98 protein-coding genes, 1 tRNA gene, 1 other RNA gene, 2 riboswitches and 1 other annotated feature (1 of these 103 cut by a window edge) are annotated in these 112,220 nt (G+C 38.1%); of the genes, 52 read left to right on the top strand and 48 right to left on the bottom strand.

The features are described from left to right. The 7 genes from RR062_04860 to RR062_04830 all read right to left on the bottom strand — a co-directional run. Positions 1 to 1,733: hypothetical protein (locus tag RR062_04860; protein ID MEG2027039.1), on the bottom strand; the 1,733-nt coding region annotated here is incomplete at its 3' end. A gap of 4 nt (positions 1,734 to 1,737) precedes the next feature. Then, on the bottom strand, positions 1,738 to 3,270 hold the full coding sequence (locus RR062_04855; protein MEG2027038.1) for a hypothetical protein: 1,533 nt from the start codon (positions 3,268 to 3,270) through the stop codon (positions 1,738 to 1,740). A gap of 53 nt (positions 3,271 to 3,323) precedes the next feature. Next, positions 3,324 to 4,076 carry a S26 family signal peptidase gene (locus RR062_04850; protein ID MEG2027037.1) on the bottom strand — a complete coding sequence of 251 codons (753 nt, stop codon included), beginning with the start codon at positions 4,074 to 4,076 and terminating at the stop codon, positions 3,324 to 3,326. Between the two features lie 185 nt (positions 4,077 to 4,261). Then, positions 4,262 to 5,272 carry a hypothetical protein gene (locus RR062_04845; protein MEG2027036.1) on the bottom strand — a complete coding sequence of 337 codons (1,011 nt, stop codon included), beginning with the start codon at positions 5,270 to 5,272 and terminating at the stop codon, positions 4,262 to 4,264. Positions 5,273 to 5,306: 34 nt separating this feature from the next. Next, complete coding sequence (locus RR062_04840) at positions 5,307 to 6,248, bottom strand: hypothetical protein (GenBank protein ID MEG2027035.1); 942 nt, start codon at positions 6,246 to 6,248, stop codon at positions 5,307 to 5,309. Positions 6,249 to 6,309: 61 nt separating this feature from the next. Further along, on the bottom strand, positions 6,310 to 7,260 hold the full coding sequence (locus tag RR062_04835) for a hypothetical protein (GenBank protein ID MEG2027034.1): 951 nt from the start codon (positions 7,258 to 7,260) through the stop codon (positions 6,310 to 6,312). Positions 7,261 to 7,360: 100 nt separating this feature from the next. Next, the gene (locus RR062_04830; protein MEG2027033.1) at positions 7,361 to 8,089 is read right to left on the bottom strand and encodes a hypothetical protein; all 729 of its coding nucleotides are present in this window, start codon (positions 8,087 to 8,089) and stop codon (positions 7,361 to 7,363) included. A gap of 176 nt (positions 8,090 to 8,265) precedes the next feature. Next, a riboswitch (cyclic di-GMP riboswitch) is annotated at positions 8,266 to 8,343 on the bottom strand. 225 nt (positions 8,344 to 8,568) lie between these two features. Between RR062_04830 and RR062_04825 the strand changes: the two genes are divergently transcribed. Continuing rightward, positions 8,569 to 11,091, top strand: a complete 2,523-nt coding sequence (locus RR062_04825; protein ID MEG2027032.1) for an O-antigen ligase family protein — start codon at positions 8,569 to 8,571, stop codon at positions 11,089 to 11,091. A gap of 146 nt (positions 11,092 to 11,237) precedes the next feature. Here RR062_04825 and RR062_04820 read toward each other — a convergent pair whose 3' ends face one another. After that, positions 11,238 to 12,128 carry an EamA family transporter gene (locus tag RR062_04820; GenBank protein ID MEG2027031.1) on the bottom strand — a complete coding sequence of 297 codons (891 nt, stop codon included), beginning with the start codon at positions 12,126 to 12,128 and terminating at the stop codon, positions 11,238 to 11,240. A 207-nt stretch (positions 12,129 to 12,335) separates the two neighbouring features. On the opposite strand from RR062_04820, the gene RR062_04815 reads away from it, so the two are divergent. The 4 genes from RR062_04815 (at position 12,336) to nagA (ending at position 16,462) form a co-directional block, all read left to right on the top strand. Continuing rightward, the gene (locus RR062_04815) at positions 12,336 to 13,202 is read left to right on the top strand and encodes a transketolase (GenBank protein ID MEG2027030.1); all 867 of its coding nucleotides are present in this window, start codon (positions 12,336 to 12,338) and stop codon (positions 13,200 to 13,202) included. 1 nt (position 13,203) lies between these two features. Then, a complete protein-coding gene (locus RR062_04810; GenBank protein ID MEG2027029.1) occupies positions 13,204 to 14,274 on the top strand; it encodes a transketolase C-terminal domain-containing protein in 1,071 nt (356 codons plus the stop codon). Between the two features lie 2 nt (positions 14,275 to 14,276). Continuing rightward, positions 14,277 to 15,098, top strand: coding sequence for a hypothetical protein (locus tag RR062_04805; protein ID MEG2027028.1), 822 nt, complete (start codon positions 14,277 to 14,279; stop codon positions 15,096 to 15,098). Between the two features lie 203 nt (positions 15,099 to 15,301). Next, positions 15,302 to 16,462, top strand: coding sequence for an N-acetylglucosamine-6-phosphate deacetylase (gene nagA, locus RR062_04800; protein MEG2027027.1), 1,161 nt, complete (start codon positions 15,302 to 15,304; stop codon positions 16,460 to 16,462). A 57-nt stretch (positions 16,463 to 16,519) separates the two neighbouring features. Here nagA and RR062_04795 read toward each other — a convergent pair whose 3' ends face one another. Beyond that, the gene (locus RR062_04795) at positions 16,520 to 17,248 is read right to left on the bottom strand and encodes a copper homeostasis protein CutC (protein ID MEG2027026.1); all 729 of its coding nucleotides are present in this window, start codon (positions 17,246 to 17,248) and stop codon (positions 16,520 to 16,522) included. Between the two features lie 142 nt (positions 17,249 to 17,390). Between RR062_04795 and RR062_04790 the strand changes: the two genes are divergently transcribed. After that, positions 17,391 to 19,856, top strand: a complete 2,466-nt coding sequence (locus RR062_04790; GenBank protein ID MEG2027025.1) for a transglutaminase-like domain-containing protein — start codon at positions 17,391 to 17,393, stop codon at positions 19,854 to 19,856. Positions 19,857 to 19,878: 22 nt separating this feature from the next. Here RR062_04790 and RR062_04785 read toward each other — a convergent pair whose 3' ends face one another. From RR062_04785 to RR062_04675, 23 genes are all read right to left on the bottom strand, one after another. After that, positions 19,879 to 20,886 carry an alpha-L-fucosidase gene (locus tag RR062_04785; protein ID MEG2027024.1) on the bottom strand — a complete coding sequence of 336 codons (1,008 nt, stop codon included), beginning with the start codon at positions 20,884 to 20,886 and terminating at the stop codon, positions 19,879 to 19,881. Between the two features lie 92 nt (positions 20,887 to 20,978). Beyond that, positions 20,979 to 21,242 carry a metal-sensing transcriptional repressor gene (locus tag RR062_04780; protein MEG2027023.1) on the bottom strand — a complete coding sequence of 88 codons (264 nt, stop codon included), beginning with the start codon at positions 21,240 to 21,242 and terminating at the stop codon, positions 20,979 to 20,981. 23 nt (positions 21,243 to 21,265) lie between these two features. Continuing rightward, a complete protein-coding gene (locus RR062_04775) occupies positions 21,266 to 23,152 on the bottom strand; it encodes an ABC transporter ATP-binding protein (protein ID MEG2027022.1) in 1,887 nt (628 codons plus the stop codon). Continuing rightward, positions 23,149 to 24,945: an ABC transporter ATP-binding protein gene (locus RR062_04770; protein ID MEG2027021.1), complete on the bottom strand. Its 1,797-nt coding sequence runs from the start codon at positions 24,943 to 24,945 to the stop codon at positions 23,149 to 23,151. Before RR062_04770 ends, RR062_04775 begins: the two co-directional genes overlap by 4 nt. Before the next feature lie 211 nt (positions 24,946 to 25,156). Further along, positions 25,157 to 25,816, bottom strand: a complete 660-nt coding sequence (locus RR062_04765; GenBank protein MEG2027020.1) for an HAD-IA family hydrolase — start codon at positions 25,814 to 25,816, stop codon at positions 25,157 to 25,159. An 84-nt stretch (positions 25,817 to 25,900) separates the two neighbouring features. Beyond that, on the bottom strand, positions 25,901 to 26,425 hold the full coding sequence (locus tag RR062_04760; protein ID MEG2027019.1) for a DNA topology modulation protein: 525 nt from the start codon (positions 26,423 to 26,425) through the stop codon (positions 25,901 to 25,903). A 57-nt stretch (positions 26,426 to 26,482) separates the two neighbouring features. Further along, positions 26,483 to 27,316: a hypothetical protein gene (locus RR062_04755; protein MEG2027018.1), complete on the bottom strand. Its 834-nt coding sequence runs from the start codon at positions 27,314 to 27,316 to the stop codon at positions 26,483 to 26,485. An 11-nt stretch (positions 27,317 to 27,327) separates the two neighbouring features. Further along, complete coding sequence (locus RR062_04750; protein ID MEG2027017.1) at positions 27,328 to 28,140, bottom strand: hypothetical protein; 813 nt, start codon at positions 28,138 to 28,140, stop codon at positions 27,328 to 27,330. Between the two features lie 84 nt (positions 28,141 to 28,224). Further along, complete coding sequence (locus tag RR062_04745; protein MEG2027016.1) at positions 28,225 to 31,554, bottom strand: hypothetical protein; 3,330 nt, start codon at positions 31,552 to 31,554, stop codon at positions 28,225 to 28,227. Then, positions 31,554 to 36,524, bottom strand: a complete 4,971-nt coding sequence (locus RR062_04740; GenBank protein ID MEG2027015.1) for a leucine-rich repeat domain-containing protein — start codon at positions 36,522 to 36,524, stop codon at positions 31,554 to 31,556. Before RR062_04740 ends, RR062_04745 begins: the two co-directional genes overlap by 1 nt. Before the next feature lie 296 nt (positions 36,525 to 36,820). Continuing rightward, positions 36,821 to 36,896, bottom strand: a riboswitch (cyclic di-GMP riboswitch). Between the two features lie 209 nt (positions 36,897 to 37,105). Further along, positions 37,106 to 38,455 carry an NADP-specific glutamate dehydrogenase gene (gene gdhA / locus RR062_04735; protein ID MEG2027014.1) on the bottom strand — a complete coding sequence of 450 codons (1,350 nt, stop codon included), beginning with the start codon at positions 38,453 to 38,455 and terminating at the stop codon, positions 37,106 to 37,108. Between the two features lie 313 nt (positions 38,456 to 38,768). After that, on the bottom strand, positions 38,769 to 41,981 hold the full coding sequence (locus RR062_04730) for a bacterial Ig-like domain-containing protein (protein MEG2027013.1): 3,213 nt from the start codon (positions 41,979 to 41,981) through the stop codon (positions 38,769 to 38,771). Between the two features lie 111 nt (positions 41,982 to 42,092). Further along, positions 42,093 to 45,773 (bottom strand): phosphoribosylformylglycinamidine synthase, encoded by a 3,681-nt coding sequence (locus RR062_04725; GenBank protein ID MEG2027012.1) that lies wholly within the window; start codon positions 45,771 to 45,773, stop codon positions 42,093 to 42,095. Between the two features lie 3 nt (positions 45,774 to 45,776). Next, entirely contained in the window at positions 45,777 to 47,045 is a 1,269-nt protein-coding gene (purD, locus tag RR062_04720) for a phosphoribosylamine--glycine ligase (GenBank protein MEG2027011.1), read from the bottom strand. Between the two features lie 8 nt (positions 47,046 to 47,053). Then, entirely contained in the window at positions 47,054 to 48,235 is a 1,182-nt protein-coding gene (locus RR062_04715) for a phosphoribosylaminoimidazolecarboxamide formyltransferase (protein ID MEG2027010.1), read from the bottom strand. Next, positions 48,232 to 48,948 carry an IMP cyclohydrolase gene (locus RR062_04710; GenBank protein MEG2027009.1) on the bottom strand — a complete coding sequence of 239 codons (717 nt, stop codon included), beginning with the start codon at positions 48,946 to 48,948 and terminating at the stop codon, positions 48,232 to 48,234. Before RR062_04710 ends, RR062_04715 begins: the two co-directional genes overlap by 4 nt. Before the next feature lies 1 nt (position 48,949). Next, the gene (gene purN / locus RR062_04705) at positions 48,950 to 49,543 is read right to left on the bottom strand and encodes a phosphoribosylglycinamide formyltransferase (protein ID MEG2027008.1); all 594 of its coding nucleotides are present in this window, start codon (positions 49,541 to 49,543) and stop codon (positions 48,950 to 48,952) included. Position 49,544: 1 nt separating this feature from the next. Next, positions 49,545 to 50,588, bottom strand: a complete 1,044-nt coding sequence (gene purM, locus RR062_04700) for a phosphoribosylformylglycinamidine cyclo-ligase (GenBank protein ID MEG2027007.1) — start codon at positions 50,586 to 50,588, stop codon at positions 49,545 to 49,547. Beyond that, positions 50,585 to 51,973: an amidophosphoribosyltransferase gene (purF, locus tag RR062_04695; protein MEG2027006.1), complete on the bottom strand. Its 1,389-nt coding sequence runs from the start codon at positions 51,971 to 51,973 to the stop codon at positions 50,585 to 50,587. The genes purM and purF overlap by 4 nt, the downstream gene beginning before the upstream one ends. Next, positions 51,973 to 52,662, bottom strand: coding sequence for a phosphoribosylaminoimidazolesuccinocarboxamide synthase (locus RR062_04690; protein ID MEG2027005.1), 690 nt, complete (start codon positions 52,660 to 52,662; stop codon positions 51,973 to 51,975). The genes purF and RR062_04690 overlap by 1 nt, the downstream gene beginning before the upstream one ends. 31 nt (positions 52,663 to 52,693) lie before the next feature. After that, on the bottom strand, positions 52,694 to 53,176 hold the full coding sequence (gene purE / locus RR062_04685) for a 5-(carboxyamino)imidazole ribonucleotide mutase (protein MEG2027004.1): 483 nt from the start codon (positions 53,174 to 53,176) through the stop codon (positions 52,694 to 52,696). Positions 53,177 to 53,522: 346 nt separating this feature from the next. Next, a complete protein-coding gene (locus RR062_04680) occupies positions 53,523 to 54,146 on the bottom strand; it encodes a DUF47 family protein (protein MEG2027003.1) in 624 nt (207 codons plus the stop codon). A gap of 12 nt (positions 54,147 to 54,158) precedes the next feature. Then, complete coding sequence (locus RR062_04675) at positions 54,159 to 55,211, bottom strand: inorganic phosphate transporter (protein MEG2027002.1); 1,053 nt, start codon at positions 55,209 to 55,211, stop codon at positions 54,159 to 54,161. Positions 55,212 to 55,498: 287 nt separating this feature from the next. Between RR062_04675 and RR062_04670 the strand changes: the two genes are divergently transcribed. Then, positions 55,499 to 56,620 (top strand): sodium ion-translocating decarboxylase subunit beta, encoded by a 1,122-nt coding sequence (locus RR062_04670; GenBank protein ID MEG2027001.1) that lies wholly within the window; start codon positions 55,499 to 55,501, stop codon positions 56,618 to 56,620. Between the two features lie 9 nt (positions 56,621 to 56,629). Further along, entirely contained in the window at positions 56,630 to 56,827 is a 198-nt protein-coding gene (locus tag RR062_04665; GenBank protein MEG2027000.1) for a hypothetical protein, read from the top strand. 171 nt (positions 56,828 to 56,998) lie between these two features. On the opposite strand, the gene RR062_04660 is transcribed toward RR062_04665, so the two are convergent. From RR062_04660 to RR062_04630, 7 genes are all read right to left on the bottom strand, one after another. Further along, complete coding sequence (locus RR062_04660; protein MEG2026999.1) at positions 56,999 to 58,393, bottom strand: MATE family efflux transporter; 1,395 nt, start codon at positions 58,391 to 58,393, stop codon at positions 56,999 to 57,001. A 506-nt stretch (positions 58,394 to 58,899) separates the two neighbouring features. Next, positions 58,900 to 59,121: a hypothetical protein gene (locus RR062_04655; protein MEG2026998.1), complete on the bottom strand. Its 222-nt coding sequence runs from the start codon at positions 59,119 to 59,121 to the stop codon at positions 58,900 to 58,902. Further along, positions 59,118 to 59,513 carry a hypothetical protein gene (locus RR062_04650; protein ID MEG2026997.1) on the bottom strand — a complete coding sequence of 132 codons (396 nt, stop codon included), beginning with the start codon at positions 59,511 to 59,513 and terminating at the stop codon, positions 59,118 to 59,120. The genes RR062_04655 and RR062_04650 overlap by 4 nt, the downstream gene beginning before the upstream one ends. Before the next feature lie 155 nt (positions 59,514 to 59,668). Further along, positions 59,669 to 59,745, bottom strand: a tRNA-Pro gene (locus RR062_04645). 230 nt (positions 59,746 to 59,975) lie between these two features. Further along, the gene (locus RR062_04640; protein MEG2026996.1) at positions 59,976 to 62,294 is read right to left on the bottom strand and encodes a glycoside hydrolase family 2 TIM barrel-domain containing protein; all 2,319 of its coding nucleotides are present in this window, start codon (positions 62,292 to 62,294) and stop codon (positions 59,976 to 59,978) included. Then, positions 62,291 to 62,965: a 5'-methylthioadenosine/S-adenosylhomocysteine nucleosidase gene (locus RR062_04635; GenBank protein MEG2026995.1), complete on the bottom strand. Its 675-nt coding sequence runs from the start codon at positions 62,963 to 62,965 to the stop codon at positions 62,291 to 62,293. The genes RR062_04640 and RR062_04635 overlap by 4 nt, the downstream gene beginning before the upstream one ends. After that, positions 62,962 to 63,777, bottom strand: coding sequence for a radical SAM protein (locus RR062_04630; protein ID MEG2026994.1), 816 nt, complete (start codon positions 63,775 to 63,777; stop codon positions 62,962 to 62,964). Before RR062_04630 ends, RR062_04635 begins: the two co-directional genes overlap by 4 nt. Before the next feature lie 196 nt (positions 63,778 to 63,973). Between RR062_04630 and ssrA the strand changes: the two genes are divergently transcribed. Then, positions 63,974 to 64,351: a transfer-messenger RNA gene (gene ssrA / locus RR062_04625) on the top strand. Between the two features lie 132 nt (positions 64,352 to 64,483). Here ssrA and RR062_04620 read toward each other — a convergent pair. The 3 genes from RR062_04620 to RR062_04610 are packed head-to-tail and all read right to left on the bottom strand — an operon-like array spanning position 64,484 to position 66,944. Next, the gene (locus tag RR062_04620) at positions 64,484 to 64,789 is read right to left on the bottom strand and encodes a P-II family nitrogen regulator (GenBank protein MEG2026993.1); all 306 of its coding nucleotides are present in this window, start codon (positions 64,787 to 64,789) and stop codon (positions 64,484 to 64,486) included. Next, complete coding sequence (locus RR062_04615) at positions 64,790 to 65,128, bottom strand: hypothetical protein (GenBank protein ID MEG2026992.1); 339 nt, start codon at positions 65,126 to 65,128, stop codon at positions 64,790 to 64,792. Then, on the bottom strand, positions 65,112 to 66,944 hold the full coding sequence (locus RR062_04610) for a DUF1538 domain-containing protein (GenBank protein MEG2026991.1): 1,833 nt from the start codon (positions 66,942 to 66,944) through the stop codon (positions 65,112 to 65,114). The genes RR062_04615 and RR062_04610 overlap by 17 nt, the downstream gene beginning before the upstream one ends. Before the next feature lie 218 nt (positions 66,945 to 67,162). Here RR062_04610 and lpdA point away from each other — a divergent pair, with 218 nt between their 5' ends. The 6 genes from lpdA to pepT all read left to right on the top strand — a co-directional run bounded on the left by lpdA (position 67,163) and on the right by pepT (position 72,785). Continuing rightward, the gene (lpdA, locus tag RR062_04605; protein MEG2026990.1) at positions 67,163 to 68,533 is read left to right on the top strand and encodes a dihydrolipoyl dehydrogenase; all 1,371 of its coding nucleotides are present in this window, start codon (positions 67,163 to 67,165) and stop codon (positions 68,531 to 68,533) included. Between the two features lie 87 nt (positions 68,534 to 68,620). Then, positions 68,621 to 69,181: a hypothetical protein gene (locus RR062_04600; protein MEG2026989.1), complete on the top strand. Its 561-nt coding sequence runs from the start codon at positions 68,621 to 68,623 to the stop codon at positions 69,179 to 69,181. A gap of 230 nt (positions 69,182 to 69,411) precedes the next feature. Continuing rightward, positions 69,412 to 70,014: a hypothetical protein gene (locus RR062_04595; GenBank protein MEG2026988.1), complete on the top strand. Its 603-nt coding sequence runs from the start codon at positions 69,412 to 69,414 to the stop codon at positions 70,012 to 70,014. 154 nt (positions 70,015 to 70,168) lie between these two features. Then, entirely contained in the window at positions 70,169 to 70,906 is a 738-nt protein-coding gene (gene nadE / locus RR062_04590; protein ID MEG2026987.1) for an NAD(+) synthase, read from the top strand. 87 nt (positions 70,907 to 70,993) lie between these two features. Next, positions 70,994 to 71,569: a hydrolase gene (locus RR062_04585; protein ID MEG2026986.1), complete on the top strand. Its 576-nt coding sequence runs from the start codon at positions 70,994 to 70,996 to the stop codon at positions 71,567 to 71,569. Between the two features lie 4 nt (positions 71,570 to 71,573). Then, positions 71,574 to 72,785, top strand: a complete 1,212-nt coding sequence (pepT, locus tag RR062_04580) for a peptidase T (protein ID MEG2026985.1) — start codon at positions 71,574 to 71,576, stop codon at positions 72,783 to 72,785. 186 nt (positions 72,786 to 72,971) lie between these two features. On the opposite strand, the gene RR062_04575 is transcribed toward pepT, so the two are convergent. Further along, on the bottom strand, positions 72,972 to 73,436 hold the full coding sequence (locus tag RR062_04575; GenBank protein MEG2026984.1) for a TM2 domain-containing protein: 465 nt from the start codon (positions 73,434 to 73,436) through the stop codon (positions 72,972 to 72,974). Positions 73,437 to 73,556: 120 nt separating this feature from the next. On the opposite strand from RR062_04575, the gene RR062_04570 reads away from it, so the two are divergent. From RR062_04570 to RR062_04535, 8 genes are all read left to right on the top strand, one after another. Further along, entirely contained in the window at positions 73,557 to 74,801 is a 1,245-nt protein-coding gene (locus RR062_04570) for a hypothetical protein (protein MEG2026983.1), read from the top strand. A 166-nt stretch (positions 74,802 to 74,967) separates the two neighbouring features. Then, positions 74,968 to 75,381: an Hsp20/alpha crystallin family protein gene (locus RR062_04565; GenBank protein ID MEG2026982.1), complete on the top strand. Its 414-nt coding sequence runs from the start codon at positions 74,968 to 74,970 to the stop codon at positions 75,379 to 75,381. A gap of 388 nt (positions 75,382 to 75,769) precedes the next feature. After that, complete coding sequence (locus tag RR062_04560) at positions 75,770 to 76,471, top strand: N-acetylmuramoyl-L-alanine amidase (protein ID MEG2026981.1); 702 nt, start codon at positions 75,770 to 75,772, stop codon at positions 76,469 to 76,471. 69 nt (positions 76,472 to 76,540) lie between these two features. Further along, positions 76,541 to 77,020: a YbaK/EbsC family protein gene (locus RR062_04555; GenBank protein MEG2026980.1), complete on the top strand. Its 480-nt coding sequence runs from the start codon at positions 76,541 to 76,543 to the stop codon at positions 77,018 to 77,020. A gap of 75 nt (positions 77,021 to 77,095) precedes the next feature. Further along, a complete protein-coding gene (locus RR062_04550; protein ID MEG2026979.1) occupies positions 77,096 to 77,317 on the top strand; it encodes a hypothetical protein in 222 nt (73 codons plus the stop codon). Positions 77,318 to 77,545: 228 nt separating this feature from the next. Further along, positions 77,546 to 78,214 (top strand): response regulator transcription factor, encoded by a 669-nt coding sequence (locus RR062_04545; GenBank protein MEG2026978.1) that lies wholly within the window; start codon positions 77,546 to 77,548, stop codon positions 78,212 to 78,214. After that, the gene (locus RR062_04540) at positions 78,198 to 79,688 is read left to right on the top strand and encodes a HAMP domain-containing sensor histidine kinase (GenBank protein ID MEG2026977.1); all 1,491 of its coding nucleotides are present in this window, start codon (positions 78,198 to 78,200) and stop codon (positions 79,686 to 79,688) included. Before RR062_04545 ends, RR062_04540 begins: the two co-directional genes overlap by 17 nt. Before the next feature lie 238 nt (positions 79,689 to 79,926). Beyond that, on the top strand, positions 79,927 to 80,205 hold the full coding sequence (locus RR062_04535; GenBank protein ID MEG2026976.1) for a TIGR03905 family TSCPD domain-containing protein: 279 nt from the start codon (positions 79,927 to 79,929) through the stop codon (positions 80,203 to 80,205). Positions 80,206 to 80,414: 209 nt separating this feature from the next. On the opposite strand, the gene RR062_04530 is transcribed toward RR062_04535, so the two are convergent. After that, complete coding sequence (locus RR062_04530; protein ID MEG2026975.1) at positions 80,415 to 81,443, bottom strand: DUF2804 domain-containing protein; 1,029 nt, start codon at positions 81,441 to 81,443, stop codon at positions 80,415 to 80,417. A 116-nt stretch (positions 81,444 to 81,559) separates the two neighbouring features. Between RR062_04530 and RR062_04525 the strand changes: the two genes are divergently transcribed. From RR062_04525 to recR, 8 genes are all read left to right on the top strand, one after another. Further along, positions 81,560 to 82,030, top strand: coding sequence for a GNAT family N-acetyltransferase (locus RR062_04525; GenBank protein MEG2026974.1), 471 nt, complete (start codon positions 81,560 to 81,562; stop codon positions 82,028 to 82,030). A gap of 41 nt (positions 82,031 to 82,071) precedes the next feature. Next, positions 82,072 to 82,617 carry a GNAT family N-acetyltransferase gene (locus RR062_04520; protein ID MEG2026973.1) on the top strand — a complete coding sequence of 182 codons (546 nt, stop codon included), beginning with the start codon at positions 82,072 to 82,074 and terminating at the stop codon, positions 82,615 to 82,617. Positions 82,618 to 82,844: 227 nt separating this feature from the next. Beyond that, positions 82,845 to 83,252 (top strand): ribonuclease III domain-containing protein, encoded by a 408-nt coding sequence (locus RR062_04515; GenBank protein ID MEG2026972.1) that lies wholly within the window; start codon positions 82,845 to 82,847, stop codon positions 83,250 to 83,252. Positions 83,253 to 83,338: 86 nt separating this feature from the next. After that, entirely contained in the window at positions 83,339 to 84,046 is a 708-nt protein-coding gene (rlmB, locus tag RR062_04510) for a 23S rRNA (guanosine(2251)-2'-O)-methyltransferase RlmB (protein MEG2026971.1), read from the top strand. A 24-nt stretch (positions 84,047 to 84,070) separates the two neighbouring features. Next, entirely contained in the window at positions 84,071 to 84,616 is a 546-nt protein-coding gene (locus RR062_04505) for a sigma-70 family RNA polymerase sigma factor (GenBank protein ID MEG2026970.1), read from the top strand. Further along, positions 84,616 to 86,202, top strand: a complete 1,587-nt coding sequence (dnaX, locus tag RR062_04500) for a DNA polymerase III subunit gamma/tau (protein ID MEG2026969.1) — start codon at positions 84,616 to 84,618, stop codon at positions 86,200 to 86,202. Before RR062_04505 ends, dnaX begins: the two co-directional genes overlap by 1 nt. Positions 86,203 to 86,248: 46 nt before the next feature. Then, a complete protein-coding gene (locus tag RR062_04495; GenBank protein MEG2026968.1) occupies positions 86,249 to 86,584 on the top strand; it encodes a YbaB/EbfC family nucleoid-associated protein in 336 nt (111 codons plus the stop codon). 5 nt (positions 86,585 to 86,589) lie between these two features. Further along, the gene (gene recR, locus RR062_04490) at positions 86,590 to 87,180 is read left to right on the top strand and encodes a recombination mediator RecR (GenBank protein ID MEG2026967.1); all 591 of its coding nucleotides are present in this window, start codon (positions 86,590 to 86,592) and stop codon (positions 87,178 to 87,180) included. A 230-nt stretch (positions 87,181 to 87,410) separates the two neighbouring features. On the opposite strand, the gene ispF is transcribed toward recR, so the two are convergent. Beyond that, positions 87,411 to 88,493 carry a 2-C-methyl-D-erythritol 2,4-cyclodiphosphate synthase gene (gene ispF, locus RR062_04485; GenBank protein MEG2026966.1) on the bottom strand — a complete coding sequence of 361 codons (1,083 nt, stop codon included), beginning with the start codon at positions 88,491 to 88,493 and terminating at the stop codon, positions 87,411 to 87,413. After that, positions 88,486 to 88,731, bottom strand: a complete 246-nt coding sequence (locus tag RR062_04480) for an RNA-binding S4 domain-containing protein (GenBank protein MEG2026965.1) — start codon at positions 88,729 to 88,731, stop codon at positions 88,486 to 88,488. Before RR062_04480 ends, ispF begins: the two co-directional genes overlap by 8 nt. Before the next feature lie 415 nt (positions 88,732 to 89,146). Between RR062_04480 and RR062_04475 the strand changes: the two genes are divergently transcribed. From RR062_04475 to rplL, 13 genes are all read left to right on the top strand, one after another. Further along, entirely contained in the window at positions 89,147 to 93,019 is a 3,873-nt protein-coding gene (locus tag RR062_04475; GenBank protein MEG2026964.1) for a DNA-directed RNA polymerase subunit beta, read from the top strand. Between the two features lie 11 nt (positions 93,020 to 93,030). After that, positions 93,031 to 96,609, top strand: a complete 3,579-nt coding sequence (gene rpoC / locus RR062_04470) for a DNA-directed RNA polymerase subunit beta' (protein MEG2026963.1) — start codon at positions 93,031 to 93,033, stop codon at positions 96,607 to 96,609. A gap of 161 nt (positions 96,610 to 96,770) precedes the next feature. After that, positions 96,771 to 97,154 carry a 30S ribosomal protein S12 gene (gene rpsL, locus RR062_04465; GenBank protein MEG2026962.1) on the top strand — a complete coding sequence of 128 codons (384 nt, stop codon included), beginning with the start codon at positions 96,771 to 96,773 and terminating at the stop codon, positions 97,152 to 97,154. Between the two features lie 188 nt (positions 97,155 to 97,342). Next, positions 97,343 to 97,813 (top strand): 30S ribosomal protein S7, encoded by a 471-nt coding sequence (gene rpsG / locus RR062_04460; protein MEG2026961.1) that lies wholly within the window; start codon positions 97,343 to 97,345, stop codon positions 97,811 to 97,813. A 12-nt stretch (positions 97,814 to 97,825) separates the two neighbouring features. Next, on the top strand, positions 97,826 to 99,904 hold the full coding sequence (gene fusA / locus RR062_04455) for an elongation factor G (GenBank protein MEG2026960.1): 2,079 nt from the start codon (positions 97,826 to 97,828) through the stop codon (positions 99,902 to 99,904). A 100-nt stretch (positions 99,905 to 100,004) separates the two neighbouring features. Then, entirely contained in the window at positions 100,005 to 101,219 is a 1,215-nt protein-coding gene (gene tuf, locus RR062_04450) for an elongation factor Tu (protein MEG2026959.1), read from the top strand. A 275-nt stretch (positions 101,220 to 101,494) separates the two neighbouring features. Then, on the top strand, positions 101,495 to 101,659 hold the full coding sequence (rpmG, locus tag RR062_04445; protein MEG2026958.1) for a 50S ribosomal protein L33: 165 nt from the start codon (positions 101,495 to 101,497) through the stop codon (positions 101,657 to 101,659). A 12-nt stretch (positions 101,660 to 101,671) separates the two neighbouring features. Further along, positions 101,672 to 101,884 carry a preprotein translocase subunit SecE gene (gene secE / locus RR062_04440; protein MEG2026957.1) on the top strand — a complete coding sequence of 71 codons (213 nt, stop codon included), beginning with the start codon at positions 101,672 to 101,674 and terminating at the stop codon, positions 101,882 to 101,884. 3 nt (positions 101,885 to 101,887) lie between these two features. Continuing rightward, positions 101,888 to 102,412 (top strand): transcription termination/antitermination protein NusG, encoded by a 525-nt coding sequence (locus tag RR062_04435; GenBank protein ID MEG2026956.1) that lies wholly within the window; start codon positions 101,888 to 101,890, stop codon positions 102,410 to 102,412. A gap of 84 nt (positions 102,413 to 102,496) precedes the next feature. Beyond that, positions 102,497 to 102,922 carry a 50S ribosomal protein L11 gene (gene rplK / locus RR062_04430; GenBank protein MEG2026955.1) on the top strand — a complete coding sequence of 142 codons (426 nt, stop codon included), beginning with the start codon at positions 102,497 to 102,499 and terminating at the stop codon, positions 102,920 to 102,922. A 14-nt stretch (positions 102,923 to 102,936) separates the two neighbouring features. Further along, positions 102,937 to 103,620 carry a 50S ribosomal protein L1 gene (rplA, locus tag RR062_04425; GenBank protein ID MEG2026954.1) on the top strand — a complete coding sequence of 228 codons (684 nt, stop codon included), beginning with the start codon at positions 102,937 to 102,939 and terminating at the stop codon, positions 103,618 to 103,620. A 24-nt stretch (positions 103,621 to 103,644) separates the two neighbouring features. Next, positions 103,645 to 103,767 (top strand) — a sequence feature (ribosomal protein L10 leader region). Between the two features lie 34 nt (positions 103,768 to 103,801). After that, a complete protein-coding gene (gene rplJ / locus RR062_04420) occupies positions 103,802 to 104,302 on the top strand; it encodes a 50S ribosomal protein L10 (GenBank protein MEG2026953.1) in 501 nt (166 codons plus the stop codon). A gap of 62 nt (positions 104,303 to 104,364) precedes the next feature. After that, a complete protein-coding gene (gene rplL, locus RR062_04415; GenBank protein ID MEG2026952.1) occupies positions 104,365 to 104,730 on the top strand; it encodes a 50S ribosomal protein L7/L12 in 366 nt (121 codons plus the stop codon). 225 nt (positions 104,731 to 104,955) lie between these two features. Here the strand turns inward: rplL and rplI are convergent, their stop codons facing one another. Then, positions 104,956 to 105,393, bottom strand: coding sequence for a 50S ribosomal protein L9 (gene rplI, locus RR062_04410; protein MEG2026951.1), 438 nt, complete (start codon positions 105,391 to 105,393; stop codon positions 104,956 to 104,958). Between the two features lie 123 nt (positions 105,394 to 105,516). Between rplI and RR062_04405 the strand changes: the two genes are divergently transcribed. The 7 genes from RR062_04405 (at position 105,517) to RR062_04375 (ending at position 111,104) form a co-directional block, all read left to right on the top strand. Beyond that, positions 105,517 to 105,666, top strand: a complete 150-nt coding sequence (locus tag RR062_04405) for a hypothetical protein (GenBank protein MEG2026950.1) — start codon at positions 105,517 to 105,519, stop codon at positions 105,664 to 105,666. Between the two features lie 214 nt (positions 105,667 to 105,880). Next, positions 105,881 to 106,837 carry a ribose-phosphate pyrophosphokinase gene (locus tag RR062_04400; protein MEG2026949.1) on the top strand — a complete coding sequence of 319 codons (957 nt, stop codon included), beginning with the start codon at positions 105,881 to 105,883 and terminating at the stop codon, positions 106,835 to 106,837. A gap of 102 nt (positions 106,838 to 106,939) precedes the next feature. Next, positions 106,940 to 107,362, top strand: a complete 423-nt coding sequence (locus RR062_04395; GenBank protein ID MEG2026948.1) for a hypothetical protein — start codon at positions 106,940 to 106,942, stop codon at positions 107,360 to 107,362. A 38-nt stretch (positions 107,363 to 107,400) separates the two neighbouring features. Then, complete coding sequence (locus RR062_04390) at positions 107,401 to 108,078, top strand: M23 family metallopeptidase (protein MEG2026947.1); 678 nt, start codon at positions 107,401 to 107,403, stop codon at positions 108,076 to 108,078. A gap of 302 nt (positions 108,079 to 108,380) precedes the next feature. Beyond that, a complete protein-coding gene (locus tag RR062_04385; protein ID MEG2026946.1) occupies positions 108,381 to 109,184 on the top strand; it encodes a sigma-E processing peptidase SpoIIGA in 804 nt (267 codons plus the stop codon). Further along, positions 109,171 to 109,869: an RNA polymerase sporulation sigma factor SigE gene (gene sigE / locus RR062_04380; GenBank protein ID MEG2026945.1), complete on the top strand. Its 699-nt coding sequence runs from the start codon at positions 109,171 to 109,173 to the stop codon at positions 109,867 to 109,869. Before RR062_04385 ends, sigE begins: the two co-directional genes overlap by 14 nt. 203 nt (positions 109,870 to 110,072) lie before the next feature. After that, positions 110,073 to 111,104, top strand: a complete 1,032-nt coding sequence (locus RR062_04375) for a UDP-N-acetylglucosamine--N-acetylmuramyl-(pentapeptide) pyrophosphoryl-undecaprenol N-acetylglucosamine transferase (protein MEG2026944.1) — start codon at positions 110,073 to 110,075, stop codon at positions 111,102 to 111,104. An 86-nt stretch (positions 111,105 to 111,190) separates the two neighbouring features. On the opposite strand, the gene RR062_04370 is transcribed toward RR062_04375, so the two are convergent. Then, positions 111,191 to 111,544 carry a hypothetical protein gene (locus tag RR062_04370; protein ID MEG2026943.1) on the bottom strand — a complete coding sequence of 118 codons (354 nt, stop codon included), beginning with the start codon at positions 111,542 to 111,544 and terminating at the stop codon, positions 111,191 to 111,193. Positions 111,545 to 111,720: 176 nt separating this feature from the next. Here RR062_04370 and RR062_04365 point away from each other — a divergent pair, with 176 nt between their 5' ends. Further along, on the top strand, positions 111,721 to 112,220 hold the 5' portion of the coding sequence (locus tag RR062_04365; GenBank protein MEG2026942.1) for a YafY family protein. The gene runs 448 nt beyond the window's last position; the window shows 500 of its 948 coding nt (coding positions 1-500); the start codon lies at positions 111,721 to 111,723; the stop codon falls past the right edge of the window.

The following is a 112,220-nucleotide window of genomic DNA, read 5'->3' as shown; positions in this document are numbered from 1 at the left end:
GCTTTTTCAAGAGCTAACTTTTCTTCACGAGCTTTTTCAAGAGCTATACGCTTTTCCTCAATTTCTTTTTTATGCTGTTGCTCTTTTTCAAGCCTTGCTTGTTCAAGTAGAGTTTGCCTTGCCTGCTTGTTTAGAGCGACTTGCTCTTTGTGAGCCAGTTCCTTTTGTTCTCTTATTTTTATCCGCTCGGCTTGCCTTGCCTGCTTTCTCAACTCCACTTCGGCTTTATGAGCGAGTTCCTTTTCAATTCTTAATTTTTCTAATTCTACTTTTTTGGCTTCCAATTCGGCTTGCTTTCTAATAGCTTCTTGCTGTTCTTTAATAAGTCTTTCGGCTTGATTTTTTGCCTCTATTTTTTCAAGTCTTGCAAGCTGTTTTTGCATTTTCTTTAAATTTTTAACCCTTGTGGCTTGTTTTTTGACTTCTAAGGTTTTATCTCTCTTGTAAGCGCCTACAATGTAAGCGTATTTCTTAATTTGTTCTTCGAGAAAGGCGATTTGCTCTTTCTTTCGGTCTAAGGGATTTGCGCTAGTGGGATTAAATTCTTTTTTAATGCCTAGGGCTTCTTCAAACATAGCGAGGTTGAGTCGCTTGGTCTTAAACGCAAGCGTGCTAAACGTCGAGGACAGCGTTTGTTGGTCGGTCTTACCTTTTTGGTTGAATTGCTCTTTGATATCGTTGATTAGTTCACGCATCTTGTCAAAGTAATATTGATTGATTAAATCAACGTTGTTTGCCGTCGTTGTTCTCGGTAGCAACGGGTCAAAATTGACAGTACGCAAAATTTTATATTTACGTGAAGTAAGTTTCTTAGCGTTTTGCCTATCTAATAAGTTGTTGTTTGAGTCGGCATTGTAAGCAAAAGTAAGCGTTGCGGCTAAAATTAAATAGGAAATATCGTCGAAATACTTACGTTTTAGCTCGATTGGCGCAGAAGAAACCGACAACTTACATTCTATTTCATTATTTGCCGACAAATAACTCCAACAATCGTAACAATTTTTGTAGTCGATATTTTTAGAAAATAAATTCGTTTTGTTGATAGGCGGAACGACTTTTTTGTAGGTCGACAACGTCTTGTAAAAAAGGGTGTGTTTGATTGACTTAATTTGCTTTAATAACTCTTTGATGTTGGCTAACAACTGTTTGTTCTTCTCGACTACAACCTTGTCGCTACTCTCTTTGTCCATCTTCATATTGATGTTGCAGTCAAATTTGCGGTCGTCTATAATATATTGCGAAGTTACGTCAAGAGAGGTTGTATCTATTGTGTTAATTCTGTCGCCTATCTCGTCGATTGCCTTCAAACAAAAACGTTCAATACGCAAAATTAAGGCGTACACAACTCTATTTTCGTATATGCCCACTTCGACTTCGGCTACGCCAGTATTTAATTGCTTTGGCTTAACCGCACCGTCGTCGTCTATATCGTTGATATCGCTTGTGTGTCTTGCTAAATAACGAATTGTTTCGCCGTCGACTTTTCTTGTGCGGTCGACAGATACAATTTGTCTTTCTTCTTTAATAAAAATTCTTGGATTGGTAACAATTCTTTGAATAGATAATAATGTTGAGTTGACTTTGTCAACCCAGTTGTCGTCAATTAATAGTGATTGAAAAATTTGCTGGCTACCTACTCTGTTATTGCCAGCTTTTATGCAGTTGTGAACGCTTTCAACCGGCGAACGCAGTTTTTTATTCTTTTGTAAAAAAGCCTCAATATAATCCTTCATTTTACTATGCCGTCTTGATTAGTTGTTTAATGTACTCGATAGATTGCGTCATAACGCCCTTGCCAAATTGTTTGTCAAGTAGGGCGATTAAGCCGTTGAGCTCTTTGGTTAAAAAAGGAATATTGAGCATAGTAAATTTGCGGAAAATTTTGCTCATAAATATAAAGTCTAAACTTTCAACTTCTGTACCGCCACAAGCGACATATACTGGCACAAAGGTCTCTATTTGCCGTTTAATACGGTTACCAAAAGAAATCTTTAATTTCTCGGTCAAATATTCGTCAATTATGTTGATATTCTCACGTGCCTGATTAGATATATGATAGTCGGTCGTAGCCTCGTAAAACATTCTTTCTAGGTAGTCGTAAGACATATTGACGCTACTTGCAAGAGGGGCGTCAAAATATTCGCCTCTTTTGTTAAGGTCAATAGCTATCGTACGGTCATAGACCTTGTCGGTTATTGTAAAGGTTGAGTCGTCTTGGTTAGCCGTGCCTACAAACCATAAGTTTTGAGGAACTTTAAGTTTACCTTCGTTAAGAAGTTCGGGGTCGTCGTAAGATTGCCTTGCTATAACTTCAATATTCCATTCGTCGACATCGGGCATTTCCATAATTGACAAAAAGTCTGCAAAGTAATATTCAATTCTTGCAAGGTTCATTTCGTCAAGAATTATAAATTGCGGGTCGTCACGATAGTCCGCCTCGTACACGCTTGCTAAAAAGTCGGTTTCGTTAAATTGTTTATTAAATTCGTTGTAGTAGCCAATAAGGTCGGCACGGTCACGCCAAGAAGGTTGAACCGATACTATGCTTGCATTACCGCCGAAAAATTTAGCCATAGCGTAAGTAAAGCTAGTTTTACCCGTGCCTGAGATACCTTCAAGTATAAGTACTTTGGTTGTAGCCATACCTGCAAAGTAACATCTAACAGCGTCAAGAGTATAATAAAGATTAAGTTGACTGCACGCAAAATTTCTAAAACGCTCGGTAATCTCTTTAAGAGTAAGCCTATCTGCGTCGCTCATTACGGTTACGTGCGGTTGATTCTCATATTGTTGGTCAAGTAAAGATAACTTGTTAAATCTAGTGGTGAGTTGGGCGCTTGCGCTTGCGTCAGCGTCTGCCTTTGAGTTGTCTGCAAAACTGCCTGCTACCTTAGTGCCTAGTTGCAACTCGTAAAGACGAACTTTCTCTTTGTTTAGCTCGGTAATTTGCATTTTTGCAACGGCTAATTCTTCAAGAAGTTTGTCTTTTTCAATATTTTTGCCTCGATATATAATATATCGTCTTATCCATTGAGCTATGCGGTAACAAAGAAAGAAGATTAGTACTGCGTTTACAAGCACGACAAATATCCAAACTAGCCAACCCCAAAAATTCCACTCGTCCATAGCCACGCCAAGACTGTTAAAATAGCTTGGAAAGTCAGTTGTAAAAATATTAGCAAAAGCCGAAAAAATAGTTAGTATAAATTTCCAGATATTGCTAAAAAATTTTAATATAAAGTCTAAATAATATTGCGCAAACTCAGTCATCTTATTGTTACCAACGCTTTTTGTTTATTTTATTTATTTGGTTTAGAAGAAGATTAATCTTGTTGCTTAGGAGTTTCAGCCTCGGTATCAACATTTTCGGGCGAACTCTTTGTGGCAAGCTGTTCTCTTATCTCGGCTTCTAATTGTTTTCTCATTTCTTCTTTATCTATTGCAGACTTTGCTTTATTCCTTTGCACAAAGGTGATTATTAGCATAGCTACAAAATAAGCTACTACGAGTAGTGACGGTAACACTATGGCTACAAAAAATCCGCTAGGAGTGCTTATCCATAGACCGAAACCACCGCCGTCTACTTTAATTTTTTCGACCTTGCCTACTACAAAGTCTATCGGCGAACGTTCAGGCTCACTATCTACCGCCGCCGCATCGCCTCTTGTCAAACAAGTAAGGATTTTTTCGCCGTCAAGACTCCTAACAATGCCGACAATTCTGTGAGTATTGAGTATCTCTACCCTGTCTTTGCCTTCGCCTACGACCATTTTAAAGGTAATGAGGTCGTCTACCTTTAAATTTTGTTTTTCTTCATCGTCTAATTCGTCAACGACAAGCATATCGCCCTTCTTGAAACTGCCTAACATAGTGTCCGTAGTAGGCTTGCGGTTTGCTTCGTCGCTTGACCACATTGAATTAGATTCTACCGGCAAGTACAACTTGCCAAAATAAGCGGTATAACCTTTTCCGCTTGACGCTATTACATTAATTGCTACAATCAGTAATAATACGCAAAGAATAACTGCAATTACGTCGATGATAATTTCAATAATTTGTTTTTTTGTCTTCTTCATTGTTGTATCCGTCCTTAAATTTGAATTAGCTCTTGATATATTCTCCTTTCTCATACCGCTTATTTACAGTATGAGAAAGAAAAATATAATTTATTTGTTGTTTGATGCTGAGTCAAATTTAATTATACCTTTGTTTTAATAAAATTGCAACAGTTAATTAAATTTTAGTTAATGTTATTTTTGTTCTACGGAATTTTAATACCCGAAATTTCAAAGTCTATCGTTAAGTCGTCGCCGATAATACCGTTAAAACAATCGCCGTCTTTGCCTTCTAGCCATACTACTACGGCTATATGTAGCTCGACTTTGTCCGTGATATTGCCTAACGTATCGCCACCTTTGCTTACTCCGTTAAGCTTAACTCCGTTTGCGCAAGTTACTTCGGTAGTATTTGTCGTGCCATAAGCATCGCCATAGGAACAGTCAAATAAGTCGGCTGCTAAGTTGTTATCCTTCCACCCTTGGTCGTAATTAGGATTGTAGATATATTTTAACGTATAGACATAAGGACTTTCACCTGTGCCTTCGCCGGTTATTATAAATATTGCTACCCTAATAGCGTTTTGAGCGTAAGCTACTATCCTGTCGCCTTGCTTAGAATTTGCGCCGGTATTGTTGCTATCATAGTAAGAAACGTCTAAGGTGTCTTGACCGCTGACAGTGTAACCCGGGTAAGTTGGCGTTGCGCCTTGCGCAAATGGATTTATATAGCTATATGTATTGGTAGTTGAGCTATTTGGCTTTACAAGTAAGCTAGTCAACTTCAATTCCATTGCGTTGTCGCTTTTAATCCAAAAGTTTTGAACAAAGAAGTCTTTGTCGGTATTAACGTCGCTAACGCTACCTTTATTTGTATATTCTCTTGTTCCGCTAGTTTGGTTGCGTGTCATCTTCTCAAATACATAGTTATCCCAAGCGTTAGAACCCACAGCTAATTTAGGTGAAACGGGCGCTAATGTCCTTACCGCATCTTTTGCGGGCATTCCCGGGCTACCTTGTGAAAGTTGAGTTCTATAAGAGCCTTCTGCGTGATTTGCTGATATTTCTAGCCCGCCATAAGAAGTAACTTGAAGATTAAGTCCTGAAACATCAACTGTATCATTCATAGAAAACCACGCATAAGTTGTAGTGCCGGACAAGGCTATGACTGCAACAAGCGCCGTAATCATAATGACTAATTTTCTAGTTTTGTTCATTATTGTTCTCCTTAATTTTTATGCCTGTGATTAATTAAACTACTTTTGTTCCCTTAAAGCTAAAACTAACTACAAGCTTGTCGCCGATAATGCCGTTAAAGCAATCGCCGTCTTTGCCTTCAATCCATACTACAACTGCAATTTCTTGCGCTACGCCTGCGGTAAGAGTACATATCACGTCAGCGTCTGGGACTGTCTTAATGCCTGTCATTTCTACGTGAGTAGTTGTTCCAAGAGCTTGGTTGCTAATAATATCGTATAGGTCTGCCGCTAAGTTAGCTGTGTTATTTGCCCAACCTAACGTTGAGTTAGGGTCATAAGCAGCTTTAAAAGCATAGGTGGTGGCGTTTACTGTAAATACTGCAAATCTTGTAGCATTTTGAGCTTCGGCTGTAATAGCTCCGCCCGTTGCAATGTCGTCGCCTGCTCCGCCATAATAACTTACGTCAAGAGTTTTGCCTGCTGTTGGAGCATAAGCGGTGCCCGCTCCGTCTGCGTCAAATTTATCTTGGAAAGGGTTTTGAACATTTTTGCCAGTTCCAGCAACTGCGCCGATTGTAAGTTTGTCTAACGTAACCGTCATAGCTAAGTCAGATTTGAGCCATAGATGTAATACATAAAATCCGCCTGTTGCGCCCGGAGTTGCTACCGTGCCGGTTTGCGTTCCTGCCTTGTCTTCAAAAGCGTAAGTTGCGTCCCACGCAGTTGTACTTAGCTTAGGGGTAACTGCGGTAAGAGAGATATCCGCCGTACCGGGCATACCTAGCGCTGTGTCGCCGGACTTTAAATTCATACGGTAACTACCGTCTAAATTATTTGCCGAAATCATAAGCCCTTCGTTGCCATCAACGTTAAAGTTGAGCCCGTTAACGCCTACTGTGTCGTTCATAGTAAACCAAGCAAACGTTGTTGTGCCTGCTAGGGCTACTGTAAGAATTAACGACATTACTAATATCAATATTCTTCCTGTCTTCATAATTTTCTCCTTAATTTTTTTAATTTTTTATAAGTGTTATTTTTTTAATTTTTATAAGTGCTTAGACAACTTTTGTGCCTTTAAAGGAAAAGTTAATTGTAAGGTTGTCGCCGATAATGCCATTAAAGCAATCGCCGTCTTTGCCTTCTAGCCATACTACAACTGCAATTTGTAGAGGTGTTCCGTCAGCTGCAACTTGACCAACTACTGAGGTGGGTATTCCGTTTACTATGCCTGTGCTTTCGGTAACGTTGGTTTTAAGACCTTTGTTCTCGATAACGTCATATAAGTCAGCGGCTAAATTATTGTCTTTCCAACCTTTATCATAGTTAGGGTTGCTAATAAAGCTTAGGGTGTAGACACCGTTAGCAATAGTAAATACTGCAAATCTTATTGCGTTTTGCGCTTGCGCCGTAACTGCTTCGCCATAAGCTAAGTCTGCGCCTGTTCCGCCATAATAACTTACGTCAAGAGTCTTACCACTGTCTGGAAGATAAGCGTTGCCACCGGTTCCATCTGCGTCAAAGCCAGCTGTAAATATATTATTAAATGTCTTTGCCGAACCGCCATCTTTTGCAATTACTTCAAGGGTTGCAAATTTGATATCCATCTTCTCGTCGCTTTTTAGCCAGAACTTCTGTACAAAGAAGTCTTTACCGGTTGCCCAAGTTTTAACGTCACCCTTATCTACGTTGGCTCTATCTAAAAAGTTAAATGTTCCGTCTGTTGTGTCCCAAGCGCCTGACGCTAGTTTGGGCGTAACGGGTTTGAGAACTATTTCGGTTGCGCCGGGCATACCAATAGCTGTGTCGCTTGACTTTAAGTTAGCACGGTAGCTACCTGTTGTTCCGTTTGCCGAAATCATAAGCCCTTCGCTACCACCTACGTTAAAGTTAATACCTGTAACGCCTACTGTGTCGTTCATGGTAAACCAAGCAAATGTTGTTGTGCCTGCTAAGGCTACTGTAAGGACTAGCGCCGTTACTAGTAAGAATAATCTTCCTGCCTTCATAATTTGTTCCTCCTAAATGTTTTAAAAGTTTTTAATTTGTTTTTATTTTAATTTGTTTTACTTGTTTATTTTTGGTTGACAGTTTATTTGATTAGGTTGTTTATTTCTTACTTGATATTTCAAAACCCATAGCAAGTCTAATCGAACCGCCCTTAATTGCGTTTGTACACTGTTCGTCTTCGCCTTCAAGCCATAAAATTACAGTATACTTGTGAGTTTCTTTAAGCCCGATAATATATTTTTGATTTACGATATGCTTGCCGTCCAAAAACATTTGAGTGCTGTAACCGTAACCTGCGTTGTTTTGCTCTAAGTATTGGTGGTCTTCGGCAGTTCCGTCGGGTCTTGCCTTTGCGTAGATTGTAGACAAACCGTCCTTAATAACCATTATCCTTACCGCAGAGCTTACGTCAAGAAATTCGCCTTCGATATCGATTGTTGCGTTATATGATACCGGCTGAGTCGACTCGTTACGCAAATAGAAGGTGTATGCAAAGTACATACCTTGATTGCCCTCGTACCTGTTGTGCGAACCGCCTAAGTGTGTCTTGTCGCTAGGGTTGATAGTACCATAAGTAATATTTGTAAGGTTCTTAACGCCCGGAGCTATTAAGTTTGCGCTAGAAGAAGTAAAATCTGGCATCTCGCTCAGCGAAAGCCCCCACAAGGTGTCCTTCTTAACGCTTACTATATAATTGCCAACCTTATCGCCGTAATAAGTTACCGCCATTATTGATATTGACAGCAAAGAAGTAACGATAATTGCAATAGTGGATATTCTTAATAGTGTTAATCTTCTTGACCACTTTGCAACTTGTCTAACTCTCATTGGCATCTCCCTTAATAATAAAAAGTCACTTGCTTGTATGTTACAATCAAATGACTATTTTGGCAATATTACTATAAAAAAACCATTATTCTAAGCTAACTTAATTGTCAGCTAAAATAATGGCTAATTACAATATGTATCCAAAAATAAAAAAGCCATTATAACATACTTGTTATAACAGCAACTGGCTATCTAAATTAATAGACCCTATAGCTTTGCGTCCTTACCTCACGATAAGTTTGCCTTTATGTTTAACCTATTGTAACACAACAAAAACCGACTGTCAACACATTTATAAAATATTTTAGTAATAATTTAAATACTAAGATACTCTTTGTTACATAATAAATTTGTCATATTACAAACACTGCTATTTTGCAAGTAGCTAAATACTATTATAGCATTATAATTACTAATAGTATATACAAAAAAATAAAATTATGATAAAATATTTTAAATACATAAGGACGAAAGTACAAATGATAACAAAAAATAGAAATAATTTTTTAGAAATGTTTAAACTTTTTCAGCGAAGCATACTTTATCCTATTTTTATAGCGGTAATTGTTTTGCTAAGTAGTCAGTTTAACCTTGAAGTGATTACGGTTTGTATACTTTGCGTATTTATTATCCTAACTTTTATAATAGGGAACGACTTAATTACCATTTCGCCTATACTGTTTATGACGGTTATGTGCGTAGGGCAAAAGGAAAGCGCAAATTGGTACAAGACGGGTATTGTACCATATATCCCCTATATTATAATTCTTTTTGCATTATTAATCGCCTCGATTATCTTTTACTTAATTAAATACAAGCCCAAAGTTAAACTTGACTTGCAGTTTTGGGGGCTTGTAGCTATCTCGGCATCGCTTACGCTTGGCGGTATATTCTATACTGATTACAATATACTTTCTATGTTAATGGGCGGAGCGTTTGCAATTTGCTTTGCGGGTCTATACGTTCTGCTTAAAGCCGGAACAAAAACTTCCTCTATGCAGTATATTGCAAGGACGGTAATTGTAGCCTCGGTACTTATGCTTTGTCAAATTGCCCTACTTTATATAAGGAGCGAACCGCTTCGCCAAACATTTAATAAAGGGTATGTATATATGGGCTGGGGCGTGTCTAATAACTTTGCTAATATTTTGCTTGTTGGGCTAGCTTTTACCCTCTACTATGCAAGCGTCAGCAAAAGAGGATACATCTTTACTATTCTTTCGGCTTTAATGATTGTCGGCATCTACTTTACATTTTGTAGAGGTTGCCTATTACTTTCGCTACCCCTATTTGCCTTAGGTATGGTATTTGCATTGATTAAAAATCAAAGGGGTAGGCTAGGCAATATTATTTGTCTTGTGACTATGGCGGTATTTGTTATATTGATTGCGATTATCAAGTGGGATACCGTTTACGCAAGTTTACAACACTATATACATTCGGGTTTGAATGATTCGGGTAGATTTAAAATTTATATGGAGGGAATAACTAAAATATTTGTAAAAGAACCATTTTTAGGCGTTGGCTTTATGGACAGATATTTAGAACAACCGCCAAGCATAACCTACTTCTACCACAATACATTTATACAATTTCTAGTCAACTGCGGAATAGTAGGTCTATTAAGTTACATCTTCCACCGCATAACTACAATAATCGTAATAGTTAAAAAAATTACCGTCGATAGATTTTTCTTAGGGCTAGGGCTGTGCGCCATTATAGGCTATTCGTTTATTGACTGTTCTTTCTTTTTCTTCTACTTTATATTTTATTATGTAGTATTTATGGTGGCGATACAAAAAGACTATGACGCAACTATAAATAAACAAAAGACGGTCTTTGCCCCTTTAAACCGTCGGGCAAAAGTTCTTTTTCCCTTTGTAGAAGCAGGACTAGGTCATATTATGCCTATGAAAGCCGTCGCCGATGCGTTTGAAGCAAAATACGGACAGCTTTGCGATGTTACACGAACTTCATTTTATAAAGATAGCAACAAGGCTAGTCTTGTTGCCTTTGAGCAACGTATGGTAGAAGAAGTTAAACGCTACAACACTTTGCGTGGATATGGCAAACTATGTTTTTTTGGTATGCACTTATTTGGAAAAGATGTCTTTATGGAATTTATTATGGAACGTCTTGTAAAAAACGCTTATGCCGATAGTTACGATTTAATGCGTCAGTTCGACGCCGATATTGTGTTTAGCACGCACTGGGCTACTAGTTACGTGGCAAAACGCTTGCCTAACCCACCGCAAAATATTCTATATTGCCCCGACGCAGATATGGATATGCAGTGGGATATTGACCCCGACTTAACGCTAATCAGCGTGCAAAAAGGCAGAGACGAGGCTGTTAAATATTTGGGAGTAGATAAAGACAAAATTGCCGTAGTTCCCTTTGCAATACGAAAAGAAGCGCTTTCAATAAGCTTAGACAAAAATGAAAATCGTAAAATTATCGGCGTACCCCTTGATAAATTTACCGTTGTGCTTGTAGACGGCGGTTACGCTTGCGGAAAACTTAAAGACGTAGCGCAAGAATTAATAAAACTTGATTTGCCTCTAACCGTAATAGCCGTATGCGGTAGCAACAAACAAATGTTTGAAGAACTGTCAAAACTTAAAGCCAAACCAAACATTACCTTCTTACCGCTAGGATATTGCAATAATATGCTTAACGTAGTAGGTTGCGCCGACTGTTTTATGGGAAAAAGCGGAGCTAACACTATCGCCGAGTTTTGCTACTTTGGCGTGCCTAGCATCATTACCCTCTACACTACCCCTATTGAAAAGGCAATCGGGCAGTATTACATCAAAGTCGGTTGCGCAGTAAAAGCAAATACCGTAAAGCAAGCAATTAAATACTTACAAAAACTTTATTTTGACGCTGATTTACAGCGTGAACTTAAAGCAAAAGCTCTCTCGACCCACGCTTCTTACGGCGCAGAACAAATTGCCGACCAAATTTACCAAAAATTGAACGAACGCAATCCTAAAATATAAAAATTAATCGTGTAACGGCAATGAGAGATTAAGTAATTTTTGCAAAGAATTGTCTAAAATTTATTTAAAATATAACAAAAAAAGGCGGATAGACGTTATGCTATCCGCCTTAAATATTGTGTCAAATGACTATTTTTTAAAAAACGCTACTCAAAGCCTAACATTACAATTCCACAAATCGTCAAAAATATAGCTATATAATGTTTGTAAGAAAGTTTCTCTTTAAGGAAAATTCTACTCCAAATTACCGAAAGCACACAGTAAGAAGATATTATAGGCGCAGATACTATTGCGTTTGCGCCGATTGCAAATATATAGGCAAACTGTCCGCCTGTTTCTAATATACCGCCGAAAAGTTTGGGGAGGTCGGCTTTTAGGGTGAACCTTTGCTTTTTAAACAAAACTATCACAACAAAAGCTATAAACCCTACTGTTAAAAATGTCAATTCGTAGGCAACGTTAGCTACGTTTTCGTCCATAGTTTCTAGTACGACTGCATCGGCAAACGTACCCAAAGCGTCAAGCAAGCAGTATAACAAAGGCAGTAAAATTGCAATAACGCTTTTTGTATATTTAACGTTTGCTTTTTCTTGTCTAAGTATCCGCATTTGTTCGTCTTCTCTATACTCTACAATTCCTAGCCCGACTACTCCGGCAACGGTTAGACAGATTGCAATTATTTGTAAAGTATTTATTTCTTGATGAAGAAAAATAAAGCAAAGTAAGGCCGCAAGAGCGCCGGAAGAGTTGCATACTGGGGAGGAGATAGACAGTTCGATATATCTTAGCCCGATATATCCAAGTAGCATAGAACCTATGTAGAGGGCTGAAACAGGCAAGTATTTTAAGATATCGCCAAACGTAATGGTTACGCCCCCAAAAACAAGTTGGTAAATTGCGTGTAACCCCATAACAAAACCAACCGCCATAATCATCTTAAAGTGGCTGTACTTGTCGTCGGGACGAGAACCAACTTTACTAAATAAGTCAGACCCGCTCCAACACAATAGAGCGATTAAAGAATATAAATACCACATAGCCCCTCCAAATAACTCAATAAATTCCTACTTTTATCAAGCTCAACCATTATAGCGTATTACCTATGGTTTATGCAAACGCTTTAATAATAAATTTAAATGTTAAGGCAAAATTATCTATATGACTTAAATATTGTTTTTAATACTCTTGAATATTTATTTTAAAGTGTTATACTTTAATTGAACAAATAATAGGAGGTAATATTAATGCCAATTACAAAGCAAGAATGGATTGAGCTAGAACATAAATCTAGTCAAATCAAACAGCTAACTCTGGATACTTGTCACTGGGCGGGTAGCGGACACATGGGCGGTAGTTTAAGTTCGATAGACTTTTTAACGCTATTGTATTACAAATACCTTAATTTCGACCCCAAAGACTATCAAAACCCCACTCGTGATAGGTGCGTTATTTCCAAAGGACATATAGGTCTAGCCCTTGCTCCCCTATATTCTACCTTAGGACTTGTAGACAAAGAAGAACTAAAAACATTTAACTTAACTAAGAGCAAACTAGGTATGCACTTAGACTTTCACAAGGTTAAGGGGTTAGAAGCTTCAACGGGTTCTCTTGGTCACGGCAGTTCGCTTGCTCTTGGAATAGCTCTTGCCGGAAGAGTAAACAAACTTAACTACAAAACTTATGTTTTGTTAGGCGACGGCGAATGCGACGAGGGTAGCGTTTGGGAAGCCGCAATGGCTACGGCAAACTACAAAGTTACCGACTTAATTACCATAGTCGACCGAAACAAAGCTATGATTGACGGACCTACCGAACAAGTTATGAAACTTGAACCTTTTGCCGACAAATGGAGAGCTTTTGGTTTTGAAGTTATTGAAGTAGACGGACATAATATGTACGATATGAGTTGCGCTCTTGAAAAAGCAATTAAAGCTACCGACAAGCCCGTTTGCATTATTCTAGATACGATAAAGGGCGAAGGCATTAGCTTTATGGCTGGCGATTACAAGTGGCACTATGGCTCAATGGACGACGCTAAATATGTTATCGCTCAAAAGGACTTAGAGGAATATCTTGCTAAACGCTTGCAACGCATTGAGGAGGTAAACTAATATGGGAGGAATGAATTACACAGCCGTAGAAAGCACAAAGATGGCAACGGCAGAAATATATGGCAAAACGCTTGTCGAACTTGCCGAAGCTCACCCCGAAGTAGTAGCTCTTACGGCAGACTTAGCTAAATCAACTAAAATAGGCGACTTTATGGAGAAGTTTCCCGACAGATTCTTTAATATGGGTATTGCCGAACAAAATATGTTTGGTACTGCCGCAGGAATGGCGCTTGCAGGTCTTGTTCCATTTGCTAGCACTTTTTCAGTTTTTGCAAGTATGCGAGCTACCGACCAACTACACACCGATATTTGTTATCAAAACTTAAACGTAAAAATTATAGGTACGCACGGCGGAACGTCTTTCGGTCAAGCCGGTAGCACTCACCACGCAATAGAAGATATTTGCGTTTTGCGAGGACTTGTCAACCTAAAAATAATCGTCCCCGCCGATGGTATCGAAACGGCAAATGCGGTTAAAGCGGCTTACGCTATGAAAGGCCCGGTCTATATTCGTATCAATCGTGGGTTTGACCAAACAGTTTACAACACAGCCGACTATGGCTTTGAATTCGGCAAGGGCGTAGTTATGCAAGAAGGTAACGACATTACTCTTATCGCAAATGGAAGTTGTGTTTTCCAAGCTATACAAGCGGCAAAAATACTAGAAAACGATTACCATATCAAGGCAAGAGTAATTAATATGCACACAATTAAGCCTATTGACAAAGACATAATCATTAAGGCGGTAGAAGAAACTCGTAGAATAATCACAGTTGAAGACCACTCGGTAATAGGAGGGTTAGGCTCTGCCGTAGGCGAAGTGATAGCTACTAGCGGTAAAGCGTGCGCTTTTACAAAACTAGGACTGCAAGACACCTTCTCCGAGATAGGTTTCCACGAAGATTTATTGTCAATTATAGGTATCGACAGCAACGGCATTGTTAAGTCCGCAATAGCTCAACTTAAAAATACATCGGTAGCGACGGTAGATACCGGCAAGGGCGCAAAGACGCTATTTAAGTTTAACGACAAAGATTTTGAAACAGATATTGACTGGACAGACGAGGTGTAATTATGAATGACATTATTACCCAAGACGATTTATATGCCGCACGAATATTCTTTAACTCGGCTCTGCCACTGCTTAAAGTAGTAGCGACTGATTGCGAAAAGATAGGTAAGAAGTTTCTAGGCAAAAAAGTCGTCTTTCAAGTTTCGGCGCTTTACAACAAAGCCGAACAGGGCAAGCTTGCAACATATATCGTAATAGATAACGGCAACTTTGACATTCACGTTAGTCAAATACACCCTAACCCCGACATAGAATTTATATTTCCCAACCTAAAAAAGTTTATTATATTCTTTTCGGGAAAAGGTATGCCACTACCTAAAATGAAGGGCGTAATTAAGCACTTTGGCGCATTTTTGGCAATTATGGGCGCTCTACTCAAAATGGCGGGGCTACTTCAAGCCAAAGACCCTCCAAAAGATTTGACCGACCAAATTTTACTTGTAAAGTTATATTTTTATCTCTTACCTAACGGTATTAGCCAACTTAATAAGCAGGGACATAGCTTGGTGACTAAATTTACGGCAAATTCTCCCGACAGAGCTTATGCGTGGGCGGTTACGGGCTATGACGAGCTGTCTAGCTACCTAAGAATTTGTCAGGGAAATTCCAAAGCAGGCAGAGGCAAATATCCACGCTGTACTCCTTTCCTTACTATGCGGTTTGACACCCCCTATCACGCCCTAGAAATACTAATGAGCAAAGCCGATATGATAGACTATATTGCAAAGCAATTCTTAATCGTAGAAGGAGCGCCGGAATTTGCTTCAACGTTAGGCGAAATGTTACTTACGGTTGGCGCTTATGCGCAAGGCACATATTTCTAACAATTAAATAAATTTGTTAAAAATATAAATGGAAGTTCTATTTAAGAACTTCCATTTTTTGTAAATTTTTGGTTGCATTAATTTTGTTTAAAATATCTATCTTTTGTACCCCTTTAAAAAAATAAATATCTATCTTTTATAAATTTTATGTTTTTATTGATAAAGAATTGTTTAGGTGGTATAATAATTTTGCGAGGTGGTTTATGCAAATTTTTACAAATGGCAACTTTTTAATTAAAGATAAGTTTATTGTCGGCGACCTTGCCGTAGAAAAAAATAAAATTGTAAATTTCGTATCAAATAATACGGCAAAAGATATCTCAGCTGGCAAAACCAACAATAAATATCCTAAAAATGCCGAAATAATCGATTTAAGCGGTAGAAAAGTAGTCGCAGGACTCTGGGATATTCACACCCACGGCGCAGTCGGTTACGATTTTAACAATTTGACAACCATAACTCAATTAGAAAAAGTATTAAATTATTACTATTCTTGCGGAGTTACAAGCGTATTTCCCACAATTATGACGGATAGCGACAGCAATATTAAGCGTAGTTTAGACTTTTTAGCTCGGGTAAGTTCAAATTATCCTATAATTAAGGGCATACACCTAGAAGGTCCGTTTTTGTCGCCTAAATATTGCGGAGCGCAAAACAAAGACTATTTGCAAATACCTAATGTGGCAAAATTTAAAGAATTTCAGCAGTCGGCTTGCGGACTAATCAAATATATCACGCTTTCGCCCGAACTTGACGGAAGTAGAGAGCTTACGCAATATTTAGCAAATTGTGGCGTTACGATTTCGCTAGGTCACTCGGGCGCTACCTATCGGCAAACGCAAGACTGCATAGACTTAGGCGCAAAGTGCTTTACGCACACTTTTAACGCTATGCCAAACATTGACCATCACCAACCAAATATAACCCTGTCAGCTGTACTTGGCGACAACTTTTGCGAATTTATTCCCGACGGCAAGCATCTTGAAAAAGAAATTATTCAACTGTTATTTAAAATAAAAAAAGATAAATTAATAGCCATAACCGACAGCATAATGGCTACAAATATGCCAAACGGAACTTATTCGCTTGCGGGAAATTCAGTTACGGTAGACTACGGTCAAGTTTTTTTGACAAATACGACTACTCGGGCTGGCAGTACGCTTAACGCATATCTAGCCTTGACAAATATTATAAGATTTACAAATTTGCCACTCGAAGAAGTCATAGCGTGCCAAACGGAAAACCCAGCTAAGCTATTTAATTTATTTGAAAAATATGCAACTCTTGAAGTTGGTAAAGTTGCGGATTTTTTTGTAATAGGCGACAATTTACAAACTTATATTAATGGTAAAAGGGTAAATTAAAGTTTATCAAATTAATTCTATGTAGTTTTAATGGCTAAGCTTTTTAATCAATCTAATTTATTTTGTTAATTCGACTATTTCTTTAACTTTTTCTACGCTAACTAGGTCAAAAGAACTTTCTTGCGGTAGAGTAGTTTTGCAAAACTTAATTTGACCATTATTGCTTGCATCAAACCGCTCTTCAAACGCTGAAATGTGGACGTAAGAACAATTTGTAAATTTTACAATTTCTTGTAAATTTTCTTTTCTAATTTTTCCGCAAGCGACAATTTCTAGCAAATTTAGCTCGACTAGACGCTTGATTGTTTGCTTGCCTTGTTGAGCGGTTACGGCTTTTCCGCTTGTTAAAATTCGGTCAATGCCAATTTCTTTAAGTCTTACGGCGTCTTGTTCGGCAGAAGAAATAGATGCGTCGTAGGCTCGGTGAAACACGCACTTGCAACGTCCGTTTATAATATCAACCATTTTTTTAGTCGAAGCAAAGTCAATCTCGCCTTTTGAGGTGAGAAAACCAAACACTAATGAGTCTGCTCCATTATCGATAAAAATTCTTGCGTCCTCTTGCATAACCGATTGTTCAATATTACTATAACAAAAGCCCGCTTGCCTAGCCCTAAGCATAACTGCCGTTTCTAAGTTTAAGTTAAGTTTTGTAAGTCTAAGCGTGGCAAGCGAAGGAGTAAGCCCGCCGAAAAACAAGCTACTACATAGCTCGACCCTGTTAGCTCCACCTAAATAAGCATTATATGCGTCGGCATAACTTCCGCAACAAACTTCAACTTTCATATTTTTTTAAACTTCCTTTTAACTTTTATCAATAAATATTATCATTTTTTCTTTTACTTACGTAAAATTATTTTACCACACGCTTAGCCTATTGACAATATAAAAAATGTAATATACAATTTTTAATGTAGCGGAGGACAAAATGTTTGAAGAATATTCTAATCTTATAGATAGACAATTTAATGCGTATTTGTCAGCTTTTCCTTATAGAACACAAGAAATACTGTCTTATTTTGCTAACCTTAATGCGGAAAGCAAAATTTTATTTAAAAAAGCTATAACGCAACTGACTATTGCCGACTTATTAGATATTAATTTTACCGACTTAGCCGCTCACGTAAATTCAATTTTACTTGCCTATAATACTTTTGACTACGCAAAAACTATCCCTTGCGACATCTTTTTTGACTTTGTACTGCCTTTGAGAATAAATAACGAAAATTTTGTTCTTTTTTCGCCGACTTTTTTTGATTTGCTTAAAGATAAGGCTACCTCAAATAACATTGTCAAAACTATTGTAGACGCTAATTTATTTTGCGCAAGTTTGGCGGAATATGCTTCAACCGACTCACGCACCGCTTCGGCAAAAGCAGTAATTGTCCGTGGAGTTGGGCGTTGTGGCGAAGAAACCGTACTGCTTGTTTCGGTTTTGCGGAGTTTATGCGTTCCGTCAAGGCAAGTCTACTGCCCTTATTGGTCGCATTGTGACGACAATCACGCTTGGGTAGAGGTCTACGCAAATGGCAAATGGTCGTTTTTAGGCGCTTGCGAACCCGCCGAACAACTTGACTACGGTTGGTTTGCTTCAACCGCTACTCGGGCGTTACTTGCGACTTATCCAAAATTTAGGTTTAACAAATTAATAAAAGATACTTATTCTTTGCAATACAATACGCAAAAGTACGCAAAAGTAAGAAAAATTACCGTAAAAGTAAATTTTCCTAAGGCGCAAGACGATAAAGACGATAACGTTCAATCGTCATTAAATTCAAGCGTAGCCGACTTAATAAGTCAAAAAATAGATGTAAAAATTAATATGTGCCTAGTCAACTACTGTCAAATTAAAATTTTACTTACTAAAAAGGTTAACCCAAATAGTCAAGCAATATTTTATGTAGGCGAAGGCGATGTTTTCTTTTTGGCAAAGGTTGGTAGTGTTGTCAGCCTATCTAAAAAAGTTGACGAAAATAATTATATAATAGATTTTGAAACCCCTTTAACGACTTTGCCGTTTGAACTTGTCCCTGCGCCTTATGGATTAATTTCTCAACAAAACCTAAGTAAAAACTATTTAGCGCAATTTGACAAAGCTACAAAAACGCTTAGAACTTCTCACAAAAAAGCTAAGCAAAGCAAATTTAGCTTTTACTACGATTTAGCCGTGGGTAACGCAAACACAATACAACAGTTTGTAGAGCTACCTCAATTTAGCAATACTCAAAAGTTTCTCCTTCTTTCAAGCCTAAGGGATAAAGATTTTTGCGATATAACTCTTGAAACCTTAATAGACACCGCAAGCGTATTTAAATTTAGCTCAAAACAGCCAAGCGACTTATTTATTAAATATGTTTTACCGCCTTACGCCGACTATGAAATGATTTATCCCGTAAGAATGATTTTGCAAGAAAAATTTAAAAATTCTTCCCCGCAAGAAATATATAACCTACTTAGAAGTTATTTAGATTGTGGTTACGTTAACCCAAAAATTTGTCCTAGCGTTGTAAACGCTTTGAAATACAAACTTGTTACTAAGTATGCTCTACCAATATACTTTGTGCAAATATGTCGAGCGATTAATATCCCCGCAAGGCTTAGCCCTCTTGACGCTTCGATAGAATATTTTAACCAAAAAGAATTTGTTTCGATAGACCTCGCCGAGAGCAAAACAAGTCAAATTAAAATTATAAATGAAGACAAATTAGAACTTTCTAATTACTTTACAATAAGTAAATTTGTAGACGGCAATTTTACAAATATTAATTTGCCTATTGACTCTCTTGTAGCCTCTCCGCTAAACGCTATAAATAAGGTTGACGATACAAGCGCTATAAATATAACCGACAAAGAAAATTCGTCTACATTCGGCGTTTCTAACGGAACATATCTAGCTTGCTATGCGTTTAGGCAAATTGACGATTCTTTGTCGGGCGTTATTTCGGTCAAAACTTGCGTTAATTCGCAAATCGACTTTGCGGTTAAACCTATTTGCGACAAAACGGCGGAGCTAATTAAAAGCGTAGCCCTACCTAACTATTTTGCAAACTTTCGCCGTAATTGTATTTACGCTTATGTTGATAATACCGAACCTAGCAAGCATTTGCTTGCCGAACTAATCTTAAATATAGAAATTTTAATTAAAGAAGATATCTTTGTCAAAATTTACGCTAATACTAGCAATTCTTTAATAACAAAGTTAAAAGAATTTAATAATTTTACGGTTGTTTCACACTTTGAACAACAAGAATTTACAAATATAAGGCGTTTAACAAACATAGGCGAAGACCGCTTGCCCTTAGTATTTTGCTCAAAAAACAATCTTTGTCGTTACGCTCACGCAAACTACAACGTAGGCTTAGTTGACCTTTTAATTAAAGTTTTAAAGGTTTAATTACTTAATAATTTATTAAATTTTATTTACAAAAGGCTTTTAAAAGAATTTCTTTTTGTTCTTTTGGTATTGCTCCGTCTTGATTTGGAGAAACATTTATCAAATAATTTACGCCCAAACAGGCTAGCTTTTGGCTTAGCGTGGCTACTTGTTGGCTTGTGCGATAGTTATTGTCAAATTTAGAATACCCCCACGTATTATTTAGCGTGCAAGCGCATTCGTACAGCCCAAGTTTGCTCGGTTTTAACCCGTTTATTGCGTTGTCGTCGTAAGAATTTACATTTAGGTCTTGCGGTATCTCGTTGTCGCCTAAGCTTACATAATCGTAGCTTCCACCGCCTAGTCGAGAATTTACTAGACAGTTAGGTTGCAATTTCTTAACGGTTTGATAGATTATCTTACTTTGGTTAGCCGTCATTTGTAACGGCATATCAAACCAAGCAAGACTAATTTGCCCATAATTACTCATAATTTCTTTAATTTGTGGCATTATTTTTTGTTCAAAACAAATATTATAATTCTTTTTACTTTGGTCGGGGTAATCCCAGTCGTTATCCCAAGAAGAACCTGCGCAACCTACCTTTTCTTCTAAATAACCCCCGCCGTCAGGACAATGCCAATCAATAAATTGCGAATAATATAGTCCAAGTCTTACGCCATATTTTTGACAAGCCCTAGCAAGTTCGCCTATTATATCTTTCTTGTATGGGGTATTGCATACGTTAAAAGCGTCAAATGAATTGAATAGAGCAAAGCCGTCGTGATGTTTTGCCGTAAATACAATATACTCGCACCCGATAGTTTTGGCAAAAGCAACAATGCTGTCGGCGTCAAAACAGGGGGCAAAACCCCCTGCAATTTGCTCTAATATTTTGTTTGGAATACGTGCAAAAGATTGTATCCACTCGCAATAAGAATTACACCGCTTGCCTAAGTACTCTCCGCCTAGCAAAGAATATAAGCCAAAGTGGATAAACATACCTCTTTTTGCCTTAAACCACTTATAGTAGCTGTCATTTGGGTTGTTCATAAATACCTACTAAAATATCCAACAATATTTATTATAAATTTATCGATATCTATAAAATTTAAAGATACTCAAATTAAATTTAACAATATTTGCTATAAAATTTTGTCAATCGTAGACGTAAGTTCTTCTATCTTGCCGTTGTCGCCACACTCAATCGCCTCGACTATACAGTGGCTTAGGTGGTCTTTAAGTATGACTTTGCTCAAACCGTTAAGCGCCGATTTAACCGCTGATATTTGTATAAGAATATCGCAACACTCTCGATTCTCTTCTATCATAGTTTTTACGGCATTCAAGTGACCATTTATACGATTAATTCTATTGACTAACGCCTTGTTATTGTCTAAGTCGTGCATAAAGCTACCTCCCTTAATAATTTTTAAGCGATAGGTTTATTTTTGTAGTCGGTTAAATCTATCGGCGGTTGATAATTTTCATCTTGCATATTTACTTGCTCTTGCTCTTGACTGTTGTCTTCTAGACTTATACTAGGAGTATGTTCGTACTGCAACTTATACAATTTGTAATACATACCCTTTTGTTTAAGAAGTTGTTGGTGAGTACCTTGTTCGACCACCTTGCCCTTATGCAAAACTATGATGTTGTCGCAATTTTGTATGGTAGACAACCTGTGAGCCACAATTAAAGTTGTTCTGCCTTCCATAATCTTACCAAGCGCATCTTGTATTAATATTTCGGTTTCGGTATCAATATTTGCCGTTGCTTCGTCAAGTATTAAAACTTTGGGTTTGTAGGCAAGCGTTCTTGCAAAAGAAAGTAATTGCCTTTGCCCAGAAGACAGCGAAGAACCGCCCTCGTAGACTGGTTCGTCATAGCCCTGCTTTAATTTAGATATAAAAGTATCGGCGTTGACATATTTTGCCGACGCAAGTATTTCTTCGTCGGTTATATTATCGTTTCTAAGTCTAATATTGCCCTTGATGTCGCCGGTAAACAAAAAGACGTCTTGTAGCATTTGCCCTACGTTTATACGCAGGCTGTCAACCGCAATTTCTTTAATATCTATGCCGTCAAAAAGAATTTGCCCCTTTTGAATATCGTAATAACGACTAATTAAACTTTGTATTGTTGTTTTGCCTGCGCCGGTTGCGCCCACAAAAGCAACGTTTTGACCCGGGCTAACCTTAAACGAAACATCTTTAAGTATCCAATTATCGGCTTCGTAGGCAAACCAAACGTTCTTAAACTCTATCTCGCCCTTAATATCTCCAAGCGTAATTGCGTCAGGACTATTCTGTATGTCGGGCGATTCGTCAAGCAAACCAAATATTCTTTCCGCCGAAGCCGCCGCCGATTGCATAACGTCAAGTTGCTCGGCAAATTCTTGTATAGGGTCAAAAAATCTACCGATATATCTTTGGAAAACTACAATCGTGCCGATAGTAATAACACCTTCCATATACATTTGACTGCCAAACCAAATTAACAAAATAGTAGCGAATATATTTAGCAAATAAACCGTAGGTCCAAACATTGAGTGAGTCATTATTTGCTTAATATGACTACGCTTTAATTCTTCGCTACGTTGTTTAAAGTTGTCAAGAGTTTTATTCTCAACAGTAAATAACTGAACTAACTTCATACCCGAAATATGCTCGGCTATAAAAGAATTTAGGGCGGATAACTTAATGCGAATTTTACGGTGATTGCGTTTGCTAAAACTTGTAAATATCAAGGTCAAGATAATTATAAATGGCAAAGTCGTAAAGGTTAAGAGCGATAATCTTACGCTAAAACTTAACATCGTAACAATTATGCCGATTAACGTTGCTACGCTACGCAACATATTGACAATAACATTTGTGTACATCTCGCTTAGCGTTTCTACGTCATTTGTTGCCCTTGTCACTATTCGACCGATTGGATTGTTGTTAAAATAATTGATTGACAATTTATGCAAATGTTTAAACACGTCAAGTCTAATAGAATAAATTACCCTTTGCCCTATGTAGGCAAGTACAAGACTTTGAGCGTAAGACACTCCAAAAGCAAGTAAAACGCAACCTAAATATTTAAGCACGAGAATAATAATTCCCTTACCGACTTCGGGCGTATAATTGCCGTAGTTTTCGGCTACGATATCGGTCGCTTTACCTATCAATATAGGTTGATATAGGCTTAGCAACACAAGCGCTATAACAAATATAACGGCGATAACAAATAGCCAAGTGTAAGGCAAGGCGTATTTTAGTAATCTACCTAATGTTTTTTTACTTAATTTAACTTTTGTTTCACTTTTAATCATTCTTGCTCGTCTATCATCTTTTCTAGTTGTTGCTTCTTATGCAAAGAATAGTATAGTCCTTTATTTTTAATAAGCTGTTTATGCGTACCTTGTTCTACAATCTCGCCTTGGTCTATTACGATTATGTTATCGGCATTTTGTAACGCAGACAGTCTGTGCGCAATAATTATATTAGTTTTATTTTTGCGGAATTTTGCAATATTTTCTAGTATTTTTTCTTCTGTATCGGTATCGACTGCCGAAACCGAGTCGTCAAGAATAAGTATCTCGGGGCTGTTGATGTAAGCACGAGAAATAGAAATTCTTTGTTTTTGTCCGCCCGAAAGCGTTACACCACGTTCGCCAACTATTGTTTCGTAGCCTTGCGTAAATTCGACAATATTGTCGTGTACGCAAGAAAACTCGGTAGCGCCAATTACTTCTTCCATAGTTTTTTGTCCGTCTACAAAGTCAACGTTGTTTTTGATTGTGTTAGAAAAAAGAAAATTATCTTGCGGAACATAACCGATGTTACCCCTTAATACCTTTAAGGGCATATCGAGAATATCTTTACCGCTAATAAATATAGTATTGCTACTAGGCTCGTAGAGCCTTACCATTAAGTTCATAAGCGTAGTCTTGCCACAGCCGGTTCTACCGACTATGCCTAGCGTTTGCCCGGCTTTTACCTCAAAAGAGATATTTTTAAGCACAACAGTGTCATTTTCGGGATAACTATATGTTAAATTCTTAACTTCAATACTACCAACGAATTGTTCGGGCGCAGTTGCGTTTGGGCTATCGACAATCTCGGGCTTTGCGTAAAGAATACTCTCAATACGTTTAAGCGAAGCCGAACCCAAAGTAATCATATTGATTGACATACCTACCGCCATCATAGGCCAAACAAGCATACCTAAAAATTGAATAAATACCGTATAGTCGCCAAGCGAAATTGTAGAGTTAACTGCCAAATATCCGCCGTAACCAATAGCGATTGCAAACGAAAGCCCAGAAATAACATTCATAAGCGGGTCCATAAGAGCTTGCGTCTTAAATAAATTGATATTATTTTTAAAATAAGATTTATTAACTTCTTTAAAAGCTTCAATTTCTTTATCTTGTTGAACAAAAGCTTTAATTACTTTAATGCCCGACATATCTTCTTGCACAAAGTCGCTAATCTTTGCAAAGGCCTCTTGCCTTGCGACATATTTTTTAAATAGCACTGGTCCAAGTAGCCTTGTAATTATAGCTATAATTATCAGTGGAATAACCGAAGCTACCGTAAGTTGCCAGCTGATAGTACTAACCATCTGCGCCAAAATAAACACAAGCAAAAAGAATATATCAAATACCATCATAATTCCTTGCCCCATAGCTTGTCTTACGGCTTCAAGGTCGTTGGTGATAAACGCCATTATCTCGCCTGTCTTATGTTGATGGTAGTAGTTAAGCGATAATTCTTCAAGGTGGGCAAACAAGTCGTTACGAATATCACGCTCGATTTTTCTTGCCGTGCCAAATATAAAGAAACGCCAAGCAACTCTACCCGAAACAATAATTACAGCAAGAATACCTATCCAAATTAAATTTGTAGTAATTTCGCTACCAAGCATAGTATTCAATTTAAGACCGTCGAAAATACGCCCGATAATTACTGGAATACGGGTTTGTAGAAAATCTATTAAAACTAAAAATAGTATTCCTATCAAATAATTGATGAAATACTTTTTTATAAACCCTCTTATGTAGGGGCTTTTTAAAAGACCGGCGACGCCTTCTTTTTTTGTAATATTTTTAATCTTGTCCATTTTGTCCTTGAAAAAATTGAGCATTATGCGTAACGTTATCCAATATAAATTTACCACCCTTTGCAAAGTTTGTCAATACAATATTATCAATAAAAAGATTGTTTTTGCTAGCTATATAAATAAAATACCTTTAATATTTTTACTATTAAAGGTATTTTGCGTTGCTAAATTATTAACATTTTACTATTTTTTTTAAATACTTATTTAATACTTATTTGCAGTTTAAAAGAATTTCTCTCAATTCTTTGGCGTTACTTACGCTATGCTTTACATCATAATTTTTAAGGCTTTCGGGCTGACCATAGCCCCACGATACGTATATAAAGTCCGCATTTGCATTTGTAGCCGTCTTAGCGTCTTGCGCTCCATCTCCTACGTAGTATATTTCTTCGGGCAAGACCGAGAAAAATTTCAAGCATTTCTCTACCCCCTCGCTACTAGGTTTAAGTTTGGTGACGCCGTCGTCTCCGCTAATGTAACTTACGCTGTCGTCAAAAAACCGCCTAACTATTTCGTTTGCTTGCCCGATTACCTTGTTAGTAACTACGCCGACCTTAATACCGTTTGCATTAAGCTCGGTAAGAAGTTCAACCATATTTTCGTAAGGGACGGTATGGTCGGTTGAGTGAACGACATAATATTCCATAGTCTTTTTGTAACAGTTATCTAATACATCTTGGTCGCAATTTTGCGGTAAAGCCCTCTCGACAAGCTTTCTAATGCCGTCGCCGACAAAACCTCTTACTTCGTCAAGAGCACGAAGCTTATAACCTAAGTAAGCTAACGCATAATTTACAGCGTCGGTTAAGTCTTGAAGCGTATATGTTAGCGTGCCGTCAAGGTCGAATATTACAGCTTTAATCCCTTTCATTATTTCCTTTTAGGCAACTTAACATCTCTTAATTAGTAATTATTGTCGCCATATTATTTATCTAATTGCAATTTTAAACATCTTTCAAAAGACAATATTGCTTTTAACCTTAGCCACATATTTATCTAGTTGCCTTTGGTTTGTCAAGACAACAACTTTTTCCTTATACTTATTGATTATTGCTTTATAGTCATTTTTACGGTTTTTTGTTCTGCCGTCACGCATTATCCACAGGAAAAATTCTTTGTCAAATTTTTCCTTACACCCAATTGTTATACTAGGGCGAGAAATATTCTTGTATTTATTATATCTTTTGCAAGCTCTATACAAGCACGAAAAACGATTGAAGTTAAGAAAAATTATGCAATCGCTTTGTTCTAGCCGTTCCTGACGATATAAACTTTGATAATTGCCGTCAATTATCCAACTAGAATTAGTTTGCAAAAAGTCAAAGACAATTTGACGTTCGTCTTGACTTTGCCTCTCTACCCAGTTAGGTAAAAATCTTACGGTATCTAAATGCAAACACTTAATATCGTAAATAATAGCAAGTTGGCTTGCAAGGGTAGATTTGCCCGAACCGCTATAACCAATTATACTTATTTTCACTATATAATTTCCTTATAACAAATTTTAACTCTCAAACAACTATTAGCTATAATGACTTTAACCGGGAATTTCTAGGTAAACTCTCAGTAATGGCAATACGTATTGCTTGCCTTGTAGCGATTGATAGGCTTGTTCGGTCATAGTTATGCCTGCTCCGCCTTGATTTTTAGGTTTTGTAAGCATTTCTAGGGTTTCTAATTGAACTACTATAACTATGTCGGCGTCATTATCGTTATTCGAGCTTAGCATACTATCGATTTGGATATTCTCAACTAAATTAAACTCGGTATTTCTATCCTCGCCATTTGACGTAAATATTAAATCTGCAAGATATATTTTTTTTAAGCTACCTAGAATTATTTGTCCGTTGTCGTCAAGTTGTTTAATCTCTATGCTTAAAGCCTTGATATAATTAATAAAGTTGTCAAACTGCGCGCCGGTATATAGGGCGCTACCTAAATTATTTTTGAAATAGCTGGCGACATAGCCTATAAAAGACAACCGCATAATATTACTAGCTTCGGAGTTGTTTACAATGTGTAGCTTATATGTAAACTTTTGGGTAGGAATAAGGTCGGTTATCGACATATTCATATCGATACTGGCTTCGTCGTTACTTAACGCAGGTATAGGACTTCCCAGAATGCTATACATCTCGTGTCTAGGCACTGAGGCTGGGTCTTCGCCCAGGTAATTGCCCCTGTCTAGCGTGCCGTCACGGTTAAAATCAAGCCCCTCGAATAAAGAAATTAGCGAGTCAATCTTAGCAATTTTAATTGAAACGCTGTTAATTTGGTCGCTAATAACAAACCAAGCAAAAACTGCGCTTGCCAAAAGACAAACAATCGTTATAATGCTTATTAAGCTGAGAACAACTTTGGTTTTTATCACTTTTCCCTCGTTTATTTGGTAGGTTCGGCATAAATAAATATGCTACCGATTGAGAATTCTTTTTCTGACAAAACGTTGGTTAACTGCATTTTGCTTATTTGCGTAGTGTCAAGCGTTAATCTAAATCTAATTGTCAAATCTTTATTATTTTTGCTCCAAACTTTGTTATTAAATAGGTAAAGGTCAGTTAGCGGAGCAACATTGTCGGTATAGATATCTAACCAGTAACTATCGGTTAAAACATTATAGCCCGGTCTAAGGCTTCCGTCGGATTGATGTATTAAAGCGCCATTCTTGTCAAGTTCTTTACGGTTGTCGTCTAAAAGGTTGACTCTATATACGCCTAGAATTGAATATTCGGTAGTATTTGTTAAATCTTTAAATACGCTACCTCTAATGTCATTTATAGCTAATGAATAATTTAAGTCTATTGCCTCGCCTACTCGGGAAACAGGAATAATAAAATCTACTGTTTCGTTAGGCAACAAACCCTTGATATTAAAAGGTTTTTTAGCAAAAGTGATGCCTGTTATCCATTCGCCCAACTTATTAACTTCATAATATTTGCCGTCGATATCTTTTTTATAGTAAAAGTAAGACTCTTTGACGTTAGCGCCGTCTTTGGTTGTTCTAATAATGGTTATTCCATTTTGCGCTATTTCAATTTGCGCAGTGCTTGCTTCTAGGTTGATGTTGCCAACCGAAGCGTTAGTGCTGTTTGTAACATAGGCAAAAACCGTAACGCAAAGGATAAGCATACTCGCAAATAATGCGATTAGCGTGTATACACTTTGCATTGGAATTTTAAATTTGCCTATTTTCATTACTTTTCCTTCTTGTATTTAATCAATGTAGTTATAGTTTTAATCAATTTTTGCCTTAATTTGCCTAATTAATATTATCTTATATTAAATTCTTGTAACCTCAAATGTCGCCACTACGGTTATATCGTACAATATAAATAGCCTTTCTTGACCGCCTCCGGGAAGTTGGTTCATATAAGGTTGTTTGACCGTAAATGTTAAAGTCATAGTAAAGCTCGTCGCCGTAAGTTTATCTCCAACAGGGGCAAATTTAATAGTTGGAGGGTGATTTGCAATATCGGTATAGCCTTCGCCTGCATTTGGAAAAGTAATATTGTAGTCAAGATAATTAGTGCTAAACATATTGTAAATATTGCCGATATCAATACCGCTTGCCAATCTATCTTGATACTCAATATCAAACATACCGTCATAACCGCTTGTCGATTTTACCCCGGTATAAGGCGAAGTTGCGTTGATGTTATAGATTTTTGTTCCGTTGACCGAATATAACTTCATAAATGTAGACATATTTGTTGCGCCGACAGAACCATATAACGAATTTGCTACGTTGGTAAAATATGTATTGATGGCGTCGGTATATTGTTTATCGGCGAGAGTTCCATCGGTATTTTTAATTATAACATTAGATTTATGCGTGTTGTTGTAAATATATATAATTTCTAGCGAAGGTATCCGTTCTAGGTCGTTAAATCTATATATCTTATTGTTTGAAATGTCAAGTAGCTTTAACTTAGTCAGTGTAACTAGCTTGGCTAGAAGTTTGTTGTCGGCGGTTTCGGGAAGACCGTTAGTACCGCTTTGAGTTGTACTTGGTGGAAGCGGCGCGGGCAAACTGTCATACAAAGCGTTGTTATCTAGGTACAATTCTTCAAGCGACGCCATACCCGAAAGATGTTCGAGTATAGTCAAGTTTTTATCCATTGTAAGATTGGTTAAGGCTTCGCTAAGCCTAACAACCTTGCTACCTTTTAAGTACTCTATACCTTGATAATTTTCAATATTAAGAATATTTTTAGTATTATTAAAAGGTTTGTCAACCATAAGCCAAGAAGTTCTTATAAACTTAACATTTTTATCGCTTGTAAAGCTATATTTGTCGTTATAAATTGTAAAGTTGTCATACGTCCACTTATATAAATTTAAGTCGGGCATTCCCAAAGAATCTATACTACCGTCTTTTAAAACGGCTCTAAGTATACCCGGCAAAGTAAACGTTGTGGTAGCGGAGTATTTTTCCCACAATAAAGTAGTAGGATAAATGTGACCGTTAGCCGTTTGCACGCCAAACTTATAATTATATTTAAGCTCAATTAAATTATCGGTTTTGCCTATTAAGTCAGTGTTGATGTTGATAATCCACTTTTTATCAGCCTTTTTGAGTAATTGTTCAAGCGTTAAATTAGCGCTAGCTAAGTAAGCGTCAAAGGCCTCGACATAACTAATGTGTCCGCCTAGCAATAGAGTATGCGCTACGCCGTCGTAGTAGAGTTGCAAGGTAATTGCATTGTTAAGGTCGCCTGTTATGTCAAAACAAATAATCGGGCTACCAGTAGGATAACTTAACGGCATCTCAAAAGAATTTGTCGTAACTTTACCGGCTAAGGAATCTGCGACACGATTGAAATAAGTATAATAAGGCAAGAAGGGGTGTATTTGCGTGTTGCCGTCTTCGCTATTGCTTACGTACTCAATAGGTATAGAAATATCTACTAGATTTGTCCCCAGACTAAATGCAAACGTCATTTTTAAAAACACAGATTGTAGGTTGTTAGGATTTCTGCCTAGTTTAACGTGCAAGCGTTGATTTGGCGTAACGTCGTCAATATTATAAACGTCGTCAATATTATTTACAAGCTCATAGGTAACGCTAGTTACGTTTTTATCGGCATAAGCCGAAACATCTTTAAATAGTGGCTTAGTAGTGTATCCGTTTAAGGCGTTAGGGTCGCCAGAATTTGCGTTAGTTATTTGTATTTTACCGCCATACCAAGCGCTCGATATGCCTTGCGCAACCGTATAGTTATCTTGTACGCTTTGCGAAACGTTACCTTCAACGTTAAGTAAGGGCGAGGTTGCCGTAGCGCCATTACACTTTACGCTAAACTTAATACGTTTGATATTTTGATTAATAACAAAGTTGTACATATTTGTCGAGCTTTCTCTAAAATGTCCAACCGAAGTTATTCCGCTAGTAATATTAGCGGTGTCGTCAAGCAGTGTAGGCTGTGCCGAACCGTCATAAGTTTGGTATCCGTAAATCGCACCGCTAAATAAATCGGTCTTAGGAATATTAAGTTCGCCGGAAAAAGAATAGCCCGTCCAATCTATCGAACCATTGTTATCATTATCCCTTTCTATATAGTATTTTTCAAGGTAATCAAGTAACAAGGTATTTGCTACCTTAACTTTATTTGCGTCGTCGGCGTTATGCACTATATGCAAATCAAAGGTCTTGCTTGCAAAACTTAGACTGTTGCCCTCATAATTTAAAGTTGCGGTAAAAGCAACGTTAGTAACCGCATTTTGCTTAGGGCTAACTCTGCCAAAACTATCTATTACGCCGTTGTTATCGCTTGTATATTTAATTTCCACTTTGTAACAATAGTAATATAGAGGCAAATCAACATTTTGACTTACATAGTAGCAGTGGTGAGGTTGATTGGCTTGACAAAAACTACAAGAACTGTGTTTGGCGTTGCCAAAGGTAACCTTGCTAAAATCAAGATTGTCCTTAATTCCGTCGCCATTGGTATCTTTATCAAAGTAACTCTTTATGTCGCCATAATCAAATCTAGAAACATTTGCTTGTTTGCCATTGCTTAAAATATTAGATATTTCGTAAAAAATATTGTAGGCTACTAAATTGTTATCTACGGCTTTAACTACTATATAATCGGCATTATTGTAAACCGTCGTTCCTGATTTAAAGGCAACGTCGGTAATGACTACTGCGTTTGGAGTATCTATGTATAACTTGTCGGTTAAGCTAGTTGGAGTAAAACTGCCGTTTGTAATTACAAAAGAACCTGCATAACCGTGCATAATTGTGATTGTGTGACCATTTAAGAATATTGTAAATCCGCCTAGGTCTATATGACAGTCAGCGGTTACGAATAAATCGTTATTTAGGGTTATATTATTTGTTAATTTAAGGGTAAATCTAGCTTTTGTAGGGTCGCTTATTATGTTGTTGTTATTATAAATATTGTCTTGCGAATTTATAAATAACGCTGTTTCGTCGGCGATAGAAATAGTTTTATTGCCTAGTTCGTCAAGACCAAACGATGGGCGTTGTGCGTCGGGTAAGTCTTTAATCGACTTAAAATAAGCGTAAGCAATAGGTATGCTTACTGCAATAAGCATACATACCGCTAAAATTATAGATATTATTGTAATGGTCTTAGTTTTCATTAACTTCCTAATTTTACCTCAAAGTCTCTACTAAACGTTACTCCGCCTACGGTGATACTTGCCCTAATTACTGCATTTGAAGGGTTACCCGTACCAAAGCTATTATTCTTAATCTGTTTAGCGCCGTTTGCAAGGGTTAGTAATTCAACATTAGCGCCCGAAACAATCGTCCAAGTTATATCATAAGAAAGCGTAGAAGTTACTACAACCTTAGTTGTAAGTTGTAAATATTTAGTCGTGATTGTATTAATTTCTTTTAATCTATACAAATAATCAAGTATTGTCTGCTGTTCCATCGTTAAAGTAGGAATATACTGCGTTCTTACATTGCTTAAAGTATACCAAATAGCCGGGTCTACGTTGTGCGCCTTTTTATAGCTATAATATATATTAGACAGCGTTGTCGCCGAGTAGCCCATATTGATATTTGTATTGCTTACGTCAACAAAATTTAAATTTGCTACGATTAGTTTGTTTATTGGAGTGATATCGGTCAACTTAGCGTTGCCAAATAAATCAAGGTGGGTTAGATATTTTAGTGTTGCAATACTTGAAATATTGTCAAGCGAACAATTTTGTAAAACTAACTTGGTTAATTCGTGGTTATAGATTGTCAATTTATTGAAAAATGCCGACGCAGTTGACACCGAAGTAAATATAGGTGTAACTGGGCTTGCAGAACCATAAACATATAGTTCTTTAAGACTAGTAAATTCATTAAGACCATAGGTCGAACGGTCTAAACTTGCAACATAAGCATAGTAAAGCGGTTTCTTCTCATTTGCATAAGTTTCACATACCCTAGTATCTACGACAAAACTATACTTATTAGTTTCTTTATTGTAACTTACTATGTAAGTCACATTGTGTATATAACTTGGGGTAGAAACGCCTGTGTATAAGTAGGTCTTGCCAATGGTTGTAGCGTCAGCGCCTTTGAGAACGTTTGTAAGTTCGTCTGCGGAATTTAATCGTATAATATCCGTTCTAGCCACAAAGGCGTAAGTTGAGTTGCGATAAGTAAGCTCATAGATAGTATTATTAATATATTGAGACGATGTTAGCCCTGTGTACAAATACAAACTGCCTACTTGATGTTTAGTAGCCCTGCTAAGAATTACGCCTATACCGCTTGAAACCATATTTTCTTTACTCAACATAGTCGTAGTAGAACTATCGGTATGTTTGCTATTCCAGTAGACATAGATGTCGTTAATTCCGGTGTTTGTAAATACGTCAACTTTGGCGGTATTGTTTGTTATTGGGTTAATCGAGCTAATAACTGGGGTAGGTAAATTTGTCGGCAAGACAGTCTCAAAGAAAGACTTGATAACTCTTATTTCATCGGCAGAAAAGGTAGACTTACCGTCCGAATTAAGAATTTTGATATCGCTAGGTAAATAATCTATGCCGACAGTATGCGGAGCAGTATCACTTTCAGCCCAATTAGAAACAGCCTCCCAAGTATTAAGAATAATTTTTTTAATCTGGGCTACTATGGTCTCTTCAAGCACATTTTTCATTGTGTAATTTGTGTTTTTAAAGATGTAAGTTGTTCCGCTTGCTACAAGTTTATAGACCCTATTGTGAACATAATTTGCCGTAGTTTCGCCGGTATAACAAAACATCTTATCTTTGTTGCTTGCGCCATTTGTAATCAAGCTGTCCATATCCGCTTGCGTAGCTTTATTTGGATATGTTCCATTGTCTTTGGCATAAAAGCCATCTGGGTTTAAATTAAGAGCAAGTAGCGCATTGTCCCAAGCCTTGCTAAACTCTTTATAACCAAGTTGAGTATAAGCGTGTTTTATAGTTCCGGCTTCGTTTAAAGATATTTTAGCATTTGAGTCGTGAAGAGCGCTTCCCGAAGAAGAGTGATAAATACGCCAATAATTATCTGCCAACGAGCCGTCAACACCCGTAATAGCAGGGTTATTCGACGAAGCCCAACCTAAATAAGTTGCAAAGTTTTCTGGGTTTTCCCCTGGGAATGCATAGTTTAAATTGTTAAGTTGATTTACAAATAATTTAACGTCTAAAAGAGCATTTGCCCTACCATTTGGCTTCCAAGTCGTGCCGGAATTAATAGCTTGCGACCATATACTTGAAAACCCGGCATCGCCTGCGAAAAAAGCGTCTATTACAGATTTTTCTTCGCTAGAAATATCTACTCGTCCGTTAGATTGCTTGTTTGCAACACTGCGTAGCGAGTCTGTCGAGCCTTGCGAAACATCAATAGTAATTGCATCTTTAATCATTTGCCCGTTGTTATTTGTTGCCGCCGCCCAACCTAATAGCGCTAGCAATCTTTGCGAGGCAGAACCATTCTCAAAGACTAGATTGTCGCAAAAGTTAATATCTCTAAGTAGAATGTAGTTCCATTTGCCAGTTGTGTCGATAGTTGCTTGACCGTTTACAGTGTCGATTGCAAGCCCCATCAGTTCGTTTTGTGGTAGCTGTTGCCAAACTTGCATTTTTACCGAATAGAACACTTCCTTGTCGGCAAAACCAGCCAAATCATTATGAATTGCGCCCGGAACGGTAAAGTGAAGCTCCCTTACCTCTCTGCTTGCAGGGGCGCTAGGCATATAAATCGTTACGTCAACAGGAATTTGTTTATCCGTACTTGCAAGTTTTGTAAGGTCGATATTAATTGCGCAAGTCGAGCCATTTAAGTCTATGGACTTGATTATGCCATAGGATAAATCTTTGTTAATATCTCTGTTAGAGTTGTTGATATATTTTTCCCATTCGCCAATATAGTCGATATACTCTTTTTTGCTTGCATACATAGTTATGGCTTGCGCTTCGGGCTGAGAAATTGTCGCCTCGCCGTCGGCAACGCACGCCCCCGTCGTAGTATCAAAACCGGGATAAATTGTATCCGCTCTTGCCAAACTTTTTCCCGTCGCCCATTCAATTAGCTTAGGGTATATCATGTCAGCAGAATTATAAGTGTCTACAATTTTTTGTAATTTTGTCTTTATAATCGGTTGAGAATATTCGATATTAAAACCAAGATAACTAGTCGGTACGTTAAAATTGCCAGACTCTTTATCCATTCCGCTCATTATACGAGTATCTATGATTTGTTGAAGAACATCAACGCCTGTTAAATATTGTTGTATGTACTCAAAAACAATATTCTGCAAATCCGTGTTACTGCCTAACTTAATCTCTACGCCTAAGTTGCCCTCATAGGGGGGTTCGGTAGGACTAAAATAACCCTTAACCTTAATTTGAGCGTACACTTGGAAAGTTGCCTCGTTTAAATATACGTCGTTTGCGTGACCGCTATTATCTCTGTCGTCGCAAACAAGATAATAATACGCAGGGTCGACGGTGTATTCTAACTTAGTTAACCCTAAATCTTTACCGCCGGTCTTATTTTTATAGTCGTGCGGACTTGCGTCATCTACTACTGGCAAGTTAACAACCGAATTTGGCGCAGGATAAATTTCCGCTAGCGTTATAGGGTTGAGTAATGCCAAAAGATAGTCAAACTTCATTTTATTATTTTGTTTTACAATGTTAAAAGAATATTCTTTGGTATATATTTTAGAGTTAATTTTAATTTCGGCTATTAAACTTGCTTTTCCTTGCGAGAATTTGCCAATTTTACCATCGTTTGCAATTAAATCTTGGTTACTGCTATGCCATTTTATAGTAGCATTTTTGCTCTTAATTGAAGTGGGCAAATACAAATCGTAGGTGATATCGGGATAACTTTCAACCCCGTTTTGAGTAGTTTTATTTGGAATATGTTTAAGTTCGTTGTTGATTATGCTTTGGAAAACGTCCTCGCCCGAACCTATTATTTTAAAGGCAATTTTTTGTCCGCCTAAGGTTACATAAGTATTAATCGAATTAACTACCAACTTTGCCGTAATTGTTTTTGTATTGGCATTATACGTATAGTCGTCGGTTTGAGCGATAATTTCTATGTCACCGCAGTCAACTAGGTAGCTCATACCATCAAATAAATTTACGCTTTGCCCGGAAGCTAACCCCGAACCAAGTTTTTTGTTAAAATTATGATTAATTATGTCGTAGCTTGCTTGTTTGTCAAACTGTCTAACGCCATTGAGCAAACTAATATCTACCTTTTGGCTATATAGGCTAGCCGATAGACCTATGTCAAGCGTCGAACCAAGACTATTTAGTATAAATTTGCCCGTACCAGTCGTAAGCGGTGAAATTTCTTTACTGCTTAATAATTTAACAACACCACTTTGCGTAAGATAAATATTAAAATTAGAAAAATTTAATTCGCAACCACGCAAATCTATTACGCAAGGCTTGCTAATAGTATGATTTTTAGTTAGAGTTATATTGTTAGCTAGAATAATTGTCCTACCCGAAACGTTAGAGTAGTTAATATCGTCAATTACTTTGTCTAACTCGCTCTCGTTCTTGATAACCGACACTTTTTGAGCATCGGTCGTTTCGGCGTAACTGATTACGTTTATTTTGCAGGTCTTACTGGAAAAATATGACGCTTTTGCGCCGATATGTAATTCAAATTTAAGTTTGTGCGTTTGTGTTTGCGGAGTAGAAACGCTACCCGATAAGATATACAAACCATTGTCGACCTTGCTTTCTCCGTTACCGCATAAAGCGCCTAATGTGCCTATAAACTGTCCGTCAAAGTATACCATAATAGCATTCTCTAAACCGGGCGTAGGCGTAGCAAGTAGAGCTATGCCGAAGTAATAGTGATAAATTCCGCTAGAAGAGTTGTTTAGCGCTAGCGTCACCTCGCCAAAATCTCCGGGACTTGTAAACACTAAATCGGTGGCGGTGTGCGAGGCGCTAAAAGAAGTTGCCGACGAACCTAAATTGTGGTTGAGAACATCTCCGCCGATTGAAGCGCTAGAAGAAAACAAGACGGCAAAACAAGCCGATACTGCTAGCGACAGCATTACAACGGCTAAACATAAAGATATTAAGTTTCTTTTGCTACTTTTCAATTAAAGTTTTACCTTTGCTTAATTTTAAGCGTTGCGTCTTATTGCTACTTCAATTTTGCTACTTTTTACATCAAGACTATTTATAATTATATCATTTTTTTATGAGTTATTTATATTTTTATTAGTAAATATTTACTTTTTTTAATTTAAATCTTAGTTTTTCACATTTTTGTTCTTATTTTGCTTATTTAACGGTATTATTAATTTTTATTAAAAAAATAGCCGATATAACTTTTTTGTTATAACGGCAACTGGCTATCTCACTAAAAAACAAATGCCGATATAACACTAGTTATAACGGCAACTGGCTGTCTTTTGCAAGACCCTATAGCTTTGCGTCGCTACCTTGCGATAGCTTTGCTTTTAACTCTTTTGAGTTTAACACTAATAATCAATTTTGTCAATTATATTTTTAGTTTTTTTGTTACTTTCTTTAATCGCCTATAAAAAATAAAAATATCCTTAATATACCCTATTAAATTAATAAATAAATATTACTCTTAAACGTAAAACGATATTTTTAACAAAAAAAGAGGGGCAAAACTTTTGCCCCTCTTAAATTGATTAAATAATGCTAACTTTTACACAATACCTTGCGCAATCATAGCCTTAGCAACTTTATCAAAACCTGCAATATTAGCGCCTGCAACTAGGTTGTAGCCTAACTTATACTCGATTGTAGCTTGCAAAATTTGATTATGAATATTTCTCATAATTGTATGCAACTTCTCGTCAACTTCTTCGCCGTCCCAAGCTAGACGCATACTATTTTGTGACATTTCTAGTCCGCTTGTAGCAACGCCACCTGCGTTAACTGCTTTACTAGGACAAACAAGAACATTATGAGCTTGTAGATATTCTAACGCTTCGTTTGTAGTAGGCATATTGCTTACTTCGTTTAAATATTTAATGCCCTTAGCTACAATAGCCTTAGCGTCGTCAATGCGAATTTCGTTTTGTGTTGCGCAAGGCATATAAACGTCTGCGTCTACGTTGCCCCAAGGTTTCTTGCCGGCAACAAACTCAACTTGTGGGAATTTATCTTTAAATTCTTTAACAAGGTTGTGTCTCCAACTGTTCATAACGGGCATAAAGTCTACCATTTCCATTGTTAAGCCGTCTTTAATATAGCAATATCCGTCAAGACTTGAAATGCTAACTACTTTACCGCCAAGCTCGGTTATCTTCTTTGCAGCGCCCCAAGCAACGTTACCAAAACCAGATAGAGCAAATCTAAGTTTGCTAAGTTCGAGACCTTCGTGTTTGCAAACTTCATTGAAGAAATATGTTGCGCCAAAACCTGTCGCTTCGGGACGAATTCTGCTGCCGCCGAACGATAAGTCTTTGCCTGTTAAAACGCCATTCTCATATTGATTTTTAATTCTCTTGTATTGTCCAAACATATAACCAATCTCTCTTGCGCCTACGCCAAGGTCGCCAGCGGGAATATCTAGGTTAGGACCAATGTGTCTATATAACTCGGTCATAAAGCTTTGGCAAAATCTCATTACTTCTGCATCGGTCTTGCCTTGTGGGTCGAAATCGCTACCGCCCTTACCACCGCCCATAGGAAGACTAGTTAAGCTGTTTTTGAGTGTTTGCTCAAAAGCTAAGAACTTCATAATGGATAGGTTAACTGTGGGGTTAAATCTTAAACCGCCCTTGTATGGTCCAATAGCGCTATTAAATTGTACTCTGTAACCCTTGTTAACTTTAACTTCGCCCTTGTCGTTTACCCACGGAACTCTAAATTCGATAACTCTTTCCGGCTCTACAAAACGCTCCAATAAACCAAGCGCTTCCCATTCGGGGTGCTTCTCAAATACTGGCTCTAACGAGTGCAAAATTTCGGTTGCAGTCTGGTGATATTCTGGCTCATTAGGATTGCGGTCAATCGTTTCCGCTAAAACTCTTTGAACATAATTTGACATTTTGTTACTCCTTTTTTATTATAATTGTCTTGTTTTGACATATTTTTTTTATTTAGCTAGGGGTAAATTCAATTTATTCTTTTAAGATTTAGCTCAAAAAAAAGAAATTTTGTTTTTTCCCAACCACTTAAAGTATATAAGATATTCTATAAATGTCAATAGATTTTGGGGCTAATTTGAGAATAATATTTTATGTTGCAACCTGCAACTGCAAAAAAATAACTCTTAGCATAACGTTGACTTAATTGCGCTAAGAGTTATTTACTATTGTAAATTTTGATTAAAAATTAAACTTTTCTTATAAGTTTAGGCGTTAGCTCTTAAATTTGACATTTCCGTTAGCGTCTTTAACACAGCGAATTGTTACAATGTTGTTTATTGCGTCAATCAATGGAGCGCTTGCAAAGATTTCTACATTTTTGCCTAATTCGCCGTTTCCAATATTAATTATATTGCCCGTATAATCTATGCCAAAAAGACCGCTTGCAATTCCGTTTGAAGTCCCGCTTACATAGACTTTAATACTACCCTTAGCGATATTGTCGACTTTAAGCGTGGGGAAAATATCTTTTATTACATACTCTACATAAATTGTAAGCGGTTTAATATCTCCATACACATTAGCGATAGTTAAAGTATGGGCAAATTTACCATTGATTACAAAGTTCATTTTGGTAGAGTCGGTTAAATATAAGTTTTTTACATTAAAACTTGTAATTGTTTCTTTTGTAGGGATATGAATCGAACCGTTGAGTCTTAATGTATTTATATCATAAGTTTTGCCATATATAAAAGTCTGGGTAAAATTAACTACTACAACCTCGCCTTCGCCACTAATATTAGGGTGAAATTCGTTAACTCTATTTAGCGTAAGCGTTTTGCCGGCGCTAACGTTTATAGTATTGTTACCTGATACGCTAAGATTAGAAAAAGTTAAATTTGCATTCAAAGCGATATCTTTCGTCAACTTTAAATATAGTTCATAAAACGTCTTAGAGGTCTTGACTATTGTAATATTGCCACCGCTAATATTTGTTACGCCTGTTTGGGTAGTCCTAGTTTCGGTAGAATATTTGTAACAATAATCAATTGTGTAATCGCCTTGTCCAAAAGTCGACAAAACTTTTTCTAAGTTACTATCTATACCGAGTAATTTATCGCCCTCGTAGTATTTAAATATAGTTAGGTCGTCTACGGCTAGATTTGGTACGGCATACATAAAGTAAGCTACGCTATGCCCTATGTGTTCGGGCGTAAAGAATTGATGTTCGTTAAGAAATTGTTCGCCCTGTCCAAAGTAATCGTAAATCGTTTCTTTGTTAGCGCCTTGGTCGTTCCAAGTAATGTCAACGCCATACCACTTGCCATCGACTTGTATGTAGTTCCAAGCGTGTCCGCCATTAGTGCCGGTGACGCCTACGACATAAATATTTGGAACTTCTAAGTAGTTGAGAATTAAACTGTATGTTACTGCGTAAGCCTCGCACACACCGCCTTTTTTAAGCGCAATACCCGTAACGTCGTGGGCAAACTCTTCTAGCGAGGGTTTACCGTTTTGGTCGTAAGTGTAGTCAATAGTCGCTATAATTCTGTCGCCAACAAGAACTGCCTTGCCTACGTCGCTAGTAATATTTGCAACAAGCGCAATGTACTCGTTAATCATTACTTCGATAGCGTCGTTACAAGTTTTTCTTACGCTAGCTAGGGAATATTCGCTTTCAATGCTTATGTAAATATTCATTGAGGTCGAACTTATCCAGTCTATCCAGTAATAATAAGGGTTGTCAAATTGAAAAGTAATAAATGTTTCAATAGCTTCGTCTTCGGTTAGCCCATAGGCAACAAAATTTAATACAAAGATATCTAAACTGCCTGTAATGTCAATGTCTTTGTAACAAAAGTCCTTAGCCTTCTTAGCGATTTCATTATATAATAGTTGGCGATTTCTTCCGTTTGAACGAAGTAACAAGTCGTTGTAGCCATATTGCGAAGCAAGTTTATCGGGGTTAAGCCCTAATATCTTATAATCGTGCAAGCAAGATTTATCTCTAAACGTAATCGTAAATTTACCGCTAGAAGTAGCCGAGCTGTCAAATCCGCTAATCATACTTTGAGTAATGGCTATTGTTTGAGTAGAACCGTCGCTATTTGTAAGTAGCAATTTTGCGTTAGTTAGGTTAAGTATGTCGCCAACATAATAATTGCTAGGAATTGAACCTTTGACGACTTGTATACTCTCTAACTTTGTTGACACAACAGTGTAGTTAAAGTTGCAAGTTAAACCGTGATAAGTTACGGTAAAACTAAATGCGCCGGTCTTAGAAGTGTCAAGCCCGGTTACCATATTAGCGGTAAGCGGAATTGCTTTAATATCGCCGTTATTATAAGTTAAAAGTAATTTAGCATTTGTAAAATCTACAACTTCGCCGATTGAAAACTGACTAGTCATAGAAGTAACGTCGACGGCTATTTGATTAAGTATAACAGGCGTTACCAAAATATCTACCGTAGTAGAACAAGTCAAATATGTAATGGTAATGGTCGTATCTTTTTCGGTCAAATTGCCACTAGGCGAAAAGGAAAAATCGGTAATTGCTTTGGTTGTTTGGTTAGAATAAGTAGCCGTTACAACTAAGCCCGCCCTATCAAAAGTTTCGCCTGCGATATAGTTTGTTTTGTCGGGTTGCTTTGTCACGGCTATTGAAACTAAATCTATCGACTCTATAACGGTGATTGGTATCGTGGTCGTCTTATCTTTATAAGTAACTGTGATTACCGTGTCGGTAAGTTTTAAAGGCGTAAATATATCGGGGCTAAGCGTATAATTAGTAACTTTTCTTGTAGTAGTGTCTAGATAAGTAGCCGTTATAATTAAGCCTGTCTTATCAAAAGTATCGCCCACAATATAGTTTGTTTTGTCGGGCTGTTTTGTCACCTCGATAGAAACAAGCAATTTGGGCTGACTTACGGTAACGGCTATTGTAGCTGTCTTATCTTCATAAGTAACTGTGATTACCGTGTCGGTAAGCTGTAAAGGCGTAAGCGGACTAATTGTATAGTCGGTAATTTCTTTGGTTGTTTGGTTAGAATATGTAGCCGTTACAACAAGACCTACTTGGTCAAAAGTTTCGCCTACAAAATAAGTAATTTTGTCGGGCTGTTTTGTCACCTCGATAGAAACCAAAGTTATTGGAACAACAGTAGTGTCTACGACATTAACAATAAAAGAAGTAGACAACCCCTGATAATTAACCGTTATGGTATGCGTTCCAACGCTAGATAGTTTTTCTCTATCTTCTTGACTCACCATACTTGCATAAATAGAAGCTATTCTCGTGGTGTTGTTAGAATATGTAACTATTAATTTAAGGTCGTTTAAGTTTAATTCGCCAACATTAACTTCGCTAGGAATAGTTGAAGCGTCTATATCTATACGTGTTATTGTATTGAAGTCAAACGAACAACTTACCGAGGTAAAAACTGCGAATAATGATAATAGTAATAACAATAATTTAAATTTACGCATTTTATTCTCCCTTCAAGTGTCAATATAGTACATTAAACCCTATTAAATGTCAATATAAAAATGGCATACCCTTATTGAGTATGCCAAAAAGATAAAAATCGTTAACTTTGTTTACTTAAAATATTCTACTGCGCCATCAAATAGCTTTAAATCGAAGTTTCCGGAGATATTTTTATAAAGCCCTTTTTCGTAACGTTCAACGTGCCCCATTTTACCTAGCACTAGCCCGTCTGGCGAAGTTATGCCTTCTACGGCAAGAACCGAACCATTTGGGTTAAACTCGGTGTTCATACTTGGAGTACCCGATAAATCTACGTACTGCGTACAAATTTGCCCTTGTTTAATAAGATTAGACAGCGTTTGCTGGTTTGCAATAAATTTGCCTTCCCCGTGTGAGATTGGTACGGAATAAATCTCGCCAACTTCGGCTTTGCTTAACCACGGCGAAAGAGTCGAAGCTATTCTTACTTGAACAATTCTTGATTGATGGCGTAAAATGTCGTTGCTAGTAAGCGTTGGGCTGTCTTTTGTAGGCAAAACTATTTTGCCATAAGGCACTAATCCTAGCTTGATTAAAGCTTGAAACCCGTTACAAATACCGCACATTAAGCCCTTGCGAATTGTTAAAAGTTTGTTAATCTGCTCGGCAATATCGGGGTTACGCATAAAAGCCGTAATAAATTTACCTGCTCCGTCGGGTTCGTCGCCGGCGGAAAAACCACCTGACAATGCTACTATTTGACTATTTGAAATAAGCTTTGCAAATTGTTTGGCTGAGCTAGCGATATCTTGGGGCGTTAAATTGTTGATTACAAAAGTTTCGACGGTAGCTCCCGCCCTTTCAAAAGCCCTAGCGGTATCGTATTCGCAGTTAGTACCCGGAAAAACCGGAATGATTACTTTTGGAGAAGCAAATTTAGTTAAAGAAGCAATGCGACTTGAAGAACTATAAGAAATTTTTTCAACGGGCGCTTGGTCAAACTTTGCGCTGGTAGGATAAATCGGCTCTAATTTAGCTTGATAAATACGCCTTAATTCGTCAAGCGGTATTCGCTGTTGCTTATAAATGATATTCTCTTTTATAGTTTTACCTAACAACTTACCTATATCTTGCTCGCTTGCTAATTCGATTACAAAACTGCCGTAACTATACTTAAATATTTGGCTCATATCGATTGAAGAAGAATACTCAAAGCCGATATTGTTGCCAAGACACATTTTTAGCACTGCTTCGGCAACTCCGCCAAAACCGCAAGCGTACATTGAAAGAATTTGCTTTTGCCGACATAAATTTTTAATGGTTGCAAATATTTGTTTCAAACTCTCTCGGTTGGGCAAGCCGTCGGCGTATTCGGGAGAAAGCAAAATTACGCTATGCCCTTCGGCTTTAAATTCGGGAGAAAGAATATTGTCAATTATGTCGGTAGAACACGCAAAACTTACTAGCGTACTTGGAACGGATAACTGCTCGAAACTTCCGCTCATAGAGTCTTTACCGCCGATTGCGCCTATGTCAAAATCAAGTTGAGCTTGTAACGCCCCAAGTAATGCCTCTAAGGGTTTGCCCCAACGCTTAGGGTCATTCAAAAGCTTCTCGAAATATTCTTGAAAAGTTAAATATATTTGATTGTGTCCCGACCCTAAGGCTATTAATTTACAAATTGATTCTACAACGGCAAGATAAGCGCCTCTATAACAATCTTTGTCGGTTATATAAGGATTAAAACCATAAGCCATAGTCGCTACGGTATTTGTTTTGCCACTTACAAGAGGAAATTTGTACGCCATAGCTTGGCTTGGCGTTGATTGAGTAATTCCGCCTAACGGAAACAAGACTTCGCCCGAACCATTAGTAGAGTCGAATAGCTGAATAAGTCCTCGCTTTGAGCAAACGTTGAGGTCCTCGCTAAGGCTCTTGTAACCTTTTACAAAGTCTGTTGGAATTACTTTGTCAAAGTTTAAAGGGGCAAGACATTTTGCCGAAGTATGTTTTTTTGCGCCGTTAGAGTCTAACATCTCCCTAGAAATGTCTACTATTGTTTGACCGCAAAACCGCATTACAAGACTAGGTTTTTGAGTAACTACGGCAACGGCTGTGGCTAAAATATTCTCTTGGCTGGCAAGAAGAATAAATTGTTGAGCCTTTTCTTTGGAAACAACTACCGCCATACGCTCTTGCGACTCGCTTATAGCCAGTTCCGTACCGCTAAGCCCGTCGTACTTTTTGGGAACTTTGTCAAGGTCTATATCTAGTCCGTCGGCAAGTTCGCCGATAGCGACGGCAACACCGCCTGCGCCAAAATCATTACAACGCTTAATTAATTTACTGGCGACGGGATTTCTAAACAACCTTTGAAGTTTGCGTTCTTCGGGCGCATTGCCCTTTTGCACCTCTGCTCCGCATATTGAAAGAGAAGAAGTTGTGTGAGATTTACTCGAACCGGTCGCACCTCCGCAACCGTCACGCCCGGTCTTGCCACCTAGCAAAATTACTACGTCGCCGGGTATTGGACACTCTCTAACTACGTTTGAGGCTTTTACGGCGCCTAAAACTGCGCCGATTTCCATACGCTTTGCCACATAACCTTGATGATATATTTCGTCGACTAACCCGGTCGCAAGCCCTATTTGATTACCATAGGAACTGTACCCCGACGCAGAACTAGTAACAATTTTACTTTGAGGCAGTTTACCCGACAAGGTCTTAGAGATAGAAACAAGGGGATTGCCCGCCCCGCTTACTCGCATAGCCGCAAAGACGTAGGCTCTGCCCGACAAAGGGTCTCTAATCGCTCCGCCTATACAAGTTGCAGCTCCGCCAAAAGGTTCTATTTCGGTGGGGTGATTGTGAGTTTCATTTTTAAATAAAAGCAACCATTCTTGATTTTTTCCGTCAACGTCAACGTCAACTTTTACAGTGCAAGCGTTGATTTCGCTTGACTCGTCAAGCCTAGTTAGCACGCCGTCGCTTTTAAGTTTCTTTACGGCGATTGTAGCTATATTCATAAGCGTTACCGCTTTTGTAGGCGAAAAACGCTTGTTTAAATCTAAATAAAGTTCATAAGTTTGTTTAGACAAGGGATTGACAAAGTCAACCGAGTCAATCGTAGTAAAAAATGTAGTGTGACGGCAGTGATCTGACCAATAAGTATCGAGCAATTTAATCTCGGTTATTGTTGGGCAACGAGAAAGACTCTTGAAATAATCTTGACAGCATTTTGCGTCGGCTAAGTCCATAGCTAGATTGTTTTGCTTGACATAGTCGGCTAGCTGTTGGCTTGTAAAGTCGCAAAAACCATCTACGACTTCTACTTTTTCGACTTTGGGGTGAACAAGACTTAAAGTTGTGGGAATAGTAAGGCTTGTTTCTTCGCACTCTACCGGATTAATTAAATATTGCTTGATATCTTTAATTTGTTGACTAGATAATTTGCCATAAAATAAATAAACTTTTGCAACTCTAACTACGGGAATTGTACCCGTTACAATTTGAACGCACTGCATAGCCGAGTCGGCTCGTTGGTCAAACTGCCCGTCGAGATATTGAACGGCAAGGACGTAGCTAGCTTGACTAAGATTAAGGTCATAGCTTAATATATCAGTTTGAGGTTCGGCAAAGACGGTATAGGCAACCTGACTTAAAGTTTCTTGACTGATACCTTCGATGTCGTAACGATTGACAATTCGTAAATCGGTAAGCTCTTGTCCTAGTAAACTACAAATTTGAGTTTTAAGCAAATTTGCATTTTGTCTAAATTCGGGCTGTTTTTCTACAAAAATTCTATAAACCATTAATTACCTCTTTTGCGTTTCAAGCGCCTTGCTACCTATGTCTTTGCGATAAAACATATTTGTAAAGTTAACTTTTTTTACACGAGAATATGCTAGCGAAATAGCGTCTTTAAGATTGTCTTCTACTGCGATAATATTGAGCACCCTACCGCCGTTAGTCACAAGTTGCCCGTCTTTTTTGGCGACGCCTGCAAAAATTACGTATGGCAAAACTTGCTTGTCTATTGAAATTGGATACCCTTTTTGATAGCTACTAGGGTAACCGCAAGAGGCTAAAATAATTGCGCAACTTGCCTTATTGCTAAACTCAACCTTGACTTTGTCAAGAGTTCCAAAAGTAGTTGAAAGCATTATTGTAAGCAAGTCGCTTGTAAGCAAAGGCAAAACTACTTGGGCTTCGGGGTCGCCAAAACGGCAGTTGTATTCGATAACTTTTGGACCTGATTTTGTAAGCATTAAGCCAAAATATAAACAGCCTGTAAATCGTCTATTTTCTTGGACAAGCCCCCTAATCGTAGGCATAAAAATTTGTTCGTAACATTGTCTTTCTATATCGCTTGTATAGTACGGGTTTGGCGCAATCGCCCCCATACCCCCCGTATTAAGCCCTGTATCGCCTTCTAACGCCTTCTTATGGTCCATTGAGGAAATCATAGGGACTAAGGTTTGCCCATCTGTGAAGGTCAGCACGCTGACTTCTACGCCCTCTAAAAACTCCTCTATGACTACTTTGTCACCGCTTGAACCAAAGCGTTTTTCCTGCATAATTTGAGCCAAACCGACGGTTGCTTCTTTAAAATTTTGAGCTATAATTACGCCTTTTCCCAACGCAAGCCCATCGGCTTTTATTACCGTTGGATAAGTCGTTGTCGACAAATATTCTAAGGCTTTTCCAAAGTTATTAAAGATTGCGTAGCGTGAAGTTGGGATAGAATATTTCTCCATAAATTGTTTGGCGTAGACTTTGCTAGACTCTATTGTAGCGGCGAGTTTGCTTGGCCCAAAGCTAGCTATGCCTACCGCTTTAAGTCTATCTACTAGCCCCTGCGCAAGTTGGTCGTCGGGCGTAACTACGACATAATCAATTAGATTGTTAACGCAAAAATCGACGATAGAATCTAGGTCTTGCGCTAAAATATTAACTCTAATTACCTCTTTTGGAAAGCCGTCGTTGCCGGGTAAAACATAGAGTTTATCGATTACTTTGCTCTGCAATAATTTTGCGGTAACGGCAAATTCTCGTCCGCCACTACCTATTACTAAAACTTTCATATCTACTCCTAGTGGTGAAATAGCCTTAAACCGGTAAACGCCATAACCATATTGTATTTGTCGCAAATTGCAATCACATTATCGTCTTTGACCGAACCGCCGGGCTGAGCAACAAAACTAACGCCACTAAGTTTTGCCCGCTCGATATTGTCGCCAAAGGGAAAGAAAGCGTCGCTACCCAAACTTACGTTAGTGATAGTCGAGAGAAATTCTTTCTGTTGACTTTTGGTAAACACATCGGGTCGAGTTGCAAAATACTTGTGAAAGTTATTTTTACCCGTAACGGCTTGATGTTCTTGCGAAAGATAAATATCGATTATGTTATTCTTGTCGGCACGAGAAATTCCCTTTAAAAAGTCTAAGTCAAGTGTTTTTTGATGCTGACGAAGTTGCCATAAATCTGCCTTAGAACCTGCAAGTCTAGTACAATGTATTCGAGATTGTTGTCCTGCGCCTACGCCTATTGCTTGTCCGTCGTAAGCAAAACAAACCGAATTAGATTGAGTATATTTAAGAGTAATTAAAGAAACTAATAGGTCAATTTGCGCAAAATCGGGTAAAGCCTTATTAGACGTTACTATATTAGTAAGTACTGACCTATCTATAACGCAGTTGTTGCGAGATTGTTCGAAAGTAATACCATAAACTTGTTTGCGTTCAATCGGGTTAGGAATGTAGCTAGAATCAATTTGAATAATATTATATGTTCCGTTACGCTTAGCTTTAAGTATCTTTAAGGCTTCTTGCGAATATGACGGAGCGATTATACCGTCCGAAACTTCACGAGAAATTAATCTTGCGGTTACCGAGTCGCATTGAGTTGAAAGAGCTATAAAATCGCCAAAGGACGACATTCTATCCGCCCCTCTCGCCCTTGCATAAGCGCAAGCAATTAAAGACGAATCAAGCTCGGCTATGTCGTCAACAAAACAAGCCTTCTTTTGATTAAGACTTAAAATTTTGCCGACCGACGCAGACGTAGGCGAAACGTGTTTAAATGAAGTAGCGCAAGGTAGCGTGGTTGCAAGGCTAAGCTCTTTTACTAGCTGATAAGCGTTAAGAGCGTCTAAAAAATTGATATAGCCAGGTCTGCCACCGAGAACGCTTAGGGGCAATTCGCCGTCTTGGCTAAAAATTCTGGCTTGGGTCTGGTTTGGGTTACAACCATACTTTAATTGAAATTCTTTCATAAATTCTTGTTGATTATCCTTTCAAAACTTTGTTTAGTTGAAATATCTACGTACATTGTAAGTAGCGATATTTTGTTGTCTTTGTCTAAACTATCCCATATTTTATTGGTAAATTCGTCGATATCTTCTTCAATTTGTATCGCCGTAGGCTCGCCTTCAAAGCTTGGCAAAGGATTGCCGTCGCCACTATATGTATGTATAAAGTGACCTTTTCCGCAAACCGGTTTGTAGTCGAAGAAATATCTGTCGCAAGTTTGCAACTGTTTGTCGCCACATTTAAGTATGCTTAAACGGTAATCAAAATCACCGTTTGCTAAGTTGACAATACCGCTTATTCTCGGGGTAAAATTGGGACTATCCGGCTCAAAACTACGAGAATTAAGAGCGATTACAAAGGCGTCGGGTTTTTTTTCTAAGATAGCGTCTACTATTGTTTGAGTTTGATTGCCGTTAGTCAACACTATTGAATTTCCGCATTTGATTAAAGGCGAATAAACAATTAAGCTAGGGTCGGTAACTTTGGTAGGGTCAAACGGCAAGATAGATACGCCCTCGTTTGATTTGACAAAAATTCTATTGCGACTGTTTAAGCTACGCCCCATAATAAAGTAAGCTAGGCAAGCGTATTTACCGCTAGGCGATTTGCCTAAAACTATTCCTCGCCCAAAATAAGAATTTGTCTTTAAATGTTCCGCTAATGATAAAAAAGTCAAATTATTCTCCTTTATTTAGTAAAAGTTTGCAAACTTGTTCGGTAGCTTCGGGCAGAATTATCCACTCAGCTTGCTCCATTATACGTTGTTGAAGAATTTCCGCCGTATCGTTTACACAAACGGGAACAATCTTGCTCATAATAATTTCACCGCCGTCAGTTATTTGATTGACATAGTGTACGGTCGCCCCGCTAAATTCCTCGTGATTATCTAGTACGGCTTGGTGAACTCTAAGCCCATAAAATCCGTCGCCACAAAACTTAGGTATTAACGAAGGGTGGATATTAATAATTCTTTTTGGGTAACGAGATACAAAGTCTGCGCTTAAAATATGAATAAAGCCTGCAAGCACGATTAGGTCAATACTATATTCTTGTAACAACTTTAAAATATCTTGTTCGACATTTGCCGACTTATAGCGCACAACCGCCGTATCTATATTGGCGTTTTTAGCACGAGTTAAAGCGTAAGCATTTGAACTGCTAGAAATTACTAGACGAATTTTTCCGCTAGAAATTATTCCGCTTTTGGTAGCGTCTATTAATGCTTGTAAATTAGTGCCTCCGCCCGAAACTAATACGGCAATATTTATCATTTTATAATCCCTCAATGATAATTTTATCTTTATTTTTAATAATATCGCCTATTACATAGGGTTGTTCGCCGTTAGCCGTTAAAATTTCAAGCGCCTTATCAGTATCCTGTTTAGAAACAATAACGCACATACCTACGCCCATATTAAAAGTGTTAAACATATCCCTTAGAGGAATATTGCCGACTTTTTGAATGTAGTTAAATATAGGTAACACTTTGACCCTAGAAAGTGCGACGTTTGCGCATAAACCTTGCGGAATTGCTCGTGGAATATTCTCGAAAAAGCCTCCGCCTGTAATATGCGATACGCCTAAAACCTTAACCTTGCTCATCAAATCTAGTACGGACTTAACATAAATTCGTGTGGGAAAAAGTAAAGTTTCGCCTAAGTTTCTTCCGCCAAGTTCGTCTAAGGGCTTGTTTAGGTCAATGTTATTTATATCTAAGACTTTTCTTACTAGCGAAAAACCGTTAGAGTGAACGCCCGAAGACGCAAGGGCTATAATGCTATCGCCCTCTTTAATTGCGTTATTGTCAACAATTCTATCTTTGTCTACTACGCCAACGGCAAAACCCGCAAGGTCGTATTCGTCTATCGGGTAAAAGCCGGGCATTTCGGCTGTTTCACCGCCGATTAAAGAACAAGCCGACATTACGCAACCATCGGCTACGCCTTTAACAATATTTGCGACTTTTTGAGGAATATTTTTACCTAGCGCTATATAATCTAAAAAGAATAGCGGTTTTGCTCCCGAACAAATAATATCGTTAACACACATAGCTACGCAATCGATACCGATTGTGTCGTGTTTGTCCAGCAAAAAAGCTAACTTTAATTTTGTGCCGACGCCGTCTGTGCCGGAGACTAATACCGGCTTAGTAATTCCTGTTAAATCTAACTCAAACAAACCGCCAAAACCGCCTATTGCCCCTATTGCTCCCGAAGTAAGCGTTCTTGCAATATGTTTTTTCATAAGTTCTACTGCCTTATAACCTGCGGTTATATCTACGCCAGACTGTTTATAACTTTCACTTTGAGATTTCATTTGTTCTCCTCGCTAATAAATGTTGGGTAAATTCCGTCAAAACAAGCCGTGCAATACCCCTTATTTGCGCAACCTGTAATTTGTTTTGCGTGTTCTATTGATAAAAAGCCTAAACTATCTACTCCAATGCGAGAGGCTATTTGTTCGGGCGAATATTTGCAAGAGATTAGCACGTCCCTTGACTTAATGTCTGTGCCATAGTAACAAGGGTTGACATAAGGCGGAGCTGAAACACGCATGTGAATTTCTTTTGCGCCTGCGCTTTTAAGTAACTTTACTATTCTTTCGCAAGTAGTGCCTCGCACTATTGAGTCGTCTATTAGTATAATTCTCTTGCCCGAGACTGTTTCGCTAATAGGGTTTAATTTAATGCGAACACGCTCCTCACGTTTCTTTTGACCCGGGTCGATAAAAGTCCTGCCGATATATCTATTTTTAATCAACCCGACTCCGTAAGGTATGCCGGATTCTTTTGCATAGCCTACGGCGGCGTCAATGCCGGAATCGGGTACTGCAATTACTACGTCGGCGTCTACGGGGTGTTCTTGGGCTAAAAATTGTCCAGCCTTCATACGAGCACGTTGAACCGAACAACCATCTATAATAGAGTCGGGTCTAGCAAAATAAACATATTCAAACACGCATAACGACATCGGTTGCTTGTTACAATGCGTTGTATCACACGTGACTAAGTCTGCGCTAAAAACTACTATTTCGCCGGGTTCGACATCTCTAACAAATTTTGCGCCTACTGCGTCAAGAGCGCAACTCTCGCTTGCTATTACATAAGTGCCATCTTTTATCTTGCCAAAACAAAGCGGTCTAAACCCGTATTCGTCACGAATCGCTATTAATTTGTTATTGGTCATAATTACTAGCGAATAAGCGCCTTTAATCTTATTCATAGCCTTGCTTATGGCTTGTTCGATTGTAGAAGTTGTTAACCGCTCTCTAATAATCATATACGCTATGAGTTCGGTGTTTGAAGTGGTGTGAAAAATCATACCGCAATGTTCAAGCTCATTTTTAAGTTCGGCGGAATTAGTTATATTGCCATTGTGGCAAATTGCCATATTGCCCATAATATGATTGACTACGATAGGTTGAGCGTCTAGTCGTTGATTGTCGCCTGTGCCGTAACGAACGTGACCGATTGCCATTATACCTTCGCCTAAACTAGCTAGGTTGTCCTTGTTAAAGACATCGTTGACTAACCCTAAATCTTTATATGAACGAAAGACTCCGCCGTCGTTGACAACAATTCCACTGCTCTCCTGCCCACGATGTTGCAAGGCGTAAAGTCCGTAGTAAGTTGCGCTAGCTACTCCCCCGTAGATATTGCCTATTACGCCAAAAAGTCCGCATTCTTCATTAATTTCTCTCATTATTTTTCCTCAAAAAACAGTTTGGATAATTCGAGCGGTTCGATATACTTGTCGCCCTTATATACCCTCATATTGCCGGAAGCTATTTCGTCAATCAATATAACTTGGTCGCCGTCAAACCCAAACTCAAATTTAATGTCGTATAGGTCTAGCCCTTTTTGTTTAAGCTCGTGCTCTACAACCTTGGTAATTTGTTGAGTTTTGCTAACTATATCGTCGTATTGAGTAGCGGTTAAGACATTGAGAACTATCAAACCGTCTTTGGTTACAAGAGGGTCGTTTAGCTCGTCGTTTTTAAAAGTCGTTTCTACGTAATAAGGTAACTTTGCCCCATATTTTACATAATCGCTATATCTACGGAAAAAACTACCAACAGCTCTAAGTCGGCAAATAACTTCAAGCCCTTTGCCAAAAGGCCTTGCGGGGATTACTTGCATAGTATTATTTGCAATGTCGGCTGAAATATAATGAGTAGAAATGCCTAACTCTTTAAGTTTCTCAAAATAAAAGACTGACATTCTTAAATTTACATTGCCTACCCCTGCAATACTTAGTCCTACTGTATTTGCGCCGGGGTCGAACACGCCGTCTGCCCCTGTCACGTCGTCTTTAAATAGAAGTTGATAGTTTCCGTTATCAAGAGCGTAAACATCTTTGGTTTTTCCTTTGTAAACTAATGTGCGTTGCATAAGTTAATCTCCTTATATTATAAAATTAAAATTACAAGTTATTTAGTTGATTGTTTTTAGCTATAACAGCTTGCCTTGCCTCTTCCTTGTAGGCTAATAATTTGTCGGCAAGCGCTGTGTCGCTTAGGGCGAGAATTTGTATGGCAAGTAACGCCGCATTTACCGCTCCGTCAATAGCGACTGTCGCAACTGGCACTCCGCTAGGCATCATTACGGTAGAAAAAAGGGCATCTACGCCGTCGAGAGTTGATGCCTTAATAGGTATGCCTATAATGGGAAGTATAGTTTGGCTAGCAAGCGCCCCCGCAAGGTGCGCCGCCTTGCCTGCGCCTGCGATTATTACCCCATAGCCCTCTTGACGAGCAGATTGAGCAAACTGTCTTGCTTCGTCGGGGGTACGATGCGCAGAATAGATGCGCATACTATATTGCACGCCAAATTGTTTTAAAATTTCCGCAGACTTTTGCATAATAGGTAAGTCGCTGTCGCTACCCATAACTATGGCTACCTTCATATATTATCTCCTTAAAAATAGTATTTGCAAATAAAAAGGGGCTTGTCCAAACAAACGGACTGCCCAGATGGCTTGAAGAATTGTCCCAGTAGAATAACTCTTATTATTATAAGTCGTTATAAGCCATCAAAAATAAATACCTAAAAAAATTATATCAAAATTTAATAATAATGTCAACAAACGCCGAGCCGATTGACCAGAAAAATTATTGCGACTATTTATTTAACTTAGTTAGAAAAAGTGCTTACAGTTACATTAAATATTTTTATTGCTTAAAACTAACGGCTTAAAATAAAATAGCTAGCATATTTGACTATGCTAGCTAAACGTTAAACTAAATAATTTATTAAATATTGCCTATGGCTATACGCTCGACTATGTCGGCTACGTCTGCGCAAGTGTCGCAACATTTTTCAAAATAACCGTAAATTTCTCTCCACGCAATTACTGTTAAAGGGCGAGTAATGGTAGTGTGCAACTCTTTCATTGACTTTAAGAACATTGCGTCGCCTTCTTCTTCGATATGGTGAATATTTGCAATCATACCATTGAGAATTTTTGATTTGCGATAGTTGGGAAATTCGATTAACAACTCTTTTACCGCCGTACAACATCTAATAACTATGTCGGCAAAAGCGTGACTGTCTTCTCTAACTTTTGTTTCGTTGTTAAGATAAATGTTGATAATAATGTCTTCGATACTGTCGGTAACGTCGTCAATGTGGTTGCTTAAATCAATAATGTCTTCCCTTTCTAGCGGGGTGATAAAGTCCTTAGCTATTTGAGCGATAAGTTCGTGGTGCTTAATATCGCCTCGATGTTCGATTGCGTGAATTTGTTCGAGTTGCTCGGGCAATATATCTAAACCGCAAGCAAGCAACACTTCTTTAAGTTTGCTACTAGCTTCAAGCGCAATGTCACAACACTCAACAAAATTATTAAAATAAAAACTATCTCTACTTTTTGACATAATATATTCTCCTTAAAAAATCACAATAAATAATTTGGCTATTAAAAACCCGATTATACCGCAACCGGGAAAAGTCAACACCCAAGCAAAAAGCATTTCTTTAACAACGCCAAAGTTAATAGCCGACAATCTCTTAGTCGCCCCTACGCCCATAATCGCCGTAGTCTTAGTATGCGTAGTAGATACGGGAATACCAAATAATGACGAAAGCAGTAGACAACTTGCCGCAGCCATATCGGCGGCAAATCCTTGATATTTTTCTAATTTGACCATATTCATACCGACTGTCTTAATTATCTTGTAACCGCCAATAGAAGTGCCTACCGACATTACAATCGAGCAAAGCAACATCATCCAAATAGGAAGTTGTATGTTAGCAGTCGAATCTCCGCCGTTGACTAACACTATGCCCAGTATAAGCACGCCCATAAATTTCTGTCCGTCTTGCGCTCCGTGCATAAATGACATTGCAGCTCCACCAAAAATTTGCGCATTTTTAAAAAAGCCGACCGTTTTACGCCTGTCCATATTACGACAAACTAACGCAGTCGACTTAGCCGAGACATAACCCATTGCAAAACCTAATACGGTAGACAAAAGTAAACCATATATAACTTTAATCCACTCTGCGCCGTTTATGCCCGAAAAACCATTTTGTAAAGCAATAGCTGCACCGCTTAATCCTGCGATTAGAGCGTGACTTTCGCTAGTTGGTATGCCAAAACACCAAGCGGCAACCGCCCAAATAATTATTGCGCAAAGAGCAGCGCAAAGAGCGATTATAGCGTTTTCGCTGTTACCGCCAAAGTTGACCATATTTTTGATTGTCATAGCCACCTTAGCGTTAATTAACGTCATTACAAATACGCCAAAAAAGTTGAAAACTGCCGACATCAATACGGCAAGCTTAGGACGCATTGACCGTGTCGCTACAACGGTAGCTATGGCGTTAGGAGCGTCTGTCCAACCGTTGACAAATATTACGCCCAAAGTAAGAATCACCGTAACTAAAAGAATTGGATTTGAAAATACTTCTTCAATAAACCAGCTAAATGTTATTTCCACAAATGTTATAGTCCTTTATATTTTTCTTATAGTAGTTTTATGCGTTTGTTTACAAGCATATTTATACCGCCATCGTATGTTTAGTAGCTATAACCAAAGCTCAGTACTTTTATTGTATCATATATCAGCAAATATGCAAAACGTTTTTCTATAATTGAAATCTCAAATTTATCTTAAATATTTCGAAATTAGTAATAAAAATTTACGATATATGGTTGTTGCTAGGCAAAATGTGTGATACTATGTATAAGGAAATATTTGGAATTGTAATAAAGGACACAAAAATTATGGAAGCATTGTATGAAAATCTGTTAAACATAACTTGGCAAATGATAGTTATGTGGATAATTGGCGGAGTACTAATCTTTCTTGCAATCAAGAAACAAATGGAGCCCGCTTTGCTACTACCTATTGGGTTTGGCGCAATTTTAGTCAATTTACCTAAGTCCGGCGCAGTCGACCAAATTTATAACGGCTTAGTTGAAGCCGGAGTAATCGACCTATTGTTTAACTCGGGTATTGCAACCGAGTTGTTTCCCCTACTGTTGTTTATAGGTATCGGCGCCATGATTGACTTTGGCCCGTTGCTTTCTAACCCCAAATTGATGCTGTTTGGAGCGTCGGCTCAATTTGGCATATTCTTTACGCTTACGCTCGCTACGCTATTTGGATTTGATATCAAAGACGCCGCAAGCATTGCGATAATAGGCGCTGCCGACGGCCCGACTTCTATCTTTATTGCAAACTTCTTTGGCACTAAATATATTGGAGCAATTATTGTTGCGGCGTACTCATATATGGCGCTTGTTCCTATTGTGCAACCGCCGATAATAAAATTGCTAACAACCAAGAAAGAAAGGCTTATTCGTATGCCTTATGAGAGCAAAGAAATTTCTAAGACCACACGAATATTATTTCCAATTATCGTAACTGTTATTACGGGCTTAATTGCGCCTAGGGCGGTTGCTCTAATAGGTTTCTTAATGTTTGGCAACTTAATTAGAGAATGTGGCGTGCTTAAATCTTTGTCCGAAACAGCGCAAAATACCTTAGCAAATTTAATTACGTTGCTACTTGGTATTACAATAGCCGCTAAAATGCAAGCCGACGCTTTTCTCAACTTAGAAACTCTGCTTATTCTTGCGCTCGGTTTAGTCGCATTTATATTCGATACCGTTGGCGGAGTAATGCTAGCTAAGGTAATGAACCTTTTCTTAAAAAAGAAAATAAATCCTATGATAGGTGCGGCGGGAATATCGGCTTTTCCTATGTCGGCAAGAGTCGTACACAAGATGGGGCTTGCAGAAGACGACCAAAACTTTTTACTTATGCACGCTGTTGGAGCAAACGTTTCAGGTCAAATCGCCTCGGTTATTGCAGGCGGACTTATTATTAGTTTATTAGGATAGGTGAACGATATGAAATTTATACAAGCTGTAATAAATACCGATACGGTATTACAATCGCTAAAAGTAATGGGACTAGGTATGTTCGGCATTTTTGTTGTAACAGGCGTTATTATTGGCATAATTGTGCTACTTAACAAAGTGACAAACTTGCCAAAACTTCCCAAAAAAGATAAAGATAAGGACATTAAAACCATAAGCGAAAAATAATATTAGTTAAGTAAAAGTTATAATACGGTGTAATTAACACTCTAACAAATTAACCTTAATAAACATAACAAAGTTTTATTTAATAAATAGAGTTAGCGAGACAAACTGTCTCGCTAATTTTTATATATTTTTATACATTTTAGCTATTATCGCTAAGCTATTTTGCTTTGCCTAAATAGGTAATTCGCTGTCTAGCAAACGCTTATTGAGCAATTTATTAAGCACAAGTAGGCATACCGTAGCCGAAATAATCGCAGAGGCAAGGTCGGCTATCGGTTCGGCGAAGAATACTCCTTCCGCCCCTAAAAAGATAGGTAAAATTATTATCATTGAAGTCATAATTACCATTTTTCTTGTCATAGATAGCGTAATTGCTAGCTTAGCTTGTCCAAGCGCCGTAAGCGAGTCAACGCAAGCATATTGAACCCCTAAGGGAATAATGCACATTGTAAATATCCTTATTGCACGAGCCGAAACTTCAATAGTATGAGCATCGGCAGTAAATATGCGAGCAAATAAATGCGGAATGGACATAGAGAATATAAACATAATCGCAGTAAAGGCTACGCAAATAATATTCATACCCCAAAATGCCTTCTTAACCCTTACAATATCTTTTGCTCCGTAATTATAGCTAAGTATAGGTTGACAGCCCATAGTTATACCGCCCATTGGCATTGTAATTAATTGCATATAGCTTACTACTATGGTTGCAACGCCTATATAAAAGTCCCCTAACGCTTCGCCACCGTACTTTTGCAAGATAATATTAAAGAGTATTAAAACTATGCTTTCGGTAGCTACTATCATAAATGGCGAAAAACCTAACGCCATAATTTTGCCCATAATTTTGCCCGAAAGATTCTTTATGCTCAGTTTGATTTGCGATTTACCGCTTAACAAGAAGAATATAACAAAAGCGCAAGAAACAGCTTGCGAAATAACCGTTGCAATAGCCGCTCCGGCAACGCCCATATCAAAAGCAAAAATAAATAACGGGTCAAGTATAATATTTAAAAAAGCTCCAATCAGTACGGTGCACATACTAATCTTAGAAAAACCTTGACAAATTATAAAGCTATTAAGTCCTACGGTAAGAATAGCGAAGATATTGCCAATTAAATATATCGTAAGATATTCGTTAGCGTAAGGTAGGGTAAATTCGCTTGCGCCAAAGAGTAAAAGCAAGGGTCTTTTTATAAACATAAAAAGAATAGTTAGCGCAACCGAAATAACAAGCAACATAAAAAAGCAATTTGACATTATTTTTTGAGCTTCTTCGGGTTTCTTCTCGCCTAAACGCATAGAAACTAAGGGCGAACCCCCTAGTCCAACCAAAAAGCTAAACGAAGTAATCAAGGTAATTATCGGGGCGCATATCCCCACGCCCGCAAGGGCAAGATTACCTATGCCTGCGATATTGCCTATATAAATTCTATCCACTATTCCATATAAAACATTGACAAATTGCGCTAGCATTGAAGGAATTGCTAGCTTTAAGATTAGACTACTTATCTTGTCTTTTCCTAAATCGGCAACGTGATGTTTGTGTTTAATTAACTGCATAAATTTGACCGTACAACCTTATAATAATTTGCCCTGACAAAGCCGATTATAGCATACTAATCAATTTAGGTACAGCCAAAAATATACGCTTAGATGTGAAATATTTTTTCACCTAAACAAAATGTAGGTTTGAAATTACGCTTGTATTATATAAAAATATAATTCAAATATTTGTAAATTTGTTCATAATAAATACGACTTAATTAATAGCGAATAAGTAAGTTTTACAAGAATTTAACCAACAAATAAACCTAGGGCAACCTAGCTAAACAAGTAAATAAGCTCTATCACAATCGCCCTTTTAATGCTGTTTTCTTCCAGTAAAACCGCTTCCTCCATACCTTTATGTCCTCTTTTGCATATTTTTTTTCTACCGAAAAATTACCTTGTGATATTCTTTCCTAATCCTTGAAAAGAAAAAGTCGACACCTTACGTAATCGTAAAGATGTCGACTGTTTTCGATGTCTTTATAGCATAAAAAGACTGCATAACTTCTTATGCGAAGTTATGAATTTATTAGCATCAAATCTTCAGATTTTATCCCCGCATCGATTTCAGTCGTGCAAAAAACGCCATCTGAGTTTTGATAAATAACGCCATCAAAATATACGAGAAAATAACCGTTCCTTTCTTCGCCTAAAATAACGCCTCTGTCTCCCTTTTTTAGACCTATCTTTTGATATTCCGCGCGTTCGATTATAAGTTCTACCCTATCAAATTCTTTCATATTTTACCTCCATAAGGCGTCGTATTTTGTATTACTCCGTCGGGATACACAATCCACCCCGACATAAAACGTACTGCGCCTATTTTATCTTTTCTTGGCAAAATTATCTCAATGTTTATTCTTTGTCCATACGAATCCAACTTTCCCAACATAAAATCGCCGTTTGCATATTTCTCTTTTGCTTGCCTTACTAATTCTTCCTGCAACCAGCATGAGTCTATTATACTATATCCCCAACTTTCAAACAAGGCTTTTTTATCGCTGTTTTTTTCTAAATCTTGGTTGAAGATATACTTTTCAAATTTATTTAACCCGCATATTGCATTTGCTCTTACTTTGCCTATCGGTTCAACCTTGCAATGACAATTTGGGTGTAACGGATACGTCGGCATATTATTTTTGGGAAAACAACAAGAGTTTAAATTTAATAAGCGCAAAATTGCAATCCTTAATACTTATTTTATTTAATTTGACTCTATTATATCATATTTAATAAAAAGAAAAAGCCGACACCTTACGTAATCGTAAAATGTCGACTGTTTTTGATTGGTCGAGGTGACAAGATTTGAACTTGCGACCTCTTGGTCCCGAACCAAGCGCGCTACCGAACTGCGCTACACCTCGATGTCGCCATTATAACACGGCGATAATTTTATGTCAAAAAATAACGGCAAATTTTGTGTTTGTTTTTATAATATTTGTTTGCTATATTTTTTGTTATTATGCGATTTGAAGTTTTTGCAATTTTTATACGCTAATACTTAGTTTTTGCGTTGGTTTTTTGTTTGCTATAAAACTTTTTGCAACAAACTTTTTGCGGGTTTATAAGACTTGTTAGAATTTTTGCGGGCTTTTTATTCTATGTTGAAGTCAAGAGTATAAGTCTTGTCAAAAGCGTTAATTATCAGTTTGCCATTGCCTTTGGAAGTTGTTTTTAGGTAAGTTCCGCTCATACCGCCGAGCAAGGTTACGACCGAGTCGCCGATTAATTCGATGCTTCCCTGCGTTTTAAGCGTAAGTGGTTCAAAGCAATAGGGTAGTGTATTATTATTTTGGTCGACTGCTCTAAAACGTATATTTGCAACGTCATAAGTTTGCCCGTGAACAAGCGTAGTTGCGTTGACGTCGATTGCTAGGTCGACTGTGGTTACGGGTTCTTTTATAACTGTTTGTACGACCTCGCCGTCTTTTATAGCTTCAAATTTATAGCTTGCCGAGTCGCTACCCCAGCCTGTTGCGTATTTTTGTCCTATTTCAAATAGTTTTTTAAAGGATACTTTTTCTCTAAGCTTTACAAATAGCATTTTTAACAATATTATCGGCGGAAAACTGCTATCGCCGTGCGACAAAGCATAGTTAATACATTTTTTGGTTGCATTTGAACTGCTTAGGCTAAATTTTTCGTTATTTTGAATTAGATTGCCTATAAAGTCGTCAATTACAATAGCTTTGCCTGTCATATTGTCGTCTTTTTGGGCAAAAAATTCTTTTACAAATTGATTGTTAAGATAGAGTTTAACGCTATCTGCGTTAGTGTAAGCGTAAACTTTGTCAAGATACCCTCTTTCCCATTCGCCTTTATCCATAGAAGAAGATACTTCTAGCCTAGGTTTTTTTCCAAAACTAGCGTAAACTGCGCCTGCAAGTTTGGCGTTACGGAAGATGTCGGCTACGCCGTGATGACAGATACCGTCTCCGCTACCAAATTGTTTATGCGTGTTATAGTCGCTCATACACCAACCTATTCCGCCTGCGAGATGTTTTGCATAGTAATAGGCTTTTATAACTTTATAATGTCGGTTTGCGTGTTCTACACGGTGTTTTTCGTTGTCGTAACTTTTAGTCGGGTACATGTGTCCGTTAAATTCGGTTATAAGCATAGGTTTTGCGCCCGAATACACCTTTGACTTTTTTCGTACAGGGGAGTTGTCGCCTTTAAATACAAAATCGTTATAGGAATATATATCCTCTAAGTCGCTAGAATTTGCAATATATCTTACGCCCGCAGTTTGTCTAGAACAGTCTAGTTCTCTTGCGACCTTGTTAGTTTGGCTGTAAAATTCGTCCTCGTCAAAACTTTCGTTAATTCTCACGCCGTAACAAATTATGCTAGGGTGATTGCGATATTGCATAACCATTTCTTTTACGTGATTAATTGATTGCGCTTGCCACTGCTTGTCGCCGATATGTTGCCAACCGGGTATTTCGGTAAATACTAATAGTCCTAGCCTATCGCATTCGTCTAAAAAATATTGCGACTGCGGATAGTGCGAAGTGCGAACGATATTTACGCACAGTTCTTCTTTGAGAAATTTTGCGTCTTGTTCCTGCGCCCTTTTTGGCATAGCGTATCCAACGTAAGCGTAGCTTTGATGGCGATTAAGCCCCCTTAGTTTAATTTTTTTACCATTAAGAAAAAATCCTTCTTTGGTAAATTTGCAATCTCTAAACCCAAAAGAGAGGTTTTTGCTGTCAATAACTTTGCCATCAAGCAACAGTTCGACACTTAATTGATATAAGTTAGGGTTGTCAACGTCCCAAAGTTTTGCCTCGTCTAATTTTGCAAATATAACGGAAACCTTTTCTTTAACTTGCTCTAAATAGTTAAGTTTAACTTCTTCTTTTTCTATAACTCTACATAATAAACTCAACTTGCTACAATATTTGTTTAAGGTGATCTCGGCGTTAAAGTTAAAGGGACTGCTTGTCGCATAGCCGTTTACAAAGACGTCTTCAATATAATATTCGTTTAACTCGTCAAGATAAACTTCGCCATACATTCCACCGTAAGTTAAGTAATCAATAACATTTCCAAAGGGCGCAAAATTTAAATTTTCTCGGCTGTCGACTTCTACCGTAACTAAATTTTGCCCGATTGCGACATAGTTAGTTATATTAAATGTAAATGCGGTATAACCGCAATTATGCGTTCCAACAAATTTACCGTTTACATATACGTTTGCTTTGTGGGCAACTGCTGTAAAGGTCAGCAAGACGTTAGAAATAGCCTCGACATTAAAAGTATTGCGATAATACGATACAAATTGATAGTCAAGCTCGCTAGCGTAACTTATCGGCAAAATACAATTCGAATGGGGGATATTTACTACTTGCGAATTTGTAAAATCGCTATTTTTGGCAAATTGCCAATCAAAATTAAGGTAAGTCCTCATAATAATTTATTTAAACTCTCAAAAATAGTTGAAACGTGAGTTGAAATATCTACAAGCGCCTTTGAAGCATAAGTATTGTACATAGAGATACTGCTACTTCCCACATAATCGGACACTCCTTTAAGCATAACGCAAGCGACCCCATTAGCGTTTGCTACTTGAAGTATTGATGCGCCTTCCATATCTCTTAGTTGAGTGTCAAAGTTTTTGGCTATAAATTCGGTTAATTCGTCTTTGCAAGAAAATCTATCGCCCGTTGCAAGCGACCGCACCTTAAATATGTTTGTTAGTTCGCAAGAAGTAGTATATAAATAGGGGTTACCGCAACCATTGAGAACGCCTACGGCAACGTCGTCAATTTCGCTGATGTCTACGTCATATTGAGCGCATTTATCTATTAAATACACCTCGCCTAAGTTTGCTTTACCTAGGTTTGCTCCGCAGGTTCCGTAATTAAATATTAATTTAGCCTTATAGATATCGATAGCGTATTGCGTAGCGATAGCGGAGTTTACTTTGCCTACGCCGGAAACTAGCATAATGCCCTCAACGCCGTCATAGTCAAAAGAGTATAAAGCGTGGTCTATTAGAACGGTTTTTTGCCCTGTGATAGTTAAACTGCTAAGTATCGCCTCAGCTTCGCTTTGTAAAGCGCAAATAATTGCTATCATTTCTTCTCCTCGTTAATTAGATTAAATAGTGGGATATATTGGCTTGACGCCGAATCTTGTTGCTGTAAGTAACCCTTGTTAAGCCCTAAATTTGCCATATATTGACACAAGCTATCGTATTCGTGCTTGCTTAGTTTGCGGTTTAGTGGATATATCGCTTTATACATTGGCACGTATTGCGACATAAGACTGATAATAGGCTTGTTTAACGTTGCAAGATAGTCTAGCGCAAGTCTGCTATCTTGACTAAGGCTAGGCAAGGCTAGATGTCTAATAATAACGCCTCTTTTCATTATGCCTTTATAAATAACATTTTTGCTTTGTTGAGCAAGCATTTCTTCAATAGCTTTTGACGCTACTTTAAAGTAGTCGTCAACTCCCGAAAAGGCTAAACTAATTTCGGGCGAAACATATTTAAGGTCGGCTAGATAGATGTCGATTAGCCCCCTAAGCGTAGCTAAATCTTCAACTTTATCATAGCTACTTGTATTGTATACAATAGGAATTTTGAGTTTATTTTTAATTTTTGGTAGCGACAACGCAAGACACTTTATATAGTGGCTTGGACTTACAAGATTGATGTTATTCGCTCCTTGTTCTTGCAAAGATAACATCATTTCAAACAAGCCTTGTTCGCTTATTATTGTTCCCTTTCTTTGTTGAGAAATTTGATAATTTTGGCAATAAATGCAGTGTAGATTGCAACCGCTAAAAAAGATTGTACCGCTACCTTTGCCCGAGCTTATAGGCGGTTCTTCATAAAAATGTAGTCCGCAATGCGCAACTTTGTAATTAGGAGCAGTTTGTGGCATAGACTTTCCTTTTTCTTTTTTGTTTATTATAACGCAAAAGAAGTAATTAATCAATAAACTAAGCTAATTTATAGTTTTTTCAGCCTATACGCCGAACTTTACCTAAATTTTATTAGATAAATATCAAAAAAAGTTTTTGCTAACATATAATAAATTGACAAATTGCCTATAATATGTTAGAATATTTACAGTTAGTGGGGGTGTTATAGATTCGCCCTGTGCGGATAGAGGTTGGATAAGCACGCCGAAGTCGTTGAATCTTTGTAAAAAATCAACAAATTTTTAAACGCAAAAAATAATAATACACAAGTTAGTTCTAACAGATTAGCTTACGCTGCTTAATTAAGTGGCTCGTCGGGTACGGTTTACCGTTTGGCAGTATTTCGGCGTAATTTAAAACGGTTTAAGGGCAAGTTGCGACTATGTAGCAAGTTTGCCGTCCGCCACATATTACTTACATTTGTTCTTGCCTATTAGGGCATTTGCGAGGAAATTAAAAAAACTAGGCTAAGCGTGAAAGAAAGTCTTTCAGCTACGCATTGGTACGCGAGTGCAAGTCTCGCCACCTCCACCACTCACAAACACATTAAACGCTCTAACATAAGTTAGAGCGTTTTTGTTTGTTTATTTTGATAAATAATTAGAAAAGTTTAACTATATAGTTAAACTTTTAATCTTCGTATTAGTTTAGATTGGTTAATTTGTCTTAAATATTCAGCCCGACGGCTTCTTCTACCGGCAAAGAAAAGGCTATACCTTTACCATTAGTGTTTAGCCCGACAAGTAGTCTTATGTTTTCCATAATTTCTCCGCATTTGTCGCTTGGGGCTATAATTAATACAAGTTCTTTTTCAGCCTCGATTACGAGGTTGAAGAATTGTTTAGCGTGTTCTGCGCCTGTTCCTCGTCCGTTGATTATTGTTCCGCCCCTAGCGCCTTTTGCTCGACCTGCGTCCATAACCGCTTCGGCGTAACCTCGATTGACTACTGTGATTATTAAACTAAGTTCCATTTAATTTTCCTCCGTTTGAGCGCAATAATTATATAGTTGAAGCGACGACATACTTGTAATTGGCATATAGAAGGCTATGCCCCCGCCAACTTCGGTTAAATTTAGCTTATCGTTTAGCTGAGTTAAGACCTGCTTGGTTTTAGTTGAAGCTACTAGTGAAAAGACTACGTCGACCTTACTGTCGCCTAGTCCTAGTATATTTTCAATTTCTTGCGGAGCTGTGCCTCTTGCGTAGGTAAGAATGTTGAAAAAAACTGAATTGTCGCTCAACACTTTTATTGCAGTTTCGCCCTTATTTCGGGGCAGTATTAGACATAATAATTTAATTGGTGTGTTCATCGTTCTCCTTTGTGGCGTTTTCTACTGTGATTGTCGCCACTTCTTTAAGGGTATTTAAGTTTATGGTTGCTAGGTCTACGCTTTGAACCGTATCTTGATTAATATTATCTTTTTGAGTTGTAGCCTCTTTTGCGTCAACATTATTTATTGTTTGTTCGACTTCTATAAGGGTTGGTTGTTCTATTTTTATAATGTCTGCGTTATCGCTTGGCTGTGTTTGAGTTTGGAGTGTTTCATTTTTTTGTATGCTGGCAACCTGAATATTTTTACGCTTTTTTCGGTTAGTTTTACTCAAAGCGTCAAAGACCACCATACTATCTTGTTCGCTTGCGTTTTGTTTTACAGCCTCAAATTCCAGTTGTTTGATATGTTTCTTTTGTTTAATCGTTGCGACAAGCCCAAGTATTTGTATGGTAACTACCGGCGTCATAGCTACAAGAGCTACTATTCCAAAAGCGTCGGTAAAGATGTTGCCTTGCTTTGCCGAGCATACCCCAAGCGCAAAGGGGAGTAGAAATGTCGCCGTCATAGGTCCGCTTGCTACGCCTCCGCTGTCAAAGGCTATTGCGGAATATATTTTAGGCGTAAATAGCGAAAGTATAAAGGCAACTGCATAGCCGGGTAGAATAAACCACCAAATACTTAGGCTAGCTACAATTCTCAACATTGATAGCGCAACGGCAAGCGAAACGCCAAACATAAGCGACAGCATCATTTGTTTCTTTTTTATCAAACCGTTGCTAATTTGTTCGACTTGTTCGTTAAGCACGTGAACTGCTGGCTCGGCGACTACAATAAAGAAGCCTATTAATGCCCCAACGGGAATAATCAACCACGAATAAGGGCTAGAAATAATCTTGCTACCAAGTATTTTTCCAACTGCGGCAAATCCTACGTTAACCCCTGTTAAAAATAGCGTAAGCCCTACAAATACATAAAAGACGCCAAACATTGTTTTTATTATATACTTTTTAGGCAAATGCAAGACTGCAAAATTGTAGATTAAGAAAAATATAATAATAGGTAGTAGAGCAAGCGTAACGTCAAAAATGTAACTGGGCATAGCTACAAAGAATTTTCCAATCAGTCCGCCTTGTAACGCCGGCGCTTGTGTTACCGCTTGACTTTGCAGAGCCGAAACATCGGCAAAAATGCCCATAAGTAGTATAGATATAATAGGTCCAACCGTACAAAGCGAAACTAAGCCAAAATTGTCGTCGGGTCGGTTAGAACTAATAGTCGAGGCAAAGCCAATGCCAAGCGCCATAATAAAGGGTACGGTCATAGGTCCGGTAGTTACTCCGCCTCCGTCAAACGCAAGCGGAAAAAATTCTTTTGGGACAAATATTCCAAGTATAAATACAATCGAGTAAGCTACAAACAATAGTTTTTGTAGAGAAATTTGAAAAATTGTTTTTAGTATGGCAAGAGTCAAAAAAATTCCAACTCCTATTGCTACGCAAAGTATTAGTAAATATTTGTTAAGCGAATTAGAGAGTTGCTCGGCAAGCACAAGTAGGTCGGGTTCGGCAACCGTAACTATTAGCCCTATGGTGAAACAAATTATAATTATTCTTGCAAGGCTACGCTTTTTTGTCAAGCTTGCGCCAATATTTGCGCCGATATTGACTATTGCCGTATCCGCTCCTAGCGAGAACAAACCCATACCTATAATAAGAAGAAATGCGCCAAAGCAAAAAGTAAGAATGCTGTCTATATCTAGTTTTACAACAAATATACCAAGTAGCAATACAATAGCCGTAATAGGTAGCACAGATATTGCCGAATCTTTAAGTTTAAGCAACAAATTTTTCAAACTTTTCTCCAAACATACAATAATTAAATAGTATCATAAGGTAGGCGCTTAGTCAATATTTAAGGCGAATTAACAGTTATATTTATATTCCAAATTGCCAGCAGTCTTTATAGATATTTTTAATAAGAATTTGTTTTAGTCTAGCCTTTGATAATTGCTTATTATTTATTTATGTGGTAAGATTTATAAGTAAGATAAATACGTGGAGGAAATTAATTATGACTTCTTTTGATTTAATTATTATAGGCGCAGGTCCCGGCGGTTACCACTCTGCCGAGCTTGCAAGCAAAGCCGGTCTTACGGTTGCAATCTTTGAAGGTAGAGAAATTGGCGGAGTATGTTTAAACGAGGGTTGTGTGCCAAGCAAAAGTTTGCTCTATTCGGCAAAGATGTTTGACCAAGCAAATCACTTAGACAGCTACGGCATAACGCTAAACGGCAATGTAACGGCAAGCCAAGAGGCAATAATTAAGCGTAAGGACTTTGTAGTGACTAGACTTGTTCGTGGCATTAAGGCGCAACTTAAAGCCTCAAATGTGACCGTAATTAACGGATACGCCGTAATCAAGGCAAAAGAAGCGGATAAATTTGTGGTAAACTGCAACGACCAAGATTATTTTAGCGACTACCTTTTAGTAGCCTCAGGGTCGAGTTGTCTTGTTCCTCCAATAGAAGGGCTTGTCCAACAAATTGAAAAAGGCTTTGTTTTAACCAACCGAGAAATTCTTAATTTAACAGTTTTGCCCGAGCATTTAGCTATAATAGGCGGGGGCGTAATCGGGCTAGAAATGGCGTGTTATTTTTCAACCTTAAACTGTAAGGTTACGGTAATAGAAATGCTTGACCGCATTGCAAATCCAATCGACCTACAAACAGTACAAGCGTTACAAAAAGTTTTAGCCCAAAAGAACGTCGAATTTAAATTAGGGTGCAAGGTCGTTAGTTTCGAAGACGGCAAAGTTAACTACGTAGAAGGCGAAGTTGCAAATTCGGTTGCCTGCGACAAAGTTTTGTTGTCTATCGGCAGGGTAGCTAACGTTAGCGGTTTTGGACTAGAAAATTTAAATATTACGCTTGCTCGTAGAGCTATTGTAACAGACAATCAAATGCGTACGAATGTTCCTAACTGTTACGCAATAGGCGACTGTAACGGCAAGGTTATGCTAGCCCATACGGCTTATCGAGAAGGCGAAGTTGCAGTAAACACTATTTGCGGTCGACCTGACGCTATTGACTATACGGCAATTCCTTCGGTTATATATACTTTTCCCGAAGTTGCAAGCGTAGGGGAGAGTCAACAATCAGCCCAAGAGAAATGTTTAGATTATAAATTAGTCGAGTTGTCGCTAGCTTATTCGGGTAGATATGTCGCCGAAAACGCTAAGGTAAATGGCTTTTGCAGAGTGTTGCTCTCTAACACCACCAATAAATTAATAGGTATGCACATTTTTGGAACATACGCCAGCGAATTTATAGTTGTCGCATCTAATTTAATCAATTTAAACGTCGACCTAGAACAAATTAAACGCTTAGTTTTTCCCCACCCGACGGTTTGCGAGATTATTCACGAAGCGGTCTACAAGTTTTAGTCGATAATGTTTACAAATTGCAAGGCAAATTTGTTATAAACATTTTTGAACCTACTTAAACAAATAACAACATATAAGGAGATTTTTATGACAAAATCAAAAAAGAAGACCAAAAAATTTAACATTAGCATCAACCTAATAGTAATGGCGGTTTGCGCCCTCGCTATGATTGTTGCTTTCTTCCTGCCTTTTACGTCGTGTCAAACTATTGTTTTTGGCGGAAAGCCTAATGTCGAAAATAGTAATGGCATTGATTTAACCCAAACTTTATTTACAGGCGAGCCTGCAAGCCCTGAAATTAAAGCTATCGCTAGCGTAATCGGTATTTCTCTCGACGATATCGAATTTGGAACTTTTGCCGTTTCGCTTGGCGCATTTTTATCAATTATACTTGGCGTTTCTATGCTTACATTGATTTGTTTAGGTATTTTTCTTAAAAAGAAGATTTATATTAATATAGCCAAAATAATTTCTATTCTAGCTTCCTTAGTCGCTATACTTACTATTATTGGAGCGATAATATTATTTACCAATATAAATGTTGAAATAGGTAGCACAAGCTACAAGGCATTAATGGGCGTAGGGGTATATATTTTTGGTTTAGCGTCATTTGCAAGTCTAGCGCTTGCGCTAACTCACAAAGCGTAATGCGCAAACTAAATAAGGCTTAAAGATTGTAAATTTAATAAGTCGTAACCAAAAATTGACAATAAAGAGTAAGACGCCAGTACGTACAATGGTTTTTATTTTTTAGTTGTTTTTGGCTGTAAGGGCGTTTTAAGTAGCGCCCTTTTTTATTGTCTAATTTTTACATAATCTATTGTAATTTTGTCTTTAAATATGGTACAATACAATATATAATCTTAACGGAGGGCGAAATGAGAACTTATTATTATGATAGATTCAAACGGCTATTTACCTATACAAGTAGAAATTTCTTTTATTGCGTAGCCAAGACTTTATGTATAATTATCGGGCTACCATTATTTGTTGTACTAATACCCGTTGATTTTCTAATTTATCTAGTTTATGCAATTTTTTCCTGGATACCTTATCTCAATATGGCTATGCTGTTTTTGTGTCGAATACTTTCTTTTATAACAGGTATCGGCTATTTTATTTCGGTAATACCCGACGCAAAGAAATATATGCAAGAGAATAAACAAATGGTAGAGCAAGCCGAGAGAGAGCAAAACGAGCAATTTGCGCTTGAAGCAGACGAAAACGAATCAAATTCGCAAGACGATATTAGTATGCAAGAACTTAATTCGCAAGACGATATTAATATGCAAGAACTTAATTCGAAAGACGATATTAATATGCAAGAACTTAATTCGAAAGAGCATATCGAAGATGTTTTAGAACAAGATAATTTATCTTCTAGCGCAGGTGACTTGACTAATTCTGCTAGTTCTAACTCTTCAACCGACCAAAACGACCAACCAAATTCGTCAAACGACTCAAACGACATTATAAAATAGCATTTCTAGTAGCGCTTACTCAACACTACTCTTAACAACTTAAAAGTCGCTTAAAATAATTGTTGTATGCAAATACTTGCGATTAATTATATTGACGTGGCATAATAAAACAAATACCGCTTAAAAAAGTAAGTCTAGGGGGCAAAAATAAAAAATGGAATTTTTAAAAGACTGGCAAACCGAACTTAGCCGTAGAATAAAATTTGTTCGTGAGGTTCTATATGACGCTCACGCAAAAGGCATAGTTTATGGCAATTCGGGCGGTAAAGATTGCACGCTTGTATCAATTATTTGCAAACTTGCTTGCGACAACACGTTGGGCGTAATTATGCCTTGTTCTAGCGCCGTCAATTATTCTACCGATATGCAAGATGCGTTAGTTTGTTCTAAGCAATTTAACATACCAAATATTACGGTAGATTTAACCAGCCTTAAACAAGATTTATTAGATAAACTTGCTTGCCAACAGCTTTCGCCTCAATCAATATCAAATATAGCTCCAAGACTAAGAATGACTACTCTTTATTCTATCGCCCAAACTCGTGGTTGTGTCGTTGCCGGTACGGGCAACGCATGCGAACTATATATGGGCTACTTTACTAAGTGGGGCGACGGGGCAAGCGACTTTAATTGTATTGCCGACCTTACGGTTAGCGAAGTTTATGACTTTTTAAGATATCTCAATGCGCCAAGTTCAATAATAAGCAAACGCCCTTCGGCAGGACTTTACGAAGGTCAAACCGACGAGAACGAGCTAGGCGTTACTTATGACGAAATTGAAAAAGTTATGATGGGCATTCCCGTTAGTCCTCGCTCGCAGGCAATTATTGAGCGTTATCATACCACAACTTGTCATAAACGCATTATGCCAAAACTGTATAAGTGGATATAATCTAAATAAGTCCGCTAAAACAAAAACGATTGCAGAATATTAAAACTATCAAAAATAGCAAAACTAGAAAAATATAAGAGGTAAACTATGAAAGAAAAGTTTTTAAGTTTGTATAATAGTTCTATTGCACGAGAAGGTAGCAAAGAATTATTAGAATATTTAGTAAAGAGCGACTTTTTTACCGCTCCGTCGTCTACAAAATTTCATTCTTCTTACGAAGGCGGTTTATGCGAGCATAGCGTCCACGTTTATAACCGTTTGGTTAATCTTGTCGAGAATGAGTTTGGCGACGACTATCAAAACCATTATTCGCTTGAAACAATAGCTATTTGCGCCCTTTTACACGATATATGCAAGATAAATACATACGTAACCGAATATCGTAACTCTAAGGTAAACGGCGAATGGACGCAAAAGCCATATTACACCGTAAAAGAGAAACTTCCTTACGGACACGGCGAAAAGAGCGTATTTATTATACAAAATTTTATGCGTTTAACCGCAGACGAGGCAATGGCGATTAACTGGCACATGGGCGGATTTGATGACCGAGTCAAGGGCGGTAGCTATTCAATTTCCGAAGCGTTTGATAAATTTGACCTATGCGTATTGCTACATGTCGCCGACTTACAAGCAACTTATTTAGACGAGGAGAGAGGATAATATTATGACAGTAACAGAAAAGTTTTTAAGGTACGTTTCGGTAGACACTATGTCGTGTCCCGATTGCGAAGAAGTTCCAAGTACGATTAAACAACGCAACTTATCGCAAATGCTTTACAACGAGCTTGTTGACTTAGGGGCGACTAATTGCCTAATTGACCAACATAACTATGTCTACGCAACAATACCCGCTACAACTAAGACTAAGTCGACGCTAGGTTTTATTGCCCACGTAGACACTAGTCCGGCAGTAAGCGATACTGATGTTTGTCCTGTAATTACAGATAACTATGACGGTGGCGACATTAAAATGGGCAAAGGCTATGTTTTGAGTAGTAAAGAATATAAATCGCTTCTCAATCACATAAACGAAACCGTCATTTGTACTAATGGGCAAACTCTTTTAGGCGCAGACGACAAGGCAGGCGTTGCCGAAATTATGCAACTTGCTCAAATTTTACTTACAGATAAATCAATTTTGCACGGTGAAATATCAATAGCTTTTACCCCCGACGAGGAAGTCGGCAGGGGCGCAGACTTTTTTGATGTTTCACGCTTTGGCGCAGACTTTGCCTATACAATAGACGGAGGCGAATTAGGCGAGATAGAATATGAGAATTTTAACGCAGCCTCTGCTCTTGTAGAAGTTTTTGGCGTTTCAATTCACCCCGGCACGGCTAAAAATAAAATGCTCAACGCTATTTTAATTGCGCAAGAGCTGTTTTCTATGTTACCTAAGGAACAAAATCCTATGTATACCGAAGGGTACGAAGGCTTTTTCCATCTTGACAATATAGTCGGCAACGTTGATTATACTAAGTGCAACTACATTATAAGAGATCATAATATTGATAAATTTGAAGATAAAAAGAAATTGATGAAACAAATTTGCGACTTTATCAATGTAAAGTATGGCAAGGGGACAGTAAAATTAACGCTTAAAGACAGCTATTTTAATATGTACGAGAAGATTCTTCCTCATATCCACTTAATCGATAACGCTAAACAGGCTATGATATTAGCAAATGTCGAACCCAAAGTTATGCCTATTCGTGGCGGTACTGACGGCGCAAGATTATCATTTATGGGCTTACCTTGTCCAAACTTATGCACGGGCGGGTATAATTTTCACGGTAGGTACGAGTATATTACAAGCCAATCAATGGAAAAAGTCGTACAAATTTTGTTAAACGTAGTAGAACTCTATTCTAAATAGTCTTTAACGGCTAGTAAATAAATACGTTTTTACCATTTAATTAAATTAATATCTAAAAAAAAGAACAGTTTAAAAAATTAAGCTGTTCTTTTTTAAATTAAGTTTTTAAGTAGTTTTTAAGGGTTTTAAATTGTTTATAGCTAAGCGTTAGAGTATTTGTAAAACAATTTAAAAACATTTATGCGTTTAATCGTAATATTGGGGATATTTTTCTCTAAAACGTTGGTCGCTAGTTAGCAAATACGAACAGCCCTCAACCACCCCGATTATAGCCGGTATTCCCGTCGCTAAGAATACGCAACAAAGCACGCCTTTAAATATAGCGCCTCTTAAAAAGTAATGCAAACCAAACCAACCAAAAAAGATTGCAAATAGCCCTATCATAATTCGGCGGTTAGAAGTCATCTCGCTGATTTTACGTTCAAATTTGTCGTCTAACGTTTCTTTTGGTTGAGCTTGACTTTGAGTTGATTGACTGTTTGACGCAGTTGTTTGGTCATAGTCGCTTTGCGCAGTCGAGAAGTTATCTGTCGTTTTGTGCGTTTCGTCCCACCTAGAACCTTCAATCGAATACGGCGTATTACAGTACGGACAATATTTATTTAGCATATCTTTGCGGGGAGCTCCGCAGTTAGAACAACGGTCTATCATTTTTTAATCCTCCTTAATCATTTTATAGTCTTTCTAACTATTTGTCAACATTTTTTGATTTTTTGTTTACAAAGCGGTTTTTTGTCAACAATTTTATTAAAAGACAAGGAGATTTTATTTATGAACGACAATCCTTTTAAATGTAAGCCCATTTCGCTAGATAAAACATATATGAATTGGACTGAGTTATCGGCTAAACCTTACGACCCTAAGACCGTCGAACCTTTTACGAAGTTGAGAATAATTCTTGCAAATGGCGCAGAATTTGAAGCTGTTAAATTCTCTCACTGCGCATCTCGAAACTGTCCCGACAACGACTTGCGTCGTGACCTTGCTCTGCTTAGAAAGAGCGAGCAAATGCAACAAAAGTTATTAAGCAGTCTTAAACCGATTAGCGAGACAATTCTTCAACATACGATTGGCTACGAGCAACTTGCCGTCGAACTTACTTCGATTTTAGCCAAAAACGAACCCGATAAATATGTCAAGCACGCATTAGACTTTGCATTATTAGAAGATTTTGACCACTTATATCGTTACGCTAATTTGCTTGAAATGGACACTAAACAGAAGGCGGAAGAACTCGTCGGCAAGCTTACCGAGATTATGCCTGCCCGCCCTACGATAGCCGAACATCGTTATCCGGCAGACGACGTAAAGCGTTACTGCAATTTTACTAAGGCAAGTTTGGCGACAAAATTAAATGTTGGTATTATTACCGCCGCCGAACAACAAACTATGAATTACTATATGAATCAATTAGGCTTTTATCCTAACAAGGTTGGCAGAGATTTGTATGCGGAAATAGCTTTAATCGAAGAACAGCACGTTACTAGCTATGGTTGTTTGCTAGATACTAATTGCACAATGCTAGAAAACCTTGTTATGCACGAATATACCGAATGTTATTTGTACTATTCTCTTTATAACGACGAGCCGGACAAATATATTAAAGATATTTACGCTCGCATCTACGAACAAGAAGTCGCTCATTTGCATTACGCTACTCATTTGTTAAATAAATACGAACAAAAGGAATTTGCCCAAGTTGTAGGTAAGGGAGATTACCCTAAACTTCTTCAATTTAGCTCTAATATTGACTATGTACGCAAAGTAATAGAGGATAGCGCTACTCAAACGGGTGACAAAGAAGATTATATCAAAGTTTCTAATCTTGATAAAAATAGCGATTATGCAAAATATCAAGAGGCAATAAACGGCGACGCCAAAACTACGCCTTCGCACAAGGTTATTTGCAAGCATATTGACGAATTAGGTCAAGACTATCGCTACGAAACAAAGCCTCACCCGATTGAAGAACTCGCTAGTCGCAAAGAAGACAATACAACTTTTGCAAGAATTTAAAATAGCGCTAAAAATATCACAAAAATATCACACAAAAAATAGTAAAAAAGCATTGACAAAAGAAAGCGTAGTGCTATAATAGTGTTAGCAATCAAGAGGTGAGAGTGCTAACACTCAAATCAATCTATTGCTAATAAATTAAAATTAATAAAAGGAGATAACAATTATGAAATTTTTAAGACCAGTACAAGACGATTTATTTGATGGTATGTTTGACGCTTTTATCCAACCTAGAAATGCTTTTTTTAGCAAGAACGATTTAATGAAAACAGATATTACCGAAAAAGACGGTCACTATCTTTTCGAGATTGACTTAGCCGGCTTTAACAAGGACGATATTAGCTTAAACATCGAGGACGGATATCTAGAAATATCCGCAAAGAGTAATCAAAACAAAGAGAAAGAAGAACACGGCTATATTCGCAGGGAAAGAACGTTTGGCAGTTGTTCACGCTCCTACTATGTAGGCGACATAACCGAACAAGATATTTCGGCTAAGTTCGATAACGGCATTTTAACCGTCAACGTCAAGAAGGAAGAAGCTAAAATTCCTACCGCAAAGCATATCGCTATCGAATAATGTATTTTAAAGCGTTTTAAGTTTGTAAAAATGCTTTTGAATAGACCTAAAACCATTTTTATGAGTCGCAAGTTTTCCTCCCCAAAAAAAATGAGTCAATATTTTGACTCATTTTTTTGTTAGTTTAAATTATCAAATATGTTTTGTTTTCTAGTCAAGGCAACGCTTGACAAGCTTGTAATTTTTTTGTTTTGTCTTAAAAAGTTGTCTAAAAGTGGCTATATTGCTCATAAGATACAACAGCGCAAAGTGTTTTACCGTTTCACACCTTCTATGAAACATCTAATGCACACGAACAAACGTTTATGTGGATAACTTTGTGGAATAGTGTATAACTATCCACTTATTTGGTCAAATCTATGCGAAAAAAGGGGGTTTTTGTAAAATTTTGAATAAAACACGTAATATTGATATAAAATTGTACGCTTTTTTAAGTCTTTTTCTAACGATATTTGTTCTACTTTTTACTATATATTCGTTATGTTTTGTTGCGACTTATAGCGTTTTACCTACGCCTACCTATGTAATCGTGCTAGACGCAGGACACGGCGGAGCAGACGGCGGAGTGGTGGCAAAAAGCGGTGTTTGCGAAAGCGAGCTAAATCTAATATACGCTCAGCTATTGACTAAGAGATTACAAAGTTTAAATATTGCCGTCGTCAACACTAGGCAAAACAAAGACGGCTTATATGGCGAGCTAACTAATGGTTTTAAGTTGCGAGATATGCGTAAGCGTCGTGAAATAATACGGCAAGCAAACCCAAATTTGCTTGTGTCTATTCACATGAACAAGTTTTCCTCGTCTTCTCGTTGCGGACCGCAGGTATTTTTCCAAGAAAAAGATGAAGTATCACAAAAATTTGCCTTAACTATGCAAAAAGTTCTCAACGACTTTACGGGTAACGCTCACGAGTGCTTATCGGGCGAGTTTTACATTTTACAGTGCGTTGCAAGTATGCCCTGCATTATTGTCGAGTGCGGTTTTCTCTCTAACGAGAGGGAGGCGGAGTTGCTAAGTAGCCCCGACTATCAAGCTCAACTTGTCGAAGCAATATTTAACGGAATTATGCTTTATCTTTATTCTACCTAAATAGCTATTTTAACTAAGTATTATCTTTTAGCGACTTGACAATGTTTTTTTAAGTGATATCATATAGTTATGATAAATGCCGTATTAAGCTTTTTAGACGCTAATAATATTAAATACGAATTATTTAGACACCCAGCCGTAGTTTCGGTAGAGGATAGCAAGAATATCGTTCATATTCCCGATTGTTGTAGTTACAAGAGTTTGCTGGTCAAAGACAAGAAATCTCCTAGATATTTTATGATAGTGTTACCTTTTGACAAGCGAGCCGATATGCGTTTCTTAGCTAGTTATGTTTGCGCAGATAAATTTGAATTTGCAAGTCAAGACAAGTTAATCGAATTTCTCGGCGTTAAGCGTGGTAGCGTTTCGCCTTTTTGTTTTTTAAATCAGTCAAGCGTAAGCGTCGGGCTTATGCTCGACCGACAAATTTTGTCGGCAAATAGAGTGCGGTTTCACCCAACAGACAATACCGCAACGGTTGCTCTTACAAGTAGCGACTTTTTAACCTGTGTTTCTTTAATGAATAAAGAGATTATTTGGGTTAATTAACGTTAAGCGACATAAACTTAGGTTAAAGGTAACTTGTTATAAGTTACACTAAATATTATTTTTTTGGAGGTTTCTATGAGTTCGAGTTCAGGAATTAAGGGTTACTTTGGTTTAGGGTATTTCATCAGTTTGATTTTTACAATTATACCGGTTACCTGTTGGTTATTTGGTATTCTAACAGCTTTTTCAAGAAAAAATTATCTTTTCGGCGTAATTAGAATTTTCTTCGGTTGGTTTTTCTGGCTTGTTGACTTATTCTGTATGATAGTTTACAAAAAGATTTGGATTCTTATCTAGTTTTTATTTACACAATGTTTACAAAGTAACTGCGTAAAAGCGCAGTTACTTTTTTTATAGCGTTTACGCTATTTAGCAATTTTTACTTAAATAAGCTACTTTTGGTTTAAAATTGTCAACGATTCTTATATTTTATCACACAATATCTTATATTTATTTTAACTTTTTCATAATATTGTCACAAATATGTGATATTATTAATACAAATTAAATGATGGAGAAAATACGATGTATAAAATTTTAGTTGTAGACGACGAAGCTATGATTTGCAGTTTGTTAGAAGAGTATCTCAAATATGAAGAATTTGAGGTTGATACTGCAAACGACGGTTTACAAGCCGTAAGCAAATGTAAATTAAACAAATACGACCTTATTATTATGGATATTATGATGCCCAAACTTGACGGTATCAGCGCTTTTAAAGAAATACGCAAAACTCACAATACCCCAATAATTATGCTTACCGCAAGAGGACAAGAGTATGACAAGTTATTTGGCTTTGAAATAGGCGCAGACGACTACATCACCAAACCTTTCTCTCCAAAAGAAGTTGTTGCTCGCATTAAAGCTGTTCTAGCTAGAACTAATCAAACAAACCGAGCCTTACTTAAATTTGGCGGGCTTACCATTGATTTTGACGGCAGAAACGTTCTTGTTGACGGAGTTAAAGTCGAGCTTACTCCTAAGGAATACGAATTACTATTTTATTTAGTTCGCAATAAAGGGCTTGCGGTTAGCCGTGAGAAATTATTGCAAGACGTTTGGGGTTTTGACTTCTTTGGCGACGACCGTACGGTAGACACGCATATTAAGACGTTACGTGGCAATTTAGGAACATACCGCAACTGTATTATTACGCTAAGGGGGCTAGGTTACAAATTTGAGTACCAAGAATAAAACTAAGCCTCAGCTCAAACAAGAGCTAAACGGGCTTCAACCTAGAATATGGTTTTACTTCGCATTATTTTCGATAGCCATTATCGGTTTAGTGTGGGTTTTTGGCGCTGTTCTCAACGGTCTATCTTTCAAACAAGCCCGCCTTGCGGGAATGCGTGATACCGCCGACGAAATTGTCGAACTATTGCCGGGTTTGCCAAATTCGCTTGCCCAAGTACACGTTATAGCGTCAAGCAGTTGCGCCGAAGTTGATGTTTTTGTAATGAAGAATGGCGAAATCGACTTTACTCAATGTGTATTGCACTGCAACCCCTATACTTTTTCTTTCGAAGAGATTAAATACGATATTTCAACTTATAAAAAAGACAAACTTAACAATCTAGCCGTTAAAATGATTAATGACGACAAGACTAGCGATTCGTCACTAATCTTTTCTTCAAATCACGACGAACAACTTCTTGTATATTATCGCATTATTTATCTAAATGGCGAACAATTATTTATGTCGTGTAGCACGCCAATGCTTATAAGAGAAAGCGCCAACAAAATTATGTCGGTGCAATTACTGTGGACGACGATAGCTGCGTTTGTCCTTGCTTTAATTGCTTCTTATTTATTATCTAGTCACTTGTCTAAGCCTATTGTCAAGATGTCCGCTTCGGCAAGACAGCTAGCTAAGGGCAAATATGACCTTCGATTTGAGGGCAACGGCTATAACGAGATAGACGAACTAGCCGAAACGCTAAATTATGTCACAAAGGAACTTGAACAAACCGAGAATTTGCGTCGAGACGTGGTAGCTAACGTCACTCACGACTTAAAAACTCCGTTAACTTTAATTAAGTCTTATACCGAAATGTTGATTGACTTTCCAAACGCTCCCGAAGCACGCAAAAAAGAGAGCCTTGACCTAATTATTAAAGAAGTTGACCGCATAACTGCCTTAGTAAACGATATGGTAAGTTTATCTTTGTCAGAAGCTGGCACAACCGCCCTTAACATACAAGAGTTTGACTTATCGGCTTTGACCGAGTCGGTAGCCGAAGTATTCAAGGTCAAACAAGAACAAGGCTATGTCTTTAAGACTCAAATTGAACCGTCATTGATTGTAAACGCCGACAGGGAACAAATACAAACCGTATTGTATAATTATATTTCCAATGCGTTTGCCTATACGGGCGAAGACAAAAGAGTTACTATAACGCTTAAAGAAGTCAACGGCGTTGCTCGCTTTGATTGTTTCGATACGGGTTGCGGACTCAGCCCCAAAGATACCGTTCGTATTTGGGATAGATTTTACCGCACAAGCGCCTCGCACACTCGTAGTCAAGGCACAGGGCTAGGGCTGTCGATAGTGCGTAATATTATGCAATTGCACTCTGCGCCATACGGCGTAAATAGTATTGAAGGCAAAGGTAGTGATTTCTACTTCGAGTTGAAACTTGTAAAGCAAAATCAAAAAAGTGATAAATAAATTATAACCATATCTTCATTTTATTTTCACTAACTTGTCACACAGTTAAATTATACTAGGATTACAAATGTGACACAGCTATGCGTTATGTTTGACCCTCCTTATAATGATGATAGAGTCTTAGGAATATGTAGTTTACCCCAATTACATACTCCTATTTCTCATTTTAAGGGGAATTTTTCTTGTCAATTTGTTGATAATAATATATAATAAATAAAAAACTAAAAGGGGATAACTAATGAGATATTTAACTTCCGGCACTTGCTCGGTATCGATTGATTTTACAATAGAGGACAACAAACTGCATAACGTAGTATATACCGGGGGGTGCAACGGCAATCTTCAAGGCATAAGCAAACTTGTCGAGGGTATGGATATTGATAAAGCTATCGAGATGCTTTCGGGCATACATTGCGGTAACAAGTCTACTAGCTGTCCCGACCAATTAGCAACCGCTCTTAAACAATACAAAGCTAAAAAGTTAGCTCAACCTATTAAGCAAACGAGATTTATCTAACACATATTTTTGGTTTGTAATATTTGACCTCAATACAATTTATATCTACAATGGTTTTTAACTTTAATAATTTATAATTACAACAAAAAAACTTTGGTAATTTACCAAAGTTTTTTTTGTTTGACGCAAGTCTTGATTGTTTTTAAATATCGCTTATAACTTTTTTTAATTTATTCTACGCTTAATATTTTAAGCGTATCGTTTTTGTCCTACCACTTGTTGTAAACTTTTTCGGCAAAGCCTACGCAATCATTTAACTGTATTGTTTGTCCGTCGTCAAGCGTAAGAGTCCCGCTAAATTTACCAAAAACTTGATGTTGATTAGTGCAAAGAATACCTATATTAGTATAATCTTTGCGGTCGATTATAGGAACAAAATTAAGATTTATGCGTTTGTCGTTGCTTGTAATTGTCCAAGTCGACAAGAAATCGTCGGCGTTGTCTTTTTTGGGGATATTAAATGTCAATCTATCGGTCTTGTGAGCAATTCCGTCGTAGAATATCATATTTTCGCTTGCCGAGCTTGTGTCGCCAAACCCGTAACCAATATTAAAGCCTACTTTGTGACCGTCTATTTGGCAAGATAAACTGCCCCAGTACCAAGTATTTTTGTATGTCCAAACTCCTCTGCCCCAATCAAGAGTGCCAAACGAGTCTTGCTCGTCAAAGTCATATCTAGTATCTCCAACTTTGACATAACCGCTAGCCTTCATACAATTTATTTTGCAGTTATAGTAGAATGCAAGTTTGTCTTCGGCGTAAGGGGTAGCGATTACCATAGAGTCTTTTGGAAAGTCTGTTAAAATTAAATTTGCTTCTAACCTAGTATTTTTGTCAAATTCGTTAAAGACGCATACTAATTGACGTCTTGTTTTTTCTTTAATAAAGTGAATTTTGGCTCGTTTAGTGTCGTAGTAAATATCGCCCTCATTAATACTACTAGGAAGATTAAGTTTGCCAAAAGTAAAGAATTTCATTTCGCTAGTTGTTTTGTAACTAGATTTTGTTAAATCTAAAAAACTAGCCGAAGCAAGCGACATATAGGAATTGTCTGCAACCGTAAGAGCGAGGGCAATTTTGCCGTTAGTCACTATATAGTAGTCCCATTCTTTTATTCGCATTTTGCCAGCCTTTATGTCTTCTCTACAATAGTCCTTTGCCATAAAGGTAGCGTATCCGGCTTGTTTAAGACGCCCATTTTCGTCAAGAAGTTTTCCAACTTCCAATTTTGTTTGCATAAGTTTACCCCTCCTTGGTAAATTACATTATATCACATTTCTATAACTTGTAAATAGCTAATTTATTGACAAAACCGCTTAAATGTGATATTTTTTTAGACAAGGAGAACACAATTATGGATATAATCAATATGCGTTTAGTAGAAGTTTGTGAGATTTATAATTTGCGTCATAAGTTGCTTTGTCCGGAAGAATCTCTTTTAGCGGTTAACTTTATAGGCGACGACTACCCGACTACGCTTCACGTTGGACTTTTTATAGGCGACCTTTTAGTGGGTTGCGCTTCGCTAATGCTTAGTAGCAACCAAACATTTGATTTTTCTCCACAGTTTCAACTTAGAGGTATGGCGATAGAAAAAGAATATCAACATAAAGGTTACGGTCAAGCTTTGATAAAATATTGCGAATTTTTGTGTCTTAATCGGTCGACGCATTTCTTGTGGTGCAATTCCCGAGTCGACGCCCAAGATTTTTATCTTAAAGCCGGGTTTACTTCTTACGGTTTGCCTTTTTATATTCCTAACGTATGCGACCATATTTTAATGGCAAAATGCGTAAAGGAACATATTTGTAAAAGAGCCAAATAGTTTTTAATTTGAAATAGCTTATAGTTTAGGGAGAGAAAATTATGCAAATAAGAGCGTATAAGTCAAGCGACAAGCCACAGCTTAGGCAAATATGCGTCGATACGACTCATATCGAGCTAAATCAACGCTCTAAGCAATATTTGCCAATTCTTTGGAATGACTATTATACCGAGCGTGAAAGTCAAAATATATTTGTATTAGACGACAACGGACTAGCCGTCGGCTATGTTTTATGTTCGACCAATACCAATTTTTACAAAGTTTTTAAGAGCGATTATTTGCCGAAAGTTAGAAAAATAAGTCCTAAAATGTGTTTTTTATTTAAATTAGGACATCTTTTTGAAGCGAAATATCTTAAAAAATACATCGCTCACCTGCATATAGATATTCTACCTACTTATCAAAGAGGGGGATACGGAAAGCTTCTTGTAGACGCCTTAGCTAAACATCTTTTAAGTAAAAACATTCATTCGGTTATGCTTGTTTGCGATAAAAATAATAAGCAAGGCATAAATTTTTATTTAAAATACGGCTTTAAACAGAAGGCGAATATTCTTAGCGGTATAGTCTTTGTTTACAATTTTTAGTTTTATCGGTATAGTTTTTGTCTTAAACTTTTAAATTTTATTTTTTAAACAAACGGCGAATACTTCTAGCGATATCGTTCTTACTTGCAACTTCTATTTCTAGCGATATAGTCTTTATTTTGAACTTTCATATTTTACTTCTGGTCAATTTTTTTGTATTAGATTGACTTTTTTATCTAAATATTATATAATACAACCAAATAATGTATTTTTTAAAGGGGTAAAATTTGCAATTTTTTCAAACAACTTCAAACGAAAACGCTACTTTGCTCAATCCTCTTGTGCTTGCTTTTGTAGGCGACGCCGTTCAAACTCTATTTATCAGGGCAAAACTTGCAACTTCTACCGACTATAAGGCAGGCGAGCTTCATAGGCAAACGGCTATGCAAGTCAAGAGCCACACGCAAGCCGAGTCGGCGGAAAGGCTTCTACCAATATTAAGCAAAGAAGAACTTGCGGTTTATACCCGAGCAAGAAACGCAAAGTGCAACACCATAGCCAAAAACTCTTCAATCGCAGACTACAAGAAGGCTAGCGGGTTAGAGGCTGTGTTTGGGTATTTATATTTGACAAGTCAGTCAGCAAGGTTAGAAGAATTACTTAATTTAGCCGTAATAATTCCCTCGCAAGTATAAACCGTTTAATGTAATTAACCATTTAAATAAATAAAAATTTAGTAATCGCTAACATAATTTAACAAAAACCAGCCAAAAGGGGATATATGAAGATAGAAGGTCGTAACGCAGTCAGCGAAGCCTTAAAAGGCAATTTAACAATAGACAAATTAATGGTTCAGGAGGGAATTAATCACTCAATCATTGCCCTCGCTCGCAAAAAGAATATTCGTATTCAATTTGTAGACAAACAAATTCTTGACAAGCAAAGCGAAAGCGGAGCGCATCAAGGCTTTGTTGCCTTTGCTAGCGAATTTGTTTATTCTTCGGTTGAAGAAATTTTAGCAAGCAAAAAAGACCGACATTTTATAGTAATTTTAGATAATATTGTTGACCCTCATAACTTAGGCAGTATTTTGCGAGTTTGCGAATGCGCAGGCGTAGACGGTGTGATTATTCCCAAGAATAACAGCGTATGCGTCAACGATACCGTAGTTAGGGTGTCGTGCGGAGCGACTTCCTATGTTAAGGTTGCAAGGGTTACAAATATCAATGTCTGTATCGAGCAACTTAAAAAACAAAATATTTGGGTGTATTGCGCCGAGTCAAACGGTCAGTCAATGTACTCTACCGATTTAACCGGTGATATCGCCCTAGTTATAGGGGGCGAAGGACAAGGCGTGTCCAGACTAACTAGACAGCTATGCGACGGAGCAATCTCAATTGCTTTACAAGGTAAGATAAATTCGCTTAACGCCTCAGTCGCTTGCGGAATAGTCGTATACGAAGCCGTAAGACAACATTTAAATAAATAGCAAGGCAACCGTAAAAGGAATATAATGGATTTTGAACAACTGCTTGTCGATATAGAAAAAGGCGACGAGGACGCAAAAGAGCAACTATACCAATATTTTAAGCCCATAGTACGCAACATTTGCTATGGCTTATTCCTGTTAGGCGGAGATAAAGAAGATTTATTGCAAGAAGGTATGATTGCTTTGTTTGATTGTATTGACAACTATGATTCGTCTAAGGGTAATTTTGTAAACTTTGCCCGAACTTGTATAAGGCATAGAGTTCTTACGGCTATTACTCAATCTAACGCCGATAAGAATAAACCGCTTTCTCTTGCCGTCAATATAGAACAACAAAGCGGTATTAGTCTAGTCAATCCTTTTGATGCAATCGAAGATAACGACTTAGCTACAAATATCAAACAATTTATCGCAACCAAGCTATCTGTGTTAGAACAAACTGTAATAAATTACTATTTAGAAGGTTATTCTATCGATGAGATATGCGCATTTACCGATAAGACCTACAAGTCAGTTTCTACTGCGCTTCAACGAGCTAGAAAGAAAATTTCAATTTACAAGGAGAAATAATGACGCAAGCATTATACCGTAAATATCGCCCGACCACATTTGACCAAGTAATAGGGCAGAGTCATATTACAACTGCGCTTAAAAATCAAATTATTAACAATAATTTGTCCCACGCATATATATTTAACGGCACACGAGGCGTGGGAAAAACTTCAATTGCCCGCATATTTGCCCGTGCTATCAACTGCCAAAACAATACTAACGGCAATCCTTGTTTAGAATGTAGCTCGTGTTTAGATTATGAAAAAGGCGGAAATATTGATATTATCGAAATTGACGCAGCAAGCAACAATTCGGTAGGTTTTGCAAGAGAACTAACCGAAAGAGTAGGATACGTCGCAAATAACGGCAAATATAAGGTCTATATTATTGACGAAGCGCACATGATTACTCAACAAGCCTTTAACGCTTTGTTAAAGACGCTTGAAGAACCGCCGGAACACGTTATATTTATTCTTTGTACTACCGAAGTACAAGCGTTTCCCGCAACGATTCTTTCTCGCTGTATGCGGTTTGACTTTCGCCTAGTTAGCGCCGGCGAGATTTCAACCCTACTTAGCGGTATTTTCGACGACCTATCTATAAAATATACTAACCAAGCGGTTAAAGCAATCGCAACCGCAGGCGAAGGAAGCGTAAGAGATGCTTTGACTATCGCCGACCGTTGCGTAGCCGTTTGTCAAGACCTAGATTACCAAGACGTTATGGATATTTTAGGGGCGACCAACCGAGATATTTTAATTAGTCTTAGCCAACAAATTATTGCAGGCGACGTTTCGGGCTTATTGCAAACCATAACTTCTTTGTCAAATTTAGGTAAGTCTATGACTATGCTTACCAAAGACTTATGTAGACATTTTAGAGATTTACTTATTATTTCAACGGTTTCTAACAGCTTTGATATGCTAGGACTTCCACAAGACCTATTTGACAAACTTGTTAGCCAAACAGCTACTACTAATTCAAAGAAACTTATGCAAGCCGTAGAAACTTTTGCCAAACTAGAATATACTTTGCGGACTTCGCTTTCGCCACAAATTCTTTTCGAAGCTGTGTCGGCAAGACTAGCTACCAATAGTCTTAGCGACGATTTAGACGGGCTAGAAATTAGAGTCGCCCAACTTGAAAAGAAACTTAGCTTGCTAAGCGTTGACTTTAAGGAACTCAACAAAGCAATAGAGTTTTCGCAACAAACCCAATCGCAACAAGTTATATCGCAACAACCCCAATCGCAACAAACCCAATCGCAAAATCAGCCTCAACAATCTAAGCCCATTCCAACAACTTCTTCCGCCGTAGCAGTTTGGAGTAAAATTTTAGAAACGGTTAGAATACTTGACTCTGCCTTGCTAAAAACTACTTGCGCCGACGTAAAAAAGGTAGAAATAGTCAACAACAATTTTATAATGTACTGTAATCGCACACAGTTGAATATCTTTAAAGATAAGACATATAGCGGTTATATCACCAAAGTTCTTGATACTTTTAATCTTAGGTTAGAGCTAGTTTTGCAAGAAGACAGTTCAAGCGAAAGCGGGCTTGACAACATAATATCGCTTGCCGGGAAAAACATAGAAATAAAATAAATTTAAACTATAAATTAATATAAAAACTTAAAAAAAGAGGTATATTATGGCAAACAAATTTGGAAATTTTGGCGGGGGAGCCAATATGCAACAGTTAATGAAACAAGCGCAAGTTATGCAACAAAAACTTGCCGAAGCTCAACAAGAGCTTGAAGATAGCGAGATCGAAGGAATAAGCGGAAATGGCGCAGTCAAAGTTACCGTAAACGGCAAATACAAGGTGCTTTCTATTTCTATTTCGCCCGACGTTGTCGACAAGGACGACGTGGAAATGCTTGAAGACTTGATTATGGTAGCAATTAGCGACGCTACAAACAAGGCTCAGGAACTTTCCCAAGAATTACTTGCGCCGTTTGGCGGAGCTGGCGGAGGACTACTGTAAAAATTGTGAATGACTATATTGACCCAATAGCTAAGCTTATCAATCAATTTACCAAACTTCCTTCCGTCGGGCAAAAAACAGCTCAACGGTACGCTTTAAGCGTGTTGAAAATGAACGACGCTGATGTTGCGGAATTTGCTTCAACCTTACTTTACGCTAAGCAGAATGTCAAATATTGTAGCGTTTGCGGTAACTTTACCGATATTGACCCCTGCCATATTTGTTCTTCTCGTGACAACTCAACTATTTGCGTAGTTTGTCAAGCTCGGGACGTGCTTTTAATCGAAAAGACTTGCGCTTATAGAGGCGTTTATCACGTTTTAGGCGGTGCGCTTAATCCAATGGAAGGAATAGGGCCTAATCAATTAAATATTAGAAATTTACTTTCTCGTATCAAAGCGTCAACTAAGGAAATTATTATTGCTACTAACGCCGATGTTGAAGGCGAGGCGACTGCGATGTATCTTGCAAGATTAATTAAGCCTTTAAACGTAAAGGTCACAAGGCTTGCGCAGGGCGTAGCAATCGGTTCGGATTTACAATATACCGACGAAGTAACGCTAGGTCGGGCGCTTGAAAATAGAAAAGAAATTTAAAATTTATTTAACTAATCATAAGTAGAAGATATGTTGCTAAAAATTAATAAATATATGCTAAAAATTAATTAAGCAATATAGCTAAATAAGATAAAGTTAAATTTTGCTTTTTATAAATTAGCGCTTGATATTATAAAAATAATCTTTATTAAAATTCCTCTTGAAAAAGTTTCAAGAGGAATTATTATTTTTCGGTTAAATAGTTCAATTATAGTTTTGTCAGTTTAATATTATTTTATTAGTTTGTAGGCAAGACAAGTCGCCCTGCACGCTATGGCTTGATTTTCGCCTATTTCGCCTATTCCTTCGGCGGTAGTTACGCTTACGCCTATTTGATTTAATTCGAGGTTGGTAAGTCTAGCTATATTTTGCTTAATTTGGTCGACATAGCTAGCAAGTTTTGGTTTTTCGCATACGATAGCTAGGGCAAGACTAAGCAAACCGTAACCGTTTTGAGTAAATATTTCTAGCGTCTTTGCAAGCAATATCGAGCTAGATATATCTTTATACTTGTCGTCGGTGTTGGGGAAATATTGCCCGATATCTTTAAGCGAGGCGGCGGAAAGCAAAGAGTCAATAACTGCGTGTAGCGCTACGTCGGCGTCGCTATGACCAATTAGCCCAAGCGAATAGGGGATAGTTATACCCCCGAGTATAAGTTTACGATTCTGTCCCAGTCGGTGTATGTCGTAGCCGTATCCAATCGAGCTAGGCGGTAAATCGCTTGCGTAAGTGACTTTGATATTAGTCCTTTCGCCCATAATAAAGTTGACCAAGCCGTAACTTTGATAATATACGCTAGCGTCGTCGGTAAAATCGCAAGAAACTTTTTCGTAGGCTTTACAAATCGCCTCTTTATTAAAGACCTGAGGCGTTTGAGTAAGCAAATATTTGTCACGTTCTTGCGGAACGCCATTAAAATATGTTGTGTCGGTAGGAGCAAGAGCCGGAACTGCGCTACCGTATTGTTTAGCTTGTTCAAAACACAAATTAATCAATTCTTGACTTACAAAAGGTCGGTCGCCGTCGTGAATAGCCACAATTTCGCCTTTGCACAAACTAAGCCCAATTTTAGTCGATTCTTGCCGAGTCTTACCGCCAATGGCAAATTCGTAGTCGCCAAATAATTCTTGCAGTCTAGCGATATTGTCTTTACTAGCTACAATTATTATTTGTTCTGCCAAACCTGCAAATTTATTAACGGTATGAGTAATTAACTCTTTGCCAAGATATTTGACAAACAATTTATCTGTTCCAAAACGTGTTGAACTGCCTGCGCAAAGAATAATCGCAGTTTTAAGAATATTACTCACTAATTACCTCATACATTTGGTCGACCTCTTCTTTTCTAACGCTTTCTTTAAGCATTTTGATTACAAATTTAAGTTGTCCTTTGGCAAAGTGAACAATTACAATGTCGCCCTCTTTAAGTTGTATCGAGGGCTTAGCTCTTTTGTCGTTTACTTCGACTCTTCCGCCGTCGCAAGCTTGGTTAGCTACGCTTCGTCTTTTAAGTATACGGCTTACTTTTAAAAATTTATCTAATCTCATATATGGTATTCTATCATATATTTTTTTAAAAGGCAATAGCTATTTTCATTGACTTTTGGTCGACATTTTTAATGCTTTTTTTAAGATATTTTAGGTAGAACTATAAAATATGCGCTATATTTAACAAAATGATATGCAAAAAGAATAATGAAAAAATATTCTAAATTTATCTTTTGATTTAGCTTAATAAATTTAACTTGACTATTGACGAGATAAATGTTAAAGTATTAAATGCGTTATTTCGCACTTAAAATTAGCCCCGAACTAAAAATAGGGGCGGAAAAAAATAATTTTGACTGCCAAAAACAAAATAAAACATAATTGAACTGTTAGCTTTCTCAATATACTACATAAAATTATGTTTTGCAATACTTTTTTAAACAATTTATAAAATATTTATTTGTGGGGTGAAGGCATGACAAGAACAATCCGTAAGCAAAAATACGGTACGAGAGAAAGATACACTTTCTCTAAAATTAAAGAAATTCTTGATGTCCCAAATTTGATTGAAGTCCAAAAGACCTCCTACAATGCTTTCCTAGATACCGGCATTAAAGAAGTTTTTGAAGACTTTTCTCCTATTTTAGACATTGGTGGCAACTTTGAGCTACACTTTGTCGACTATTCCTTAGAGCGTAAGTCTAAGTATAGCGAGAGAGAGTGTCGTGAAAGAGACGCCACGTTCGCCGCTCCTTTAAGGGTAAAAGTAAGGCTTGTTAGAGTGGATACCGGCGAAGTTACCGAGCAAGAAGTCTTTATGGGCGATTTTCCCTTAATGACCGACACTGGTAGCTTTATTATCAACGGCGCAGAAAGAGTTGTAGTTTCTCAGCTTGTACGTTCTCCCGGCGTTTACGCAGACAGTAGCCGTGACAAGAACGGCAGTTTGCAATACGACACTACGGTTATTCCCAATCGTGGCGCTTGGCTCGAATTTGTACAAGACGGCTCTACCGATATACTTAACGTTCACGTAGACCGCAACCGCAAACTTCCCGCAACCGTTTTACTTAGAGCCATAGGTTACGGCACCGACCAAGAGATTTATGAGCTTTTCAACAACGACAAAACAATAGTCAACACTTGTATTAAAGATACGACCAAGTCCGAACGTGACGGTTTAATCGAATTATACAAAAGACTCCGTCCGGGCGAAGTTCCTGCCGACGAGTCTACTCGCAAGCAATTAAACGACCTATTATTTAACGCTAAGCGTTATGATATGGCTCGTGTTGGTAGATACAAATATAATAAGAAGTTGTCTATCGCAAGACGTATTAAAGGCTTTACGTTAGCTCAGGACGTAGTAACGCCGTTAGGTTTTACCTATCCTGCCGGAAAAGAGCTTACCGAAACAGAAGCCTACGACTTACAGCATAGCGGTATAAACGTAGTTTATTTGTCTTTGCTAGGTCAAAAGGTAAAAGTAATAGGCAACAACGTCGTGGACATTCATTATTTCTTATCACACTTAGACAAGCAATACGAGGACGTTGATTTTGAAGCCCTAGGCATAAACGAATATGCAAACTTAACCGTTCTTCAAGAAATGTTATCGCAAGGTTTAAGCGGACAAGCGTTGCTTAAAGCAATTCAAGAGGGCAAAGATTTACTTATTCCTAAGCACATCACCAAAGAAGATATAATCGCTACAATTTCTTACAACCTTAACCTTAAATACGGTCTAGGCGCAACCGACAACATCGACCACTTAGGCAATCGTCGTGTTCGCTCGGTAGGCGAATTAGTACAGAATCAACTTCGTGTCGGCGTAGCAAGGTTAGAGCGTTTAATTAGAGAGAGAATGTCAGCGCAAGAAAAAGATAAGGCGACTCCGCAAAGCTTAATTAACGTTCGCCCTGTTTCTTCGGTAATCAAAGAATTCTTTGGCAGTTCCCAACTTTCGCAATTTATGGACCAATCTAACCCAATCGCCGAGCTTACTCATAAGAGAAAGTTATCTGCGCTAGGTCCGGGAGGTCTTAACCGTGAAAGAGCGACTTTTGAAGTCCGTGACGTTCACTATTCGCACTATGGCAGAATGTGTCCTATCGAAACGCCCGAAGGTCAAAACATCGGTCTAATCACTTCGCTTGCGACTTATGCAAGAATTAACAAATACGGCTTTATCGAATCGCCATATCGCAGAGTCGACAAAGTCAAACATATAGTAACCGACGTAATAGATTACTTACCAGCCGACGAAGAAGACGGCAACTATGTAGCCCAAGCTAACGAAGAACTTAACGACAACAGTTGGTTTGTCAACGAAAGAGTTACTTGCCGTTACAAAGACCCCAAAGATAAACAGCAAACAATAGCAGAATTCCCAGCAGAAATTGTCGACTATATGGACGTTTCGCCCAAACAATTAGTTTCGGTTGCGACAAGTTTAATTCCCTTCCTTGAAAACGACGATACAAACAGAGCTTTAATGGGTTCTAACATGCAACGTCAAGCCGTACCGCTACTTTTGCCCGAACACCCAATAGTAGCTACCGGCATAGAGGACCGTATAGCTTACGACAGCGGAGTAATGATAATCGCTAAGCAAGACGGTATAGTCACAAGAGTTGTTGGCGACGCTATTACTTTAACCGACAACAATGGCGAACAACACGTATACCCTTTACAAAAGTTTGTGCGTTCTAATCAAGGCACTTGTATAAATCAACGCCCAATAGTAACCAACGGTACTAAGGTCAAAAAAGGCGATATTCTTGCTGACGGACCTTCAACCGACGGCGGAGAATTGTCGCTAGGACGCAATATCTTAATAGGCTTTATGTCCTGGGAAGGTTATAACTATGAGGACGCTATTTTAATTAGCGAAAAATTAGTAAAAGAAGACGTCTTCACTTCTATCCATATCGAAGAATATGAGATTGAAGCAAGAGAGAGCAAACTTGGCGCAGAAGAATTTACACGTGACATTCCTAACGTAAGCGACGGAGCGCTTAAAGACTTAGACGAGAATGGTATTGTGCGTATCGGCGCAGAAGTTCACCCGCTTGACTATCTTGTTGGTAAAGTTACCCCTAAGGGCGAGACAGACTTAACCCCCGAAGAAAGATTATTAAGAGCTATTTTCTCAGAAAAAGCTCGTGAAGTTAGAGATACTTCTTTAAGAGTTCCTAACGGCGAAGGCGGTATCGTAGTTGACGTTAAAGTCTTTACTCGTGAAAACAAAGACGAACTCAATCCCGGCGTTAAGAAGGCCGTAAGAGTCTACATCGCTCAAAAGAGAAAAATCGGCGTAGGCGATAAAATGGCAGGCAGACACGGCAACAAAGGTTGCATAAGTAGAATTTTACCCGAAGAAGATATGCCCTTTATGGAAGACGGCACACCTTTACAAATAGTTCTTAACCCCTTAGGCGTTCCTTCTCGTATGAATATCGGTCAAGTGCTAGAAGTTCACTTAGGCTTAGTGGCAAAGATGTTGGGTTGGGACGTTTGTACGCCGGTATTTGACGGCGCAACCGAAGGCGATATAAGACAATTATTCCTCCAAAACAATCTAGTCAACGAAGAAACAGGCAAAGTCGACGGCAAGGTTACCTTGTATGACGGACGCACCGGTTTGCCTTTTGAAAATCGTATCACAGTTGGCTATATGTATATGTTAAAACTTATCCACTTAGTTGACGATAAGATTCACGCTCGTTCGATAGGACCTTATAGCCTTGTAACACAGCAACCCTTAGGCGGTAAAGCTCAATTCGGCGGACAAAGATTTGGCGAAATGGAAGTTTGGGCGCTTGAAGCTTACGGCGCAGCAAATATACTACAAGAAATTTTAACAGTCAAGAGCGACGACGTAATCGGCCGTGTAAAGACTTACGAGTCTATCGTCAAGGGCGAAAACGTAGTAGACCCAGGTATTCCAGAGTCCTTTAAAGTTCTTGTAAAAGAACTGCAATCTTTGGCGCTTGACGTAAAGGTAATGAGCGAAGACAAAGAAGAAATATCTATTAAAGATAGTAGCGACGACGAGATGGATTTACTCGAAGTCAACCTTAAAGAAGAAGAAGAACGCAAAGATAAGGTTAGAGCCTTTAACGAAGACCAGTCTATTAGGCTTGAAGGCGAAACCGATTACACTCAAAGCGGAGACGTGGACGCTTATGACTTTGCTAATCTCTTTGACGACGAAGTACCCGAAAAAGACAACGCTTCTAACCAAACTAAACCTATTAATTTGTTTGGGGACGACGATGACGATGATTTGTCAAATTTATCCGAGTTGCTAGGCAACGACGATGACGATGACAAGGACGAGGAGTAGGAGGTTAAGAGATGAGAGAATTAAATAATTATGATTCGATACAAATAGGCATAGCCTCTCCCGAGAAGATTAGAGAATGGAGCTATGGCGAAGTAACTAAGCCCGAAACTATCAATTACCGCACTCAAAAACCCGAAAAAGACGGTCTATTCTGCGAAAAAATATTTGGACCGACTAAGGACTGGGAGTGTCATTGTGGCAAATACAAACGTATTCGTTATAAAGGCGTAATTTGCGACAAATGCGGTGTTAAGGTCACGCAAGCTAAGGTAAGAAGAGAGAGAATGGGGCATATCGAACTTGCCGCTCCCGTTTCTCACATTTGGTATTTTAGAGGCGTTCCAAGTCGTATGGGCTTATTGCTTGATATGTCGCCTAAATATCTTGAACAAATATTAAACTTTGCAAATTATGTTGTGCTAGACCCTAAGAGTACGCCTTTAACTAAGAAGCAAGTTTTAAATGCTACCGAATATAAAGAAGCTGTCGACGCCTATGGCATAGGCTCGTTTAGAGCTGGTATGGGCGCAGAAAGTATCAAAGAACTTCTTCAAGAAATTAATCTTGAAAAGGAATCTGCCGAACTTAAACAAATTCTTACTTCGGCTACCGGACAAAAGAGAGCGAGAGCTATTAAACGTATTGAAATTGTCGAAGCGTTTAGAAAGAGCGGAAATAAACCCGAGTGGATGATTCTTACCGTTCTACCCGTACTGCCTCCCGAACTACGTCCAATGGTACCGCTTGACGGTGGTAGATACGCTACAAGCGACCTAAACGACTTGTATCGTAGAGTTATCACACGTAACAATAGACTTAAAAAATTATTAGAAATGGGCGCTCCCAACATTCTTATTTGCAACGAAAAAAGAATGTTACAGGAAGCCGTAGACAGTTTAATTGACAACTCACGAGCTAAACGTCCCCAAACAGGCGCAGGCAACCGAGAATATAAATCTCTTTCGGGAATGTTGCGTGGTAAGCAAGGTCGTTTCCGTCAAAATCTACTCGGTAAACGTGTTGACTATTCGGGTCGTTCGGTTATCGTAGTAGGGCCGGAACTTAAACTTCACCAATGCGGACTACCCAAAGAAATGGCTCTTGAACTTTTCAAACCTTTTGTAATGCGTATGCTTTGCGACACTAACCAATGTCAAAATATTAAGAGCGCAAAACGTAGGGTAGAAAGAGCCGACAGCAAGGTTTGGGACTGTCTAGAAGAAGTAATTAAGGACCACCCAGTACTTCTAAACCGTGCGCCCACCCTTCATAGATTGTCAATTCAAGCTTTTGAACCCGTTTTAATCGAAGGTAGAGCTATTAAATTACACCCTCTCGCTTGTACTGCGTTTAACGCAGACTTTGACGGCGACCAAATGCCCGTTCACGTTCCGCTATCAATCGAGGCGCAAACTGAGGCTAGGTATTTAATGCTTGCTTCAAACAATATTCTCAAACTTTCGGACGGCAAACCCGTTGTATCGCCTACGCAAGATATGGTTATGGGTTGTTACTATCTAACAATCGATAAAGAAGGCGCAAAGGGCGAGGGTAAGACATTTACGGGCATAGACGAAGCAATTCTCGCCTATAACGCAGGCGATATAGGTTTACAAACAATTATTAACGTTCGTGTTAGCAAGGAAATCGACGGCGTTAAATATAGCAAACGGCTTAAAACTACTTGTGGTAGATTGATATTTAACAAGGCAATTCCACAAGACTTAGGTTTTTGCGAACGCAAGACTCCCGACCAACAACTTGACCTAGAACTTAACACCTTAGTAGGCAAAACTAAATTATCTGAAATAGTTGAGAAATGTTATAAGAAGCACGGCACGTCAATTACCGCCGAAATGCTTGATAACGTTAAGTCGTTAGGTTTTAAATATTCGACCATAGCGGGTATTACTGCAAGCGTATTTGATATGCATATCCCAACTGAGAAACCCACAATTTTAAAAGCGGCGTCAGAAAAAGTATTGCAAATAGAGCATAGGTACGAAGAAGGTCTTGTAACCGACCAAGAGCGTTATGAAAACGTTGTTTCAACGTGGAGACAAGCGACTAAGGACGTAACCGACGCATTGAAGAAGACTCTAACCAAGTTCAACCCAATTTGGATGATGGCGGACTCTGGCGCAAGAGGCAAGATGGACCAAATTCGTCAGCTTTCAGGTATGCGTGGTCTAATGAGCGACCCTTCGGGCAAAACAATCGAGTTGCCCGTTAAAGCTTGTTTTAGAGAAGGTCTAACCGTACTAGAATACTTTATTTCTTCTCACGGCGGTAGAAAAGGTCTAGCCGATACGGCAATTAAGACTGCCGACAGCGGATATTTAACAAGAAGGCTTGTCGACGTTTCTCACGACGTAATTATAAGAGAAGAAGATTGTTGCGGAGCGTATAGCAAACCGCAAGGTATATGGATTACAGCTTTAATCGCAGACGATGGCAACAAGATTGAAGGTCTACAAGAAAGAATAGTAGGTCGTTACTCAATCGAAGACGTAATTAATCCTACAACAGGCGAAATTATTGTCAAGGCCGACAGCTTAATAACCGACGAACAATCCGAAGCCGTAGTAAAAGCCGGTATAGAGAAGGTTTATTGCCGTACAGTTCTTACTTGTCGTAGCAAACAAGGTATTTGCGCTAAATGTTATGGTAGAAATATGGCTGGAAACACCACTGTTCAACTTGGAGAAGCCGTTGGCGTAATAGCCGCTCAATCAATCGGCGAACCCGGCACTCAGCTTACAATGCGTACTTTCCACACCGGTGGCGTAGCAACCTCAGACGATATCACACAAGGTCTACCTCGTGTAGAAGAACTATTTGAGGCAAGAAAACCTAAGGGCGTAGCTATTCTTTGCGAAAGCAGTAGCGTAGTAAAAGTAAGTGAAAAAGATAATAAACGCATAATCACCGCAACCGACGTATCGGCTTACGAAAGCGGTAAAGTTGAACCTAAGGATATTAAAGTTTACGATATTCCTTATTCGGCAAGAATTAAAGTTAAAGACGGCGCAAAGATAGAGAGCGGTACTCCTCTAACCGACGGACCAATTTATCCTCACGATTTACTTAGAACTAAGGGGCTTAGAGCCGTTCAAGAGTATTTACTCAAAGAAGTTCAAGGCGTTTACCGTCAACAAGGCGTTTCAATCAATGATAAGCACGTAGAAGTAATTGTAAGACAGATGTTACGTCGTGTTAAAGTTGAAGACGCAGGCGATACAAGATTGCTTCCGGGCGAAATGGTCGATATTTTCCGCTTTGACGAAGAAAATCAAACTGCCTTAGAAGACGGCGGAAAGCCCGCAACGGCAAAGAGGTCGTTACTAGGCATAACTAAGGCAAGTCTAGCGACCGAAAGTTTCCTTTCGGCGGCGTCCTTCCAAGAAACAAGCAGAGTTTTAACCGAAGCGGCAATTAAGAATAAGGTTGACCCTCTAATCGGTCTAAAAGAGAACGTAATTATAGGTAAACTTTTAACCGCAGGCACAGGACTTAAAGACTATCGTAGTTATAATATTAAAGAAGTATTTGATGCAAACGAGGACGACTCAACGGTCGAAGAAGAATAATCTCTAAGCATTAAATCGCATTATTAAGACTACAAATGATTGACAAATGTTCTTAAAAATTATATTATTTACGTTGGCGTGTTAACAATACGCCAACTAAATATAAATCCTAATTGTTAAAAGGGATAATTCACTCAATTACTATTCAAAGGAGGTAAGAAATGGCAACCATTAACCAACTAATTAAGCAAGGTAGAAGAGATGCGACAGTTAAGAGCAAGGCTCCCTTACTCGGTAACGGTCCGCAAAGACGTGGCGTATGCCTGTCAGTAACAACAACTTCTCCTAAAAAGCCTAACTCGGCGATGAGAAAAATTGCAAGAGTACGTCGTACAAACGGCGAAGAAGGCACTTGCTATATCCCCGGCGAAGGACACAACTTGCAAGAGCATAGCGTAGTTCTTTTTCGTGGCGGTAGAGTAAGAGACTTGCCCGGTGTTCGTTATCACATAATTCGTGGCGTGCTAGACGCTTCCGGCGTAGCAACTCGCAAACAAGGTCGCTCGAAATATGGCGCAAAGAGACCAAAGGCAAGCAAGAAGTAACAACAACTTAATTTAGTTACAGCTTTGGTGATTGGTGAAGACCATTTATGTAGTTTTGCCACACTAGGTAAGCAGTATGTATAGTAAACTATGCAGAAGTTTCTCCGAAATTTATTTCGTCGAGTTGGCTGTATCTAAAACAAAACATTTCAGGCAAAAAACATATTAAACAAGGAGGTAAAACCTAGATGTCAAGAAGAAGTGGCGTTCCAAAGAGAGATGTCCTTCCCGACCCAGTCTATAATAGTATGGTAGTTACAAAAGTAATCAACCAAATTATGCACGACGGTAAGAAAGGCACAGCGCAACAAATAGTTTATCAAGCATTTGATATAATCAAAGAGAAGATGAACGAAGAACCAATCGAAGTTTTCAATAAAGCAATTAATAACATTATGCCCTCGTTAGAAGTAAAGGCTCGCAGAGTAGGCGGTAGCAACTACCAAGTTCCTATGGAGATTCGTACCGAGAGAAGGCAAACCTTAGCTATAAGGTGGCTTGTTGCATTTGCAAGAAAACGTAGTGAAAAAGATATGTACCAAAGACTTGCAGGAGAGCTTATGGACGCTGTCAACAATGCAGGTAACGCTTTCAAGAAGAAGGAAGATATGCATCGTATGGCAGAGGCTAACAAAGCGTTTGCGCATTATCGTTGGTAAAATAATAAATTTATGAGACAATATCCACTAGAAAACACAAGAAATATCGGCATTATGGCGCATATTGATGCCGGCAAAACCACCACAAGCGAGAGAATACTCTTTTTTACAGGCAAAACTCGCAAAATGGGCGAAGTTCACGATGGCACAGCCGTTATGGACTCTATGGCCCAAGAGCAAGAAAGGGGTATTACTATTATGTCCGCCGCCACGACGGTACAATGGACAAGTCGCTGTAACGGCAAGGATTACCGCATTAATATTATCGATACACCCGGACACGTCGACTTTACAGTAGAAGTTGAGCGTTCTTTGAGGATACTTGATGGCGCAGTCGCAGTTTTTTGCGCAAAAGGTGGGGTAGAACCGCAAAGCGAAACAGTTTGGCATCAAGCCAGTAAATATAACGTTCCTCGTATCGCCTTTGTCAACAAAATGGACATAAACGGCGCTAACTTTGAAAACGTTGTAGATATGATGCGTGTTAGACTTAAAACTAACGCTATGCCAATTCAAATGCCTATCGGCAAAGCTGATAGCTTTGTAGGTATTGTAGACTGTATTACACAGCAAGCGTACTATTACAAAGATGCGTTAGGTAGCGATATAGAAGTGACCGATATACCCAAAGATTTGGTCGTTCAAGCTAAACATTACCGCGCGCAAATAGAAGAACTTGTCGCAGGCAGAGATGACGTCTTGACCGAGAAGTTCTTAAACGGCGAGAGCCTAACAGTAGACGAGATTAAGCAAGGCATTCGTAGCGCAACGCTAGCTAATGCGCTTACCCCCGTTCTATGCGGTTCGGCGTATAAGAATAAGGGCGTGCAACTTTTATTAGACGCAATTTGCGATTATTTGCCTAGTCCTAGCGACGTAGGCGCAGTAAAAGGCTATTCCCCCAAGAGCGACAAAGTCGTAGTCCGTCAACCCGACGACGACGAGCCACTTTGCGCAATAGCGTTTAAAATTTTAGCCGACCCCTTTGTAGGCAGACTAACTTTTGTTAGATTATATTCGGGCAGTATTCAAATAGGCACTTATGTTTACAATTCTTCGCAAAATAAGCGTGAGCGTATCTCGAAAATATTACAAATGCACTCAAACCAACGCAAAGAAGTAGATTCGGCGCATACGGGCGAGATTGTAGCCGTAGTAGGACTTAGAGATACCGTAACAGGCGACACTATTTGTAATGACAAAGAGCCAATAGTACTCGAAACAATGACTTTTCCCGAACCCGTAATAAAAGTAGCGATTGAACCAAAGACTAAGCAAGGTAGCGAAAGAATGACCGATGCGCTAATCAAGCTTGCCGAAGAAGACCCTACTTTTAAGACTTATACAGATAAAGAAACAAGCCAAATAATTATCGCCGGTATGGGTGAGCTTCACCTTGAAATTATCGTCGATAGACTTTTAAGAGAGTTTAAGGTTGAGGCTAACGTAGGCAAACCCCAAGTTTCTTATAGAGAGACAATTACCGCTCAATCTGTTGCAGATTACAAATATTCGCATCAATCAGGCGGTAGAGGACAATTTGCCCGTGTTAAACTAGCCATAGAACCCCTTGAAAAAGGTAGCGGTTTTGAGTTTGTCGACCAAGTAGTAGGCGGAAATATTCCCAAAGAATATATTCCAGCTGTCCAACAAGGTATTAAGGAAGCCGCAAGAGCGGGTATTGTTGCAGGCTACGAAGTAGTAGATTTTAGAGCAACCGTACTTGACGGCACTTTCCACCCCGTAGACAGTAGCGAACTTGCCTTTAAGATTTGCGGTTCGCTTGCATTTAGACAGGCGGCGGAGAGCGCTCGCCCAATACTACTTGAACCGCTTATGAAGGTAGAAATAACCTTGCCCGACGAATATCTAGGCGATGTTATGGGTAATATTTCAGCCCGTAGAGGCAGTATTACAGGTATCGAAATGCGTCTAGGTATGCAAGTAATCAATGCTTTAATACCACTTTCGGAAATGTTCGGTTATGCGACAGACTTGCGTAGCAAAACGCAAGGCAGGGGCAACTACACAATGCAGTTTGACACCTTTGTCCAAGTATCCGAAGCCGTCCGTAAGAAATTACTAGGCTAAACGCAAAACTTGCAAAAAACAATAGACCAAAAATAAAAAATATATTATAATTAAAAAGAAATAAAAACAAAAAAACTATAAGGTTTTTAGGAGGTTAAAAATGGCAAAACAAAAGTTTGATAGAAGCAAACCGCACGTTAACATCGGCACCATCGGTCACGTAGACCACGGTAAAACAACTCTTACGGCAGCTATTACTATGGTTATGAGTCTTGAAGGTAATGCAGAAGTTATGCGTTACGACCAAATCGATAAAGCTCCCGAAGAAAAAGAAAGAGGTATTACAATCAATACTTCTCACGTAGAGTATCAAACAGACGCAAGACACTACGCTCACGTTGACTGCCCCGGCCACGCCGACTATGTAAAGAATATGATTACAGGCGCAGCTCAAATGGACGGCGCTATATTAGTAGTTTCAGCAGCAGACGGACCAATGCCTCAAACAAGAGAGCATATCTTGCTCGCTCGTCAGGTTGGCGTTCCTTATATTGTAGTATTTCTAAATAAGACAGACTTAGTCGACGACCCAGAGCTAATCGAGTTAGTTGAAATGGAAGTTAGAGATTTACTTAGCAAATACGATTTCCCCGGCGACGATATCCCAATTATCAAGGGTAGCGCAAAAGTTGCTATGGATTTAGCTTCAACCGGTTGCAAGGACTTAACACGTCCCGAATACGCTCCAATCCTTGAACTAATGAAAGTAGTTGACGATTATATTCCTACTCCTACAAGAGCAACCGACAAACCTTTCTTAATGCCAGTAGAAGACGTCTTCACTATTACCGGTCGTGGCACAGTTGCAACCGGCAGAGTAGAGAGAGGCGAAATCAAGAACGGCGACGCAGTAGAAATTGTTGGTCTTAAAGAAGAGACTACGGCTACCGTTGTAACAGGCGTAGAAATGTTCCGCAAACTTCTCGACAGCGCAGTAGCGGGCGACAACGTTGGTTTATTACTACGTGGTATCAAGAGAGACGACGTAGAAAGAGGCCAAGTAATTGCTAAACCTAAGACAATTCACCCCCACAAGAACTTTGAAGGTCAAGTATACGTACTCACCAAAGAAGAGGGTGGCAGACACAGCCCATTCTTTAATGGTTATCGTCCTCAATTCTATTTCCGTACAACTGACGTTACAGGCAGTATCGAACTAGAAAAAGGCGTTGAGATGGTTATGCCCGGCGACCACACCAAGATTGACGTTAAGTTAATCACTCCTATCGCAATAGAAGAAGGACTACGTTTCGCTATTCGTGAAGGTGGCAGAACTGTTGGTTCGGGTGTTGTTTCTAAGGTTCTTCCCGACTAATTAATACAATTTTTCATTTAAAAGGACGCTTTTTAAGCGTCCTTTTAAGCGTTAGACCAACTTAACAATAGCGCTAGGTTTATTTAAATAGGTTTAACTCTATTTTTTCTTTATTTTAACTTATACTTTTACATTTTTTAACTAATAATGATTTTCTTTTAATTAAAATAATTCTTTAATATTGTTGACATAATAGCAAGGTTTGTGGTATCATAAGCGTGCACTTCGGTAAGAGGTGTAAATTTTTCGTGTAAAAAAACATTGGAGACGCTACAATGGCTAAAAAAGGTAATCGCATCAAAATCACATTGGCTTGTACCGAATGTAAGAATCGTAACTATGACAATATGAAGAATACCAAGAACACCACAGAGAAGCTTGAATTAACTAAGTATTGTTCTACGTGCAAAAAACACACCTTGCACAAAGAGTCTAAGTAGGAGTAATTAATTATGCCAACAACAAAAAGACCCAATATGTTTAGAAGACTAGGCAACCACTTGTCAAAGAGTTGGTCGGAACTTAAAAAGGTTTCTTGGCCTACTTTTTCCACAGTGTTGAAGAATCTAGGCGTTATTTTAGCAGTTGTTACCTTCTTCTTAATTTTAATCGGCGCAGCTGACGTATTGTTTGGCTGGTTGCACGGTTTAGTTATAGGTGCGTAATAAATGAGTGACGCTAAGTGGTATGTAATTCATACTTATGCAGGGTATGAAGGTATAGTCAAGGCGAATATCGAACAAATGGTTAAGAATAACAATTTGGGCGAAATGATATTTGACATTAAAATACCCCTCGAACAAGCAATAGAGGAACATAACGGCAAGAAAAAGGTCGTTGAGGTCAAATCTATGCCTTGTTACGTATTTATCAAATGTATTTATTCTCCTCATATTGGCTACCTAATCACCACAACTCGTGGAGTAACGGGTTTTGTAGGCCCTCAGGGTAAGGCGTGGCCACTTGAAGAAGACGAAGTGCGTAGATTTAAGCTCGAAGTAGTCAAATACGACTTTAAGCTTGCTATCGGCGACAATGTCAACGTTATTTCCGGCGCATTTGAAGGATTAATCGGCTCGATTAAGTCAATCGACCAACTCAAACAAAAGGTAACTGTGGCGCTTAATATGTTTGGCAGAGAAGCCGAAGTAGGTATGGACTTTGACCAAATAGCAAGTATTGAGGCTAAATAATTTTTATAACAACAACACTATTAGTGTTTGCAGTGGAAGGAGAAGTTTTTAAATTTTTCCAATATACCACAAAGGAGATTTAATATGGCAAAACAAGTAATCGCTGTAGTTAAATTACAGCTTCCGGCTGGTAAAGCGACACCCGCTCCGCCAGTAGGTTCGGCTCTCGGTCCAACAGGTTGTAATATTCCTATGTTTACTAAGGAATTTAACGCTAAGACCGCTGACAAGGCAGGCTTGATTATACCCGTTATAATCACAGTTTACAAAGACCACACTTTTTCAATGGTCTTAAAGACTCCTCCTGCTCCTGTTCTCATCAAAAAGGCTTGCAAGATTGAAAGAGCAAGCAAAGTCCCCAACAAAGACAAAGTAGCTAAAATTACCAAAGCGCAAGTAGAAGAGATTGCCAAAGCTAAGATGGTCGACCTCAACGCTTCGTGTCTTGAAACAGCTTGTTCTATGATTGCCGGTACTGCTCGCAGTATGGGTATCGTAGTAGAAGGTTAAGGGAGGAGAACACAATGCAAGGTAAGAGACACGTAGAGAACATCAAAAAAATTGATACCACAAGACAATACGAGCTTGAAGAAGCCGTACAGCTTGCAGTCGACACAGCTAACGCTAAGTTCGACGAAACTATGGAACTTCACGTAAGACTAGGCGTTGACCCTAGACACGCAGACCAACAGGTACGTGGCGTAGTAGTTCTTCCTAACGGCACAGGCAAAAAAGTAAGAGTTTTAGCCCTTGTTAAAGGTATTAAGGCAGACGAAGCAACAGCAGCCGGCGCAGACTTTGTTGGCGCAGAAGATATGATTGCTAAAATTCAAGCCGGTTGGTTTGACTTTGACGTTTGCGTAACTACTCCCGATATGATGGGTCTAGTTGGCCGTATTGGTAAAGTATTAGGACCAAAAGGTTTAATGCCTAACCCAAAGAGCGGTACTGTTACTATGGACGTAACTAAGGCTATTGCCGAAGTTAAAGCAGGCAAAGTAGAATACAGAGTAGACAAAACTTCAATTTGCCACGTAATTTTTGGCAAAAAGAGCTTTGGCGCAGAGAAATTATCTCAAAACCTTAGAGCGCTTATGGAAGCTATTGTAAAAGCTAAACCATCGGCAGCTAAGGGTACCTACCTAAAAAGCGTTGTTGTAACTTCAACAATGGGCGTAGGTATTAAAATGAACTATAAATCAATCTAACAATTAGCATTACAAATTTAATTTAATAAAACGTCCTTATATCCTAAGACAGCAAGTACAAACATAAATCTTGCCGAGGTACAAGACTAGGTAAGTTAAACGCTTCCGCCCTTGTATCTTTTGATACAGGGGCATTTTAATAGTAGTTTTACTACGCAAGTATTAAAAAAGGAGGAGAACAATGACAGAACAAATTAGTCTAAACAGACAAGCTAAAAGAAAAGAAGTAGACATCATCAAGGAGCGTATCGCCAACACTAAGGGTTTTGTAGTATTTGATTACAAAGGTCTTACCGTTCTACAAGATACCGAGATGCGTCGTACTTTCCGTGACCAAAAAGTCGAGTATAAAGTGCTTAAAAATACTCTTGTACGCCTTGCTCTTAACGAACTAGGTTATAAAGAATTCGACCTTGCTCTTAACGGACCTACGGCTATTGCTTTTGCTACCGAAGACGAATTAGCAGCATGCAAAGTTGCGGTAGAAAGCGTATCTACTTACAAGACCGTTCAAGTTAAATGCGGTATGATGGACAAAAAGTATATTGACGCTAACGCAGTTGAACAATATTCCAAAGTTCCTAACAAGCCTGCGCTACTATCTATGTTGCTATCAGTATTGCAAGCCCCAGTGCGCTCTCTTGCAATCGCTCTTGACAAAGTAGCCGAACAACGTGGCTAATTAGCCCAAAGTACAAGCATTAAAAATGCAAAATCAAAATTTAAATTAATAGGAGAAATAAAATGGAAGTATCACAATTTATTGAAGAAATCAAAAAAATGACAGTCGTAGAACTTAACGAACTTGTCAAAGCAATAGAAAAAGAATTTGGCGTATCAGCAGCGGCTCAGGTAGCAGTAGCTGGCGCAGCAGCTCCGGTTGCAGTAGTAGAAGAAAAGACCGAATTTGACGTAATTTTAAAGAGCTTTGGCGCTAAGAAAATTGACGTTATCAAGGTAGTTAGAGAACTAACTGGTTTAGGACTAGTAGAAGCTAAGAACTTAGTAGAAGCCGCTCCTTCAACAATCAAAGAAGCTCAACCTAAGGAAGAAGCAGACAAAATGCTTGCTAAACTTGTTGCAGCTGGCGCAGAAGCCGAACTTAAATAAATTAGTTTATTGCAAAATAAAGACTGCCAAAATATTTTGGCAGTCTTTTTTGTTTGCAATTTGCGTAACTTAATCTTTGTCTTTAATTTTTCAATTTAATTTTGGCTAAAATTAACAATCTAATTTTTCAATTTAATTTTGGCTAAAATTAACAATCTAATTTTTCAATTTAAATTCTTCAATTTATAAAATATGGCGTTATAATTTGCTCCGTTGAGTCTAAACTTACTCCACAATAACTTTAAGCGTAGTAGATATTTCTGCGTATAGTTTAAGCGTAACAGAATATTCTCCAATGGTTTTTAGCGGGGAAGGCAAAACTACAATCTTTTTTTCGAAAGAATAACCTTGTTTATTTAAAGCGTCGATAATTTCTTGGCTTGTAACCGACCCGAATAATCTACCGCCCTCGCCTTTTTTTGCGCTGATTACAACCGAACGAGTCTTTATCTCTTGCGCAAGGCGTCTAGCGACCTGTCTTTCTTGTTCCTTAACTTCTCTTTCTTTTTTCTTTTTAGCGTCCATTTGTTTTATTATTTGGTCGTTGCAAGCTTCGGCAAGTCCAAGTCTAAATAAGTAATTTCTAGCGTATCCGTCGCTTACCTCAATTATATCGTCTTTTTTGCCCTGAGTTGCCACATCTTTAAGTAATACTACCTTCATTTTCGTATCCTCCCTTTATATTATATAGTTTATAATTATTTTATACTTTTGTCAATAAGGTCACGTCATAATAGTATAAAAACAATAAAATCGGTAAAAATATATAAAAACGGAGGTAAAAAAATGGAAAAAGCTCAAAGAATTAAATGTAACGTATGCGATTGTTTGCATAACTGTCAAGGCGACGAATGTTGTAAGCTAAAATGCATTACAGTAGACCACCCCGAGGGAAACGTAAGAGAAACATCTTGCAAAAATTACAAACAGAAGTAAAAAAGCGTAATAACGTTTGTTAAGAACAAAAGTAAAAAATGTTAACAAAAGGAAAAGAATAGCAAAAATATTTCTTTTCCTTTTGCTATATTTTATCTTGACAAGCATATACATTTGTTCTAATATTGTACTGTAAGGGTAGACATTTTTTGGTAAACTAGCCGACTTTTTTTGTTGGCGTTTGATTATATTTTTAATACAATGGAGGAAAGAAATGTTAGACACACCGCTTAATTCTATCAAGATTTTTGCAGGAAACGCTAGTAAGGATTTAGCCACAGGTATTTGCGCCAAACTAGAAATGCCACTAGGGGATATGGAAGTAACACGTTTCTCGGACGGAGAAGTTGCCGTAAACATTCGTGAGAGCGTAAGAGGCAGAGATGTATTTATCGTCCAATCAACTTCCTACCCAGTAAATGAAAACCTTATGGAGCTACTTGTTATGCTTGACGCCTTCAAGAGAGCTTCCGCCGGTCGCATTACAGCCGTTATACCATATTTTGGATATGCTCGTCAGGACTGGAAAGCTCGTGCGAGAGACCCGATAAGCGCCAAATTAGTAGCTGACCTTATCACAACGGCAGGCGCAAACCGTATACTTACTATGGACTTACACTCGGCTCAACTTCAAGGGTTTTTTGATATTCCTCTTGACCACTTGTTAGGTCAAGGCGTGTTGTCTAAATATTTTATCGCAAACGGTTACAAATCTGACGATTTAGTAATTGTAGCGCCCGACGTAGGCTCGGTTAAACGCGCTCGTTCTATGGCGACAAAATTTAACGCTCCAATAGCTATTATAGATAAGCGTCGTCCTAAGGCAAACGTTATGGAAGTTATGAATATTATCGGCGATATCGATGGCAAGACTTGCATAATGATTGACGATATGATTGATACTGCCGGCACTATTTGTCAAGGCGCTATCGCCCTTAAAGAACAAGGCGCAAGCAAAATTTTAGCTTGTTGTTCGCACGGGATATTCTCAGGCCCTGCAATTTCACGCATTATGGATAGTCCTATCGAGCAACTTGTAACCTTAGATACTATCGAACTTCCTCCTGAAAAGATGTGTAGTAAGATTGTTCGTGTGGGCGTAGCCGATTTATTTGCCGACGCAATCTCAAATATCTACACGCACCGCTCGGTTTCTAAATTATTTGAATAATCTTTAAGTATTTAAATATTTTTTAAACAACGGTTTATAAATTAATATACTTGTCAATACTCCTACCACAATGATGGTAGGAGTATTTTTTTAGGAGTTTTTGTGAAAAAAATTTATTTATTGCTAATATTCTTGGTATTTTTGCAAGTAAGACCTACTAATTTACCAAATGTATTAACCTTAGAGGGTGATTATTACATATATTGTGTTTCTACGACTTTGCCTAACGTTGATTGCGGAGAGTTTAAGAGAGTAAAAACAAGTTTGGCTGAGTTTGATAGCGTGATTAGTCAATGCAAAAATATCAAAGGCGTGACCTATGTTGCAAAGTTTAGCCAAACAGTACTGCAAGAAGTGTTGTCTAAACTTAATCTAGCAAATTCAAATAATGAAGAAATTACCTACGGATATTCTAATAAACTCAATAGGGGTATTTACATAAATGGCGTAGAAGTCAACGTACAAATTGCGTGCGTAAGAGAGCAAATATATGTAGGCTACCCAATATTACTAGGAAGTTACTAATACATATAGACAAAAAATTATATTAGGAGGACAAATAAATGTCAAAATCAAATGTTAACGGAAATGCTTTTGTAAGATTTCTCCGTAACAACATAGCTCTTATCATTATATCAATTTGCTTACTTGCCATAGTTACAATAGTAATTGTAGCAAGCGTCAACGCTAACGAGCCAACTCTACCGGTAGACGGCAACAAGCCCACCGACACTACCGACGACCCCGACGACGACAAGCCAACCACAGACCCTAGCGATGATGTTCCAACAGGCGGGGACGGCGACATTACTTCGGCAAAGTTCGAATTGCCGGTATCCAATTTTACAATCGGTATGGACTATACTAACGACACCGACAACTTGTTTGTATTTAGTAGTACCCTTAAACGTTGGCAATCTCACCGAGCTACTGACTTTTTAGCCACAAGCGGAACGGCAGTAACGGCTATGAGGGGAGGTACGGTTACCGAAGTTGGCAATAATTATGCCTTAGGCGACTATGTTACCGTAGACCACGGCGATGGCGTCGTAGCAACCTATGCCTCAATGCAAAATCTTTGCGTAGTAGCAGGACAAACCGTAGCTAAGGGCGAAAAAATCGGCGAGGTATCTAATTCTGCCGGCTCAGAGCTAGCAGACGGCGCTCACTTACACCTTGCTGTTAAAAAAGATGGCAAATATGTAAGTCCGTGGACTATTCTAACCAAACCCGCTCAATAGAAATTAAAAACCAGTTAGAAATCATAGTAATCGTATATTTATAGCAAAAAATATATACGAACAAATTTAAGCAAAGGTAAAGTTATGCAAAGGCAATACAAAGTTAATCAAACTCAAAGCAAATAAAACAGCCTAATTAAAATGTGTATTTGCGTTAAATTATTAATATGCTCTGTACTACTAATAACGCTTTTACAAGAAGAGTCGTCCTAGGACGGCTCTTTGTTTTCGCTATAAATGTTAAAAAAGTAACAAAGGTAGCAAAAAAGCTAATAACAAACTAATCTATAATTATATTTGCGATGGAAGTTTATATTGAATATGCTATTATTGACAATTTTGCTTTTGATTATCTACTTTTTTATTGTGTCAACAAGACGCTAAAACTTAAAAAAGGGGTTTGGCATATAACGCTGTGTTCGTTGCTGGGCGTTGCGTTTGCTTTATCGTTGCCCTTGTTGAAACTCAACGGCATACTTTTATTTTTGGTAAAAAGCGTAGTTGGGGTCAGCTTATGTCTATTATTTACTCTAAAACGAAGTAAATTGCTAAAAATATATTCTATTTTACTATTTTTCGCATACACATTTGTTTTAGGGGGAGTTTTACTAGCCTTAATCTATGCGGTTGGAGATTTTAGCTTTGGTTCGGCTACGCTTAACTATTCGTCTAATATTCCTATCGGCATATACTTAGTAGCGATAGCGATATTTACCTATCTAGTTTATAGCGTTACTACTTATATAAATAAAGCAAGACATCAGGCGAAATTTAAGTATAGCGTAAGTTTAGTAGTTTTTGGCAAGACTTATTCCGTAGACGCTTTCTTAGATAGCGGAAATAGTCTAACTTACTTAGGCAGAGCCGTTTGCTTTGTGTTTTGCAAGTATTTATGTAAGAGTATAGGCAAGCAAATAGCCGAGCAAATATCTTGTGGAAACAAGGTACTTGAAAAGATTACTTATTCTACCGTTTCGGGGCAAAAGACAAGTTACGCTGTTCTTGCGACAATAAATAAGCAAGAAAACTATATAATCTTGTCAAAGCGAAATAGCGAACACGATATAATACTTAACTTGTTAGGAGGAAATTATGAAACTACTTGAACTTTTACGCAAAGTCCTACATATTGCCGAGCTTGATAATTTAGTAAATTATATTTGCGGTACTGAGGCGTTACCTAAGCCGTTGTCGCCCGAAGAAGAAGCTAGCTTGCTACTTGTAGTTGCTAGCGACACGACTGCTCGTGACAAATTAATCGAACACAACCTTAGACTTGTGGTTTACCTTGCCAAAAAATTTGAGAATACCGGCTTAGAGCTAGAAGACCTTGTTTCGGTTGGCACAATAGGACTTATTAAAGCTGTAAATTCTTTTGAAATGGATAAAAAAATTAAACTAGCAACCTACGCTTCACGTTGTATTGAAAATGAAATTTTAATGTATTTACGCAAAGTAGTGCGTCGCAAGCTTGAAGTATCTCTCGATGAACCGCTCAACGTTGACGGCGAAGGTAACGAACTGTTACTTTGCGACATTTTAGGCACAGATAGCGACACCGTCTTTAAGGATATTGAAGAATCTGTCGAGAAACAGCTACTCTTTTCTAGCATAAAAAAGTTGGGCGCAAGAGAACAACAAATAGTCTTGCTTCGCTTTGGTTTATTTGGTCAGGAAGAAAAAACTCAAAAAGAAGTTGCCGACTTACTTGGCATTTCTCAATCGTACATATCTAGGCTAGAAAAAAAGATTATAGTTAGGCTAAAAAAAGAAATCGTTAAACTTGTCTAGTTTTTATGTGGCTCAAAAGGTCATATTTTTGTTTAGGTTTAACCATAAGAGATAAATTTGTAGGTCAATAATGTGCAAACTTGTCTATTTTAACCCTAAGCTGTAAACGCACTTAATTTTTTGGTTTATGCAATAGACATAAATTATGCAAATTAATTAAATTATAGAATTTAAATATTTATTAACCGTAAGCGAGGTAGAATATGCGTATAGTATTAACTGGCGGTGGTAGCGGAGGACACGTTATCCCAAATATTGCTCTAATAGAACAACTTAAAGATAAATGCGAACTTTTTTATATAGGCAGTTCGGGCATAGAGCAACGGCTAATTGAAAAATTTAAATTTGTCAAATTTTATTGCTATAATCCGCCAAAATTTAAAAGAGAATTTGCTTTATCCAACCTAGCTTTGCCTTTTAAATTTGTAAAGGCTATGCGTCAAGTTAAAAAAATATTGCAAGAAATCAAACCCGACAAAGTGTTTAGCAAGGGCGGTTATGTGGGGCTACCCGTTGTTCTTATGGCAAATAAGTTAAAAATAAGGTGTATCGGTCACGAAAGCGACAGTAGCGTAGGACTTGCGCACAAACTTGCGCTTAACAAATACAGTACTTTTTTTACGGCGTACAATATTAAATTACCTAAGAGAAAATGTAATGTTATAAAAAGCGGAGCAATAATAAGGCAAAGTATTTATTTAGGCGAAAGGCTAAGTGGCATTATGGAAACGGGCTTTAACGGTCAAAGACCTATACTTCTTGTGTTAGGCGGTAGTCTTGGAGCAAATAGTTTAAATAAAAAAATTATTGAATGTAGCGATGTTTTAACTCGTAGTTACGATTGTTTTGTAATATGCGGTAAGGGAAAAAATAACTATATCAATCAACCTCATATAAGATTTGTAGAGTATTGCGATAACATAGCCGAAGTCTATAAGTGCGCCCGAATAGCTATCACTAGGGGCGGGGCAAGCGCTCTTGCAGAGCTTGCGTGTCTAGGCATACCATTTATATCAGTCCCGCTTATCAAGGCAAGCAGGCGTGAACAAGAGGCTAATACCGACTATTTTGTAAAGGCAGGTTGCGGTTTCAGGCTTAACGAAGAAAATATCAACCCAATTTCGCTTGAAAGTTACCTAACTAGAATTGAAAAAAACTATTCGGTTTTGCGTTCGGCTTCTAAGAGAATATGCTTTGATTCGACTGTTGAAATAGCCGAATATCTGTTAAAATAAATTATTTTTATGTAGATTATATTGAAAAATTTTACCTCGAATATTTTTAGAAAAAAGTTATTTAAAATAAATATGGTTTAAAAATGTTATTTTGCTAAACTACAAGACGAACAAATTTCTTCAATGAGATTTGTTCTTTTTATTGACACAAAATTTTGTCTACTAGTTAAATCGCTTTTGCGACTTAAAAATACGCTATTTGCGGTTTGAGAATTTTGAAAATACTCGGTTTGGTTGTTTGACGAATTCGGGTTTAATTTTTGACAAATTTTGGAGTCGAAAAAAGGTCTTAGAATAATTAAACTTAGGCTTTTTTCTTGCAAACGTTTAGCCCTTTCAGTTTGTTCGTTTAAATATTTATTTATATCAAAGTTAGCCAAACTTGCAGGTATTATATTAGAATTTAGTTTCTTTTCAATTTTATCCAAATCATAGTTCATAATTTTTCTCTCCCTAACAGTGTTTTATCTTATGCGTTTGCCTATGTAGCTATGTATTTTTTGCAAATATCTATTGACTTTTATCTTTTATAGTTGTATTATAACATCGCTAATATGACAACTGTATGTCATATTACATTTTATAATTTTAATTTTTTAAATAGTAAGGGGTAAATATGCAAAACAGTATTTTAGTGGGAATTGTACTTACGCTACTTAACAAAAAATTTGTCACAGCTAGTCAACTTGGTCAAAAATATGAAATATCTACTCGAAGCGTTTATCGTTATGTAGATACTTTGTGCGAAGCGGGCGTTCCCATATTTAGCAACAAAGGCAAGCACGGCGGGATAGGCATACTACCCAGCTATAAATTAAGCAATACTTATTTTACAAGTCAAGAATTTGCCAGGCTTAAACAAGCCATAACCACATTTGACGTTCAAGACAATATAACTACAACCGTACTAGACAAAGTCGATGCGCTTGCCGAGTCGTTAAACGTTTCTAGTTATGTTTTAGGTAGCGCTCAACTTGTAGTAGATACACCGCAAAGTCCTCAAATGCAGTACAAGCTTGCCACTTTAACCGACGCTGTGATAAGAAGAAGAATTTGTTCAATAGTTTATCACGACAATGTCGGGCAAACTTCTACACGGGATATTTTGCCTTGTTG

The sequence above is a fragment of the Clostridia bacterium genome (genome assembly GCA_036654455.1).
Classification (GTDB): domain Bacteria; phylum Bacillota; class Clostridia; order Christensenellales; family CAG-314; genus JAVVRZ01.
Note: the sequence above shows the minus strand (reverse complement) of the source record. Positions and strands in the feature narration are given on the sequence as shown.

What these genes read in the sequence shown, in the direction of transcription:
- RR062_04620 (MEG2026993.1), bottom strand. Translation starts at nt 64,789, where the DNA reads ATGGAACTTAGTTTAATAATCACAGTAGTCAATCGAGGTTACGCCGAA.
- rplL (MEG2026952.1), top strand. Translation starts at nt 104,365, where the DNA reads ATGGAAGTATCACAATTTATTGAAGAAATCAAAAAAATGACAGTCGTA.
- rpsG (MEG2026961.1), top strand. Translation starts at nt 97,343, where the DNA reads ATGTCAAGAAGAAGTGGCGTTCCAAAGAGAGATGTCCTTCCCGACCCA.
- RR062_04830 (MEG2027033.1), bottom strand. Translation starts at nt 8,089, where the DNA reads ATGAGAGTTAGACAAGTTGCAAAGTGGTCAAGAAGATTAACACTATTA.
- pepT (MEG2026985.1), top strand. Translation starts at nt 71,574, where the DNA reads ATGACAGTAACAGAAAAGTTTTTAAGGTACGTTTCGGTAGACACTATG.
- rlmB (MEG2026971.1), top strand. Translation starts at nt 83,339, where the DNA reads ATGAAGATAGAAGGTCGTAACGCAGTCAGCGAAGCCTTAAAAGGCAAT.
- RR062_04775 (MEG2027022.1), bottom strand. Translation starts at nt 23,152, where the DNA reads ATGATTAAAAGTGAAACAAAAGTTAAATTAAGTAAAAAAACATTAGGT.
- RR062_04845 (MEG2027036.1), bottom strand. Translation starts at nt 5,272, where the DNA reads ATGAACAAAACTAGAAAATTAGTCATTATGATTACGGCGCTTGTTGCA.
- RR062_04820 (MEG2027031.1), bottom strand. Translation starts at nt 12,128, where the DNA reads ATGTGGTATTTATATTCTTTAATCGCTCTATTGTGTTGGAGCGGGTCT.
- RR062_04525 (MEG2026974.1), top strand. Translation starts at nt 81,560, where the DNA reads ATGGATATAATCAATATGCGTTTAGTAGAAGTTTGTGAGATTTATAAT.
- fusA (MEG2026960.1), top strand. Translation starts at nt 97,826, where the DNA reads ATGAGACAATATCCACTAGAAAACACAAGAAATATCGGCATTATGGCG.
- RR062_04855 (MEG2027038.1), bottom strand. Translation starts at nt 3,270, where the DNA reads ATGACTGAGTTTGCGCAATATTATTTAGACTTTATATTAAAATTTTTT.
- RR062_04555 (MEG2026980.1), top strand. Translation starts at nt 76,541, where the DNA reads ATGATAAATGCCGTATTAAGCTTTTTAGACGCTAATAATATTAAATAC.
- RR062_04850 (MEG2027037.1), bottom strand. Translation starts at nt 4,076, where the DNA reads ATGAAGAAGACAAAAAAACAAATTATTGAAATTATCATCGACGTAATT.
- RR062_04840 (MEG2027035.1), bottom strand. Translation starts at nt 6,248, where the DNA reads ATGAAGACAGGAAGAATATTGATATTAGTAATGTCGTTAATTCTTACA.
- nagA (MEG2027027.1), top strand. Translation starts at nt 15,302, where the DNA reads ATGCAAATTTTTACAAATGGCAACTTTTTAATTAAAGATAAGTTTATT.
- rplA (MEG2026954.1), top strand. Translation starts at nt 102,937, where the DNA reads ATGCAAGGTAAGAGACACGTAGAGAACATCAAAAAAATTGATACCACA.
- RR062_04715 (MEG2027010.1), bottom strand. Translation starts at nt 48,235, where the DNA reads ATGAAAGAATTTCAATTAAAGTATGGTTGTAACCCAAACCAGACCCAA.
- RR062_04480 (MEG2026965.1), bottom strand. Translation starts at nt 88,731, where the DNA reads ATGAGATTAGATAAATTTTTAAAAGTAAGCCGTATACTTAAAAGACGA.
- RR062_04505 (MEG2026970.1), top strand. Translation starts at nt 84,071, where the DNA reads ATGGATTTTGAACAACTGCTTGTCGATATAGAAAAAGGCGACGAGGAC.
- RR062_04835 (MEG2027034.1), bottom strand. Translation starts at nt 7,260, where the DNA reads ATGAAGGCAGGAAGATTATTCTTACTAGTAACGGCGCTAGTCCTTACA.
- rpsL (MEG2026962.1), top strand. Translation starts at nt 96,771, where the DNA reads ATGGCAACCATTAACCAACTAATTAAGCAAGGTAGAAGAGATGCGACA.
- RR062_04530 (MEG2026975.1), bottom strand. Translation starts at nt 81,443, where the DNA reads ATGCAAACAAAATTGGAAGTTGGAAAACTTCTTGACGAAAATGGGCGT.
- RR062_04390 (MEG2026947.1), top strand. Translation starts at nt 107,401, where the DNA reads ATGTCAAAATCAAATGTTAACGGAAATGCTTTTGTAAGATTTCTCCGT.
- RR062_04745 (MEG2027016.1), bottom strand. Translation starts at nt 31,554, where the DNA reads ATGAAAACTAAGACCATTACAATAATATCTATAATTTTAGCGGTATGT.
- RR062_04475 (MEG2026964.1), top strand. Translation starts at nt 89,147, where the DNA reads ATGACAAGAACAATCCGTAAGCAAAAATACGGTACGAGAGAAAGATAC.
- RR062_04665 (MEG2027000.1), top strand. Translation starts at nt 56,630, where the DNA reads ATGAAATTTATACAAGCTGTAATAAATACCGATACGGTATTACAATCG.
- secE (MEG2026957.1), top strand. Translation starts at nt 101,672, where the DNA reads ATGCCAACAACAAAAAGACCCAATATGTTTAGAAGACTAGGCAACCAC.
- RR062_04545 (MEG2026978.1), top strand. Translation starts at nt 77,546, where the DNA reads ATGTATAAAATTTTAGTTGTAGACGACGAAGCTATGATTTGCAGTTTG.
- RR062_04370 (MEG2026943.1), bottom strand. Translation starts at nt 111,544, where the DNA reads ATGAACTATGATTTGGATAAAATTGAAAAGAAACTAAATTCTAATATA.
- sigE (MEG2026945.1), top strand. Translation starts at nt 109,171, where the DNA reads ATGAAACTACTTGAACTTTTACGCAAAGTCCTACATATTGCCGAGCTT.
- RR062_04640 (MEG2026996.1), bottom strand. Translation starts at nt 62,294, where the DNA reads ATGAGGACTTACCTTAATTTTGATTGGCAATTTGCCAAAAATAGCGAT.
- RR062_04575 (MEG2026984.1), bottom strand. Translation starts at nt 73,436, where the DNA reads ATGATAGACCGTTGTTCTAACTGCGGAGCTCCCCGCAAAGATATGCTA.
- RR062_04585 (MEG2026986.1), top strand. Translation starts at nt 70,994, where the DNA reads ATGAAAGAAAAGTTTTTAAGTTTGTATAATAGTTCTATTGCACGAGAA.
- RR062_04615 (MEG2026992.1), bottom strand. Translation starts at nt 65,128, where the DNA reads ATGAACACACCAATTAAATTATTATGTCTAATACTGCCCCGAAATAAG.
- RR062_04785 (MEG2027024.1), bottom strand. Translation starts at nt 20,886, where the DNA reads ATGAACAACCCAAATGACAGCTACTATAAGTGGTTTAAGGCAAAAAGA.
- RR062_04635 (MEG2026995.1), bottom strand. Translation starts at nt 62,965, where the DNA reads ATGATAGCAATTATTTGCGCTTTACAAAGCGAAGCTGAGGCGATACTT.
- RR062_04725 (MEG2027012.1), bottom strand. Translation starts at nt 45,773, where the DNA reads ATGGTTTATAGAATTTTTGTAGAAAAACAGCCCGAATTTAGACAAAAT.
- RR062_04550 (MEG2026979.1), top strand. Translation starts at nt 77,096, where the DNA reads ATGAGTTCGAGTTCAGGAATTAAGGGTTACTTTGGTTTAGGGTATTTC.
- RR062_04520 (MEG2026973.1), top strand. Translation starts at nt 82,072, where the DNA reads ATGCAAATAAGAGCGTATAAGTCAAGCGACAAGCCACAGCTTAGGCAA.
- dnaX (MEG2026969.1), top strand. Translation starts at nt 84,616, where the DNA reads ATGACGCAAGCATTATACCGTAAATATCGCCCGACCACATTTGACCAA.
- tuf (MEG2026959.1), top strand. Translation starts at nt 100,005, where the DNA reads ATGGCAAAACAAAAGTTTGATAGAAGCAAACCGCACGTTAACATCGGC.
- RR062_04750 (MEG2027017.1), bottom strand. Translation starts at nt 28,140, where the DNA reads ATGAAAATAGGCAAATTTAAAATTCCAATGCAAAGTGTATACACGCTA.
- purD (MEG2027011.1), bottom strand. Translation starts at nt 47,045, where the DNA reads ATGAAAGTTTTAGTAATAGGTAGTGGCGGACGAGAATTTGCCGTTACC.
- RR062_04435 (MEG2026956.1), top strand. Translation starts at nt 101,888, where the DNA reads ATGAGTGACGCTAAGTGGTATGTAATTCATACTTATGCAGGGTATGAA.
- RR062_04790 (MEG2027025.1), top strand. Translation starts at nt 17,391, where the DNA reads ATGTTTGAAGAATATTCTAATCTTATAGATAGACAATTTAATGCGTAT.
- RR062_04670 (MEG2027001.1), top strand. Translation starts at nt 55,499, where the DNA reads ATGGAAGCATTGTATGAAAATCTGTTAAACATAACTTGGCAAATGATA.
- purN (MEG2027008.1), bottom strand. Translation starts at nt 49,543, where the DNA reads ATGATAAATATTGCCGTATTAGTTTCGGGCGGAGGCACTAATTTACAA.
- RR062_04655 (MEG2026998.1), bottom strand. Translation starts at nt 59,121, where the DNA reads ATGAAAGAATTTGATAGGGTAGAACTTATAATCGAACGCGCGGAATAT.
- RR062_04660 (MEG2026999.1), bottom strand. Translation starts at nt 58,393, where the DNA reads ATGCAGTTAATTAAACACAAACATCACGTTGCCGATTTAGGAAAAGAC.
- gdhA (MEG2027014.1), bottom strand. Translation starts at nt 38,455, where the DNA reads ATGTCAAATTATGTTCAAAGAGTTTTAGCGGAAACGATTGACCGCAAT.
- RR062_04795 (MEG2027026.1), bottom strand. Translation starts at nt 17,248, where the DNA reads ATGAAAGTTGAAGTTTGTTGCGGAAGTTATGCCGACGCATATAATGCT.
- rplJ (MEG2026953.1), top strand. Translation starts at nt 103,802, where the DNA reads ATGACAGAACAAATTAGTCTAAACAGACAAGCTAAAAGAAAAGAAGTA.
- RR062_04805 (MEG2027028.1), top strand. Translation starts at nt 14,277, where the DNA reads ATGAATGACATTATTACCCAAGACGATTTATATGCCGCACGAATATTC.
- RR062_04565 (MEG2026982.1), top strand. Translation starts at nt 74,968, where the DNA reads ATGAAATTTTTAAGACCAGTACAAGACGATTTATTTGATGGTATGTTT.
- RR062_04495 (MEG2026968.1), top strand. Translation starts at nt 86,249, where the DNA reads ATGGCAAACAAATTTGGAAATTTTGGCGGGGGAGCCAATATGCAACAG.
- purM (MEG2027007.1), bottom strand. Translation starts at nt 50,588, where the DNA reads ATGAAATCTCAAAGTGAAAGTTATAAACAGTCTGGCGTAGATATAACC.
- purF (MEG2027006.1), bottom strand. Translation starts at nt 51,973, where the DNA reads ATGAGAGAAATTAATGAAGAATGCGGACTTTTTGGCGTAATAGGCAAT.
- RR062_04730 (MEG2027013.1), bottom strand. Translation starts at nt 41,981, where the DNA reads ATGCGTAAATTTAAATTATTGTTATTACTATTATCATTATTCGCAGTT.
- RR062_04570 (MEG2026983.1), top strand. Translation starts at nt 73,557, where the DNA reads ATGAACGACAATCCTTTTAAATGTAAGCCCATTTCGCTAGATAAAACA.
- RR062_04405 (MEG2026950.1), top strand. Translation starts at nt 105,517, where the DNA reads ATGGAAAAAGCTCAAAGAATTAAATGTAACGTATGCGATTGTTTGCAT.
- RR062_04690 (MEG2027005.1), bottom strand. Translation starts at nt 52,662, where the DNA reads ATGCAACGCACATTAGTTTACAAAGGAAAAACCAAAGATGTTTACGCT.
- RR062_04770 (MEG2027021.1), bottom strand. Translation starts at nt 24,945, where the DNA reads ATGGACAAGATTAAAAATATTACAAAAAAAGAAGGCGTCGCCGGTCTT.
- nadE (MEG2026987.1), top strand. Translation starts at nt 70,169, where the DNA reads ATGGAATTTTTAAAAGACTGGCAAACCGAACTTAGCCGTAGAATAAAA.
- RR062_04600 (MEG2026989.1), top strand. Translation starts at nt 68,621, where the DNA reads ATGACAAAATCAAAAAAGAAGACCAAAAAATTTAACATTAGCATCAAC.
- RR062_04650 (MEG2026997.1), bottom strand. Translation starts at nt 59,513, where the DNA reads ATGCCGACGTATCCGTTACACCCAAATTGTCATTGCAAGGTTGAACCG.
- RR062_04815 (MEG2027030.1), top strand. Translation starts at nt 12,336, where the DNA reads ATGCCAATTACAAAGCAAGAATGGATTGAGCTAGAACATAAATCTAGT.
- rplI (MEG2026951.1), bottom strand. Translation starts at nt 105,393, where the DNA reads ATGAAGGTAGTATTACTTAAAGATGTGGCAACTCAGGGCAAAAAAGAC.
- RR062_04680 (MEG2027003.1), bottom strand. Translation starts at nt 54,146, where the DNA reads ATGTCAAAAAGTAGAGATAGTTTTTATTTTAATAATTTTGTTGAGTGT.
- RR062_04385 (MEG2026946.1), top strand. Translation starts at nt 108,381, where the DNA reads ATGGAAGTTTATATTGAATATGCTATTATTGACAATTTTGCTTTTGAT.
- RR062_04400 (MEG2026949.1), top strand. Translation starts at nt 105,881, where the DNA reads ATGTTAGACACACCGCTTAATTCTATCAAGATTTTTGCAGGAAACGCT.
- RR062_04595 (MEG2026988.1), top strand. Translation starts at nt 69,412, where the DNA reads ATGAGAACTTATTATTATGATAGATTCAAACGGCTATTTACCTATACA.
- RR062_04810 (MEG2027029.1), top strand. Translation starts at nt 13,204, where the DNA reads ATGGGAGGAATGAATTACACAGCCGTAGAAAGCACAAAGATGGCAACG.
- RR062_04535 (MEG2026976.1), top strand. Translation starts at nt 79,927, where the DNA reads ATGAGATATTTAACTTCCGGCACTTGCTCGGTATCGATTGATTTTACA.
- purE (MEG2027004.1), bottom strand. Translation starts at nt 53,176, where the DNA reads ATGAAGGTAGCCATAGTTATGGGTAGCGACAGCGACTTACCTATTATG.
- lpdA (MEG2026990.1), top strand. Translation starts at nt 67,163, where the DNA reads ATGACTTCTTTTGATTTAATTATTATAGGCGCAGGTCCCGGCGGTTAC.
- rpmG (MEG2026958.1), top strand. Translation starts at nt 101,495, where the DNA reads ATGGCTAAAAAAGGTAATCGCATCAAAATCACATTGGCTTGTACCGAA.
- rplK (MEG2026955.1), top strand. Translation starts at nt 102,497, where the DNA reads ATGGCAAAACAAGTAATCGCTGTAGTTAAATTACAGCTTCCGGCTGGT.
- RR062_04780 (MEG2027023.1), bottom strand. Translation starts at nt 21,242, where the DNA reads ATGCACGACTTAGACAATAACAAGGCGTTAGTCAATAGAATTAATCGT.
- RR062_04630 (MEG2026994.1), bottom strand. Translation starts at nt 63,777, where the DNA reads ATGCCACAAACTGCTCCTAATTACAAAGTTGCGCATTGCGGACTACAT.
- rpoC (MEG2026963.1), top strand. Translation starts at nt 93,031, where the DNA reads ATGAGAGAATTAAATAATTATGATTCGATACAAATAGGCATAGCCTCT.
- RR062_04825 (MEG2027032.1), top strand. Translation starts at nt 8,569, where the DNA reads ATGATAACAAAAAATAGAAATAATTTTTTAGAAATGTTTAAACTTTTT.
- RR062_04765 (MEG2027020.1), bottom strand. Translation starts at nt 25,816, where the DNA reads ATGAAAGGGATTAAAGCTGTAATATTCGACCTTGACGGCACGCTAACA.
- RR062_04375 (MEG2026944.1), top strand. Translation starts at nt 110,073, where the DNA reads ATGCGTATAGTATTAACTGGCGGTGGTAGCGGAGGACACGTTATCCCA.